This window comes from Actinomadura craniellae (genome assembly GCF_003289645.1).
GTDB lineage: Bacteria > Actinomycetota > Actinomycetes > Streptosporangiales > Streptosporangiaceae > Actinomadura_D > Actinomadura_D craniellae.
In genome coordinates this window covers 1-93,482 of record NZ_QLYX01000024.1, presented here as the reverse complement: position 1 = coordinate 93,482, position 93,482 = coordinate 1, and the positions used below count along the sequence as shown (strand labels likewise).

General features: G+C 72.3%; 86 protein-coding genes. 34 read left to right on the top strand and 52 right to left on the bottom strand.

The genetic code is table 11. The annotated features are described in order from the left end of the window. The first annotated feature begins 176 nt into the window (after positions 1–176). Positions 177–632, top strand: a complete 456-nt coding sequence (locus DPM19_RS33590; protein WP_111872127.1) for a pyridoxamine 5'-phosphate oxidase family protein — start codon at positions 177–179, stop codon at positions 630–632. A 61-nt stretch (positions 633–693) separates the two neighbouring features. Here DPM19_RS33590 and DPM19_RS33585 read toward each other — a convergent pair whose 3' ends face one another. The 12 genes from DPM19_RS33585 to DPM19_RS33530 form a co-directional block, all read right to left on the bottom strand. Continuing rightward, on the bottom strand, positions 694–1,632 hold the full coding sequence (locus DPM19_RS33585; RefSeq protein WP_199485422.1) for an STM4011 family radical SAM protein: 939 nt from the start codon (positions 1,630–1,632) through the stop codon (positions 694–696). Then, a complete protein-coding gene (locus DPM19_RS33580; protein WP_233511087.1) occupies positions 1,632–2,927 on the bottom strand; it encodes an STM4012 family radical SAM protein in 1,296 nt (431 codons plus the stop codon). Before DPM19_RS33580 ends, DPM19_RS33585 begins: the two co-directional genes overlap by 1 nt. Further along, a complete protein-coding gene (locus DPM19_RS33575; protein ID WP_111872126.1) occupies positions 2,924–3,715 on the bottom strand; it encodes an STM4013/SEN3800 family hydrolase in 792 nt (263 codons plus the stop codon). Before DPM19_RS33575 ends, DPM19_RS33580 begins: the two co-directional genes overlap by 4 nt. Beyond that, the gene (locus DPM19_RS33570) at positions 3,712–4,776 is read right to left on the bottom strand and encodes an STM4014 family protein (RefSeq protein ID WP_111872125.1); all 1,065 of its coding nucleotides are present in this window, start codon (positions 4,774–4,776) and stop codon (positions 3,712–3,714) included. Before DPM19_RS33570 ends, DPM19_RS33575 begins: the two co-directional genes overlap by 4 nt. After that, positions 4,773–5,780, bottom strand: a complete 1,008-nt coding sequence (locus DPM19_RS33565; RefSeq protein ID WP_111872124.1) for an STM4015 family protein — start codon at positions 5,778–5,780, stop codon at positions 4,773–4,775. Before DPM19_RS33565 ends, DPM19_RS33570 begins: the two co-directional genes overlap by 4 nt. 37 nt (positions 5,781–5,817) lie before the next feature. Beyond that, a complete protein-coding gene (locus DPM19_RS33560; protein WP_158566971.1) occupies positions 5,818–6,774 on the bottom strand; it encodes an STM4015 family protein in 957 nt (318 codons plus the stop codon). A 226-nt stretch (positions 6,775–7,000) separates the two neighbouring features. Continuing rightward, positions 7,001–7,921: an STM4015 family protein gene (locus DPM19_RS33555; RefSeq protein ID WP_111872123.1), complete on the bottom strand. Its 921-nt coding sequence runs from the start codon at positions 7,919–7,921 to the stop codon at positions 7,001–7,003. Positions 7,922–7,990: 69 nt separating this feature from the next. Next, a complete protein-coding gene (locus DPM19_RS33550; protein WP_158566970.1) occupies positions 7,991–8,932 on the bottom strand; it encodes an STM4015 family protein in 942 nt (313 codons plus the stop codon). Then, on the bottom strand, positions 8,929–9,846 hold the full coding sequence (locus DPM19_RS33545; RefSeq protein ID WP_111872122.1) for an STM4015 family protein: 918 nt from the start codon (positions 9,844–9,846) through the stop codon (positions 8,929–8,931). The genes DPM19_RS33550 and DPM19_RS33545 overlap by 4 nt, the downstream gene beginning before the upstream one ends. 66 nt (positions 9,847–9,912) lie before the next feature. Further along, on the bottom strand, positions 9,913–10,836 hold the full coding sequence (locus DPM19_RS33540; RefSeq protein ID WP_111872121.1) for an STM4015 family protein: 924 nt from the start codon (positions 10,834–10,836) through the stop codon (positions 9,913–9,915). Between the two features lie 133 nt (positions 10,837–10,969). Next, the gene (locus DPM19_RS33535; protein ID WP_111872120.1) at positions 10,970–11,926 is read right to left on the bottom strand and encodes an STM4015 family protein; all 957 of its coding nucleotides are present in this window, start codon (positions 11,924–11,926) and stop codon (positions 10,970–10,972) included. Positions 11,927–12,107: 181 nt separating this feature from the next. After that, positions 12,108–13,289 carry a lactate 2-monooxygenase gene (locus DPM19_RS33530; RefSeq protein WP_111872119.1) on the bottom strand — a complete coding sequence of 394 codons (1,182 nt, stop codon included), beginning with the start codon at positions 13,287–13,289 and terminating at the stop codon, positions 12,108–12,110. A 31-nt stretch (positions 13,290–13,320) separates the two neighbouring features. Between DPM19_RS33530 and DPM19_RS33525 the strand changes: the two genes are divergently transcribed. After that, positions 13,321–15,789, top strand: a complete 2,469-nt coding sequence (locus tag DPM19_RS33525; RefSeq protein ID WP_111872118.1) for a DNA gyrase/topoisomerase IV subunit A — start codon at positions 13,321–13,323, stop codon at positions 15,787–15,789. A gap of 124 nt (positions 15,790–15,913) precedes the next feature. Further along, the gene (locus DPM19_RS33520; protein WP_111872117.1) at positions 15,914–16,273 is read left to right on the top strand and encodes a hypothetical protein; all 360 of its coding nucleotides are present in this window, start codon (positions 15,914–15,916) and stop codon (positions 16,271–16,273) included. Positions 16,274–16,320: 47 nt separating this feature from the next. On the opposite strand, the gene DPM19_RS33515 is transcribed toward DPM19_RS33520, so the two are convergent. The 5 genes from DPM19_RS33515 to DPM19_RS33495 are packed head-to-tail and all read right to left on the bottom strand — an operon-like array spanning position 16,321 to position 18,043. Further along, positions 16,321–16,533 (bottom strand): DUF397 domain-containing protein, encoded by a 213-nt coding sequence (locus DPM19_RS33515; RefSeq protein ID WP_111872116.1) that lies wholly within the window; start codon positions 16,531–16,533, stop codon positions 16,321–16,323. Next, positions 16,530–16,751, bottom strand: a complete 222-nt coding sequence (locus DPM19_RS33510; RefSeq protein ID WP_111872115.1) for a DUF397 domain-containing protein — start codon at positions 16,749–16,751, stop codon at positions 16,530–16,532. The genes DPM19_RS33515 and DPM19_RS33510 overlap by 4 nt, the downstream gene beginning before the upstream one ends. Before the next feature lie 5 nt (positions 16,752–16,756). Continuing rightward, positions 16,757–16,969 (bottom strand): DUF397 domain-containing protein, encoded by a 213-nt coding sequence (locus DPM19_RS33505; RefSeq protein WP_111872114.1) that lies wholly within the window; start codon positions 16,967–16,969, stop codon positions 16,757–16,759. A 4-nt stretch (positions 16,970–16,973) separates the two neighbouring features. Continuing rightward, positions 16,974–17,186 carry a DUF397 domain-containing protein gene (locus DPM19_RS33500; RefSeq protein ID WP_111872113.1) on the bottom strand — a complete coding sequence of 71 codons (213 nt, stop codon included), beginning with the start codon at positions 17,184–17,186 and terminating at the stop codon, positions 16,974–16,976. Between the two features lie 8 nt (positions 17,187–17,194). After that, positions 17,195–18,043, bottom strand: coding sequence for a helix-turn-helix domain-containing protein (locus tag DPM19_RS33495; RefSeq protein ID WP_111872112.1), 849 nt, complete (start codon positions 18,041–18,043; stop codon positions 17,195–17,197). A gap of 229 nt (positions 18,044–18,272) precedes the next feature. On the opposite strand from DPM19_RS33495, the gene DPM19_RS33490 reads away from it, so the two are divergent. Further along, positions 18,273–19,028 carry an ATP-binding protein gene (locus DPM19_RS33490; protein WP_111872111.1) on the top strand — a complete coding sequence of 252 codons (756 nt, stop codon included), beginning with the start codon at positions 18,273–18,275 and terminating at the stop codon, positions 19,026–19,028. A gap of 104 nt (positions 19,029–19,132) precedes the next feature. Here DPM19_RS33490 and DPM19_RS33485 read toward each other — a convergent pair whose 3' ends face one another. Beyond that, positions 19,133–19,693, bottom strand: coding sequence for an SMI1/KNR4 family protein (locus DPM19_RS33485; RefSeq protein ID WP_111872110.1), 561 nt, complete (start codon positions 19,691–19,693; stop codon positions 19,133–19,135). 210 nt (positions 19,694–19,903) lie between these two features. Between DPM19_RS33485 and DPM19_RS33480 the strand changes: the two genes are divergently transcribed. Next, positions 19,904–20,434, top strand: a complete 531-nt coding sequence (locus DPM19_RS33480; RefSeq protein WP_146779092.1) for a hypothetical protein — start codon at positions 19,904–19,906, stop codon at positions 20,432–20,434. Positions 20,435–20,527: 93 nt separating this feature from the next. Beyond that, entirely contained in the window at positions 20,528–21,850 is a 1,323-nt protein-coding gene (locus DPM19_RS33475) for a DUF4185 domain-containing protein (protein ID WP_146779091.1), read from the top strand. Between the two features lie 42 nt (positions 21,851–21,892). Here the strand turns inward: DPM19_RS33475 and DPM19_RS33470 are convergent, their stop codons facing one another. The 3 genes from DPM19_RS33470 to DPM19_RS33460 all read right to left on the bottom strand — a co-directional run bounded on the left by DPM19_RS33470 (position 21,893) and on the right by DPM19_RS33460 (position 23,928). Continuing rightward, positions 21,893–22,459, bottom strand: coding sequence for a thioredoxin family protein (locus DPM19_RS33470; protein WP_111872107.1), 567 nt, complete (start codon positions 22,457–22,459; stop codon positions 21,893–21,895). 44 nt (positions 22,460–22,503) lie between these two features. Continuing rightward, positions 22,504–22,866 carry a hypothetical protein gene (locus DPM19_RS33465; protein WP_146779090.1) on the bottom strand — a complete coding sequence of 121 codons (363 nt, stop codon included), beginning with the start codon at positions 22,864–22,866 and terminating at the stop codon, positions 22,504–22,506. Between the two features lie 156 nt (positions 22,867–23,022). Beyond that, positions 23,023–23,928 carry an SDR family oxidoreductase gene (locus tag DPM19_RS33460; RefSeq protein ID WP_111872105.1) on the bottom strand — a complete coding sequence of 302 codons (906 nt, stop codon included), beginning with the start codon at positions 23,926–23,928 and terminating at the stop codon, positions 23,023–23,025. Between the two features lie 74 nt (positions 23,929–24,002). On the opposite strand from DPM19_RS33460, the gene DPM19_RS33455 reads away from it, so the two are divergent. From DPM19_RS33455 to DPM19_RS33440, 4 genes are all read left to right on the top strand, one after another. Continuing rightward, entirely contained in the window at positions 24,003–24,755 is a 753-nt protein-coding gene (locus tag DPM19_RS33455) for an enoyl-CoA hydratase family protein (protein WP_111872104.1), read from the top strand. Next, positions 24,756–25,595 (top strand): CoA transferase subunit A, encoded by an 840-nt coding sequence (locus tag DPM19_RS33450; RefSeq protein WP_233511085.1) that lies wholly within the window; start codon positions 24,756–24,758, stop codon positions 25,593–25,595. A gap of 157 nt (positions 25,596–25,752) precedes the next feature. After that, positions 25,753–26,481, top strand: coding sequence for a CoA-transferase subunit beta (locus DPM19_RS33445; RefSeq protein WP_111872103.1), 729 nt, complete (start codon positions 25,753–25,755; stop codon positions 26,479–26,481). A gap of 231 nt (positions 26,482–26,712) precedes the next feature. Next, on the top strand, positions 26,713–27,813 hold the full coding sequence (locus DPM19_RS33440; protein ID WP_233511083.1) for an NAD(P)H-dependent flavin oxidoreductase: 1,101 nt from the start codon (positions 26,713–26,715) through the stop codon (positions 27,811–27,813). A 154-nt stretch (positions 27,814–27,967) separates the two neighbouring features. Here DPM19_RS33440 and DPM19_RS33435 read toward each other — a convergent pair whose 3' ends face one another. Then, positions 27,968–28,837, bottom strand: coding sequence for an aldo/keto reductase (locus DPM19_RS33435; protein WP_111872102.1), 870 nt, complete (start codon positions 28,835–28,837; stop codon positions 27,968–27,970). Positions 28,838–29,099: 262 nt separating this feature from the next. Here DPM19_RS33435 and DPM19_RS33430 point away from each other — a divergent pair, with 262 nt between their 5' ends. From DPM19_RS33430 to DPM19_RS33420, 3 genes are all read left to right on the top strand, one after another. Next, positions 29,100–30,038, top strand: a complete 939-nt coding sequence (locus DPM19_RS33430; RefSeq protein ID WP_111872101.1) for an SPFH domain-containing protein — start codon at positions 29,100–29,102, stop codon at positions 30,036–30,038. 21 nt (positions 30,039–30,059) lie between these two features. Continuing rightward, positions 30,060–30,551, top strand: coding sequence for an NUDIX domain-containing protein (locus DPM19_RS33425; protein ID WP_111872135.1), 492 nt, complete (start codon positions 30,060–30,062; stop codon positions 30,549–30,551). A 79-nt stretch (positions 30,552–30,630) separates the two neighbouring features. After that, the gene (locus tag DPM19_RS33420) at positions 30,631–31,005 is read left to right on the top strand and encodes a group I truncated hemoglobin (RefSeq protein ID WP_111872100.1); all 375 of its coding nucleotides are present in this window, start codon (positions 30,631–30,633) and stop codon (positions 31,003–31,005) included. Positions 31,006–31,008: 3 nt separating this feature from the next. Here DPM19_RS33420 and DPM19_RS33415 read toward each other — a convergent pair whose 3' ends face one another. The 5 genes from DPM19_RS33415 to DPM19_RS33395 all read right to left on the bottom strand — a co-directional run bounded on the left by DPM19_RS33415 (position 31,009) and on the right by DPM19_RS33395 (position 36,307). After that, positions 31,009–32,247 carry an ROK family transcriptional regulator gene (locus DPM19_RS33415; RefSeq protein WP_111872099.1) on the bottom strand — a complete coding sequence of 413 codons (1,239 nt, stop codon included), beginning with the start codon at positions 32,245–32,247 and terminating at the stop codon, positions 31,009–31,011. After that, positions 32,244–32,987 carry an ATP-binding cassette domain-containing protein gene (locus tag DPM19_RS33410; RefSeq protein WP_233511082.1) on the bottom strand — a complete coding sequence of 248 codons (744 nt, stop codon included), beginning with the start codon at positions 32,985–32,987 and terminating at the stop codon, positions 32,244–32,246. The genes DPM19_RS33415 and DPM19_RS33410 overlap by 4 nt, the downstream gene beginning before the upstream one ends. 98 nt (positions 32,988–33,085) lie before the next feature. Continuing rightward, positions 33,086–34,375 (bottom strand): sugar ABC transporter permease, encoded by a 1,290-nt coding sequence (locus DPM19_RS33405; protein ID WP_111872097.1) that lies wholly within the window; start codon positions 34,373–34,375, stop codon positions 33,086–33,088. Between the two features lie 13 nt (positions 34,376–34,388). Beyond that, positions 34,389–35,165, bottom strand: a complete 777-nt coding sequence (locus tag DPM19_RS33400) for an ATP-binding cassette domain-containing protein (RefSeq protein WP_111872096.1) — start codon at positions 35,163–35,165, stop codon at positions 34,389–34,391. A 56-nt stretch (positions 35,166–35,221) separates the two neighbouring features. Then, a complete protein-coding gene (locus tag DPM19_RS33395; protein WP_111872095.1) occupies positions 35,222–36,307 on the bottom strand; it encodes a sugar ABC transporter substrate-binding protein in 1,086 nt (361 codons plus the stop codon). Between the two features lie 251 nt (positions 36,308–36,558). Here DPM19_RS33395 and DPM19_RS33390 point away from each other — a divergent pair, with 251 nt between their 5' ends. After that, complete coding sequence (locus tag DPM19_RS33390) at positions 36,559–37,581, top strand: NAD(P)H-dependent flavin oxidoreductase (RefSeq protein ID WP_111872094.1); 1,023 nt, start codon at positions 36,559–36,561, stop codon at positions 37,579–37,581. Positions 37,582–37,591: 10 nt separating this feature from the next. Here the strand turns inward: DPM19_RS33390 and DPM19_RS36880 are convergent, their stop codons facing one another. The 6 genes from DPM19_RS36880 to DPM19_RS33365 form a co-directional block, all read right to left on the bottom strand. Beyond that, entirely contained in the window at positions 37,592–38,707 is a 1,116-nt protein-coding gene (locus DPM19_RS36880; RefSeq protein WP_146779089.1) for a hypothetical protein, read from the bottom strand. Next, positions 38,704–38,898 (bottom strand): hypothetical protein, encoded by a 195-nt coding sequence (locus tag DPM19_RS35090; RefSeq protein WP_146779088.1) that lies wholly within the window; start codon positions 38,896–38,898, stop codon positions 38,704–38,706. Before DPM19_RS35090 ends, DPM19_RS36880 begins: the two co-directional genes overlap by 4 nt. 45 nt (positions 38,899–38,943) lie before the next feature. Beyond that, complete coding sequence (locus DPM19_RS33380; RefSeq protein ID WP_111872092.1) at positions 38,944–39,948, bottom strand: aldo/keto reductase; 1,005 nt, start codon at positions 39,946–39,948, stop codon at positions 38,944–38,946. 101 nt (positions 39,949–40,049) lie between these two features. Further along, positions 40,050–41,204, bottom strand: coding sequence for an acetyl-CoA C-acetyltransferase (locus tag DPM19_RS33375; RefSeq protein WP_111872091.1), 1,155 nt, complete (start codon positions 41,202–41,204; stop codon positions 40,050–40,052). A gap of 14 nt (positions 41,205–41,218) precedes the next feature. After that, entirely contained in the window at positions 41,219–41,848 is a 630-nt protein-coding gene (locus tag DPM19_RS33370; protein WP_111872090.1) for a TetR/AcrR family transcriptional regulator, read from the bottom strand. Between the two features lie 14 nt (positions 41,849–41,862). Next, positions 41,863–42,660, bottom strand: a complete 798-nt coding sequence (locus tag DPM19_RS33365; protein WP_111872089.1) for an SDR family oxidoreductase — start codon at positions 42,658–42,660, stop codon at positions 41,863–41,865. Between the two features lie 44 nt (positions 42,661–42,704). Here DPM19_RS33365 and DPM19_RS33360 point away from each other — a divergent pair, with 44 nt between their 5' ends. Together DPM19_RS33360 and DPM19_RS33355 are read left to right on the top strand one after the other, a co-directional pair. After that, complete coding sequence (locus DPM19_RS33360; RefSeq protein WP_111872088.1) at positions 42,705–43,832, top strand: acyl-CoA dehydrogenase family protein; 1,128 nt, start codon at positions 42,705–42,707, stop codon at positions 43,830–43,832. Beyond that, positions 43,829–44,794: an acyl-CoA dehydrogenase family protein gene (locus DPM19_RS33355; protein WP_111872087.1), complete on the top strand. Its 966-nt coding sequence runs from the start codon at positions 43,829–43,831 to the stop codon at positions 44,792–44,794. Before DPM19_RS33360 ends, DPM19_RS33355 begins: the two co-directional genes overlap by 4 nt. Before the next feature lie 56 nt (positions 44,795–44,850). Here the strand turns inward: DPM19_RS33355 and DPM19_RS33350 are convergent, their stop codons facing one another. Further along, positions 44,851–46,218, bottom strand: coding sequence for an APC family permease (locus DPM19_RS33350; RefSeq protein ID WP_111872086.1), 1,368 nt, complete (start codon positions 46,216–46,218; stop codon positions 44,851–44,853). Between the two features lie 317 nt (positions 46,219–46,535). Here DPM19_RS33350 and DPM19_RS33345 point away from each other — a divergent pair, with 317 nt between their 5' ends. After that, positions 46,536–46,814: a hypothetical protein gene (locus DPM19_RS33345; RefSeq protein WP_146779087.1), complete on the top strand. Its 279-nt coding sequence runs from the start codon at positions 46,536–46,538 to the stop codon at positions 46,812–46,814. Positions 46,815–46,974: 160 nt separating this feature from the next. On the opposite strand, the gene DPM19_RS33340 is transcribed toward DPM19_RS33345, so the two are convergent. Beyond that, a complete protein-coding gene (locus tag DPM19_RS33340; protein ID WP_111872084.1) occupies positions 46,975–49,065 on the bottom strand; it encodes a DNA gyrase/topoisomerase IV subunit B in 2,091 nt (696 codons plus the stop codon). Positions 49,066–49,455: 390 nt separating this feature from the next. On the opposite strand from DPM19_RS33340, the gene DPM19_RS33335 reads away from it, so the two are divergent. Together DPM19_RS33335 and DPM19_RS33330 are read left to right on the top strand one after the other, a co-directional pair. Continuing rightward, positions 49,456–49,686: a DUF7455 domain-containing protein gene (locus tag DPM19_RS33335; protein ID WP_111872083.1), complete on the top strand. Its 231-nt coding sequence runs from the start codon at positions 49,456–49,458 to the stop codon at positions 49,684–49,686. A gap of 82 nt (positions 49,687–49,768) precedes the next feature. Continuing rightward, complete coding sequence (locus DPM19_RS33330; protein ID WP_111872082.1) at positions 49,769–50,512, top strand: YaaA family protein; 744 nt, start codon at positions 49,769–49,771, stop codon at positions 50,510–50,512. Positions 50,513–50,524: 12 nt separating this feature from the next. Here DPM19_RS33330 and DPM19_RS33325 read toward each other — a convergent pair whose 3' ends face one another. The 3 genes from DPM19_RS33325 to DPM19_RS33315 form a co-directional block, all read right to left on the bottom strand. Continuing rightward, the gene (locus DPM19_RS33325) at positions 50,525–51,514 is read right to left on the bottom strand and encodes a hypothetical protein (protein ID WP_233511080.1); all 990 of its coding nucleotides are present in this window, start codon (positions 51,512–51,514) and stop codon (positions 50,525–50,527) included. A 200-nt stretch (positions 51,515–51,714) separates the two neighbouring features. Continuing rightward, positions 51,715–53,331 carry an RNA polymerase sigma factor gene (locus DPM19_RS33320; RefSeq protein WP_111872080.1) on the bottom strand — a complete coding sequence of 539 codons (1,617 nt, stop codon included), beginning with the start codon at positions 53,329–53,331 and terminating at the stop codon, positions 51,715–51,717. 209 nt (positions 53,332–53,540) lie between these two features. After that, positions 53,541–55,634, bottom strand: a complete 2,094-nt coding sequence (locus DPM19_RS33315) for a SpoIIE family protein phosphatase (protein WP_111872079.1) — start codon at positions 55,632–55,634, stop codon at positions 53,541–53,543. Positions 55,635–56,031: 397 nt separating this feature from the next. Between DPM19_RS33315 and DPM19_RS33310 the strand changes: the two genes are divergently transcribed. The 10 genes from DPM19_RS33310 (at position 56,032) to DPM19_RS33265 (ending at position 65,305) form a co-directional block, all read left to right on the top strand. After that, entirely contained in the window at positions 56,032–56,736 is a 705-nt protein-coding gene (locus tag DPM19_RS33310) for a molybdopterin-dependent oxidoreductase (protein ID WP_199485420.1), read from the top strand. Then, positions 56,723–57,316, top strand: coding sequence for a cytochrome b/b6 domain-containing protein (locus tag DPM19_RS33305; RefSeq protein WP_111872078.1), 594 nt, complete (start codon positions 56,723–56,725; stop codon positions 57,314–57,316). The genes DPM19_RS33310 and DPM19_RS33305 overlap by 14 nt, the downstream gene beginning before the upstream one ends. A 129-nt stretch (positions 57,317–57,445) precedes the next feature. Continuing rightward, positions 57,446–57,697 carry a hypothetical protein gene (locus DPM19_RS33300; protein ID WP_111872077.1) on the top strand — a complete coding sequence of 84 codons (252 nt, stop codon included), beginning with the start codon at positions 57,446–57,448 and terminating at the stop codon, positions 57,695–57,697. Between the two features lie 180 nt (positions 57,698–57,877). Beyond that, positions 57,878–59,446, top strand: a complete 1,569-nt coding sequence (locus tag DPM19_RS33295) for a hypothetical protein (protein ID WP_407642581.1) — start codon at positions 57,878–57,880, stop codon at positions 59,444–59,446. 176 nt (positions 59,447–59,622) lie between these two features. Continuing rightward, positions 59,623–60,882 (top strand): TY-Chap domain-containing protein, encoded by a 1,260-nt coding sequence (locus tag DPM19_RS33290; RefSeq protein ID WP_233511078.1) that lies wholly within the window; start codon positions 59,623–59,625, stop codon positions 60,880–60,882. Positions 60,883–60,931: 49 nt separating this feature from the next. Further along, a complete protein-coding gene (locus DPM19_RS33285; protein ID WP_111872075.1) occupies positions 60,932–62,614 on the top strand; it encodes an SseB family protein in 1,683 nt (560 codons plus the stop codon). After that, positions 62,611–62,979 (top strand): hypothetical protein, encoded by a 369-nt coding sequence (locus DPM19_RS33280; protein WP_111872074.1) that lies wholly within the window; start codon positions 62,611–62,613, stop codon positions 62,977–62,979. Before DPM19_RS33285 ends, DPM19_RS33280 begins: the two co-directional genes overlap by 4 nt. 25 nt (positions 62,980–63,004) lie before the next feature. After that, positions 63,005–63,793 (top strand): LamB/YcsF family protein, encoded by a 789-nt coding sequence (locus DPM19_RS33275; protein ID WP_111872073.1) that lies wholly within the window; start codon positions 63,005–63,007, stop codon positions 63,791–63,793. Positions 63,794–63,812: 19 nt separating this feature from the next. Further along, positions 63,813–64,454 carry a 5-oxoprolinase subunit PxpB gene (pxpB, locus tag DPM19_RS33270; RefSeq protein WP_111872072.1) on the top strand — a complete coding sequence of 214 codons (642 nt, stop codon included), beginning with the start codon at positions 63,813–63,815 and terminating at the stop codon, positions 64,452–64,454. Then, on the top strand, positions 64,451–65,305 hold the full coding sequence (locus tag DPM19_RS33265; protein ID WP_111872071.1) for a 5-oxoprolinase subunit C family protein: 855 nt from the start codon (positions 64,451–64,453) through the stop codon (positions 65,303–65,305). The genes pxpB and DPM19_RS33265 overlap by 4 nt, the downstream gene beginning before the upstream one ends. Before the next feature lie 179 nt (positions 65,306–65,484). Here the strand turns inward: DPM19_RS33265 and DPM19_RS33260 are convergent, their stop codons facing one another. Further along, positions 65,485–67,923 carry an AAA family ATPase gene (locus tag DPM19_RS33260; RefSeq protein WP_407642580.1) on the bottom strand — a complete coding sequence of 813 codons (2,439 nt, stop codon included), beginning with the start codon at positions 67,921–67,923 and terminating at the stop codon, positions 65,485–65,487. Positions 67,924–68,105: 182 nt separating this feature from the next. Between DPM19_RS33260 and DPM19_RS33255 the strand changes: the two genes are divergently transcribed. Continuing rightward, positions 68,106–68,978: a ribonuclease HII gene (locus tag DPM19_RS33255; protein ID WP_111872131.1), complete on the top strand. Its 873-nt coding sequence runs from the start codon at positions 68,106–68,108 to the stop codon at positions 68,976–68,978. 88 nt (positions 68,979–69,066) lie between these two features. Here DPM19_RS33255 and DPM19_RS33250 read toward each other — a convergent pair whose 3' ends face one another. The 4 genes from DPM19_RS33250 to DPM19_RS33235 form a co-directional block, all read right to left on the bottom strand. Continuing rightward, positions 69,067–70,572, bottom strand: coding sequence for a TerD family protein (locus DPM19_RS33250; protein ID WP_111872070.1), 1,506 nt, complete (start codon positions 70,570–70,572; stop codon positions 69,067–69,069). A gap of 75 nt (positions 70,573–70,647) precedes the next feature. After that, positions 70,648–71,466: an SWIM zinc finger family protein gene (locus DPM19_RS33245; protein ID WP_111872069.1), complete on the bottom strand. Its 819-nt coding sequence runs from the start codon at positions 71,464–71,466 to the stop codon at positions 70,648–70,650. Continuing rightward, positions 71,463–74,222: a DEAD/DEAH box helicase gene (locus tag DPM19_RS33240; protein WP_111872068.1), complete on the bottom strand. Its 2,760-nt coding sequence runs from the start codon at positions 74,220–74,222 to the stop codon at positions 71,463–71,465. Before DPM19_RS33240 ends, DPM19_RS33245 begins: the two co-directional genes overlap by 4 nt. Before the next feature lie 86 nt (positions 74,223–74,308). Next, complete coding sequence (locus DPM19_RS33235) at positions 74,309–75,208, bottom strand: helix-turn-helix domain-containing protein (protein ID WP_233511077.1); 900 nt, start codon at positions 75,206–75,208, stop codon at positions 74,309–74,311. A 97-nt stretch (positions 75,209–75,305) separates the two neighbouring features. Between DPM19_RS33235 and DPM19_RS33230 the strand changes: the two genes are divergently transcribed. Beyond that, on the top strand, positions 75,306–75,881 hold the full coding sequence (locus DPM19_RS33230; protein WP_111872130.1) for a 3'-5' exonuclease: 576 nt from the start codon (positions 75,306–75,308) through the stop codon (positions 75,879–75,881). 122 nt (positions 75,882–76,003) lie between these two features. On the opposite strand, the gene DPM19_RS33225 is transcribed toward DPM19_RS33230, so the two are convergent. The 3 genes from DPM19_RS33225 to DPM19_RS35085 form a co-directional block, all read right to left on the bottom strand. Beyond that, positions 76,004–78,823, bottom strand: coding sequence for a vitamin B12-dependent ribonucleotide reductase (locus tag DPM19_RS33225; RefSeq protein ID WP_111872067.1), 2,820 nt, complete (start codon positions 78,821–78,823; stop codon positions 76,004–76,006). A 123-nt stretch (positions 78,824–78,946) separates the two neighbouring features. Beyond that, entirely contained in the window at positions 78,947–79,405 is a 459-nt protein-coding gene (gene nrdR / locus DPM19_RS33220; RefSeq protein ID WP_111872066.1) for a transcriptional regulator NrdR, read from the bottom strand. Positions 79,406–79,602: 197 nt separating this feature from the next. Continuing rightward, positions 79,603–80,076: a LysM peptidoglycan-binding domain-containing protein gene (locus tag DPM19_RS35085; protein WP_146779086.1), complete on the bottom strand. Its 474-nt coding sequence runs from the start codon at positions 80,074–80,076 to the stop codon at positions 79,603–79,605. Between the two features lie 300 nt (positions 80,077–80,376). Between DPM19_RS35085 and lexA the strand changes: the two genes are divergently transcribed. Further along, positions 80,377–81,072 carry a transcriptional repressor LexA gene (gene lexA / locus DPM19_RS33210; RefSeq protein WP_111872064.1) on the top strand — a complete coding sequence of 232 codons (696 nt, stop codon included), beginning with the start codon at positions 80,377–80,379 and terminating at the stop codon, positions 81,070–81,072. Between the two features lie 60 nt (positions 81,073–81,132). Here lexA and leuS read toward each other — a convergent pair whose 3' ends face one another. Then, positions 81,133–83,595 carry a leucine--tRNA ligase gene (gene leuS / locus DPM19_RS33205; RefSeq protein ID WP_233511075.1) on the bottom strand — a complete coding sequence of 821 codons (2,463 nt, stop codon included), beginning with the start codon at positions 83,593–83,595 and terminating at the stop codon, positions 81,133–81,135. Positions 83,596–83,903: 308 nt separating this feature from the next. Between leuS and DPM19_RS33200 the strand changes: the two genes are divergently transcribed. Beyond that, positions 83,904–85,445, top strand: a complete 1,542-nt coding sequence (locus tag DPM19_RS33200; RefSeq protein WP_111872062.1) for a long-chain-fatty-acid--CoA ligase — start codon at positions 83,904–83,906, stop codon at positions 85,443–85,445. Between the two features lie 45 nt (positions 85,446–85,490). Here the strand turns inward: DPM19_RS33200 and DPM19_RS33195 are convergent, their stop codons facing one another. After that, positions 85,491–87,404: a glycosyltransferase gene (locus tag DPM19_RS33195; RefSeq protein WP_233511073.1), complete on the bottom strand. Its 1,914-nt coding sequence runs from the start codon at positions 87,402–87,404 to the stop codon at positions 85,491–85,493. 118 nt (positions 87,405–87,522) lie between these two features. Beyond that, on the bottom strand, positions 87,523–88,770 hold the full coding sequence (locus DPM19_RS33190) for a cytochrome P450 (protein ID WP_111872061.1): 1,248 nt from the start codon (positions 88,768–88,770) through the stop codon (positions 87,523–87,525). A gap of 268 nt (positions 88,771–89,038) precedes the next feature. Here DPM19_RS33190 and DPM19_RS33185 point away from each other — a divergent pair, with 268 nt between their 5' ends. Further along, positions 89,039–89,707, top strand: a complete 669-nt coding sequence (locus tag DPM19_RS33185) for a hypothetical protein (protein ID WP_146779085.1) — start codon at positions 89,039–89,041, stop codon at positions 89,705–89,707. Between the two features lie 66 nt (positions 89,708–89,773). Here the strand turns inward: DPM19_RS33185 and DPM19_RS33180 are convergent, their stop codons facing one another. The 3 genes from DPM19_RS33180 to DPM19_RS33170 all read right to left on the bottom strand — a co-directional run bounded on the left by DPM19_RS33180 (position 89,774) and on the right by DPM19_RS33170 (position 93,240). After that, positions 89,774–91,039, bottom strand: coding sequence for a class I SAM-dependent methyltransferase (locus DPM19_RS33180; protein ID WP_111872059.1), 1,266 nt, complete (start codon positions 91,037–91,039; stop codon positions 89,774–89,776). Positions 91,040–91,094: 55 nt separating this feature from the next. After that, the gene (locus tag DPM19_RS33175) at positions 91,095–92,462 is read right to left on the bottom strand and encodes an FAD-binding oxidoreductase (protein WP_111872058.1); all 1,368 of its coding nucleotides are present in this window, start codon (positions 92,460–92,462) and stop codon (positions 91,095–91,097) included. A 190-nt stretch (positions 92,463–92,652) separates the two neighbouring features. Further along, entirely contained in the window at positions 92,653–93,240 is a 588-nt protein-coding gene (locus tag DPM19_RS33170) for a DUF1707 and DUF4870 domain-containing protein (protein ID WP_111872057.1), read from the bottom strand. Between the last annotated feature and the right edge of the window lie 242 nt (positions 93,241–93,482).

The window sequence follows — 93,482 nt, the reverse complement described above, 5'->3', positions numbered from 1 at the left end:
ACCCACGCGTGATCAAACGAGGTCGCCACAACGCTTATATCGTCAAGAAACCCCATCATCGCGGAACTCGACACAATGAGCCGCCTACCATCCGCGTCCTCGCAACATGCCTAACTTAGTGGCATTGCGCCATAGCGCCCTGGATGCCGAAGGATCAGCGGTGCGATGATGGGCGCATGACGGCATGGCGCGACGTCGAGCAGGCAGAGCCGGAGTTCGCGCGGCGCGTGCGGGCGCTGTTCGATGCTCACCGGCACAAGACGATCGCCACCCTGCGAGCCGACGGGTCGCCGCGGATCTCCGGGATCGAGGCCGCCTTCGAGGACGGCGAACTGGTCTTCGGTTCGATGCCGAACGCGCGCAAGGGCGAGGATCTCCGCCGGGATCCGCGGTTCGCCCTGCACAGCGCCACGGTCGACCCGGTCGAGGGCTCCGAGGCGCAGTGGCCGGGCGAGGCGAAGATCTCCGGTCGGGCGACGGCCGCCGGATCGATCGCCGAAGGACCGGAGGGCGACCGCTTCCACGCCGACATCGCCGAGGTGGTGCACACCCACCTCGACGAGAAGGCCACGATGCTCGTCGTCGAGTGGTGGACGCCCGCGCACGGGCTGCGCAGGATCGAGCGCGAGTGACCCCCGGTCGCCGGTCAGATCCTCGCCCGCACGGCCGCCCGGCGACCGGGGCGTCGAGGGGTCACCGGCCCTGGGGTGCCGGGACGCGTTCCAGGATGCCGCCGGCGAAGACGTCGTAGAGCGGCAGCGACTCCAGGTGGACGTAGCCGATGTGGCAGTCGCAGATCTCGTGCGGGCAGGGGGACCGGCGGGGGCGGAAGGTACCGTCGTAGAGGTTGCCGAGCACCTCGGAGACGAAATGGCAGCGGCGGACGGTGCCGTCACCGTCCACCGAGATCACGGTGTCGCCGGTGCGGCACGGGACACCCCGGCTGGGGTGGGGGTGCCGGCTGTAGGAGAACAGCGGGTCGATCTCCGACCACTGCGCGGCCTCAGCGTCGGTGTAGGAGCGGCCCTCGGCGGCGTTGACCCACAGGTAGACCTCGGGCGGCAGGTCCGCGCGCAGCCGGCGGGCGGCGGCCAGGTGCTCGGGCAGGCCCACGATGCCGGCGCTGTGCCGGACGCCCCGCTCGGCCAGCTCGCGGCACCGGCCCAGGAAGCGCGCGTAGGGCACCTGGTCGGGATGGTAGGTCGCCCAGAACGCCAGTTTGGTCAGGTCGGCGCCGGCGGTCCAGCCGATCCGCTGGCCGAGGTTGGTCTGGATCGCCACCCGCCCGACGTGCGGCAGCCGGCTCAGCTCGACCAGCGCCCGGCGGTACCAGGACCGCACCAGCCCCTCCCCCCACGGGGTGAACAGCACCGACACCCCGTGCGGGCGGCCGGCGACCCAGGCGGTGAAGCGTTCCAGCGCCGCCCGGTCGGCGCGCAGTTGTTCGGGGCTGTCCCGGCGCTTGGCGAACGGGCAGTACCCGCAGTCGTAGTCGCAGCTCGCCAGCGGACCCCGGTACAGGATCGTCAGGTGCCCGCCCGTCCCGGCATCGCCCGGCTCGGACCGGGCGGCGCCAGCAGGGGTTCCCGGCGGCGGGACGGGCGCGGGCAGGCCCAGCCAGGCCCGGGCCATCAGCGGGCCTCGTAGGACGCCATGAGCGCGCGGACCCGGGGCGAGAACAGCGCGGGGCCGATGGCGTCGGAGTGGGCCAGCCCCTCGGGGGTGAGCCGCAGGGCGCCGGGTTCGAGCCAGCCCCGTTCCGCCCAGCCGCCCAGTTCCACCGGGAAGTCGTCCCGCGGGTCGGTGCCGAAGCGGGCCCGGTAGAGGCCCTCGTCCACGCCGGACGCCTGGAGCAGGGACTGCAGCAGGTGCCGGCGCCGCCGCTCGTCGCCGTCCAGGGCGAAGCCGACCCGGGCGGTGCCGAAGTCGGTCTCGCGGACGTAGTCGTCGATGATGCCGCGGACCTGGCTCGCGCCGACGGCGTACTCGAAGGAGTAGTGCAGGTCGGCGGTGTAGGAGCGGGCGCCGCAGCCCAGGCCGACCATGCCGTCGGTCTGGCAGCAGTACTCGGTGTCGCCGGCGGTGCCCGGGCGGCGGAACATCCGCATCGAGACCTGCTCGTAGCCGCGGGACAGCAGGTGGTCGCGGCCGGTCCGGTAGAGCTCCAGCCGCTGGTCGTCCCAGTCGCGGGCCCGCCGGTCCAGCCCGGTCAGCGGGCGGACGTACAGCGGGTACAGGTACAGCTCCTCCGGCTCCCAGGCCAGCGCGGTGTCCAGCGAGTACCGCCAGGACTGCGGGGTCTGGCCGTCGATACCGTAGATCAGGTCGATGTTCAGGGTCGGGAAGCCGGCCGCGCGGATCGCGGCGAGCGCGGCCTCCACCTCGGCGCGCTTCTGCGGGCGGACGGCGGCGCGGGCCTCGGCGTCGATGAAACTCTGCACCCCGATGGAGACGCGGGTGGCGCCCCGGTCGCGCAGCACGGCGAGCCGGTCGGGAGTGGCGGTGGCCGGGGAGGTCTCCACGCCCAGCGGGATCGCGCCGAGCGGGGCGAGGCGGGCGGCGATGTCGCAGAGCCGGTCCAGTTCGGCCGCGGTGAGGTAGGTCGGGGTGCCGCCGCCGAACGCGGCGGTGGCGAACGACGCGTCGCCCAGCGCGTCCGCGGTGGCGGTGGTCTGGCGGTCCAGCGCGTCCAGGTAGGCGCCGGTCAGTTCCTCGGGGGCGCCGGTCCGGGTGAACAGGTTGCAGAACCCGCAGCGCATCTCGCAGAACGGGACGTGCAGGTAGAGGAACAGCGCGTCTTTGGGCTCGGCCGCCCACACGTCGGCCAGCCGGGGCCGGGGGTCGAGCGGCCGGTACGCCGTCTTGTGCGGGTACGCGTAGACGTAGCCCTGGTAGGGGCTGGTGGTCTGGATCAGCGGCAGGGTCACGACAGCACGAACTCCCCGTACGGCACGGTCCACACGGCCTCGTGGCCGATGCGGTGCCCGACGTGCCCGTCCTCCCCGTACGCCGTCCCGTGGTCGGAGCAGACGATCACGAAGCAGGGCCGGCGCATCAGGCCGAACAGCCGCTCCAGCCGGGAGTCCACGTACTCCAGGGCGGCGGCGTGCGAGGCGATCGAGTCCTCGGTGGCGCCGTCGAGGTGGTACCGGTTCGGCTGGTGCAGCGCGGCGACGTTGAGCAGCAGGAACAGCCGCCGCCCGGCGGGCAGCCCCGCCACCGTCGCGGCGACCCGGTCGATCTGGTGGTCGAGCGAGGCCGGGTCGGTGACCCCGAACTCCGGTGCCCAGTGGCTCTCGGCGAACATCCCGGGCAGCACGGAGCCCAGCGGGGTCAGCTTGTTGAAGAACCCCACCCCGCCGACGCAGACTGTGTGGTAGCCGGCCGCGGCCAGCCCGGCGGGCAGGTCCGGGGCGTCGAACACCCAGGTTCCGGGGGCGGTGGTCTCGCTGCCGGGAAAGGTGGCGGCGAACGGCCGGGGGTGCGGCCCGGGCGCGGCCGGGGTGGGCAGGAAACCGGCGAGCATCGCGGCGTGCGAGGCGAAGGTGAAGTTGCCCGGGGCGTGCCGCCGCTCCCAGCGCCCGCCCGGCAGCAGCCCGGCCAGCACCGGGGTGCGCCCGGCGGCGGCCAGTTCGGCGGCCACGTCGTAGCGCAGCGTGTCGAGCGTGACCAGCAGCAGATCGTGGCTGCCCACGATCTCATTCATATCAATCATGTACTGACATTCTGCGACAAAGCGGCCCGGACCTGGGCAGTGTAGGTGTCCATCCCCTCCGCGGCACCGCCCGGGAGGCCGGTCAGCCCCGGCAGCAGGTCACCGAACGCGTTCACCTCGCCCACCGCGAACCGCCGCCAGCCGACCCCGACCAGCAGGTCCACCCCCACCATCAGGCTGCGCGGGAAGCAGGCGGCGGCCCGGGCGCAGACGTCCATGGCCTCCCGCCAGCCGGGCTCGCCCAGCGCCGCCCGCACCGCCCCGAGGTCGCCGCGCGCGCCGCCCAGGTGCAGGTTGGTCATCGGGTGCCGGCTGGTGCGCACCACCGCGTGGGTCGGCTCGCCCGCGACCACGACCACCCGCAGGTCCAGCGATCGGCCGCCGAGCGACGCCTTGGGGAACCACCGCTCGACGTGCAGCCCGTCCGGAGCCAGCGTGTCGACCAGCGCCGCGACCTCCGCCTCGGTCGTGTAGCAGCGCACCCGCAGCGAGTTGTGGTACTCCCCCTCGAACAGGGCGGCCGAGGTGACGGCCCTGATCCGGCCGGGCGCCGTCTGGAGCGCGACGACACCGGAGGCCGAGGAGCCGTGCGCGGGCTTGACGAAGACCCGCGGCTCACCCGCCTCCGCCATCCGGGCGCGCAGCTCGGCGTACCCGCCGACCGGGCCCAGCGCGGGCGGGACGGGAACGCCGGCCGCCAGCAGCCGGGCATGGGTGAGCCGCTTGTCGAACATCACCGCGATCTCGCCGGGGTCGCCGAGCAGGCGCGCGCCGTCCCGCCGGGCCGCCACGCCGATCCGGTCGAGGGCGGCGGTGAACGCCGGGTACCAGCGGGCGCCGCCGCCCACCCGGGTCGGCTCGCCGGGCCCGCGCAGCAGCGCGTCGACCGCGGCGTCCTCACCCGGCGAGTCGATCCGCAGCAGCGTGCCCGGCCCGAACGGCGGCGGCCCCCCGGCCAGCACGTCCGCCCACGACACCACCACCGGCGGGCGCTCCCCGCACGCGGCGGCGAACAGCTCCACCCGCCGCCCGCCCGGCACGCCGACCACCGTGAACGTCACTCGCCCACCTCCACGTACAGCCACTCGCCGTCGTCGTCCTGCCGGTCGGACAGGTCGACCTCGACGTCAGGCAGGGCTGCGCGGACGCGGTCCATCATCTCGTCGCTCAGGTAGTGGTGGTGCAGGCCGAGCCAGTCCAGGTGGGTGAGGGGCTGCCCGGCCAGCAGCGCCTCGGCGCCCTCGTCCGTCAGCGCCCCCATGGCCAGGGACAGCGACTCCAGCCGGGCCACCACCGGGGCGGACGCCACCGCGGCGGCGATCTCGTCCTGGCGGGTGCTGTTCTGCAGGCCCAGGTGCCGCAGGGACGGCAGCCGCTCCCCCGACAGGATCTCCGCCAGGTCGGGCATCTCCCAGGTCGCGCCGTAGTCCTCGTCGCCCAGCCACAGCTCCAGGTGCTCCAGCGCGGGCAGGTCGCACGCCGAGACCGCGGCCACCGGGCCCGACGGCAGCCCGCCGGACTCCAGCCGCAGCACCCGCAGCGCCTCGTGCCGCACCGGCTCCAGTTCCAGGCCGTCCCCTGCCTGGAAGGTCATGCCGGCCCCGCCGCGGACCTCCAGCACCTCCAGCTCCGGGAACGCCCGCAGCAGCGGGGCGATATCGCCCTGCGGGATCCAGGAGATCTCGCACTCGTCGGAGTTGACGTCGGCCAGCGCGATCAGCCGCAGTTCGGGGAAGCGGTCCGCCGCCTCGACAAGCAGCCGGATCGGCAGGTCGGCGGAGGTCTGGATCATGTCCGCCCAGCCGCCGATGATGAGTTCCCGGACCCGGGTGGTGTCGACCTGTTCCAGGAACCGGCCGAAGTGCTCAACGTAGTCGGCCTCTGTCTGCTCGTAGTCGTTGAGCCAGATGCGCCAGGCGGCCTCCGCGGCGGGCGGCGGCGGAGGGGGCGGCGGCGCGGCGGCGCGCAGCGCCTTGAGCTGCGGGGAGAGCGCCTCGGGGATCGGCGCCGCGAACTCGTACACGGGCAGGGTGCGGTACCGGGCCAGTGATGTGTGGACGCTCATTTCCGCGTGCTCTCGTGAAACCGCCCGGCGAGTTCGCTCACTCCATCGCCTCCGAGTACCGGAACCCGCCCTTGCGCCGGTGGCCGAGGGCCACCTCGACGCCTGGAAGCGCGGCACGGAGGCGCTCGGTCATCGCCTCGCTCATGGAGTGGTGGCTCAGGTCGAGCTTCTTCAGGTGGGTCAGCGGCTGCCCGGCCAGCAGCGCCTCGCCGCCTCTGTCGGTCAGTTCTCCCAGCGACAGGTCCAGCGTCTCCAGCCGCGCCACCACCGGAGCCGACGCCACCGCCGCGGCGATCTCGTCCTGGAACTCGCCGTCCAGCAGCCCCAGGTACCGCAGGGACGGCAGCCGCTCCCCGGTCAGGATCGGCGCCAGGTCCGCCGGGGTGGCGTCGCCGCCGTGGTTGCCGTCGCCCAGCCACAGCTCCAGGTGCTCCAGCGCGGGCAGGTCCGACGCCGCCACCGCCCGCGTCGCCCCGGCCGACAGGCCGCCGGCCTCCAGCCGCAGCACCCGCAGCGACGCGTGCCGCACCGGCTCCAGTTCCAGGTTGCTGCCGCCGCGCACCTCCAGCACCTCCAGCGCCGGGAACGCCCGCAGCAACGGCGTCACGTCCGCCTGGACGATCATGGCCAGCTCGTCGGCGATGTCGCCGAGGGCGATCGCCCGCAGTGCCGGGAACCGGTCGGCCGCCCCGGCCAGCACCTCGACGGCATCGCCACAGCTGCTGAAGTACACCTCCCCGCAGGAGCCGAAGACCAGTTCGCGGACCCGGGTGGTGTCGACAGTCCGCAGGAAACGGGCGAAGTACGAGGCGTAGTCGGGGTCGAGAAGGTCCGGATCCTCCTCGCCCTCCCTGTCGTAGTCCAGCCGCCAGGCCACGGCCGCGGCGTCGGGCAGGGCAGCGCCAGCATCCTTCTCCCTGGTGGGGAAGTTGCGCTCGGGCAGGGTCAGGTGCTCGGGCAGCCACACCTCGTCGGCGGGCACGTCGTAGATCACTTGGCCACCGCCCCGGTCGCGCCGGGGGACACGGCGCGGGCGCGTTCCGCCCTCGCCTCGCTCGGCTGGTGGTGATGCACGTCAGGCTCCTTCGGTCGGGTGAACGGCCACCCAGCGTGGTGCCCCCGCCGTGCTCGGGAAAGAGACGTTCGGGCAGGGCCGGGGGCGCGCCGCGGCGCTCGTTCGGCCGGCGTCGTGCCCCGCGGGGACAGGTGGCCGGGACCGCTCACTCGGACACCTCCACGTACGGCATGTCGTCGTCGGGGTCTCCCCCGTCGGACAGGTCCAGGTCCACGCCCGGCAGGGCCGCCCGCAGCCGGTCCATCATCGCGTCGGTGAGGTAGTGGTGGCTCAGGTCGAGCTTCTTGAGGTGGGTGAGCGGCTGGCCCGACAGCAGCGCCTCGGCGCCCGCGTCGGTCAGCGCCCCCATCGACAGGTCCAGCGTCTCCAACCGCGCCACCACCGGCGCGGACGCCACCGCCGCGGCGATCTCGTCCTGGATTTCGGCGTCGGCGAGGGCGAGGTGGCGCAGCGCGGGCAGCCGCTCGCCGCCCAGGATCGGCGCCAGGTCGGCGGCGGTGGTGTCGCCGCCGTAGTCCGGCACGCCCAGCCACAGATCCAGCCGCTCCAGGTTCGGCAGGTCGGACCTGCCCACCGCCCAGGCGACGCCGGACGGCAGCCCGCCGGTCTCGATCCGCAGCACCCGCAGCGCGGTGCTCTCGAACGAGTCCAGATCCAGGTGGGTGCCGCCGCGCACCTCGAACCGCTCCAGCAGGGGGAACGCCTCCAGCAACTGGGTGACACCGGAGGAGTGCTCGATCCAGGAGATCTCGGCCTCCCTGAACACGATCTCGCCGAGGAACAGCGAGCGCAGCGCCGGGAACTGGTCGGCCGCCGCCACCAGCGACTTCACCGGGTCGGCGGGCCCGCTGTCGTAGGACGCGCCCCAGTACCCGATGAGCAGCGCGGTCACCCGGGTGGTGTCGACCTCGCGCAGGAACCGCGCGAACACCTCGTCGAAGTGCTCGCCATCGAACTTGGTGGCGACCCGCCAGGCCGCCGCCCCGGCCTCCGGCCGCTCCTCCTCCCGGGCGAAGTCGAAGACGGGCAGCCCGCCGTACTCGGAGAGGTGTTTGCCGATGGTCACGTTCGGGATCTTCCTTTCGTGGAATGCGGGGCCGGCCGCAGGGACCGGCCTGGTGGAGATGTTCTCAGGTCACTCCGAGGCGGCGACGTACGGCCAGTCGTCGTCGGGGTCCTCACCGTCGGACAGGTCCACGTCCACGCCCGGCAGGGCCGCCCGCAGCCGGTCCATCATCGCGTCGGTGAGGTAGTGGTGGTGCAGGTCGAGTTCCTTGAGGTGGGTGAGCGGCTGGCCCGACAGCAGCGCCTCGGCGCCCGCGTCCGTCAGCGCCCCCATCGACAGGTCCAGCGACTCCAGCCGCGCCACCACCGGCGCCGACGCCACCGCCGCGGCGATCTCGTCCTGGATCTCGCTGTTCCGCAGGCCCAGGTGCCGCAGGGACGGCAGCCGCTCGCCGCCCAGGATCGGTGCCAGGTCGGCGGCGGTGGCGCTCCCGCCCTGGGTCTCCACGCCCAGCCACAGTTCGAGGTGCTCCAGCGCGGGCAGCTCGCAGGCGCCGACGGTCCTGACCACGTGGCTGCGCAGCCCGGCGGACTCGATCCGCAGCGTCCGCAGCGACGCGTGCCGCACCTTCTTCAACCCCAGCTTGGTGCCGCCGCGGATCCGCAGCGCCGTCAGCTCCGGGAACGCCTGCAGCAGCGGCGCGACGTCCGACTGCTCGATCCAGGACAGCTCCGAATCCTCGTAGGAGATGTCGCCGAGGAACAGCGAGCGCAGCGCCGGGAACCGGTCGGCCGCGTCGGCCAGCAGCTTGACGGCGGTCGCGGAGGAGTCGTTGACCGGGTCGCCCCAGGAGCCGATGGTCAGGTCCCGGATCCGGGTGGTGTCGACGGTCTCCAGGAACCGGGCGAAGTACGAGGCGTAGTCGGAGTCGGCGTTCTCGCCGTCGTACTCGTGGCACCGGAGCCGCCAGGACACCGCGGCGGGGTCGGGCCGCCACCCGGCGGGCGGCGTCGCCTCGCCGGCCTCGCCGTGGACGAGGGTCGGGAAGGCGTGCCCGGTGAAGTCGATCACTCGGACACCGCCACGAACCGCCACCGTCCCCGCTGGTCCTGCCGGTCGCTCAGGTCGATCTCGACGCCGGGCAGCGCGGCGCGGACACGCCGCATCATCTCCTCGCTCAGGTAGTGGTGGCTCAGGTCGAGCCGCTTGAGGTGGGTGAGCGGCTGGCCCGACAGCAGCGCCTCGGCGCCCTCGTCGGTCAGCGCCCCCATCGACAGGTCCAGCGTCTCCAGCCGGGCCACCACGGGGGCGCCGGCCACCGCCGCGGCGACCTCGTCCTGGATCCCGGCGTCGGCGAGGGCCAGGTGCCGCAGCGCGGGCAGCCGCTCGCCGCCCAGGATCGGCGCCAGGTCGGCGGCGGTGGCGTTGCCGCCGTAGTCCGGCACGCCCAGCCACAGATCCAGCCGCTCCAGGTTCGGCAGGTCGCACTCGCCCACCCCCCGGACCACCTCGCGGGGCAGCCCGCCGGTCTCCATCCGCAGCACCCGCAGCGCGGTGCTCTTGACCGGGTTCAGCCGCAGGCCGGTGCCGCCGCGCACCTCGAACCGCTCCAGCAGGGGGAACGCCTCCAGCAGCGGGGTGATGTCGGAGTGCTCGATCCAGGAGATCTCCGACTCCTCCATCACGATGTCGCCGAGGAACAGCGAGCGCAGCGCCGGGAACCGGTCGGCCGCCGGCACCAGCAGTTCCACCGGGTCGGCGGTGTTGTCGTCGTAGGACGCGCCCCAGTAACCGATGACCAGCGCGGTCACCCGGGTGGTCTCGACCTCGCGCAGGAACCGCGCGAACACCTCGCCGAAGTGCTCGCCCTCGAACTCGGTGGCGATCCGCCAGGCCGCCGCCCCGGCCTCCGGCCGCTCCTCCTCCCGGGCGAAGTCGAAGACGGGGAGCCCGCCGTACTCGGAGAGATACTCATGGATGGTCACGTTCGGGTTCCCTTCGGGGGAGGCGGGGCCGGCGGCGCGGGCCCGCCCGGTACGGGTGTTCTCCGGTCACTCCGAGACGGCGACGTACCGCCACTCGTCCTCGACCTGGGCCCCGCGCAGGTCGATCTCGACGCCGGGCAGCGCGGCGCGAATGCGTTGGGTCATCTCGTCGCTCAGGAAGTGGTGGCTCAGGTCGAGCTTCTTGAGGTGGGTGAGCGGCTGGCCCGACAGCAGCGCCTCGGCGCCCTCGTCGCCCAGGGTGCCCATGGGCAGGCTGAGCGTCTCCAGCCGGGCCACCACGGGGGCGCCGGCCACGGCGGTGGCGATCTCGTCCTGGATCTCGCTGTCCTCCAGCCCGAGGTAGCGCAGGGACGGCAGCCGCTCGCCGGCCAGGATCGGCGCCAGGTCGGCGACGGTGGCGTCGCCGCCGTACTCCGCCACGCCCAGCCACAGCTCCAGGTGCTCCAGGTTCGGCAGGTCACTCTCGCCCACCGCCCGGACCACCTCGCGGGGCAGCCCACCGGTCTCCATCCGCAGCACCCGCAGCGCGGTGCTCTTGACCGGGCTCAGCTCCAGTTCGGAGCCGCCGCGCACCTCGAACCGCTCCAGCAAGGGGAACGCGGCCAGGAGCGGGGTGACGTCCGTCTGCATGATCCAGGAGATCTCGGCCTCCTCCGCCAGGATCTCCCCGACGAACAGCGCGCGCAGGTCCGGGAACCGGTCGGCCGCCGCCGCGAGCCGCGCCACCGGCTTGTCCAGCTCGTAGCCGCCCCCGCAGTAACCGATGATCAGGGCGCTCACCCGGGAGACGTCCACCCGCTCCAGGAAGCGCTCGAACTTCTCCAGGTACCGGGACGTCGACTCGTTCCAGCCCACCCGGATCCGCCAGGCCACCGACGCCGCGGGGGGCAGGTCCGGCCCGGGCGTCTCGTCGGTGAAGTCGACGACCCGCAGCCCGGCGAACTCGGCGCAGTGCTCGGACAAGGACATGTGGTCTCCCCGCTTCGGAAACTGGCGGGACCTGTCCTACCAGAGCAGAGCGACAATCCTCGGGAAACCCCAGAAAACTCCGGTGAACTCCGCCGGGGGTGCACTCATGGGAGGTTCCGGCGGCCGGGCCCGCTCACTCGGCGGCGGCCACGTAGGGCGACCACCACTCGTCGCCGGGGTCCGGCTCCTCCCGGCCGGAGAGGTCCACCTCGACGCCGGGCAGCGCGGCGCGCAGCCGTTGCATCATCTCCTCGCCGATGAAGTGGTGGTGCAGGTCGAGCTTCTTGAGGTGGGTGAGCGGCTGGCCCGACAGCAGCGCCTCCGCGCCCTCGTCGGTCAGCACGCCCAGCCCCAGGCTCAGCGTCTCCAGCCGGGCCACCACCGGGGCGGCGGCCACGGCGGCGGCGACCTCGTCCTGGATCTCGCCGTTCCGCAGCCCCAGGTACCGCAGCGCCGGCAACCGCTCGCCCGACAGGATCGGCGCCAGGTCGGCCACGGTGGCGTCGCCGCCGTACTCCGCCACGCCCAGCCACAGCTCCAGGTGCTCCAGCGCCGGCAGGTCGCAGTCCCCCACCGTCCGCACGACCTCGCCGGGCAACCCGCCCGTCTCGATCCGCAGCGCCTGCAGCGACTCGTGCCGCACCGGCCCCAGCGCCAGGTCGTCGCCGCCGCGCACCTCCAGCACCTCCAGGGCCGGGAACGCCCGCAGCAGGGGCGTCACGTCGCACAGCGAGGTCCAGGACAGCTCCGCGTCCTCATAGGAGATGTCGCCGAACGCGACCGCCCGCAGCGCCGGAAACCGGGCTGCCTCCTTGATCAGCAGTTCGACGGCCTCGTCGGGGCCGGTGTAAGACGGCTCCCCGCAGCAGCCGAAGACCAGTTCCCGCACCCGGGTGGTGTCGACCGACTCCATGAACCGGGCGAGGTACGCGTCGTAGCCGTCCTCTTTGACGGAGTAGAGGAGGCTGTTGTAGTGCAGCCGCCACGCCACGGTGCCCGCGTCGGACGGTGCCGGGTCGTCCGGCCCCTCCTCGCCCAGCGGCGGGAAGAGACGCCAGGGCAGTGTCATGCACGCGCCGAGGTCGTTCATCCGGTCACCGCCGCGGACGGGTCGGTGACCGGAGGAACGAACCGGGAGCCGGGGGGCAGGCGGAAGGTCACTGCGCTCTGCTTTCTCGCGGGACCGGCGAGGAGCCGGTGATCGGGAACTGGCGGGACCGTCCTACCAGAGGCACCAGGCGAAGCGGGGGCGGACCAGCGAACGGCCCCCGTCAGTGTGCGGGTGCCCAGGGCGCCGGGGTCAGGACCTCCTGGCCGGCCTCGCCGGGGCCGGCCAGGCCGGCCAGGGTGAGGGTGAGCTGGAGTTCGGCCATGAGGCAGCGCAGCACGTGCCGGACGCCCGCCTCGCCGCCGAGCGCCAGCCCGTACGCGTACGGGCGGGCCAGCAGCACCGCGCGGGCGCCCAGCGCCAGCGCCTTCACCACGTCGGCGCCCGTCCGCACCCCGCTGTCGAAGAGCACGGTGAGCCGGTCGCCCACCGCCTCCACCACGCCGGGCAGCGCGTCCAGCGCCCCCACCGAGCCGTCCACCTGGCGGCCGCCGTGGTTGGAGACGACCACGCCGTCCATCCCCGCGTCGGCCGCGCGGCGGGCGTCGTCGGGGTGCAGGATGCCCTTGAGCGCGATCGGGCCGTCCCAGTGCTCCCGCAGGAAGGTCAGATCGTCCCAGGTCAACGCGGGGTTACCGAAGTTCGCCACCCAGTGCAGGACCGCCATGCCCTGGTTGTCGGGGGTGACGGGGCCGCCGATCGCCCGCTGGAAGACCGGGTCGGAGAAGTAGTTGGCGGTGCCGATCCCGCGCAGGAACGGCAGGTACGCGCCGTCCAGGTCGCGCGGCCGCCAGGCCATGGTGAACGTGTCGAGGGTGACCACCAGCGCGGTGTACCCGGCCTTCTTCGCCCGCTCCAGGAAGCTCGCCGCCAGATCGCGGTCCTTGGACCAGTAGAGCTGGAACCAGCGCGGGCCGGCGCCGCTCGCCGCGGCCACCGCCTCCATGTCGTGGGAGGCGGCCGAGCTCAGCACCATCGGCACGCCCAGCGCCGCCGCGGCCCGGGCCACCGCGAGCTCGCCCTCCGGGTGCAGGATCGACAGCACCCCGATCGGGCCGAGCAGGACCGGCGCGGGCAGGGCCGTGCCCAGGACGTCCACCGCCAGGTCGCACGAGGACACGTCCCGGAGCATCCGCGGGACGATCCGCCACCGGTCGAACGCCGCCCGGTTGGCCCGCGCGGTGGCCTCGGTGCCCGCCGAGCCGGCGACGTACCCGAACGCCCGGGCCGACAGCCGGGCGGCGGCCAGTTCCTCCAGCGCGGTCAGGTCGGTGGGCAGCGGGGGGCGCTGATCCGCCAGGCCGTTCAGGTAGATCTCGTTCTGGAAGTCGGCGGGCTTGCTCATGGGGGCTCCTCGATCGGCGACAATGGCAACCATGGCACGCCGTCGATCGCAGACCCCGCCCCCGCCCGACTTCGAGGAGAACATCGTCGACATCGACGTCTCCGAGGAGATGCGGGGCAGCTTCCTGGAGTACGCCTACTCGGTCATCTACCAGCGGGCGCTGCCCGACGCCCGGGACGGGCTCAAGCCCGTGCAGCGGCGCATCCTGTACTCGATGAACGAGATGGGGCTGCGGCCCGACCGCGGGCACGTCAAGTGCGCCCGGGTGGTCGGCGAGGTGATGGGCAAGCTGCACCCGCACGGTGACGCGTCCATCTACGACGCGATGGTGCGGCAGGCGCAGCCGTGGGCGATGCGGCTGCCGCTGATCGACGGGCACGGCAACTTCGGCTCGCTGGGCGGCGACGACATGCCGGCCGCCATGCGGTACACCGAGGCCCGGATGTCCCGCGAGGCGCTACTGATGGTCACCTCGATCGACGAGGAGACCGTCGACTTCCGGCCCAACTACGACGGGCAGGAGACCGAACCCGAGGTCCTGCCCGCCGCGTTCCCGAATCTGCTGGTCAACGGGGCGTCCGGCATCGCGGTCGGCATGGCCACCAACATGGCGCCGCACAACCTCGGCGAGGTCGTCGCCGCCGCCCGGCACCTGATCGACCGGCCGGACGCCACGCTCGACGACCTGATGCGCTTCGTGCCCGGGCCCGACCTGCCCACCGGCGGCAAGATCGTCGGGCTGGACGGCGTCCGCGACGCCTACGCCAGGGGCCGGGGCACCTTCCGCACCCGGGCCACCGTGCAGGTCGAGGACGTCACCCCCCGGCGCAAGGGCCTGGTGGTCACCGAGCTGCCGTACGGGGTCGGCCCGGAGCGGGTGGTCGCCAAGATCAAGGACCTGGTCACCGCCAAGAAGCTGCTGGGCATCTCCGACCTCAAGGACCTCACCGACCGGAACACCGGGCTGCGGCTGGTCATCGAGATCAAGAACGGGTTCCACCCCGAGGCGGTGCTGGAGGAGCTCTACCGGCTCACGCCGATGGAGGAGACCTTCGGCATCAACAACGTGGCGCTGGTGGACGGGCAGCCCCGCACGCTGGGCCTGCGCGAGCTGCTCCAGGTGTACGTCGACCACCGGATCGAGGTCGTCCGGCGGCGCAGCGCCTACCGGCGGCGCCGGCGCGAGGAGCGGCTGCACCTGGTGGACGGCCTGCTGGTGGCGCTGCTCAACATCGACGAGGTCATCCGGATCATCCGCGACAGCGACGACTCGGCGCAGGCCAAGCAGCGGCTGATGCAGATCTTCGAGCTGTCGGAGATCCAGGCGCAGTACATCCTCGACACCCCGCTGCGCCGGCTCACCCGGTTCGACAAGCTGGAGCTGGAGAAGGAGCAGGAGACCCTGACCAGGGAGATCGCCGAGCTGACCGCGATCCTGGAGTCGGAGACCAAGCTCCGCAAGGTGGTGTCGAAGGAGCTGGCCGCGGTCGCCAAGGAGTACGGCACGCCGCGCCGCACCGTGCTGCTGGAGGCGTCCGGCGAGACCAAGACCGCGGCGGTGCCGCTCCAGGTCCCCGACGACCCCTGCCTGGTGCTGCTGTCCTCGACCGGCCTGCTGGCCCGCACCGGCTCCCGCGACCCGCTGCCCGCCGAGGGCGACCGGTCGCCGCACGACATCCTGGTGTCGGTGGTGCCCGCCACCGCCCGGGGCCAGGTCGGCGTCGTCACCTCGGCCGGCCGGATGCTCCGGATGGACGTCATCGACCTGCCGCGGCTGCCGCCCGGGGCCGCCCCGCCGTCGCTGGCGGGCGGCGCGCCGGTCAGCGAGTTCATCGAGCTGGACGCCGGCGAGCGGGTGGTGGGGCTGGGCTCCATCGACGACTCCGGGCCCGGCCTGGCGCTCGGCACCGCCCAGGGGGTGGTGAAGCGGGTGGTGCCCGACTACCCGCCCAACCGGGACGAGTTCGAGGTGATCGGCCTCAAGGACGGCGACTCCGTCGTCGGCGCGGTGCAGCTCGACTCCGAGGACCAGGACCTGGTCTTCATCACCGACGACGCGCAGCTGCTGCGCTTCGCGGCGTCGATCGTCCGCCCGCAGGGCCGCCCCGCGGGCGGCATGGCCGGCATCCGGCTGGCCGACGGCGCGCGGGTGGTGTGGTTCGGCGCGATCGACCCGTCCCGCCCCTCGGTGGTGATCACCATCTCCGGCGCGGCCGAGGCCCTGGAGGGCATGGAGGCCGGCGGCATCAAGGTCGCCGACTACGCCGACTTCCCCGCCAAGGGCCGCGCCACCGGCGGCGTCCGCGCCCACCGCTTCCTCAAGGGCGAGGACTCCCTGCTCCTGGCCTGGGCGGGCCCCGCCCCGGCCCGCGCCGTCTCCCCCGCGGGCAAGCCGGTCCCGCTCCCGGCGGAACTCGGCCGCCGCGACGGCTCCGGCGAACGCCTCCCCACCCCCATCGCCGCCCTCGGCGGCCCCCTCGGCTCGGCCCCGCCGAGCTGACCCGCGACCAGACGTGATCGTTGAGGATAGGTGGTGCCATGACCCCACCTATCCTCAACGATCACCTGTCGGGGTTCGAGCCGTACGGGTGGCCTGCGGCGGTGGCCGGGGGCACACTGGGCGAATGCGCCAGGTATTCGCCCATGACGCGGTCGTGCTCATGCGGGCCGACGATGATCTGCGGGCGCCGGGCGCGGCCGTCACGGTCGCACTGTGCGGGCACTGGAAGCACGAACCGCCGTGCCCGCTGGCGGCCCACCACACCGCCGCCGAACGTTCCGGCGACGAGGTGCGGCTGCGGATACTGTTCGCGGCCGAACCCGCGGACGAGACGGAAGTCCGCGACCGGATCGAGGCCGCCCTGTCCCGGGGCCGCCTCGACGGCCCGGACGGCGCCACCACACGCTGGCGGTTCCGCGGCGCGGCGCCCGGCCCCGTCGGGGAGGACGAGGGCCGGCACGCCGAACGACTCGCCCAGGCATGAGCATCACCGCACCACGGACCGGTAACGGCCACGTGCCCGGTCGGCTGTTAGGACGGCAGGTGTTCCCCGGCACGTATTCGAGTGGCGAAGGCGCGCACGGCGGCAGGCGTGAAGGTCAGGTGCGGTCCATCCGGGTCTTTGGAGTCCCGAATGGCGACCGCTGCACCGAGGTCGGCCAGTTCTACGCAATCATCGCTCTGCCCCTGACTGTGACAGCTTCTGCGCCACACAGCGGCTTCGAACGAAAGCGAGCGATTCATACGCTGACCTGAAGGTCATGGTGTCCGGCGCATAGCTGCGCGGCGAAGACGCGCAGCGTGGATGGGGTGAAGGTCAAGTGCGGACCGTCCGGGTCCTTCGAGTCCCGGACACCGACCACCTCTCCAATACGGGCAAGCTCCACGCAGTTCTGGGTCTGCCCCTGGCTTCGCCGACTCCTACGCCATGCGGCACCTGCGACAAGTGCTGAGCGGTTCATGCGACTTACCTCAGGTCACGGTACTCGGCACGTACCTGTGCGGTGAAGGCCCGCAGCACGGCTGGAGTGAAGATCAAACAAGGTCCGTTCGGATCCTTGGAGTCACGGATTCCGATCACTCCACCGAGTCGAGCCAGTTCCACGCAGTCTTGGCCCAACCCTTGGCTGTAGGAACTCTTACGCCAGACAACACCCTCGAACAAAGGTGACCGATTCATGCGCTCACCTGAGGTCATAGTGTCCAACACGCACCTGCGTGACGAAGGCGCGTAGCACAGTTGGAGCGAAGGTCAAGTGTGGCCCGTCCGGGTTCTTGGAGTCACGGATCCCGACCACCTCGCCAAGCCGGGCAAGTTCCACGCAGTTCTGGGTCTGCGCTTGGCTACGCGAGCTTTTACGCCATGCGGCGTTCTCGAACAGTGATGAGCGATTCATGCCACTTACTATAGATTGCGAAGCATCGTCGAAATGCGATCAACAGTGTCCGAGGGAGATAGAGCCATCGCGTTGAGATGACGGAACACGAGCGCCTGCCGGTTCACCTCCTCAGGTGTCTCCAGGTAGAGCTCCTGCAGACCCATCTCCATGTAGACAATGCTGGAGTCTTCTGGAAACTCCAAGATCACAAACGATCCGGACAGCGCTGGATGCAACCCTGCCCCTACAGGCAGCAGCTGAATGTTGACGTGTTTGAGGCCCTCGGTGTCGATGAGTCGCTGCAACTGGTCCTTCCGCTCCTGCGAGCTGCCGAACGGACGGAGAAGGGCCGATTCGTCGATCACAGCCCACAGATGCAGTGGGTCAGCGTGCTCCAGCACTCGCTGTCGTTCCATTCGAAGCGCCAGCCGGCGCCGCACTTCATTTGGATCATGCACGAGCCCAGCCCTGATGAGCGCCTCTGCATAGGCGGGAGTCTGAAGCAGTCCGGGGATTACGGACTGCTCGTAGGTCAAGAGCCGAGACGCCTCCTGCTCGAAGCCTGTGTAGCTGGGATTGTGAAAGACATCCTGGTAGCCAGCCCACCACCCTCGTTGCCGGGAGTCGCGGGTGAGCTGCAACAGCGCAGCACGCTGTTCGGGGTCATCAATGCCGTAGAGGTCGAGCAGGACCTTGATGTCCTGAACGCTCGGCCGTCGCCAGTCATTGTTCTCGATCCGTGACAGCTTGCCCTTGCTCCACTCCAGTTCCCGAGTCACGTGCTCCGCGGTGAAGCCCGCCGCTTCTCGTAGCGCGCGCAGTTCGCGGGAGAGCCTGCGGCGGCGGACCGTCGGGCGGGGGCGCTGTTCCGTCATGACGTACTCCCAGGTCGATACCGAACGCTACGGGCTTTGCGGAAAATCAGACATAGACCCCCAATAAGGAAAGGTTTCAATGTTGGGGTTGTGAATTAGAAGGTTCCGCATGACTATGAGGGTACCGAGCGTCACCCGCTGTCGCCGGTGAATTCACATTTCCGTCCGTACCGGCGAAGGTCGGGTGCCGTCCCCGCTCGCCGGACGCGTTCCACCGAGGAGCCCCCCGATGAGCAGTGGACGTCCCGGCGACATTCCCCTCGGCGCCGCGTGCGCGTGGCCGCTGATGCCCGACGCGAGCATCGCCGCGCAGGCCCGGCACCTGCTGGGCGGTGTGATGGGCGCGCTCGCCTTTCCCCGCGAGGCGATCGAGGACGGCAGGCTCGCGGTCAGCGAGCTGGCCGCCAACGCCTACCGGCACGCCCGGCCGGTCCGGCCGGGGCCCTTCGGGCCGGTCGCCCCGCCCGAGCTGTGGGTGTGGGCCCGCGCGCATCCCCGTCCCGAGCTGGTGGTGACGGTCTTCGACGGCTGCCGCGACCGCGTGCCGGCGGTGCGGGCCGGGGACCCGCTCGCCGAGCACGGCCGGGGGCTGGCCATGGTCGCGGCGGTGTGCGGCGGGTGGGGCACCGGCCCGTCGCGGTCCCGGCTCGCCGCGCGGCCGGTCGCGGGCAAGACCGTCTGGTTCGCGCTGCCGCTGCCCGACCCGTGGCCGGGTGCCGCGCGCATCGCCCGGCCGTCGCACACCGCCGGGCGGCTGCACGGCCTGCTGGCCCGGCGGGGCGTCACCGGGACCATCACCACCCACGCCAAGGGCGTCTCGCTGGTGGCCGTGCCGAGCTGCCCCAGCATCCGGGTCGAGCCGGTGGCCTTCGGCTACACCGACGCCGACGGCGCACCCGTCCGCCGCCCCCTCACCGACATCCACGACCTCGCCGAACACCTCGTCCAGCGCGTCGAGACGTTCACCGTCCGCCGCACGAGGTGACCGCCGGACGGGGCTCCCCGGCAGGGGTCGGCGAACGGGCGCGTCGAGCGCTGCGCCGGGTTCGGACCTGTCGCGACCGCCGTCCGGAGGACAGCCGAGGTGGGCTACCAGCTGTGACAGCTGATCTGGTTGGGGCTGTCGTCGTCCCGCTCGTTCTCGTCGGACAGGTCGGGCAGCCCGTGGAAGGCGGGCGGATGGGACAGCCAGCCGAAGAGGAACTCGGTCATCGGGACGGGGCCGACGAGACCGTCTTTCATCTGCCTGCCCCATACCGCGGTCGGCCAGCGGTCGGGTTCGCCTTCGGTCAGCCAGCCGAACCAGTTGCCGTCGATGTCGCTGCCCCAGCCCAGGAACCCGCCGGGTTCCGGCCACGCCGCCAGCGGAAGGAGGTCCGGGAACCGCTCCCTCGACTCGCGGTACTGGTCGCCGTGATCACACCAGACCTGATGGTACGTCAGCGTGGTGCCGTAGCTCCGGGGGTCGGCGATCGCGAGGTAACCACCGAACTCACACGACCCGTAGGTGTCGATGAACTCGACGTAGTCCGCGGGCAGGGCGGTGCCCAACTCGGCGAAGACCTGCTGCCAGCTCGATGTTCCGAAGGTCGGTTCCGGTGGAGGGGAGACCCGCGCCATGAGCTTGCTCAGAAACGGGGACGATGCCATGGTCCTCTCCTCCACAGGTCATGCCGTGCGGTCAGTGGAAAACCGATGACAGGCACCAACCGCCCTGCCGTAACCGGCGCAGACAGCGAAGACCATCATGGTTCTGCCGGCCGTCGGTCTTGTCCAGAGACGGCGTCCCGTACAGCATGACTCCATGTTCGTGTCCTACGGACAACGCGACCTCGCGACGGCGGGTGGCACACTCCTGGTATGTCGCGTTCGCGCTGTCGCCAGGTTCAAGTCCTCCTGCTCTGCTCGGCGCTGCTCTGCGGTTGCGGGACGACCGAGGCCGGATCGGCGGGCACGGCCTCGCCCCGGGTGGGGTCCCCGGTGCCCGGTGGGAGCGTGTCCGCCCGGCCGATGCCGCCCGGGGACATGCCGCCCAATTACGGCGACAACAACGCCTGGAAGCGGCGGCTCGAGTTGACGCCCGCCGACCGGCGGGCGGGTGAGGACGCCGCGCGGCGGGTGCGGCCCGCGCTGGAGCGGCTGCGGAAGGCCGGGGACATCTCGCCGGAGGCGGTGCGGAAGGCCCTCGAAGGGCTCGGATTCCCGGGGGATCGGATGGGGGCCCAGCCCTTCCGGTCCGTTCTGGTCTCGCCGCCGCCGGCGGGGGCCGTCTACTACGTGCGGGTCGGGGAGATCGCCTGCGTCACCGGCAGCGTCCGGCCCGAGGGCGTCCTCGTCGAGGTGGGCGGGCCGACCGGTGAGGGTACCTGCCTGGAGCCGTTCTCCCACTGACCCGTGGTGGCCTGTAGCGGACGCCCGGTCATCTTGTAAAAGATTTAGAGGTTTCGGAGGATGGGCGCACGTTTCCCCTAGCGAGGGGGCAGGATGCTCCGTCGATTCCGAGCACTGATCGTGGCGGGCTGTACCGGCCTGGCGTTACTGCCCGGCGGGGCCGCCGCGGCGGCCGACTGCGCGCCGATCTCCGTGACGTCGGCGACCCCGGAGAACTTCTTCTGGAACCCGCTCTTCAACGGCTACGGCAACGACAACACCAGCCTCACGGACTGGACGGCCGGCGACAACAGCATCTCGGTGCAACTGCCCAGCGGCATCGGCGCCAACTCCGGCAAGACCCTCTGGCTGTTCAACGACACCCTGCTCGGCCAGACCCTGGCACCGGCGCCCCCGGGCCAGCCGTACCGGCACCACGCCGGGGGCAAGGGGTTCGCCCGCAACACCGCCGTCGTCCAGAACCCGCCGGACCTCTGGCTGACCCAGACCCTGTACGGGGGCGGGCCGGTGAGCGATCCGCTGCCCTGGATCCGGCACCCCGAGCACCCCGCCAAGCGCTACGAGCTGCTGGGCGCCAGGGTCGAGCCGGCCTCCCCCGGCTCGGTCACCAAACGGCTCAAGATCATGCTGCTGGAGAAGGACGACAGCGTCCCCCTGTACGGCGGCACCCTCGGCTACGGGGTCGCCACCCTCGACCCTGCGAACCTCGCCGCCCCCCTCGGCACCCCCGTCCGGTTCGACGCGGTGGACATCGGGCGCGGCAAGATCTACTGGGGGGTCTCCCTGGTCCCGAAGAGCGACGGCCACACCTATATCTGGGGCGAGTCCAGCCAGACGATCGGCGGGATCTTCGGGAGCAACGCCTACCTCGCCCGGGTCGCCGGGGGCAACCTGCACAACCCCTGGCAGTGGCAGTTCTGGAACGGCTCGTCGTGGACGGCGGCCGGCCGGCAGGACCTGGCCCAGCCCGTGATCACGTTCACCGGCGGCGCGGGCGGCGGCGCCACCGACACCGGGGTGGCGCACGGGTTCAGCGTGCAGCAGGTCGGCACCCGCTACGCGCTGGTCACGATGGACCCGACGGCGGAGAGCGGGTACGGCGTCTACCGGCAGCTCACGATGTACACCATCTGCAACATCGCCGACCCGGAGGCCGCGCTGAACCCGGTGCGCTTCGGCAAGAACCGCTTCGCCGTCGTGCCCGAGGCCGCCCTGCCCAAGCCACCCGGATACGCGGAGTACACCGGCACCTCCGGGGCCTACATGCCGGCCCTGCACCCGCAGTTCACCCACTCGACCGGGCTGCTGCTGAGCTACAGCCTCAACGACTTCGCCCCGGACGGGGCCGGGCTGACCAACATCGCCAACAACGTCAACCGCTACCGGCCCAAGTTCATGCGGGTGGCGGTGAGCTGAGCTCGCGTGCCGGGGACCGCGCCCCCCGGCACGCGGACACGATCAGAAGGGCTCGTTCTCCGGCTTCCACTTGATGCCGCAGCCCAGGCTGGGGGTGTGCGGCTCGGGGACGGGCTCGCCCGCCAGGACGCGCTCCAGCGCGGCGCGCAGCGTGCCGCCGTCGGAGGGCACGTCGTTCTTCGGGCGGGCACCGTCGAACTCGCCGCGGTAGGCGAGCCGGCGGCCGGCGTCGTAGAGGAAGAAGTCCGGGGTGCAGGCGGCCCGGTAGGCCAGCGCGACCCGCTGCGACTCGTCGATCAGGTAGGGGAAGCCGAACCCGGCCCGCTTCGCCTGCTCGCGCAGGTGGGCCGCGTCGTCGTCGGGGTAGCGGGTCACGTCGTTGCTGCAGATCGCCGCGGTGGTCAGGCCCCGGCGCGCGTACTCGGCGGTGACCCGGCCGATCGCGTCCTCGATCCGGCGGACGTACGGGCAGTGGTTGGACAGGAAGACGACCAGCAGCGCGGGCGTCCCGGCGAGGTCGGCGAGCGCGACGTTCTCGCCCTCGATGGACGGCAGGTCGAACTCCGGCGCGGGGGTGCCCAGCGGCACCATGAACGAGTTGACAGCCATGAGTCGATTCTCGCAAAGCCCGCCCCGGCGGGGCGCTGGGCCCCTCAGCCGGTGGCGGCGCGGGGCTGCGGCAGGACGGCGGGGATGGGCTCGGTCTCGCGTTCCGCGGCGGCGGCGACGGCGGCGAGCAGGTCGGCGGGGTCACCGCCGGGCCCGGTGTAGTGCCAGCCGGTGATCAGCCGCTCGCCCGTCGGGGTGGGGCGGAACCGCTCCTCCTCGAAACAGCCTGCCGCCGCCATCCGGGTGACGACCCGGTCGGTGTCGGAGATCTCCTGGACGTACCCCGCCGCGTTGATCAGGGCGACCGCGCAGCGGGCGTTGCGGCCCTCCTCGTCGTCCTCCACCAGGTCGATCCGCCTGCGGGCGGCCGACCGCAGGAAATCGGCGATCATCAAGGTCTTGGGCACGGTCCTCCCCCGCGGCGCTCGGTGTCGCATGCGCACGGTCACGTTCCGTGCTCATGCGATCACCCTGTCGCCGATCGGGGGGCGCGCACCCGCGCTCCACCGGATCTTGACCAGGTCATGATCCTTATTTGTGATCTTCAGGAGGGAAACAGCAGGTCAGGCACCATAGACCGGCTCCGGGGCGGTGGTGCGGGACAGCAGGTCGGCCACCGCCGGGCCGACGTCGGCCGGGTCCCAGCGGGTGCCCTTGTCGATTTCGGGACCGTGGCGGAAGCCCTCCATCACGCAGATGCGGCCGCCGTCGGCCTCGAAGACGCGGCCGGTGACCCCCGCGGACCCGGCCGAGCCCAGCCAGACGACCAGCGGCGAGACGTTCTCGGGGGCCATGGCGTCGAACGCGCCGGGAGCGGGCGGGGCCATGGTCGCGGCGAAGACCTGCTCGGTCATCCGGGTGCGGGCGGAGGGGGCGATGGCGTTGACGGTGACCCCGTAGCGGGCCAGTTCGGCGGCGGCGACCAGGGTCAGGCCGACGATGCCGGCCTTGGCGGCCGAGTAGTTGCCCTGGCCGACGCTGCCCAGCAGGCCGGCCCCGGAGGAGGTGTTGACGATCCGGGCTTCGGGGGTGTGGCCCGCCTTGGCCGCGGCCCGCCAGTGCGCCCCGGCGTGCTTCAGCGGGAGGAAGTGCCCCTTGAGGTGCACCCGCATGACGGCGTCCCACTCGTCCTCGTTGAGGTTGACGAGCATCCGGTCGCGCAGGAAGCCGGCGTTGTTGACCAGCGTGTCCAGCCGGCCGAACGCCTCCAGCGCGGTGGCCACCAGGCCGGCGGCGCCCCGCTCGTCGGCCACGTCGTGGGTGCTGGCCACGGCCTCGCCGCCCAGCGCGACGATCTCGTCCACCACCTCCTGGGCGGGGCCCTGCTCGCCGCCGCCGGAGCCGTCGGCGGACACGCCGAGGTCGTTGACGATCACTTTGGCGCCCTGCCGGGCGAACTCCAGGGCGTGCGCGCGGCCCAGCCCCCGCCCGGCCCCGGTCACGATGACGACACGTCCTGCGCAGATCATCCGTTCTCTCCTTCACGGGCGGGAGGGCACTTGCTACCTTCAGTTCTAACAAATGTTTGGTGGAAAGGTAGCGCATGGGAATCTCCACCACCCGCCCCGGTGCGGGCATCGCCGAGATCGTCGTCGACGCGCCGCCCGTCAACGCGCTGACCGTGCAGGGCTGGTACGACCTCGCCGGCGCCGTGCTCGCCGCCGGGCGCGATCCGGACGTCCGCGTGGTCCTGCTGCGCGCCGCGGGGCGGGGCTTCAACGCCGGCGTCGACATCAAGGAGATGCAGTCCACCCCCGGGCACGGCGCGCTGATCGGCGCCAACCGGGGTTGTTTCGCCGCGTTCGCCGCCGTCTACGACTGCGAGGTGCCGGTGATCGCCGCCGTGCACGGCTTCTGCCTGGGCGGCGGGATCGGCCTGGTCGGCAACGCCGACATCGTGGTCGCCTCCGACGACGCCTACTTCGGGCTGCCCGAGGTCGACCGGGGCGCGCTGGGCGCCGCCACCCACCTGGCCCGGCTGGTACCGCAGCACCTGATGCGCGCCATGGTCTACACCTGCCGCAACGTCACCGCGGCGGAACTGCACCACCACGGCTCGGTGCTGGAGGTCGTACCGCGGGACGCGCTGCGCGACACCGCGCTGGAACTCGCCGGGAACCTCGCCGCCAAGGACCCCTACGTGCTCCGCCGGGCCAAGGAGTCGCTGAACGGCATCGACCCGGTGGACGTGCACCGCAGCTACCGCTACGAGCAGGGCTTCACCTTCGAACTCAACCTCGCCGGCGCCGGCGACCGCCACCGCGACGCCTTCCTGCACGACAACAAGGAGTCCTGAATGGGAACCCCGATGACCGTGGCCGGGATCGTCGGGTCGCTGCGCAGCGGCATGACGATCGGGATCGGCGGGTGGGGGTCGCGGCGCAAGCCGATGGCCCTGGTCCGGGCGATCTGCCGGTCCCCGCTGACCGACCTCACCGTGGTCTCCTACGGCGGGCCGGACGTGGGCCTGCTGTGCGCGTACGGGAAGGTCCGCAAGGTGGTGGCGCCGTTCGTCACGCTCGACTCGATCCCGCTGGAGCCGCATTTCCGGGCCGCCCGGCAGCGCGGCGAGATCGAGTTCACCGAGTACGACGAGGGCCTGTTCATGTTCGGGCTGTACGCGGCGGCGCACGGGCTGCCGTTCCTGCCCACCCGGGCCGGTCTGGGCTCGGACGTCATGCGGGTCAACCCGGACCTGCGCACCGTCCGCTCCCCCTACGGCGACGGCGAGGAGTTCGTCGCCGCCCCCGCCCTCCGGCTGGACGCCGCCCTCGTCCACCTGAACCTCGCCGACGCCCGAGGCAACGCCCGCTACCTCGGCGACGACCCGTACATGGACGACCTGTTCTGCAAGGCCGCGACGGACGCCTACGTCTCGTGCGAGCGGATCGTCACCCCCGCCGAACTCGCCGCGGCGGGCCCGGTGCAGTCGCTGCTGGTCAGCCGGATGCACGTCACGGGCGTGGTCGAGACCCCGCGCGGCGCCCACTTCACCGACTGCCTCCCGGACCACCCCCGCGACGAGCGCTTCCAGAAGGAGTACGCCACCGCCGCCGCGGACCCCGACCTCTGGCCCGAGTTCAAAGCCCGCTACCTGGACGTGGACGAGCCGACCTACCAGGAGGCCACCCGATGAACGTCGACCACCCCGTGATCCTTCAGCTTTCGAGGTGCTCTGACGCCTCGAAAGCCGAAGGATCAGCGAACACCTGCCTCCATGACGTGATCCTTCAGCTTTCAGGGCGCCGTGGCGCACCGAAAGCTGAAGGATCACGGGTGGGAGGGGCCACCCGATGAGCGAAGTGACGCGGGCCGAGGTGTGCGTGGTGGCGTGCGCCGAGGCGTGGCGCGGCGACGGGGAGATCCTGGCCGCCGCGATGGGGACCTGCTCGGTCCTGGGGGCGCGGCTGGCCCGGGCGACCTTCGAGCCCGGCCTGCTGACCACCGACGGCGGGCCGCTGCTGACCGCCGAGCCGATCCCGTTCGGCGCGCCCGCCGGGGACGTCGAGGGGTGGCTGCCGTTCCGCGACCACCTGTGGCTGGTGGCCAACGGGCGGCGGCACGTGATGATGGGCGCGTCCCAGCTCGACCGGTACGGCAACCAGAACATCTCCGCGATCGGCGACTGGGCGCGGCCGAAATCCCAGCTGCTGGGCATGCGCGGCGCCCCAGGCAACACCCGCAACAACCCGACCAGCTACTGGGTCCCCCGGCACTCCACCCGCGTCTTCGTGGAGCGGGTCGACGTGGTCAGCGGCATCGGCTGGGACCGCGGCGCGCACGAGATCCGGCGGGTGGTCACCGACCTGGCCGTGTTCGACTTCGAGACCCCCGACCACCGGATGCGGCTGCGCTCGGTGCACCCCGGTACAACCGTGGCCGAAGTGGTCGAGAACACCGGCTTCGAGCTGGCGATCCCCGCCGACGTCCCCGAGACCCGGCTGCCCACCGCCGAGGAACTGCGCGTGCTGCGCGAGGTCCTCGACCCGCGCGGCCTGCGCGACAGGGAGGTGCGGTCATGACCGTGCCGCCGGGCTCGCCCGCCCACCGGAGGTCCGCGACGTTCCCGGCCGGAAGCCCCGCACGACGGGCGGGAGCGGTCCCGGCTCGCCCACCACGCGTGTTTCACGAGGCCCCCGACCCGCGCGGCCTGCGCGACAAGGAGGAGCGGTCATGACCACGCGGCCGAGCCCGCCCGCCGGCAGACCACGACGTTCCCGACCGAAAACCCGGCACGGCGAGGAGGTGCGGCTGTGAGTGCTCTGCTGGAGACCCCGCTGACCCGGCTGGTCGGGGTGCGGCACCCGGTCGTGCAGACCGGGATGGGCTGGGTGGCCGGGCCCCGGCTGGTGTCGGCGGTGGCGAACGCGGGCGGGCTGGGCGTCCTGGGCTCGGCGACGATGACGGTGGAGCAGCTCGCGGCGGCGATCCGCGAGGTGAAGGAGCGCACCGGCGCGCCGTTCGGGGTCAACCTGCGGGCGGACGCCTCCGACGCCGGCGAGCGGATCGACCTGATGATCAAGGAGGGCGTCCGCGTCGCCTCGTTCGCGCTGGCCCCCCGCCAGGAGCTGATCGCGAAGCTGAAGGACGCCGGTCTGGTGGTGATCCCGTCGGTGGGCGCCCGCCGGCACGCCGAGAAGGTCGCCGCCTGGGGCGCGGACGCCGTGCTGGTGCAGGGCGGCGAGGGCGGCGGGCACACCGGCCCGGTCGCCACCACTCTGCTGCTCCCCCAGGTGGTCGACGCGGTGGACGTCCCGGTGATCGCCGCCGGCGGCTTCTTCGACGGGCGCGGCCTGGCGGCGGCCCTGGCGTACGGGGCGGCGGGCGTGGCCATGGGCACCCGCTTCCTGCTCACCGCCGACAGCGCCGTCCCCGACGAGGTGAAGCGGGTCTACCTCGGCATGTCCGACACCGTGGTCAGCCGCCAGGTGGATGGAATGCCCCACCGGGTGCTGCGCACCGACCTGGTGGACGCGCTGGAGCGCTCGGGCCGCGCCGCCCGCACGGTCCGGGCGCTGCGCAACGCCGCCCGGTTCAAGAAGCTGTCGGGCCTGTCCTGGGGCGCCCTGCTCCGGGACGGCCGGGCCATGAAGCGCGGCAAGGAGCTGTCCTGGTCCCAGGTGCTGATGGCGGCCAACACCCCGATGCTGCTCAGGGCCGCCATGGTGGACGGCCGCCCCGACCTGGGGGTGATGGCCTCCGGGCAGGTCGTCGCCGTCATCGACGACCTGCCGAGCTGCGCCGAGCTGATCGACGCGATCGTCGGGCAGGCCGCCGCGGCGATCACCGGCCAGCAGACCTACCTGACCGCAGGCGCCCCGGCGAGTGATCCTTCAGCTTTCGAGGCGCTATGACGCACCAAAAGCTGAAGGATCAGCCAACCCCACCCTGGAACGATGATCCTTCAGCATCCGAGGCGCCCTGGATGCTGAAGGATCAGCCAGGCTTGGCCCTTGGCCGCTGATCCTTCAGCTTCCAGGGCGCTATGACGCACCGGATGCTGAAGGATCACTCGCCGGAGGCGGCCGTGGTGAGGGCGGCGAACTCGTCGTCCTTGAGGTCGATGCCGGCGGCGGCAACGTTCTCCTCCAGGTGGGCGACCTTGGAGGTGCCCGGGATCGGGAGCATCACCGGCGACCGGCGTAGCAGCCAGGCCAGGGCGAGCTGGGCCGGGGTGGCGCCGTGCCGGCGGGCCGCCTCGTCCAGCGGGCCGCCGGGGCGGGCCAGCTCGCCGGTGGCGACCGGGAACCAGGGGATGAAGGCCAGGTTCTCCCGCTCGGCGTACTCCAGGACGTCCTCGGATCCGCGGTCGACCAGGTTGTAGCGGTTCTGCACCGAGACGATGTCGGTGATCTCCCGGGAGCGTTCGAGGTCCGCCACGCTCACCTCCGACAGCCCGATGTGCCGGATCTTGCCCTCGTCGCGGAGCGCGGCCAGCTCGCCCAGCTGTTCCGCCAGCGGCACCGTGGGGTCGATGCGGTGCAGCTGGTAGAGGTCGATGCGCTCGACGCCGAGGTGGCGCAGGCTCAGCTCGGTCTGCTGGCGCAGGTACTCGGGCCGGCCGAGCGGCCGCCAGTCGCCGGGCCCGGCCCGGGTGAAGCCGCCCTTGGTGGCGATGACCAGGTGCTCCGGGTAGGGGTGCAGCGCCTTGCGGATCAGCTGCTCGCTGACGAAGGGGCCGTAGGAGTCCGCGGTGTCGATGAAGTTCACGCCCAGCTCGACGGTCCGCCGCAGCACCCGCACGGCCTCGTCGGGGTCCTCCGGGTCGCCCCACACGCCGGGCCCGGTCAGCCGCATGGCGCCGAAGCCGAGCCGGTGGACGGGCAGGTCGCCGCCGATCGCGAAGTCGCCGGCGGCCGCGGCGTTCTGCTCGGTCATGGTGGAATCCCCCTCGCTCGTCGGGCACCGGTACGGGCCGGTACCGACCCGGCCGGCGGACACATTCCTACAGATCCAGAAATATCACCATGCAGCGGAACAACCGCACGACGGGGCGACACTCAGGGACCATCCGCTGCATAACAAATGCCAGATTTGGCCGGATCCGGCCACACAACGGGCGTTCCATGCCGAACTTCTCCACCCGGAGCGGCGTCCAAGGCGCAACGATCACAGCCGGTGATCGGGAGGAGGAGAGCCCATGAGCCGTCTGAGCAACGCCACCCGGGCCCTGGTCCGGCCGCGCCGGAACAAGGTCGTGCTGATCGTCCTGCTGGTCGTCGCGCTGATCGCGTCGTTCACCGTGCTCGGCGGCTACACCAGCACCAGCGGCGGCGAGGCCGCGGTGGTGCGCAACGGCGGCCCCTTCGACGACAACCGCGTCCGGGTCGTCCTGGACCCCTCCTCCAGGCGGACCTGGATCGGGATCGGCTCGCAGGTGCACCGCTACCCGGCCCAGCAGCGGTTCTTCACGATCACCACGGACGCCAAGCGGGCCAGCACCCTCGGCGTGGACACGCTCACGATCTCCAGCAACGACGGGGTCAGCCTCGGCATCGAGGGGACGCTGTACTTCTCCCTCAACCGCGACCACCGGGTGCTGCGGGACTTCGACGACCGGTACGGAACCCGCCGGTTCCGCGGCCAGGACAACGAAATGCGCTACCCCTGGGCCGGCGAGGACGGCTGGACGGCCTTCTTCGGGCAGGCCGTCCGCCCGGTCATCGACAACTCGCTGCGCACCCAGATCAGCGGGTTCCGCTGCGCCGACCTGGTGCCCTCCTGCGCCTTCATGCAGCAGGACCCGACCAAGCCGCGCGGGCTGATCACCAACGAGGAGAGCAAGGCCAACTTCACCCGGATCCAGGAGGCCATCAACACCTCCCTGACCGGCGACATCGAGCGGACGCTGGGCGCCCCCTACCTGACCGGCTTCCGGTTCACCCTGACCCGCATCACCCTGCCCCCGGAGATCCAGAAGGCGATCAACGAGGGCCAGGCCGCCATGGCGCAGCTGTACAAGGCCCAGGCGGACGTGCGGCGGGCGCAGGCACTGGCCGCCGCCGACAAGGCCCGCCAGGAGGGCTACCGCGCCTGCCCGGTCTGTGCCGAGATCGACAAGCGCAACGGTCAGCGGTGACCGGCCGGTAGCGTGCGGCGGGTGAACAAAAACTACGTGCAGCCGGCCGTGTGGTACGCGACCCTGCCGACCGCCTACCTGACGGCGCAGGCACTGTTCACCGACGAGCGCGACCGGGTGCTGCTGGTCAAGCCGAACTACCGGGAGCACTGGGGGTTCCCCGGCGGGATCGTCGAGGACGGCGAGGCCCCGCACCGGGGGGTGGCCCGCGAGGTCGAGGAGGAGCTCGGCCTCACGGCCGAGATCGGCGACCTGCTCGTGCTCGGCTGGCACCCCCCGGAGGGCGAGCGGCCCCGGTCGACCATCAGCTTCCTCTTCGACGCCGGGGTCATCGCCGACCCCGGCCGGATCCGGCTGCAGTACGAGGAGCTCGACGCCTTCGAGTTCGTCCCCTGGGAGCGGGCCCCCGAGCGGCTGGCGCCCGGCGTCGCCCCCCGGATCCCCGCCGCCCGCCGCGCCCGGGAGAGCGGCGGCACCGTCTACCTCCCCGACGGCCCGCCTCACCGGGCGTGACCCGCCCGGTGCGCCCGATGTCACCGCCCGATTACCGGCGGCTGATGGGAACGTAACGGCGCGCTGCTGTGCTGGGCCGATGACGGAGCAGAGCATTTACGAGGCCATCGGCGGCGAGGACGCCCTGGTGGCCGTGGTCGACGACTTCTACGTCCGGGTGCTGGCCGACCCCGAGCTCCAGGGCTTCTTCGGCGGGACGAACATGGCCCGGCTCAAGGGCCGCCAGGTCGAGTTCTTCGCCGTGGCCCTCGGCGGCCCGCACGAGTACACCGGCAAGCCGATGCAGGAGGCCCACCAGGGGCTGGGCATCACCCAGCACCACTTCGCCCTGGTCGCCGGGCACCTCACCGACACGCTGACCGCCGCCGGGGTCCCCGGCCCCACGGTCGAAACGATCATCGGCGCCGTCGCCCCGCTCGCCGACGAGATCGTCTCCGCCCCGAGCCCGGCGTAACGGTCAGGTGGGGGCGGGCAGCGGCGCCTCGCCGGGGACGCGCAGCCGGGTCAGCACCTCCAGGGGGTCGGCCAGGACCTCGGCGAAGGCGAGCTCGGCGGCACCGAAGAGGGTGGCGTCGTCGCCCAGGTCGGCGGTGCGCAGCTTCACCCGCTCCCGGGAGGCGGCCAGGGTCTGGACGGCCAGGCGGGAGCGGACCTGGGCGGCCGAGCCCAGGTAGATGTCCCGCAGCGTGCCACCGAAGACGATCATCTCGGGGTTGAAGATGTTGACCAGGTTGGCGACCCCGTGACCGAGCCAGTCGCCCACCCGGTGCAGGGCACCGCGGGCCGCGGCGTCGCCCAGGTCGGCGGCGTCCACCACGGCGCGCACCGCGTCGCGGCCGGCCTGGGCGTCGGCGGGCAGGCCGGCGTACTCCAGCAGGGTGGGCTCGCCGACCTCGGCGTCCAGGCAGCCCCGGGAGCCGCAGTCGCAGCGCCGCCCGCCGGGGTTGACCACCATGTGGCCGATCTCGCCGGCGTAGCCCTCGGCGCCGCCCAGCAGCCGCCCGCCGACGATCAGGCCGCCGCCGATCCCCACGTCCCCGTGCAGGTAGATCAGGTTGGCGCAGCCGACCCCGACGCCCCGCTCGTGCTCGGCCAGCGCCCCCAGGTTGGCGTCGTTGCCGACCGCGACCGGCAGCCCCAGGCCCAGCCGCCGGGCCAGGACGGGGGCCAGTTCCAGGTCGCGCACCCCGATGTTGGGCCCGAACCGGACCATGCCGTCCGACTGCCGGACCGTGCCGGGGAACGCGGCCCCGACGCCCACGCACACCGAGTCGCGCCCGGCCTTGCGCACCAGCCGGCGTGCGAAGCCGACCAGCGCGCCCACCACCTCGTCGGGGTCGAACGCGCCGCGCGGGCGGGCGGCCTCCCGCCGGTCGAGCACCACCCCGCCCAGCCCCACCCGGGCGGCGGCCAGCCGGTCCACGCCCACGTCGAACGCCAGCGCGTACACCTGGGTGGACTCCGGGCGCACGACCAGCGACGGCCGCCCCGCCCGCCGGCCGGTGTCGCGCGGCAGTTCCTCGCGGACCAGGCCGGCGGCGGTCAGGTCGGCGACCAGCGCCAGGATCGTGCTGCGGTTGAGCCCCATGCCTTCGGCCAGCACCGCCCGCGAGGCGGGACCCCGCAGATGGATGTGCCGGAGGAGGGTGCCGAGGTTGTGCCGCCGGATCTCCTCCTGTGACGGTCCGCCCTTCATAGCGTCGGCGTCACCCGGCCCGAGGTGATCAGCTCCACGACCTGGGTGTGGGTGACTTCCGACGCCCGCACCTGGGCGACCGTGCGGCCCAGGAACAGCGCGGTGATCCGGTCGGCGACGGAGAAGACGTCGTTCATGTTGTGCGAGATCAGCACCACGGCCAGCCCCCGGTCGGCCAGCTTCCGGGCGGCCTCCAGCACCTGCTGGGCGTGGGCCAGGCCGAGCGAGGCGGTCGGCTCGTCGAGCACCACGACCCGGCTGCCCCACAGCATGGCCCGGGCGATCGCCACGCTCTGCCGCTGCCCGCCGGCCAGGCTGCCCACCGGCCGCCGCACCGACCCGACGGTGCGGATCGACAGCGCGGCCAGCGCCTGGGCGGCCCGCCGCTCCATGTCGGCCTCGTCGAGCACCAGGCCGCGGCGGCGCTCGCGGCCCAGGAACATGTTCTCGGCGACCGACAGGTTGTCGCACAGCGCGAAGTCCTGGTGGACGATCTCGATGCCCAGCTCGGCGGCGTCGCGGGGGCCGCTCACCCGGACCGGGCGGCCCTCGAAGAGGACGTCGCCGGCATCCATCGGGAGGATGCCGCCCAGGCACTTGATCAGCGTGGACTTGCCGGCCCCGTTGTCGCCCACCAGGGCGGTCACCTCGCCGGGGTGGACCGAGAGGGCGGCCTCGTGCAGCACCTGCACGGGGCCGAAGCTCTTGTCGACCCCCCGCACGTCGAGAAGGGGCGTCACGGGCGGCTCCCACCGGGGGGATGCTCCGGTCGGGAGCCCGGAGCGGGCAACGAGCCTACCAGCCGGGTCCGCCACGGGACGGGCCCGGCCGGTGAGGTTCATCGGCCCGTGGCCGCCCGGCGGCGGCGGGCCAGCGCGTCGATGCTGGCGGCGAACAGCAGCACCAGGCCGGTGATCAGCATGTTGGCGTACGCCTTGGCGCCCAGCAGGCCGAGGCCGTTGTCGATGGTCGCGATGACCAGGCCGCCCAGCAGCGCGTCGTGCGCCCGGCCCTTGCCGCCGAACAGGCTGGTGCCGCCGATCACCGCGGCGCCGACCGCGTACAGCAGCGTGGTGTTGGCGCCCAGGTCCGGGGTGACGGAGTTCAGCCGGGAGGCCAGGACGATCCCCGACAGCGCCGCCAGGAACGAACCGATCATGAAGACCGACATGCGGATCCAGGTCACGTTGATGCCGGCCCGCCGGGCGGCCTCGGCGTTGCCGCCGACCGCGTACACGTGCCGGCCGTAGACCGTCCGGCCCAGGACGAACGTGCAGACGACGACCAGCAGCGCGACCAGCGGAACGCCCCAGGGCACGCCGCGCAGGTCGAACGACGGGGTCGCGGCGCGGTTCAGGCTCAGCAGGTAGGTGCCGCCCAGGACGGCCACCGCCAGCACGGTGATCCGCGCGGCGGTCACCCCGAACGGCCGGCCCGCCAGGCCCCGCTTCCGCTGCCGCTGGTGGCGCAGCAGTTCGACGGCGGCGAAACCGGCGACGCAGACCAGCGCCAGCACCCAGCCCAGCCAGATCGGCATGTTGCGGTTGGCCAGGGCCACCACCACGTCGTCGCGGACCGGGACGGTGCCGCCGTCGCCGATCAGCCGCAGCGTGATGCCCTGCAGGCCGAGGAACAGCGCCAGGGTGACCACGAACGACGGTATGCGTACCAGGGACACCAGCGCCCCGATGGCGGTGCCGATGACGAGCCCGGTGACCAGTGCCGCGGCGACCGCGACGAACCACGGCTGGCCGGCCTCGACGATCAGTTTGGCCATGACTGCGGCGCAGACCCCGCTGGCCACCCCGGCCGACAGGTCGATCTCGCCGAGCAGCAGGACGAAGACCAGCCCGAGGGCCAGGATCGTCACCGGCAGGGCCTGCACGAAGAGGTTGGCGATGTTGCCCTTGCTGAGGAAGGTCTCCGGGCGCAGCACCGTGAACAGCGTGACCAGCGCCACCAGGCCGAGGATCGCCGGCAGCGAGCCCAGGTCGCCGGAGCGCACCCGGGTCCAGTAGTCGGTGAGGGCCGTGCCGAGGGTCTGCTCGCGCCGGTCGGCCGCGAAGCCCGAGTCGGCCAGGTTCGCCGCAACTTTCACCGCGGCCTCCTTGTTGGTTCGGATGGACATCAGGAAGCCTCGATCACAGGGTCTCGGCGGTGGCGAGCCCGAGGTCGCCGGACCGGCCGGCGGTGATGAGCTCCACGACCTCGGTGGACGTGACGTCGGCGCGGGCGACGTCGGCCGCCACCCGGCCCAGGTAGAGGGCGGTGATCCGGTCGGCCACCTCGAACACGTCATTCATGTTGTGCGAGATCAGCACCACGGCGTGCCCGGTGTCGGCCAGCCGGCGGATCAGGTCGAGCACCTGCCGGGTCTGGGCCACGCCCAGCGCCGCGGTGGGCTCGTCGAGGATGACCAGCTTGGACTCCCAGAGCACGGCCTTGGCGATCGCCACCGTCTGCCGCTGCCCACCGGACAGGCTGGCCACCTGCTGGCGGACCGACTTGACCGTGCGCACCGACAGCCGGGTGAGGGTCTCGCGGGCCGACTGCTCCATCGACGCCTCGTCCAGCAGGACGCCCCGGGTCCGCTCGCGGCCGAGGAACATGTTCTGGACGATGTCGAGGTTGTCGGCGAGGGCGAGGTCCTGGTAGACGACCTCGATGCCGAGCGCGGCGGCGTCGCGCGGGCCGCCGACGACCACCTCGCGGCCCTCGAACTCGATCCGGCCGGAGTCGAACGGGTGGATGCCCGCGATGCCCTTGATGAGGGTCGACTTGCCCGCCCCGTTGTCGCCGACGAGCGCGGTCACCTTGCCGGCGTGGACCGCGAAGTCCACGTCGTGGAGCACGTGCACGGCCCCGAAACTCTTGTTGACCCCGGTGAGCCGAAGCACCGGGTGTGCGTTCTCCGCCACGCTGTTCCTTTCAAGGCGATGGCCGGGGCGCCCCCGATGGCGCCCCGGCCGCTAAGTCACTGGATGCCTGCGTCCGCGCACTTGGCGGCGTAGGCGCCCTTGCACAGGTCGTCCTTCTTGACGAAGCCGTCGTCGACGACCTGCTTGACGTTGTCCTTGAAGATCCCGACCGGGGTCAGCAGGACGGAGGGCACGTCACGGTTGCCCTCGGTGTCCTTGGTGACGCCGTTGGTCTGCCCCTTCTCGCCCTTGAGCAGGGAGACGGCGAGCTTGGCGGCCGCCTCGGCCTGCTGCTTGATCGGCTTGTAGACGGTCATGCACTGGGTGCCGTCGAGGACGTTCTGCAGGCCCTGCGTGGTGGCGTCCTGCCCGGTGACCGGAACCTTCCCGGCGGCGTTGTTCTTCTTCAGGATCGACACGGCCGCGTTGCCGAGGCCGTCGTTGGCGGCGAGCACGCCGTCGATCTTGCCGCCCTGCTGGGTCCACATCTGCTCGAAGATCGTGGCGGCCCGCTGGTTGTCCCACTCGGGGACGGCCTGCTCGGCGACCTTCTTGTAGGAGGTGATCTTGTCGAGGATGTTGTGCGCGCCCTGGGCGAACAGGGTGGCGTTGTTGTCGGTCGGCGCGCCGTTCAGGTAGACGATGTTGGCGTTCTTGTCGCCGAGGCATTTCTGCAGGCCGCGGCCGAGTTCCTCGCCGACCTTCACGTTGTCGAACGACACGTAGTAGTCGGAGACGCCGTTCAGGGTGAGCCGGTCGTAGTCGATGGTCTTGACGCCGCGCTGCTGCGCCTTGCGGGTGACGGCGGCGGCGGAGTTGGAGTCGATGCCGTCGAGCAGCAGGACGGTCACGCCGCTGGTGAGCATCTGGTCGGCGATGGTCTGGAACCGCTGGGTGGAGCCTTCGGCGTTCTGGATGTCGTACTGGACGCCGGCGGCCTTGAAGGCCTGCTCCAGCAGCGGGCGGTCGAAGCTCTCGTAGCGGACCGAGGACTTGGTGTCGGGCAGGATCACGCCCACCTTGCCCTTGATCGCCCCGCCGCCGCCGGCGGCGGGGTCGGAGCCTCCGTCGTCACCACAGGCCGAGAGGCCGAGGGTCGCCGCCACCGTCACGGCGGCGAGGCTGAGGATCCCCTTGCGCATGTGCACAGGTCCTTTCTGGGGGTACGACCGCAGGGCGGCCGACCGGGTCGGGGTGGGGGGTCGACGTCGACCCCGTGCGGGTCGGTGATCCGGATCACAGGCTCGCCGGTGTAAATGTTGTGTCCCGCAACATATGTCGCGTTGACCTGGTGCGCCAGAGGGAAAGGACCCCTGATTTGTTGATAGCGATAACAATCAGGAAACGGGCTCGTAACCCGCGTCGGGTAGCCGCGGGGCCGTAGGGTCGGAGCATGGCTGACCTGCGTGATCTGCTGAGGCGACCAGTCGTCGCGGCGCCGATGGCCGGTGGCGCCTCCGGCCCCGACCTGGTCGCGGCCGTGGCCGAAGCCGGCGGGCTGGGGTTCCTCGCCGCCGGCTACAAGACCGCCGAGGACGTCCGGGCCGAGATCGGGCGGGCCCGGCGCGCCACCCCGGCGTTCGGGGTGAACGTCTTCGTCCCACCGCCCCAGGACACCCCCGTGGACGCCGCGGCGGTGGCCGCCTACCGGGACCGGCTGACGCCGGAGGCCGACCGGCTGGGAGTCGCGCTGGGCGAGCCGGTCGGGGGCGACGACGGCTGGGACGCCAAACTCGCCGTGCTGCTCGCCGATCCCGTGCCGGTGGTGAGCTTCACCTTCGGCCTGCCGTCCCGCGAGGTGATCGACGCGTTGCGCGAGCGCGGCTCACTGGTCGTCGCCACGGTGACCTCCCCCGCGGAGGCCCGCCTGGCGTCCGCCGTCGCCGACGCGCTCTGCGTCCAGGGCGCGGAGGCCGGCGCCCACCGCGGGTCGTTCGTCGACGACGATTCTCCCGCATCCCCCGCCCTCCCGCTGCGCGAACTGCTGCCCGCGGTGCGCCGGGTCACCGACCTGCCGCTGATCGCCGCGGGCGGGCTGGCCACCGCCGCCGACGTGGCCGGGGTGCTGGCGGCCGGGGCGGTCGCCGCCCAGCTCGGCACCGCGTTCCTGCGCGCCCCCGAGAGCGGCACGCCCGCGCCGCACCGGGCGGCGCTGGCCGACCCGCGGTTCACCGCCACCGCCGTCACCCGCGCGTTCAGCGGGCGCTCCGCCCGCGGGCTGGTCAACCGGTTCATGTCCGAGCACGGGCCGCACGCCCCCGCCGCCTACCCGCACGTCCACCAGATCACGACCCCGCTGCGCCGCGCCGCCGCCGCACGAAACGACCCCGACACCATGGCCCTGTGGGCCGGCACGGGCTTCCGGCAGGCCACCGCCGACCCGGCCGGCGAGATCGTCGCCCGTCTCGCCCCCTGAGCGGGCCCGCTCAGCCGTGCAGGGCGAGGACCTGACCGGCGATCCGGACGGCCTCGTTCTCCAGGGTCCGCACCGGCGGGGCGCCGTTCCGGCGGTCCAGGCTCACCGACACCAGCAGGTTGGCGCGGCGGACCACGACCTCGACGTTCCGCGCGGTACCGCTGTCGTACCGGCTGACCAGCGCGTCGTCGCCCAGCCGGGTACCGAGCCGGCTCCAGCCGGGAGCGTGCCACCCGCTGAGCGTCCCCCCGGCGACCTGGGTCGCGCTCTCCCCGGTGGCCGGGCTCGGCGGGATCACCTCGACGCTCACCACCAGGTGGTCGCGGAGGCGCTCCCGCTCCCAGAGGCAGCCGGTCGCCGACCGGGAACCCCGGGGCGACAAAGTCCGGCCCCGGACGCCGCGCAGCAGCCGGCCGGCCGCCGCCCGGAGCGGGCCGCAGACCTCGCGGGGCTTCGCCGTCTCGCCCGGCCGGGGGGCGGGCGGTGACGGTGCGGGGGCGGCCGGGACGCCCAGCCGCACCAGGATCCGGCGGGCCACCGCCAGCACCCCGGCCTCCAGATCACCGATCGGCGCAATCCACTCGCGGTCGCTTTCCACCTGGCTGCGCGCGTCGGCCTGGACCATGAAGACGAGGTTGCGCGCCCGCACGGCCACCGCGACCCGGTGCCCCCAGTCCCCGGCCGTGAAGTCGCGGCCGAGCTTCGCCTCGTCGCCGAGCCCGCGGACGGGGACGCCCGCCCCGTACCGCCACTCCCGCGGCTGCGCGAACCCGCGCCGCGCCTCGTCGGTGGCGCTCCCGCCGGGCTTGGACGGCGGCTCGTGCCGGCCCCAGACCAGCCGGAGCGTGCGGTCGGTGCTCGTGCCGCTCTCCTCGGCCCGCCAGGCGCAGTCGACGTTGCTCGACGTCGCCGTCTTCTGCGCCTGCTCGATCAGCAGCGGGCGCAGGTCCTCCTGGGTGATCCACGAGCACAGGCCGAGGGCGCCGGTGAACTCGCCGGTCCCCCAGCGCGGCTGCGACGGTCCGGACGGGGATTCCGCCTTGCCCGTCCCGCCCGAGCAGCCGCCCGCCGCGAGCGCCGACGCCAGCATCAGGGCCGCGGCCCGTCCCCGTCCGTGCGTTCTCATACGGGCAGCCTCCCGGTGATCTCCACGTCCAGCGCGCGTACACCGCCCGTCCCGGCTTGGACTTCCCGGTCGACCGGCAGCGGGTGTTCCGGGAATCCGCCGGGCGGCACGGCACGATCATTCCAGCTTCGCAGCGGGGTGTGATCGGGTTCCGTCCGGAAGACGATCATCTGCCGAACATCAGCCGCCATCGCCCCACCGCGGGCCGGTGCCACGTTGCGCGGCCGGGCGGGAGGTCAGTAGCGGGTGCCGACGGGGGCGGGGAGCGCGTCGAGTTCGGCGAGGTCGGCCGCGGTGAGGACGAGGTCGGCGGCGCCCGCGTTCTCGTTCAGGTAGCGGGACTTCTTGGTGCCGGGGATCGGGATGACATGGTCGCCCTGGGCGAGCGTCCAGGCGATCGCCACCTGGGCGGGGGTGGCGCCGTGCCGCCGGGCGACCTGCTCGACCACCTCGACGATCCGCAGGTTCTGCCGCAACGCCTCTTCCTGGAAGCGCGGGTTGCGGGCACGGATGTCGGTGTCCTCGAAGTCGGCCGCGGTGACCGTCCCGGTGAGGAAGCCCCGGCCGAGCGGCGAGAACGGCACGAACGCGGCGCCGTTCGCCGCGCACCAGCCGACGACGTCGCCGGGGCCCTGCGCGCCGGGGTCCTGGCCCACCAGCCCGCCCGCGATGCCGCCCGGCGCGCCGAGCGGGTCGCGGGTCCACAGCGACAGCTCCGACTGGATCGCCGCGACCGGGTGGGCCGCGTGCACCTCCGCGGCCTGGGCGACCGTCACCTCCGACAACCCCAGGTGGCGGACCTTGCCCTGCGCCACCAGTTCGGCCATCGCACCCCAGCTCTCGGCGAGCGGCACCGCCGGGTCGACCCGGTGCAGGTAGTACAGGTCGATCACGTCGGTGCCCAGCCGGCGCAGGCTGCCCTCGGCGGCCTCCCGGATCCGCTCCGGCCGGGCGTTCCGGCTCAGCTTGCGGGTGGTCCGGTCGACGTCCAGGCCGGTCTTGGTGCAGAGCGTCACCCGGTCCCGGAGGCCGGTGAGGGCGCGGCCGAGCAGGCTCTCGTTGTGGCCGAAACCGTAGGCTTCGGCGGTGTCGAGGAACGTGACGCCCAGCTCGACGGCCTCGCGGACCAACGCCACCGACGCGTCGTCGTCCCGGTCGGCCGCGGAGTAACCCCAGCTCATGCCCATGCAGCCGAGGCCGACCGCGCCCACCTCGGTACCGGCGAAGTTACGAGTCCTCATGGTCCCTCCTTGGGGGCGGTGTTCCGGTCGGAGGGTCCGCGGGCGGGGCGCCGGCGGACCCCCACCGATCATCGTAGGCACACGGCGGACCCGCGGTCGCGTCAGAGCCGTTCGATGATCGTGACGTTGGCCTGGCCGCCGCCCTCGCACATGGTCTGCAGCCCGTACCGGCCGCCGGTGCGCTCCAGCTCGTGCAGCAGGCTCGTCATCAGCCGGGCCCCGGTGGCGCCCAGCGGGTGGCCCAGCGCGATGGCCCCGCCGTTGGGGTTGACCCTGGCCGGGTCGGCGCCGGTGTCCTTCAGCCAGGCCAGCACCACGCTGGCGAACGCCTCGTTGATCTCGACGGCGTCGATGTCGCCGATCGTCATGCCGGCCTTCTTCAGCGCGTACGCGGTGGCCGGGATCGGTGCCGAGAGCATCCGGATCGGGTCCTCGCCGCGCGCCGACAGGTGGTGGATCCGGGCCCGGGGGGTCAGCCCGTGGTCGCGGACGGCCCGCTCGGAGGCGATCAGCAGCGCGGCCGAGCCGTCGGAGATCTGCGACGCCAGCGCGGCGGTGAGCCGGCCGCCCTCGGCCAGCGGCTTCAGCCCGGCCATCTTCTCCGGGGAGGTGTCGCGGCGCGGGCCCTCGTCGGTGGCGACCCCCGCGCAGGGGGCGATCTCGCGGTCGAAGCGGCCCTCGTCGATCGCGGTGATCGCCCGCTGGTGCGAGCGGTAGGCGAACTCCTCCATCGCCGCCCGGGAGAGGTCCCACTGCTCGGCGATCATCTCGGCGCCGTTGAACTGGGAGACCTCGACGTCTCCGTACCGGGCCGTCCACCCGGTGGAGCCGGCGAACGGGCCGCGGTCGAAGCCGAGCGGCTCGGCGGCGGTCATCGCGAACGCGATCGGGATCTGCGACATGTTCTGCACGCCGCCCGCCACCACCAGGTCGGCCGTGCCCGACAGCACCGCCTGCGCGGCGAAGTGCACGGCCTGCTGGGAGGAGCCGCACTGCCGGTCGACCGTCACGCCGGGGACCTCCTCGGGCAGCCCGGCCGCCAGCCAGCAGGTGCGGGCGATGTCGCCGGCCTGCGGGCCCACGGCGTCGACGCAGCCGAACACCACGTCCTCGACGGCCGCGGGATCGGCGCCGGAGCGTTTCATCAGCTCGGTCAGCACGTGCGCGCCCAGGTCCGCGGGGTGGACGCCGGACAGTCCGCCGCCGCGCCGGCCGACCGGGGTGCGGACCGCCTCGACGATGTAGGCCTCGGCCATGACGTGATCTCCGTTCAGGGGGTCGGGGGGTGCGCCTGGATCCCTTCGAGGACCATGGCGAGGTACTGTTTGGCGATCTCGCCGGCGGTGAGCCGGCCACCGGGCCGGTACCAGCCGGCGGCCACCCAGACGGTGTCGCGGATGAACCGGTAGACCAGGGGGCGGTCGAGGTCGGCGCGGAGCACGCCCTCGCGGACGCCGCGCTCCAGCAGGCCGAGCCACATCTCCTCGAACCGGCGGTGGGAGTCGAGCAGGTACGCGAAGCGCGGGCTGGTGGCCAGGTGCTTGGACTCGTTCTGGTAGAGCACGACGGCGGGCCGGTGCGCGTCGATGCAGCGGAAGGATTCCGCGACGACCGCCGCCAGCGTCTCGCGGGCGCCCAGGCCGGCGGCGAGGACCCGGTCGTAGGACGTCCACATGTCGTCCAGGAAGGTCGACAGGATCTCGTCGGCCATCGACTCCTTGGAGTCGAAGTGGTAGTAGAGGCTGCCTCCGAGGATGCCCGCGGCGTCCGCCACCTCCCGGACGGTGGTGGCGGAGTAGCCGCGGGAGGCGAACACCTCGGCGGCGACGGCGAGCAGTTCGGCCCGCCGGCCCGCCCTCGCGGTGGCGGTGCCCTCGGCGTCTCGGCGGCGTGGACTCATGGTTCGTCGTCTTCCTAGGGATGCTGGCTGGAGACCGACACGACCTCACCCGTCATGTACGAGGAGTAGTCGGCGGCGAGGAAGACGATAACGTTCGCCACCTCCCAGGGCTCGGCGTAGCGGCCGAAGGCCTCGCGCTCGGTCAGCTCGGCCAGCAGTTCCGCCGACGTCACCTTGACCAGGTGGGGGTGCATCGCCAGGGAGGGGGCGACCGCGTTGATCCGCACCCCGTGCTCGGCGGCCTCCAGCGCGGCGCACCGGGTGAGCGCCATCACCCCCGCCTTAGCGGCGGCGTAGTGCGACTGGCCCCGCTGCGCCCGCCAGCCGATCACCGAGGCGTTGTTGACGATCACTCCGCCGCCGTCCTGGTCGCGCATGATCCGCAGCGCGGCGCGGGTGCAGCGCATGGTGCCGTTCAGGGTGACGTCCAGCACCCGGTCCCACTGCTCGTCGGTCATGTCGGCCAGGTCGGCGGTGCCGCCCAGGCCCGCGTTGTTGACCGCCACGTCGATCCGGCCGAACCGGTCGAGCGCGGCCGCGTACAGGGCCTGGACCTGGGCTTCGTCCGTCACGTCGCAGGGGTGCGCGGCGACCCGGGCGGTGCCGAACTGCCGCTCCAGGCCGGCCCGCGACTCGGCCAGCCGGCGCTGGTGGGCGTCGCTGAGCACGACCTTGGCGCCTTCCTCCAGGCAGCGGCGCGCGGTCGCGCCGCCGATGCCCGCGCCGGCGGCGGCGGTCACCACCACCACCCGGTCCTGCAGCAGGCCGTGCCCGGGGACGTACGGCGGTGGCGCCTTCGCGTGCTGGTTCACGTGCGTTACTCTACCAAACAGTTGTTAGAAAGAATGGGGCGGTCATGGACCTCGATTTCAGCCCGGCCGAGGAGGAGTTCCGGCAGGAGGTGCGCACCTGGCTGCGCGCCCACATCCCGGCCGAACCGCTGCCCTCGCTGGAGACCGCCGAGGGCTTCACCGCCCACCGCGCGTGGGAACGGGAACTCGGCGCCGCCCGGCTCTCGGCCGTCTCCTGGCCCACCGCCTACGGCGGCCGGGACGCCACCCCCCTGGAATGGCTGATCTTCGAGGAGGAGTACTACGCCGCGGGCGCCCCCGGCCGCGTCAGCCAGAACGGCGTCAACCTGCTCGCCCCCACCCTGCTCAAGCACGGCACCCCACAGCAGCTCGCCCGGGTCCTCCCGCCGATGGCCGCGGGCGAGGTCATCTGGGCCCAGGCCTGGTCAGAGCCCGGCGCGGGCAGCGACCTCGCCGCGCTACGCGCCACCGCCACCCGGGTCACCGGCGGCTGGCGGCTGGACGGGCAGAAGACCTGGAGCTCCCGCGCGGCCTTCGCCGACCGCGCCTTCGGCCTGTTCCGCGAACCCGGCTCCGAACGCCACCGCGGGCTCACCTACGCGATGTTCCCCCTGGACGCCGCCGGGGTGACTGTCCGGCCGATCGGGCGGCTCGACGGCAAACCCGCCTTCGCCGAACTGTTCCTCGACGAGGTGTTCGTGCCCGACGCCGACATCATCGGCGCCCCCGGCGACGGCTGGCGGGTGGCGATGAGCACCGCCGGCAACGAGCGCGGCCTCACCCTGCGCAGCCCCGGCCGGTTCACCGCCGCCGCCGAACGGCTGGCCGCCCTCTGGCGGGAGCGCGCCGACCCCGCCGACACCGCGCTGCGCGACCGGGTCGCGGACGCCTGGATCCGGGCCCGCGCCTACCGGCTCAAGGGGTTCGAGACCATCTCCCGCACCGACGACATCGGTGCCGAGGCCAGCGTCAACAAGCTCTATTGGTCCGACCTCGACGTCGCCCTGCACGAGACCGCGCTCGACCTGCTCGGCCCCGACGGCGAACTCGCCGGCGAGTGGCTGGAAGGCTACGTCTTCTCCCTCGCCGGCCCCATCTACGCCGGCACCAACGAGATCCAGCGCGACGTCGTCGCCGAGCGGGTGCTCGGCCTGCCGAGAGGATCCCGATGAAGTTCGTCCTGGACGCCGAGCAGCGGCTGTTCGGCGACACCCTGGACAAGCTGCTGGCCGGGGCGGACGTCCCGGCCACCGTCCGGTCCGGCGCCGCGGGCCCGCGCCGCGCGCTGTGGTCGGCGATCGCCCGGGCCGGGGTGTTCGCGCTGGCCGTCCCCGAACGGCACGGCGGCGCCGGGACCCACCCGGTGGAACTGGTCACCGCCATGCACGAGCTGGGCCGGCACGCCGTACCCGGCCCGATCGTGGAGACGGTCGCCGCCGCCGCGCTGATCGACCGGCTCGGCGACACCGGCCTGGCCGACGCCTGGCTGCCCCGGATCGCCGACGGCACCGCCGTCGTCTCCCTCGCCCTCCCCCCGGCCGTCCCGCACGCCCTCGACGCCGACCTCGCCGACCTGGTCCTGACGGTGGGCGACGGCCGGGTGCGGACGGGCGTCCCCGAGGGCACGGCACTCACCTCGCTGGACCCCGGGCGGCGGCCGTTCCGGGTGTCCCCGGGCGACCTCCTCGCCGACGGCCCCGAGGCCGTCGCCGCCGCCTATGACCTGGGCGCGCTGGCCTGCGCCGCGCAGCACCTCGGCGTGGGCCGCCGGCTCCTGGAGGTCTCGGTGGAGTACGCGCGGACGCGCCGCCAGTTCGGCCGGCCCATCGGCGAGTTCCAGGCGGTCAAGCACCGGCTCGCCGACGCCCTTGTCGGGCTGGAGTTCGCCCGCCCGCTGATCCACGGCGCGGCCCTGGCCCACGGCTCGGACACCTTCGCCCGGGACGTGTCCGCGGCCAAGGTCGCCGCCGCCGACGCCGCGTACGCCGCCGCCCTGGCCGCCCTCCAGGTCCACGGCGCGATCGGCTACACCGACGAGTACGACCCCAGCCTGTGGATCAGGAAGGCCCGCGCGCTGCGCTCCGCCTGGGGCTCCCCCGCCGACCACCGGGCCCGGGTCGCCGCCGCCCTGTGACGGCGCCCGGCACCGGGCGCCGCATGTCCACGGCCGCATCGGGCTGGTTCGTGCCGTCAGCCGGGCCGGTCCTCGCCGATCCGGGCGACGTCGGCGCCGGTGGGCCGGCCGACCAGGAGGCGGTTGACGAACCAGAGCACCACGCCGACGCCGAGCAGGATCGCCGCCCGCAGGTACACCTCGGCCTCCCGGCCCGTCAGCGGAGTGATCAGCACCAGGCAGGCCGCCGCGCCGAGCACCGGTGCCCAGGTCGGCGCGCGGAAGTGCGGATGCTCGGCCCGCTCCCGGCGCAGCACCAGCACGCACACGTTGACCAGGGCGAACACACAGAGGAGCAGCAGCACGGTGGTGTCGGCCAGCCCGCCGATCTCGCCCGTGCACACCAGGACGACCGCGATCGCCACGGTGAAGGCGATCGCCGCCCACGGGGTGGCCCGCGTCGGATGCATCCGGGCGAAGACCGGCGGCACGATGCCCTCCCGGGCCATCCCGTAGACCAGCCGGGAGGCCATGATCATGTTGATCAGCGCGGTGTTCCCCACCGCCAGCAGCGCGATCAGCGCGAACAGCTTGGGCGGGAACGCCAGCCCGGCCGCCTTGACCACCTCCAGCAGCGGGCCGTCGGACGCCTCCAGCGTCTTCGTCTCCACGAGCATCGTGGCGGTGAAGGCCACCGCCACGTAGATGACCACCGTCACCGCCAGCCCGCCGAACAGCGCGCGCGGGAAGTCCCGCTGCGGATCCCGGGTCTCCTCGGCCAGGTTCACCGAGTCCTCGAAGCCGAGCAACGCGTAGAACGCCAGCGCGGTGCCGCCCAGCACGCCCAGGAACGCCCCGTTCGCGGGCTGGAACTCCAGCGCCCGGGCGGGCTCGCCATCCCCCGCCAGCAGCGCGAACGCCCCGATCACCATGATCACCAGCAGGCCGAACGCCTCGATCAGGGTGAGCACCACGTTCACCTTGATCGACTCGGAGATCCCGGCAAGGTTCACCAGCGTCACCAGGCCCAGGAAGACCAGCGCGCCGACCACCGTCGGCACAGTGACGAACTCCGCGAGGTAGTCGCCGCCGAAGGCCCGCGCCGCCGCGCTCGCCGAAGTGATGCCGCTCATCATCACCGCGAACGCCACCATGAAGGTCAGGAACGGGATCGAGAACGCCCGCTGCGTGTACAGCGCCGCCCCCGCGGCCCGCGGGTACTTGCCGACCAGTTCCGCGTACGCGGTCGCCGTCAGCGCGGCCAGCACGAACGCCGCCAGGAACGGTACCCACACCGCCCCGCCGACCTCCCCGGCCACCTGCCCGACCAGCGCGTAGATGCCCGCCCCGAGGATGTCCCCGATCACGAACAGCAGCAGCACCTTCCGCCCGATGACCCGCCGCAGCCCACCGCCCGACCGCTCGGCCTCCTCGACCGCCGTCACGCCCCGCCTCCTCGCCTCGGTCCCCTCGTTCGCAGGCGAAGGATTCCCCCTCCACCCGCGGCAAACGGGCGGACGGAACCCGCGAACCCCGCCGGGGTTCCGGCGGGGTTCGCGCGGTGCCGGCCCGGCCCTTCCGGCCCGGGGCGGCCGGCCCGGCGGGACGGGCACGCGTGCGCCGTTCCGTCGCTTTCCGGCACGGACGCGGTGAGCAGCACGGCAACCGGGCGGCAACCGGCGCGGCGAACCGGAGCTCGGCCACGCTCATCGACTCGGGTGAACAGGTGCGGCACACCGGCACGCACCCGAACGGAGGAATCATGAGCAGCAACGACCGGCCGCCGGCCCGGAAGCGGGGACTGGCCCTCGCGCTGCGCGGCTCGGCGGTCGCGCTGGCAGCCGCGATCACCCTCGGCGGCGTCACCGGCGTCGCCGAGGCCAGACCCCCGAGCTGCGCGGGCATCCTGAAGAGCATGAACGCCGCGTACTTCGCGTACCGGCACTACCAGGCGGGCGGTCACCATGCGGAGGCCGCCTGGTGGTACGGGGTGTACCAGGACAGCCTGAGCAACTACGTGGACACGTGCATCTTCGCCTGACGGACGGGGGTGGCCCGCGCCCGAGGGCGCGGGCCACTCGACGCCGCCCACATCGCTGCCGGGGCGGACGCCGGTCCGCGCCCGTGGACACGGGCCACCCTGTCCCGAGGCGGGGAACCCGGACGCTCGGCCGGCCCTCGGGCCCGAGCGTGCGGCGGGATCAGGTGTCGATGCGCTCGGTGTCCAGCTCGGCCGCGCCGCCGACGATGAACTCGCGGCGCGGCGCGACCTCGCTGCCCATCAGCAGGTCGAAGATCCGGCTCGCCTCCTCGGCGTCCTCGATCCGGATCCGGCGGAGCATCCGGTGCTGCGGGTCCATGGTGGTCTCGGCCAGCTGGTCGGCGTCCATCTCACCCAGGCCCTTGTAGCGCTGGATCGGCTCCTTCCAGCTCTGCTTCCTGCGCTCCAGCTCGACCAGCTTCTTGCGCAGCTCCGCGTCCGAGTAGGTGTAGATGTACTTGTCCTGCCCGCGCTTGGGCCGGGACAGCTCGATCCGGTGCAGCGGGGGCACCGCCGCGAACACCCGCCCGGCCTCCAGCATCGGCCGCATGTACCGGTGGATCAGAGTGATCAGCAGGCACCTAATATGAGCGCCGTCCACGTCCGCGTCGGTCATTAGAACAATTCGCCCATAACGGGCGGCGTCGACGTCGAAGGTGCGGCCGGAGCCGGCGCCGACGACCTGGATGATGGCGGCGCACTCGGTGTTCTTGAGCATGTCGGCGACGGACGCCTTCTGCACGTTGAGGATCTTGCCTCGGATGGGCAGCAGCGCCTGGAACTCGGAGTTGCGGGCCAGCTTGGCGGTGCCCAGCGCCGAGTCGCCCTCGACGATGAACAGCTCGCTGCGGTCGTCGGCGGTACGGCAGTCGACCAGCTTGGCCGGCAGCGCGGAGTTCTCCAGGGCGGTCTTGCGGCGCTGGTTGTCGCGCTGGGTGCGGGCGGCGATGCGGGTCTTGGCCGCCGCCACGACCTTCTCCAGCACGGCCCGCAACTGCTGCTTCTCGGCGCGCTTGGTGGACTCGAACGCGGCCTTGAGCTCGCGGGTGACCACCTGCGAGACGATGCGGGTGGCCGCGGAGGTGCCGAGGATCTCCTTGGTCTGGCCCTCGAACTGGGGCTCGGGCAGCCGCACGGTCACCACGGCGGTCATGCCCTCGAGGACGTCCTCCTTGGTGACCGGGTCGTCGTTGCTCTTGAGCAGCCGGGTGGAGCTGAGCTGCTCGTTGACGACGCGCACCAGGGCCCGCTCGAAGCCGGTGACGTGGGTGCCGCCCTTGGGGGTGGCGATGACGTTGACGAACGACCGGACGGCCGAGTCGTAGCCGGCGCCCCAGCGCAGCGCGATGTCGACCTCGAGGTCGCGCTCGACGTCGGTCGGGGTCAGGTGGCCCTGCTCGTCGAGGACCGGGATGGTCTCGGTGAAGTGCCCCCGGCCCTCCAGCCGCAGCACGTCGGTGACGGCGGCGTCGGCGGCGAGGTAGGTGCAGAACTCGCCGATGCCGCCCTCGAAGCGGAAGGTCTCGGAGGTCGGCTCGGCGCCGGTCTCGTCGCGGACGGTGATCTGCAGGCCGGGCACCAGGAAGGCGGTCTGCCGCATCCGGTCGAGCACCAGGTCGACGTCGATGGTGGCGTCCTTGAGGAAGATCTGCCGGTCGGGCCAGAACCGCACCCGGGTGCCGGTGACCTTGCGGGCGACCTTGCGGACCTGCCGCATGCCGGACTTCTTCTTGAACCGCGCGTCGGGCCGGCCGTCGTCGGCGAACTCGCCGGGGATGCCCCGCCGGAAGCTCATGGCGTGGGTGTGGCCGGCGCGGTCGACCTCGACGTCGAGGCGGGCCGACAGCGCGTTGACGACCGAGGCGCCGACTCCGTGCAGGCCGCCGGAGGCGGTGTAGGAGATGCCGCCGAACTTGCCGCCCGCGTGCAGCCGGGTCATCACCAGCTCGACGCCGGGCAGGCCGGTCTTGGGCTCAATGTCGACGGGGATGCCGCGGCCGTCGTCGCCGACCTCGATGGACCCGTCGGCGTGCAGCACGACCTCGATGTGACCGCAGTGCCCGGCCAGGGCCTCGTCGACGGAGTTGTCGACGATCTCCCACAGGCAGTGGATCAGGCCCCGGCTGTCGGTGGACCCGATGTACATGCCCGGGCGCTTGCGCACGGCCTCCAGGCCCTCCAGCACCGAGAGGTGTCGGGCTGAGTAGCCGTGCGGGTCGTCGGCGGGCGCTTCGGCGGTCGCGGCGGTCAACTTGCTTGAACTCCTCGGGGGTCAGGACATCGGAAGGAAGGCTACCCGGGGCCTCCGACAATTCACCCGCGGGCTCGCCGTCCGCGGGGGCTGCTCCGCCACGGGCCTGCCGGGCTCCGCACACAATACGGAGCGATCGGCGGGCCGTCCGCGAAATACACGGCCTTGTCGGCGGCGGGCGGGCGCTTGCGGGTGGTATCTGGTTTTCCGGTGTCCTCGCAGGCCACCACCGCCTCGCAGGACGATGTCCATAAGTAGACAAGTAGGGCCTTTGTGAGGTGTGTCACTTACTGGGACATTCTGCTCTGGGCGTACTGAGATGCAGGTTGGGAACGTCAACGTCGGGTTAGATGTTCTCCTAAGTACCGACCCCGAGACGAGGAAGGTGCCGTGACTGGAGCCCTTGCCCCATCGAAGCCGCTGACGGCCGTGGATCGCTGCGACCGCTGCGGCGCCCAGGCCTACGTCCGTGCAGTCCTTGCCGGCGGAAACGACCTGCTGTTCTGCGCCCACCACGGGCGCAAGTTCAGTGGAGCGCTCCGCTCGACCGGGGCCGACATCCACGACGAGACCAACAGGCTCATCGAAACCCCGGCCACCGCGCCCAACGACGAGCGGTAGCCCCCTACATAGATCCGGAAACGGCGGTCACCCGAGCGGTGGCCGCCGTTTCGGACGCCTCACGGCCATTCAGGAGTCGTCCATGCTCATCCTGCTGCCACCGTCGGAGGGCAAGGCGACCGACGCGGACGGCCCGCCGCTCGACCCGGCCGGGCTGAGCCTGCCCGAGCTGAATCCCGCCCGCGCGCGGGTGCTGGAAGCGCTGGTCCAGGCGTGCGCCCGGGACGACGCCGCGGAACTGCTCGGGCTGCCCGCCGGGCAGGCGGCGGCCGCGCTGGCCCGCAACCGGGCGCTGCGCGGCGCCCCGACGCTGCCGGCGGCCCGGCTCTACACCGGCGTCCTCTACGACAACCTGGCGCTGCCCACGCTCGACCCGGCGCACGCCGCCGCCCGGATCGTCGTCTTCTCGGGCCTGTGGGGGGCGCTGCGGCTCTCCGACCACGTCCCGCCCTACCGACTGGCCATGAACGTCTCGTTGCCCCCGCTGGGCCGCCTGGCGGCCTTCTGGCGGCCGGCGCTCGTCGAGGCGCTCGGCACGCCGGGCGGGCTAGTCGTCGACATGCGCTCGGCGCCGTACGCGGCAGCCTGGGCTCCGCCGGGACCGGCGGTGGCGGTGCGGGTGTTCCGCGAGCGCATCGTGGACGGCACGCCGCGGCGCACGGTGGTGAGCCACATGGCCAAGGCCACCCGGGGGCTGATCGCGCACGATCTGCTGGCGGCCGGAGTCGATCCGGGGACGCCGCGGGAACTACTCAAGGCCGTGGCCGGTCTCGGACACGTCGCCGAGCTGAACGGTCGATACCTGGACGTGATCCTCTCGGACTGAGCCGCCGGAAGATCAGGTGACGGTCAGGTTGAGTTGCTTGCAGGCCTTGAGGTACTGGTCGACCGGGTCGCTGCCGAGGTAGCTCCACGGCAGGCTGCTGGGCCGGCCGAGCGTCCGGTTGAGGTGCTGGCGGGCCGGCCGGCGTGCGTCGGCGAGGTGGAAGGCCGCGCCGAACAGGTTGTGCGCCTCGATCGTCCGGGGGTGCGGGCGGTGCCCTTCGAACCAGCCGCGGGCCGCGGCCTCGACGTCCCGGCACTCCTCCGCCGAGAACCACGACGAGGAACCTCGGATGATGCCCGACCGCTCCTGGACGAAGTACTCGAAGTAGGCCAGCGGGATCAGCGCGGCGCGCGGGTCGTGCCGGGGAGCCATGCTCATCGCCACCCGGGCGAAGTCGAACATCTCCTCGGCCATCCCGCCCCACTGCGGGGACAGCATGATGACCCGGGCGACATGCGCCCCGTACAGGGTCGGCCAGCGGCGCTGCGCCTCCTTCCAGAGGCGGTCCTTTTCGTCACGGTCCAAATCGGAACCGAGCGCCGCCCAGAGCATCGACTCCCAGGGAACCGGGTCGTCGGGCCACTTCTCCGCCGCGGTCATCAGCGGCTCGCGGGCCGACCGCATCTTCTTGGTGTAGGCGGTGAACCCGGCGGCCTGGACGGCGCGCGCCCGCGCGTCGGGACGGATCCGCCACGCCTCCTCGACCCGGGTCCGGCCCAGCCAGAGCCACAGATCGGGGTTGCCCGGATCTTCTGCCAGCAGGGATTCGACGCCCTGGCTCCATCCCACGGCGGCCTTGGCCAGGGCTTCGACCCGCAAGGAACGAAGTTCGGGGTCGGTGCGGCTCTCGGCCAGGGCGGAGACGCCGACTCTCATGTAGCGGTCGCTGACTGCCTCGACAGCGCGGTCGAGGACGGGGTCCAGCCAGGCACGCCCGCGGATCACGCGGGCCGCTCGGGGGCGAACCCCGGAGGGCTGGCTGTGCACGCGGTCAACCTCCATCACTCCCATAGCCGAGGAGCGTAGGAAGATGTGGGTCGGCTCGCGCTACTTTGCTGTAAACAGTACGTTACATAGACAAAGCACCTTGACCTGGACCTTTGCCGAATGTCAATAACAACGGCCCCTAGCCGTACACACGGCCGTAACATGGCGCTGCGGCCCCCTCCCGGTACGTGCGCCGGAAGGGAGCCCGCGGCGCGTCAGTCGAGGTAGTCGCGCAGCACCTGCGAGCGCGACGGGTGCCGCAGCTTCGACATGGTCTTGGACTCGATCTGCCGGATGCGCTCCCGGGTGACCCCGTACACCTTGCCGATCTCGTCCAGCGTCTTGGGCTGGCCGTCGGTGAGGCCGAACCGCATCGACACCACACCCGCCTCGCGCTCACTCAGCGTGTCCAGCACCGAGTGCAACTGCTCCTGGAGCAACGTGAAGCTGACCGCGTCGGCCGGGACGATCGCCTCGGAGTCCTCGATCAGGTCGCCGAACTCGCTGTCGCCGTCCTCGCCCAGCGGGGTGTGCAGCGAAATCGGCTCGCGGCCGTACTTCTGCACCTCGACGACCTTCTCGGGGGTCATGTCGAGTTCCTTGGCCAGTTCCTCCGGGGTCGGCTCGCGGCCGAGGTCCTGGAGCATCTGCCGCTGCACCCGGGCCAGCTTGTTGATCACTTCGACCATGTGCACCGGTATCCGGATGGTGCGGGCCTGGTCGGCCATGGCACGGGTGATCGCCTGCCGGATCCACCAGGTGGCGTAGGTGGAGAACTTGTAGCCCTTGGTGTAGTCGAACTTCTCCACCGCGCGGATCAGGCCGAGGTTGCCCTCCTGAATGAGATCCAGGAACAGCATGCCGCGGCCGGTGTAGCGCTTGGCCAGCGAGACCACCAGCCGCAGGTTGGCCTCGAGCAGGTGGTTCTTGGCCCGGCGCCCGTCCTCGGCGATCCACTCGAGGTCCTCGTGGTCCTCCTCCGACAGCCGGCCCGCCTCGGAGGCCAGCCGTTCCTCGGCGAAGAGCCCCGCCTCGATGCGCTTGGCGAGCTCGACCTCCTGCTCGGCGTTGAGCAGGGGCACCTTGCCGATCTGCTTGAGGTAGTCCTTGACGGGGTCGGCGGTGGCGCCGGCCGCGGCGATCTGCTGGGCCGGGGCGTCCTCGTCGTCGTCACCGAGGACGAACGCCTCCTCCTCGGAGCTGGTGGCGCCGGCGGGCTTCTTGCCCGCCCGCTGCCCGGCCGCCGCCGGCTCTTCGGCCTCGGGCGCCTCGGTGGTGTCGTCCTCGGCGGCCAGCTCGGCCTCGAGGTCCTCGAGGTCGGCGTCGAGGTCGGCCACGTCGACGTCGTCCTCGCCCGGCTCCGGCTCGGCCTTCTTGTCGGTGGCGGCCTTCTTGGGCTCGGCCTTCTTCGGGGCCGCCTTCTTGGCGGCCGCCGCGGCGGGCTTCTTGGCCGCGGCCCGCTTCGGCCGCGGGGCGGGCTTGGCCGGGCGCTCCGGCTCGGCCGGCTCCATGTCCTCCACGACGGCGGTCACCGTGTCGGGCTGTTCCTTGGCTGCCGCGGCGGTGGTCTTTCCCTTGCGCCCCGCCGGCGTCGCGCGCTTGCGCGGACGCTTCGGTGCTGCGGAGTCGGCAGCGCTCACCATGACGGTCACACCCTCCTTGCTGAGGCTCCGCAAGATGCTCGTGGCCTTGGAGACGGGGATATCTGCCTCCTCGAATGTACGTCGTACATCGTCGGCTTCGAGGTAACCCTGGGACCGTCCACGCTCGATCAGTTGCGCGATGACGTGCTCGTGCAGGTCTGACGCTTTCGAGGTGCTAGCAGGCGACACAAAAACCTCTCGAACGAACGTGTGGCTTAGATTGACCCATGTGCCCTGGCGGGCGGGACCTCGCGGAGGCGGGGCCTCCCCGGTGCGGGACCGCAGCGTACCCGGTTCCACTAGGGTCAAGCATTCTGGCACGGCCGCGCATTCCGATCGGGAACTCTTGCCCGGTAACACAACCACCTTAGGGGGCGTGGAGTGGTCCTTCGTACGCGCTACGCCGTCCTCGGGGGCACATGTAGGGCTAGAAGTGTCACATCGTCCGCTTGCTCATACCCAGCAAGCATCCGATCGACCAGGTAGTCCACCAGTCTCTCAGGGTCTCCTATCACCTCAGGTGGGGCGTCGGCCGCGACCGCGACAAGCTCTTCGAGGCCGGCGTCCACCCCACGCCTACGGTTCTCCACAAGTCCATCGGAATAGAACACCACAGTGTTGCCGGTCAGGACGGAAAAAGTCGTCTGCTGCCGCTGGCTCGGCCAGCCGAGCGGGGTGCCGGGCTCGGCCCCGCTGACCCGGGCGGGGCCGTCGAGCGAGACGATCAGCGGCGGCGGATGGCCCGCGTTGCTGATCACGCCGTGCCCGGTCTCGGGGTCGATGACCGCGTAGGCGACCGTGGTGAACTGCTCTTCGTCCTCGGTGGCGCTGAAGAGCCGGTCGAGCCCGGCCAGGACGGCGGCCGGGCGCGGGTCGTTGAGCGCCAGTGCCCGCAGCGCGTTGCGGACGCGGCCCATGCCCGCGGCGGCGAGCACACCCTTGCCCATGACGTCGCCGACCGCGATGGCCAGCCGGTCGTCGGGCAGGTGGAAGGCGTCGTACCAGTCGCCGCCGACCTGCACGTGCCGGGTGGCGGGGTTGTAGCGGGCCGCCAGCACCATGTTGGTGAGCTGCGGCAGGTCGCTGGGCAGCAGGCTGCGCTGCAACTCCTCGGCGGTCTTGTGCTCACGTTCGAACAGCAGCGCGCGCTCCACCGCCAGGGCGCACTGGCCGGCCAGCGCCTCCAGGAAGACCCGCTCCTCCTCGGTGATCTCGCGCGGGCGGGTGAAGGAAAAGCGCAGCGCGCCGATCGGAGCGCCCGCGGCCAGCAGCGGCAGGCCGACCCAGGCGCGCTCCTCGGTGTGCCCGGAGAACAGCTCGCCCTCGTCCCGGTTGCCCAGCTGCAGGCGCAGGCTGTCGGGGCTCTCGGCCAGGAACGGACGGCCCTCGCGGACCGCCACCGACATCACGGTCTGCTCGCTGATGGCGATGTCGTCGCGCACCGCAGGGCCGGCCTCGCCGCCGGCCTGGGCCGGGGTGATGATCCGCAGCCGCAGCTTGTCGTCGTCCAGCAGTGCCACGGCGGAGTTGTCGGCGCCGATGGCCGACCGGCCCACCTCGGTGATGACCTGCACCACCTGGCTGACCGTCAGCGCCTCGGCGAGCATCGAGGTGGCCTGCTGCAGCCGGGCGGTGCGCAGCGCGGCGGCCGACAGCTGCTCGGTCAGCCGGCCGCGCATCTCCTCGGCCTCGCGCTGCCCGGTGACGTCGGTGTTGGCACCGACCCACTCGACCACCTCGGTGCCGCGCCGGATCGGCACGGCGCGCACGTCGTAGTGCCGGTAGGTGCCGGACTTGGTGCGGATGCGGTAGTTGGTCTCGAAGATCCGGTCGGCCTCCACGCACTCGCGCCAGGCCGCCTGGATCCGCTGCCGGTCCTCGGGGTGCACCACCGACAGCCAACCGCCGTGCAGGTACTCCTCCAGCGTCTGGCCGGTGATCGTCCGCCATTCGGCGGCGTCCTCGAACACGGTGCCCTCGGCCGTGCTCACCCAGACCACCTGGGAACTGGCCTCCACCAGCGAGCGGTAGCGCTCCTCCTTGCGCCGCAGGACGGCCTCGGCGCGGCGCCGCTCGGTCACGTCGACGGCGATCAGGGCCACGCCGAGCACCTTGCCGTCGGGTCCGTGCGAGGGGAACCAGGAGCAGGCCCAGTGCCGCTCGTCCGGCGGGCAGCCCTCGGCGGTGGTGAGGTCGCTCTCGGGGTCGGCGGCGGTGACGGAGCGGTCTTCCCTGATGACCTTCTTCAGCACGGCCGTAAAGAAGGTGGCGACCCGCTCGCCGACCGCCTCGCCGAGCGGGCGGTCGACGATCTGGTCGGCCCGCGCGTCGAGCACGCCGGCCAGCGTCTCGTTGATCCGCCGGCACTTCAGCTCGGCGTCGAAGAAGGCGAACCCGATGGGCGCCTCCCTGATCAGGGTCGCGAAGAGCGCCGAGTCGGACGCGTCCAGCCCCGAGACGCGCGGATACGGAACGGAAGTATCGGCGCTCATCCTCGACACCTCCGTCGCGGGTGGGCCTGTACGGCGAGACAGATGTGCATCACTGTAGGTGAATGGGAGCAGGCTAGCGCTCCCGCCTCCATCACAACACCGGTCGAAATCAGGTCTTCATCATCCCGATGGTTCGTCGCCGGCGGAAGTCCCGAACGGCATCCTTATCGGTCAGACCCGCGGCGACCTGGATCGCTCCGCCGCGGGGCGGAACGCCGGGCGACGGAACTGCAAAATTCACCCAGCAAGTAGTCGATGATAGGCGCTCCACGGCCGGAACGGGGGCTGGGTCCGGCAAAGAACGGCCGTTCCGTGCCGGGCGTCACAGATATGACGGAACGCTTACGCCCGCGGCAAGGGTCTGGCCGGCGCGCGTGCCGGATGTTCCACTGTCAAGGTGACCAGCGACGACATCGAGGCCGACGGCTCCGGCGCCCCGGTGGGGCGGCGGATCGTCCTCGGCATGCTCGGCCTGGGGGCGGCCGGGGTGGCGGTGGGCGCCGGCCTGCAAAGTCAGGTGAACCGGGCGCTCGCCCCGATCGGCGGGATCATCCCGGCGGCGGGCGGATTCCGTTACTACTCCGTGGTAGGCGACGTGCCGCCGCGCGGCGAGCGCGACTACCGGCTGACGGTGGGCGGGCTGGCGGAGCGGCCCCGCACGTTCACCCTGGCCGACCTCCGGGCGCTGCCGCAGACCCGGCTGACCCGGGACTTCCAGTGCGTGACCGGCTGGCGGGTGGAGGACGTCGCCTGGGCCGGCGTCGCGCTGCCCGACCTGCTGGACGCGGTCGGGGTGGCCGACGGGGCGACCGCGGTCCGGTTCCGCTCGTTCGACGGCGAGTACACCGAGTCGCTGACGCTGTCCCAGGCGCGCCGCCGCGACGTGCTGGTGGCCACCGAGATGCTGGGTAAGCCGGTGACGCACGACCACGGCGGGCCGGTGCGGCTCTACGTCGCCCCCATGTACGGGTACAAGTCGCTCAAGTGGCTGGGCGGCATCGAGCTGACCCGGCGGGTCGTGCCGGGCTACTGGGAACGGCGCGGCTACGACGTCGACGCGTGGGTGGGGCGGTCGAACGGGCGCAGCGATGAAGCGACCTGAGCGGCGGCTGCGCCGGTTCACCCGGGCCGAACTGGCGGTGCACCACGCGACCGCGGCGCTGATGATCATCTGTCTGGTCACCGCGGCCTGCCTGTACGTCCCCGAAATCGCGGCGGCGGTCGGCCGGCGCGGGCCGATCAAGACGCTGCACGTGGTGGCGGGGCTGGCGCTGCCGCTGCCCGTGCTGCTCGGCTGGGCGTCCCGGGCCTTCCGGGAGGACGTGCGGCTGCTGAACCGCTTCGGCCGGCGCGACCGCGACTGGCTGCGCGGCCGGCCGGCCGCGCCGGGCAAGTTCAACGCGGGGCAGAAGCTGAACGCGGCCTTCGTCGCCGGGGCGATCCTGGTGATGTTCGGCACCGGCGTGATGCTCACCTGGCCGGGGCCGTGGCCGGACCGGCTGCGGACCGGGGCCACGTTCGTCCACGACTGGCTGACGATCGCGATCCTGGTGATGTTCCTGGGGCACCTGTGGTTCGCGATGCGCGATCGGGGCGCGCTGGCGGGGATCACGACCGGGACCGTCGACGCCCGGTGGGCGGCACGGCACCACCCCGCCTGGGATGCGGTACGAAAACACTAGGTTAAGCCGGCCGATACCGGCCGCTGGGCCCTTGACTCTCCCGGCGAACGCGCTGGAATGGGTTTTCGGGGGAATTGGACCGATTTCGGTTCTTCCTCCTGATCAAACCTGCGTGTGGAGGGTCTGCACATGGTGCCTGCACTGGCCGGACGCTCATCATCGTCGCACGACGCGACGGCCCAGCGGTTGGCCGCCGAGTTCGTCCCGATTCCGCCGGCCACCGTGGAACGTTGCGTTGCCGACGTGGAAGCCTGCGTCACCCATCTGGGCCTCGATCCGACGCCCGAAATCATCGAGCGGGTGGCGCGCGAACACCTGACCGGAATGATCAAGTCGCGGCCGCCGTCCGGGCGGCCGGTGCGCTCCCGCGGTCGCTTCTGACATACCGTGTACGTGGCCGTTCTCGATCATCGAGTTCGGTCCCGGTCAGGGTTCCCCGGCGCGGTAGGGTGACTCTTCGAACATGAACGGTGCTTCCGTACGGACGTTCCCGGCACGGGTCCGCTCCGTCGCGGTGACGTTCCGGCTCAGCGCCGGGGGTGCGTCTGAGAAGGTGAGTTGGTGAGTCCCCGCAGCCGCCGCCATCCCCCGGGAAGCGGCCGCCCGCCCTCGGACGAGCTCTTCGCGATCTTCGACGGCATGCTCCGGCACGCCCGGGAACTACTCGCGGTACGCAGCCCGCTGGACGCCGAGTTGATGGTCAGCGAGATCTTCGGCTCCTGGTGGGGGCAGCGGCTCGACAACGGCGACGTCGACGAACTCATCGGCGAGCCGCTGGCCGGCCATGCGGCCAAGGCCGGCACCCCGGCGGCACTGGCACTGCTGACCGGCATGGCCTACCTCGGCACCGCCCGGCAGGCCACGCTGGCCGAGCAGGCCGCCCTGGAACTGATGGACCGCGGCGTGGCGCGCCCCGGCTGGGCCGACCGGATCGGCATGGCCGCCCTGTCCGGGTGCTACCTCTCCCGCGACGTCTACGGCGACCAGGACACGATCATCTGCACCTATACCTACGGGGACACCGATCTGCACGCCCTCGTCGTGACGGTCGACCACAACCGCGGCGGCGCGCCCCGTCCCATGGGCCGTCCCCCGACCAGCGGCATGGTCCGGGACGCGTGGGTGTCCTCCAAGGTCGACAAACTGCTCGCGCACTGCCGGCGGGAGAACACCGAGAATCCGCTGGCCACGTTCGGGCCGCTCGACCCGAGAACGGCCCGGGCCATCCTGGAGGCCGCTCTGGCGATCACCGCCCAGATGCACGACCCGCCGGTCGACAAGTCCTTCGGCTCCTACCACGCGTTCCTGCGGGCCCGGGTGCGGACGCTACCGCCAGGCGGGCGCCGTCCCCAGCCGCCGATGTACAGCAGTGACCAGCGGGCCACCATGGCCGCCCAGTTCCTGGCCTCCGCCGAGGCCGAGGAACTGTCGGACCTCACCTCGGCCGGCCGGTGCGTCGACCGCATCATCGACTACGGCTGCACCTACGACTTCGGCCGGCCGCTGCGCGTCAGCCCGACCAAGTGCGAGCTCTTCATGCTCGACTGGCTGCCGCGCAAGGTCCTCCTGTCACCCGCGGAGCAGGAAGCCATGCCGCACGTGCTCGCCGCCTGGGTGCGCTGGGCCGGCCGGCGCATCGGGCTGCCCGAGCGGGCCATCCGGGCGACCCTGGACGCGCTGTGGGACGCCACCGGCAAGTTCGCCGAGGCCTACCGCCATCCGACCACCTTCGGCCTGGAGCGCGAGCTGGTCGACCGGCTGCTGCCCGACGGCGAGCTCGAGGCACTGCCGCGGCGGGCGTTCGCGCTGCCCTTCCTGAGCGGACGGCACGGCTCGGTCGACCTCTCCACCCTCGATCCGGCCGATCCCGCCGACCGGCGGATCATGCTGGAGTTCGAGCACCCCGGCGCGAGCGAGGCACACCTGGCCGCGCACGAACGGCTCGCCGCGCGGCTGTGGGCCGGCGATCCCCCGCAGCTGTGGGACACCGCCCAGGCGCTGCTGGACGTGGGATACGAGCGCCATGAGATCCTGCACCGGCTGATCGAGGCGGTCGACCAGTACGGGAAGGATCCGGTCGCCCTCCGGGCAGCGCTGCGGGCGCTGCGCCACGGGCCGCCGCCGGAGTGAGAGCCAGGGGGCGCCGTTTGCCACAGCCCCCGGAGACCGCGATTATCGGACCTTCGGGGTGAGGCCGCTCCCCGGAGACGTGACCGCGAAGACGATGGAGATGACGCGGTCATCGCCCGGCGGATCCCCGTTCCGGGTCGAGGCGGGTCGGTGACCGACGCCGGTAAGGAGTGATCTTGTTGGAGTGGTCCGAGTTCGCCGTACGCCTCGGCCGTGAACTGGCGGGTCTCGAGCACGACACCATCCTGATCGTGCGCGAACGCGACGAAGACCGCCACTACGTCCAAGCCGTGCGCGAGCCCGAACGGCTCTACGCCGAGGCCGTGAGCAACCACTTCCTCTCCGATCCGCTGCTGCTCAAGCCCGCCGACGAGGAGGTCATGGCCGAGGCCGGCTGGCGCCCGCCCGGCGACCCGTCGCCGCGCAACTGGTGGACCGATCTGCCGCCGTTCGCCACCGCCGCCGACCACGCCCGGCTGGCCGACATGATGGTGACCGCGCTCCGCGACGTGCAGGGCGTGCGGCGACCGGCCGACCTGCTGCACGAGGCGCTCCGCCGGCACGGCAACGGGCTGATCGAACTGACCGACCTCGGGATCCCGGTCGCCGACCCGAGCAGGGTGACCGAGCGCCGGGCCGCGCCGACACCGCCCGGCCCGGAACCGCACCAGCCCAACGGGACGCGGCTGTCGCGGGACCGGGCGGACGCCCCCGAGCCGCACCAGCCCAACGGCACCCCGCTGTCGCGGGAACCGAGCGCCGTGCCCGAGCCGTACCTGGCCGCACCCACCGGTCCCCCGCCCGGCTCCCCCGTTCCCGCTCCGGTCCCGCCGGCACCCGCCGAGGACGGCCTGGAGGCCCGGCTGGCCGACGCCAAGCGGCGCGGCGACCACACCACCTACTTCGACCTGCTGGCCGGCGCCGAGCTGGCCCTTCCCCCCGGCGGCGACCGGGCGCTCCCCACCACGGTGATCGGCGGCGGCACCTACGTCGTGGTGTTCACCTCGCCCCTGTCGCTGGTCCGCGCGCTGGGCGCGCAGGCCGCCCCACCCCGCCGGACGAGCATCGGCGAGCTCGCCGCCGCCTGGCCCGACCCCTCCTGGTCACTCGCGGTCAACCCCGGGCTGCCCAGCGAAGTCCACCTCGACTCGGTCACGGTCGCCCGGCTGGACGCCCAGCTCCGCACCGCCGCGCAGGCCGCCACCGTGGACGCCGTGGTGACCACGCCCGAGCCCGTGCCACCGCCGGAGCCGTCCCGGCCGGCCGTCCCGCCGCTCCAGGTGCCCCCGGGCACCCGGCTGTGGCGGTACGGCCAGGAACTGCCGGTCGCCGTCTACGACCCGGTGACCGGGACCTGGACTCCCGTGCAACCCGACGGCCGGCGGGCCTCGCCCGGTGGGCCCCCTGACCCGTCCTCTGACCGGCAGGCCGACTGACCGCGCTACCGTTTCCGCCCAACGACAACGTTTGCGGGAGTTGAACCGAGTGGACTGGCAAGAACTCGCCAAGCGGCTGACCCGTGAGCTGATGCGCCTGCCGGACAACTCGTTCCTGATCGTCCAGGGGGTCGGCGGGTTCCCCTACGTCCAGGCGATGCGGTACGCGAACGCGCTGGACGCCGAGGCGGTCAGCAACACGTTCCTCCCGGAGCCGATGACACAGCGGCAGGAACAGCGGCTGGAAGGACTCGGCTGGCACGCCCCCGACGGCCGCAACCGGGAAAACTGGTGGCGGCAGGTACCGCTGCCCGTCGATCCCGAGGACTTCACCGCCGAGCACTCCCGGGAGTGCGCCCATCTGGCCGGCCAGATGGTGAGCGCGCTGCATGAGGTGTACCGGGTGCGCTCGCTCACGGAGCTGGTCTACGAAGCCAACCAGAACGGGCCCGACGGCGGCTCGCTGTCCCTGCCCGACCTGGGTCTGCGCCCGGTGGACGAGTCGCTGCTGGCCGAGCACCCGCCCGAGCCCGAGCCGCTCCGGCAGGAGAGCGCCGCCGGAGCGGTCCCCGCCGAGCCCGCGCCCCCGGTCGCGCCCCGGCCGCGGTCACAGCCCGCGGCCACGGTTCCGCCCCAGCCCCAACGCCGGCCCGCGGCCGCGGTCCCGCCGCAGCCCCAGCCGCAACCCGCCGTCGCAGTTCCGCCGCAGCCCCGGCCGCAACCCGCCGCCGCGGTTCCGCCGCAGCCCCGGCCCGCGGCCACCGTCCCGCCCCGGCCGCAGCCGCAGCCGGTTCCGAACCCCGTTCCGGCCGCTCCGCCCGCCGAGACGGTGGAGAAACTGCTCATGGAGGCCAAGGAGCGCGGCGACCAGCACGGCTACTTCCGGGTACTGCTCGACAACGACCTGTACGTGCCGCTGCCCACCGGCGCGTCCGACGGGACCACCCGGTACGCCACCGCCACGTTCAACGACGGGACCTACGTCCTGGCCTTCACCTCGCCCGAGGCGATGGAGCGGTCGCTGCGCGGCCAGGCGACGCATTTCCGGCAGACCACGTTCCCCGAGCTGGCGCGGAGCTGGCCCCGGCCCGAGTGGGAGCTGGCGGTCAACGCCGGCCTGCCCAGCGCCGCCTACATCGACGCGGGGACCATCGAGCGGCTGGCCCGGTCCGGCTCCGGCGGGCGCCGGCAGGCCACCACCCGGCCCGGTTCCGGGCCCGCCCCCGCCCCGCAGCCGCCGCCCGCCCCGGCCACCACGATCATGCAGAAGCCCGTCCCGCCCGCGCAGGTGCCGCACTACCTGGAGGGCGGCTACGACCGGGTCGCCGGCTACGTGCACCGGGTGCAGGACGTCGCCGAGCTGACCAACCCCGAACGGCTGGTCCGCGAGCTCGGCCTGACCTACGAGGGCTCGCCGTTCTCCATCCTCGACGAGGCGATCCACGTGATCCGCTGGCCCGCGGTGAAACGGGCCCTGTTCAAGACGCCGTACGGTGGGGTGGACGAGGCGTCGATGCGGGCCATTCCGGAGGGCTGGGTGATCGAGAAGCCGCCCTTCCCGGGGACGGGTTACGCGCCGGGGGACGGCGCCCCGATCCCCGAATTCAAGATCGACAGTCAGCGCCTGCCGCACGGCGCCGAGATGTACCAGATCACCAGGTTCGGCGAGCGGTTCGTGGCGGCGTACGACGCCGACGTCCAGGCCTGGGTCCGGCCCGGGGAGAAGCGATGAGCATCCGGCACGGTTTCTACGCAGGCTGGCGCGGTACCGAGTACGAGGCGAGCCCGGACGGCCCGCGGATCCGGCTGTACACCGCCTCCCCCGCCGAGGGTTTCAACGAGGTGACCCGGAGCCGCCACGTCCGGCTCGTCCCGCCGGAGGAGCTCGACCACCTCACGTACGTGAGCACGGTGTGCACCTGGCGCGGCGAGCCCTTCCAGGTGCTCGGTGAGCACGAGGAGTGGGTGCGGGTCGAGTACACCGGCGGCCAGGCACCGGTGGCCGAGCGGCTGGGGCTGGAGGCGTTCGACCGCGGCGTCTACCAGGCGTGGGCCCCGCGAACGGAGATCCACGACCTGCGCGAGGAGCGCGTCTGACCGGCCGGGTGGTACACCTGGGGCCATGACCGTGATCGACCTTAACGCCGACCTGGGCGAGGGGTTCGGTGTCTGGCGGCTCGGCGACGACCTCGCCCTGCTCGACGTGGTGACGAGCGCCAACGTGGCCTGCGGTTTCCACGCGGGCGACCCGCTGATCATGCGTCGGGTGTGCGCCGCGGCGGTCGAGCGCGGGGTCGCGATCGGCGCCCAGGTCTCCTACCGCGACCTGGCCGGTTTCGGCCGCCGGGAGATGGACGTCGCGCCGGCTGAGCTGACCGCCGAAGTGCTCTACCAGATCGCCGCGCTCGACGGCATCGCCCGGGCCGAGGGCGGCCGGGTGGGCTACGTCAAACCGCACGGCGCGCTCTACAACCGGATCGCACGCGACCCCGGGCAGGCGCGGGCCGTGGTCGCCGCCGTCGCCGCCTACGACCCGGCGCTCCCGGTCCTGGCCCTGCCCGGCTCGGCGGTCCACGCCGCCACCGGTCCCGGGACGGAGGCCGAGCGGGTGCCGGTCGTCCCGGAGGGGTACGCCGACCGCGCCTATACGGCCGACGGGACGCTGGTGTCCCGGCGCTCCCCCGGAGCCGTGATCCACGATCCCGGCGCCGTGGCCCGCCGCGCGGTCCGGATGGCGGTGGACGGCTCGGTCACCGCCGCGGACGGCGTGGAGGTGCCGCTGGAGGTGCGGTCGATCTGCGTGCACGGCGACACCCCCGGCGCCGTCGAACTGGCCCGCGCCGTCCGCGCCGCGTTGCTCGCCGCGGACGTGCGCCTGCGGCCCTTCACCTCCCCGGGCGGGCCGGCGTGAGCCGCACCCGGATCCGGCGGTGAGGGTGCGGCGCGCCGGGGACGCGGCGCTGCTGGTGGAAACCGGGGATCCGGCCACCGCGCACCGGCTGCGGGCGGCACTGCTGGCCGACACCGCCGACCCCTCCGGCGGGGTGATCGACGGTGTCATCGACGGGGTGATCGACGTGGTGCCCGGTGAGCGCACGGTGCTGGTCACCGTCGACCCGGCGCGCTGCGATCCGGCCTGGCTGGCCGCCCGGATCGCGGACCTGCCGCTACCGGAGCCGGCCGGGGCGGGCGACGCCCCGGTGGAGCTGCCGGTGACCTACGACGGCGCCGACCTGGCGGAGGTGGCGGAGCTGACCGGGCTGTCCCCCGCCGAGGTCGTCGAGCGGCACGCGGCGGCCTCGTACGTGGTGGCCTACCTGGGTTTCTCCCCGGGCTTCGGTTACCTGACCGGCCTCGATCCCCGGCTGCACGTGCCCCGGCGCGCCACCCCGCGCACCACGGTGCCGGCGGGGTCGGTCGCGATCGCGGGCCCCTACTCGGCGGTCTACCCGGCCGGGTCGCCCGGTGGCTGGCGGCTCCTGGGCCGCACCCGGGTCGCGCTGTGGGACATCGACCGCGATCCGCCGTCCCTGCTCCAGCCCGGCACACGTGTCCGCTTCCGGCCATCATGATCGAGGTGGTGCGGCCCGGGCCGCTGGCGACGGTGCAGGACCTGGGGCGGCCGGGGCTGGCGCACCTGGGGGTACCCGGCTCGGGCGCGGCCGACCGGCGGAGCCTGGCGCTGGCCAACCGGCTGGTGGGCAATCCCGAGGGCGCGGCGGGGCTGGAGCTCACCCTGGGCGGGGCCGCGCTGCGTTTCCACCGCCGGGCGTGGATCGCCGTCACCGGGGCGCCCGTCCCGGTCCTGGTGGGCGGCCGGGCCGCGGCGGCCTGTGCGCCCTGTTTCGTCCCTGAGGGGACGCTGGTGGAGTTCGGCACACCGGACCGGGGGCTGCGCACCTACCTGGCCGTGCGCGGCGGGCTGGACGTCCCTCCGGTGCTCGGCAGCCGCTCCACCGACCTGCTGTCAAGGCTCGGCCCCGCGCCGCTGGCGGCGGGCGACCACCTGCCGGTCGGCGCCACGCCGGCAGCCGTGCCCGACGTCGACGTCGCGCCCGTGGCGCCGCCGGCGGACGCGCCGGTGCTGCGCGTCATGCCCGGCCCGCGCGACGACTGGTTCTCCCCCGCCGCGCTCGCCACCCTGACCGCGCGGCCGTACGAGGTGACGGCGCAGAGCAACCGGGTCGGGGTGCGGCTGGCGGGGCCCGCGCTGGAGCGGGTCCGGTCCGGTGAGCTGGCCAGCGAGGGCATGGTCACCGGTGCGCTGCAGGTGCCGCCCGACGGGCTGCCCATCCTCTTCCTCGCCGACCACCCCACCACCGGCGGTTACCCGGTCATCGCCGTCGTCGCCGCCGCCGACCTGCCGGCCGCCGCCCAGCTCCGCCCCGGCCAGCAGGTCCGTTTCCGGCTCCGCGGTCGCTGACCTCGGGACCGGCCCGACTCGCCTCCGACCGCCCGATCCTCAGCCCTGCGGTCCCCAACCGCTCGGGGCTGCGGGAACTGCCGCCGCATCCGCCAGGCCGGCACCTGACCCCACGTCACCGTCTCCATCCCGCCGACCTCAGGGGCCGCCGGTGACATTCCGGGAGCGGCCGCTCGGGATCAGCCGCGCAGCCGGGCGGTGAGCTCCTCGTAGGCCATACGGACGTCGTCCGCGGTCACGACCGTGAGGTCGGCGGTGGTGGCGGCGGCGCCGAGGGTGGCCGCCCGGACGTCGCGCAGCGCACAGGACTTCTCGTACAGGGACCGGACGAACCGGCCGTTGCCCAGCCGGTCGATCCAGCCCCGCCCGCAGACCCGCTGGAAGATCCCGGCGAGGTCGTCGAGGGCGGGGTCGGCCCACTGGTCGCCGCCCTGCGCGGCGATCACCTGGGCGATCTCCAGCAACTCGTCGGGGCCGTAGGAGGGGAACGCCACCCGGACGTCGAACCGCGAGTTCAGCCCGGGGTTGGAGCCCAGCAACCGGTCCATGTCGGCCTCGTAGCCGGCCAGCACGACCACGAGCCGTTCCCGGTCGTCCTCGGCCCGTTTGAGCAGCGTCTGCACCGCCTCGGCGCCGAACGCGTCGCCCCCGGAGTATCCCGGGTTGACCAGCGCGTACGCCTCGTCGATGAACAGCACCCCGCCGAGCGCGGAGTCGACCACCTTGTTGGTCTTGATCGCGGTGGCGCCCAGGTGCTCCCCGACCAGGTCGGCACGCTGCGCCTCCACCACGGCCGGCCGCGGGAGCAGCCCCAGCGCGGCGAAGATCCGGCCGAGCACCCGCGCCACGGTGGTCTTGCCGGTGCCGGGCGGGCCGGTGAACACGAAGTGCCGCATCGGCGGGTTGGCGACCAGCCCCTGTTCCCGGCGCATTTTCGCCACCTGGAGCTGGGCGGCGATCTCGCGGACCTGCCGCTTGACCGGTGCCAGCCCGATCATCGCGTCGAGCGAGCCCAGCGCCTCCTCCAGCGTGGGGGTCTCCGCGTACCCCCGGTACCGCTCGGTGACCTCGGCGAACGCGGTCTCGACATCGGCGGCGTGGAGGGTCACCAGCTCCTCGGGCGTCGGGGCGGTTCCGGAGCCGACCACACGCAGGTCACGGGCCCGGGCGGCGCCCTCGGTGAGGGAACGGACGAACCGGCCGTTGCCGAGCTGGTCGATGATGCCGCGCCGCCAGACCTCCTCGAACCGGTCGCGCAGCCGGTCGCGGGCGGCGGGGTCCAGCCGGTCCTCGCGCAGGCCCGTCTGGTACTCGGCGATGCTCAGCAGTTCCTCCGGCCGGTAGGACGGGAACCGGACCCGGGTGCCGAACCGGGAGGCCAGGCCGGGGTTGGAGTCGAGGAACTCCTCCATCTGCTGCTCGTACCCGGCCAGGATGATCACCAGGTTCTCCCGGTCGTCCTCGGCCCGCTTGAGCAGCGTCTGCACGGCCTCGTTGCCGAACCGGTCGGGCTGCCCCTCGGCGGCGTTGACCAGCGCGTACGCCTCGTCGACGAACAGCACCCCGCCGAGCGCGGAGTCGACGAGCTGGTTGGTCTTGATCGCGGTGGCGCCCAGGTGATCTCCGACCAGGTCGGCGCGCTGTGCCTCCACCACGGTGGCGGCCGGCAGCAGGCCGAAGGCATAGAAGATCTTGGCCAGCACCCGGGCCACGGTGGTCTTCCCGGTCCCCGAAGGGCCCACGAACACGAAGTGCCGCATCGGCTTCTCGGTCGGCACCCCGGCCTCGGCACGCAGGTGGGCCGCCTCGATCGAGGCCGCGATGGAGCGGACCTGCCGCTTGACCGGCGCCAGGCCGACCATCTTCTCCAGTTCGGCCAGGGCGTCGCGGACCGAGATCTCCGGCGGGTCCGCCGGCCCGGTCTCGGCGGGTTCGGCCGGGCGGGCCGTCTCGCGGACGGGCTCGGGCGCGGTCTGAGCGGCGGCGCGTTCGTAGGCGGCCTGGGTGGCGGCCGGGACCCCGGCCGAGTAGGAGTCGTTCTCCTGCACCCAACCGGTCTCGTACGCCTCCGCGGGCACGGCCCGGCGGGCCTGGTCCCAGCGGTAGGCGAGCACCAGCAGGGCCGCCAGCCAGGCGGGTGCGACGTTCAGGTGGGGCAGCGGGCCGACGGCGGCCGCGGTGGCCATCCCCGCGGTGGTCAGCGCGATCAGCGCGGTCCGCCAGGGGGCGTAGGCGCGCAGCCGGAACGCCACGAAGGCGACCGGCAGTGCGAGCAGGGCCAGCAGCGGCGCCTGGTGCTCGGCGGTGGGATACAGCCGGCCCAGCGGGACGGCCGCGGCCAGCCAGCAGGCGACGACGATGACGACGGCCATGCCGACCGGTGAGCGCAGGGTGAGGTGCATGACCACCACGAAGATCACGACGAGGACGCCCACCAGCGGAACCGGCCCGCCGGTCAGGACCGCCACCGCGACGGCCAGCCCGATGATCAGCAGCCCGGTGAGGAAACGGACCCCTGGTTGAAACTGAAAATATCTCCATCGCAGGCGTTCGAAGAGATCCCGCGCCGCGGCCCCTGCCGCCGGGCGGGAGCGAGATCTACCGAACTGTCGCATCATGCCGTGTATAGCGCAGGATCCCGCACGAAGGGCAGCATCAAACACCCAATCGGCGCAAGGATCATCCGATCGTGCCCTACTGGAGATATCGGTGCCCCAGGCGCCTCCCTCTTTACGGACATGCGGGAACGATCGCACGATGCGGGCGAGAACGCCGGGCGAACGCTGCCATCATGTGCGACATGCCAGCACAGCAGGGTGCGCTGCCCGAACCGCCACCCCCCGCGCCCCACCCGGCGACCGAAGCGGAGCAGCTCGATGCGGTGCCCACCGCACCCCGCACCACAGCCGAAGACGACCCGACCGAGCAGCCCGACCCGGCACCCCGTGTGACGGCCGGGCGGTCCGGTCCGTCTCCCCGGCCGGCCGCGGGCTACGAGATCGAGAAGCGGCTGCGGGCGGCCGGCGCCCTGCTGGTGGCCGGGATCGACGAGGTCGGCCGGGGTGCCTGGGCCGGCCCGGTGGTGGTGTGCGCCGCCGTCCTGCGGCCCGGCGAGCTCGGCCCGCCCCCGGAGCCGTCCGGCCGCCCGCTGACCGACTCCAAACTGCTCCCGCCGGCGCACCGGGACGCCTTCGCCGAGGTACTGCCGGGCTGGCTGGCGGCACACGCGCTGGGCGCGTCCGAGCCCGCCGAGATCGACGAGGTCGGCATGACCGAGGCGTTGCGCCGCGCCGCCGTGCGCGCGCTCGACGCCCTGCCCGAACCGCCCGACGCGGTGATCCTCGACGGCGGGCACGACTACGTCGGCGGCGGCCGGAACGTGCGGTGCGAGGTCAAGGCCGACCAGCGCTCGGTGGCCGTGGCCGCCGCCTCCGTGCTGGCCAAGGTGCACCGCGACCGGCTGATGGCCCGGCTGGGCGACGAGCACCCGGAGTACGGCTTCGCGACGAGCGCCGGCTACCCCTCCCCCGTCCACCGGCGGGCGCTCGCCGAGCACGGCCCGACCCCGCACCACCGGCTGTCGTGGTCCTACCTCGACGACCTGCCGCGCTGGCGGCACCTGCGCAAGCACCGCGACCCGCTCGCCGACACCGGCCAGCTCTCCCTGCTCTGACCGCCGCCCCGTGATCCTTCGGCTTCCGAGGCGCCTCGGAAGCCGAAGGATCACGTCTCGAAGGCGGACGCGGTGGTGCGCCGGGTGGTCAGCTCTTGCCCTTGGAGGCGACCCACTCCAGGCCCCAGCCGTACTCCTGGTCGACCGCCAGCTTGCCCCAGCGGGGACGGCCGGGCGGCGGCAGCACGAAACGGCCCTCGCGGCGGACGACGAGTTCGCCGCCGACGTTCTCGATCAGCGCCAGCACGGCGTCGCGCGCCGGGATCGTGCAGTCGTCCATCCGCATCTCGATGGGCGGGGAGTTCTGCGGGTAGAGGGTGGCGATCGCGTCGAGACCGCGGAAGTCGTCGGCGCCGTCGTAGATCTCCGCGAACACCAGGATGCGGCGGAACTTCGCGGTGTGGTCCAGGTTGATCGTCAGGTTCTCGCCCGTCGTGACGGCGCCGGTGCGGTCGTCCTTGTCGAGCTGGATGTACGGCGGGTGGTTGAGCGCGCCGAAGTCGCCGAGCGCGTGGATGATGCCCTTGGACCCGTCCTGCAGCTCCCACAGGCAGCACAGGTCCAGGTCCAGGTCGACGCCCCGGCGGAGCTTGCCCAGCCGGCCCTTCGCCGCGCCGGCGCGGGCCGACCAGTTCAGGTTGACCCGCATGCCACCGGAGGTCGCGCCCTGCTTGGTGAGCGAGACCGAGGTGTTGTTCTTGTCCAGCGTGATCTTGTTGAGGGAGACCGGCTGCGCCGGGGGCGGCGGGGGCTGGAACTGACCCGGCGGAGGCGGCGGAGCGTACTGCTGGCCGGGCGGCGGAGGCGGCGGCGCGTACTGCTGACCCGGCGGAGGCGGCGGGGGCGCGTACGGCTGGCCGGGCGGCGGCGGAGGTGGCGCGTACTGGCCCGGGAGCGGCGGGGCGGGCGGCGGCGGGGCGTACTGCTGGCCAGGCGGCGGAACGTACTGCTGACCCGGCGGGGGCGGCGTGAACTGCTGGCCGGGCGGGGGCGCGTACTGCTGGCCGGGCGGGGGCGGCGGGGGCGCGTACTGCTGCTGTGCGGGCGGCGGGGTCGGCTGGGGCGCGGGCGCCGGGTCGTCGACGGAGATCCCGAAGTCGGTGGCCAGCCCGGCCAGCCCGGAGTCGTAGCCCTGGCCGACCGCCCGGAACTTCCAGGCGCCCTGCCGCCGGTACAGCTCGCCCAGCACGAACGCGGTCTCCACCGTCGCGCCGGCGCTGTCGAAGCGGGCCACCTCGGCGCCGTTCGCCGCGTCGAGCACCCGCACGTACAGCCCCTGGAACTGGCCGAAGGTGCCGCCGTCGGCGGACGCCGCGATCACGATCGTCTCGACCTGCGGTTCCACCCGGGCCAGGTCGATCGCCAGGGTGTCGCGCACCACCGGCCCCTGCTGCTTGCCCTCGTACCGGACGGCCCCGGAGGAGTGCGCCGGCTGGTTGTAAAAGACGAAGTCGTTGTCCGACCGGACTTTACCCGCGACGAGCAGCAGCGCCGAGGCGTCGGCGTCCGGCACGCCGGGGGCGGTGGTCCACCCCAGTTCGACTCGGACCGATGGAACCGGCACCGGCACATTGGCGCCCTTTTGCATGGACATGAACGCTCCCTGATTCGACCAGACAAACCTACGCCAACTCGCCGGCGCCGCGGGCTCCCCGGCGCCGACCGCGTTTCACCCGCCGAGCAGGCCGTCCAGCCCCGCGGGACGCCCGCCGGCGAGCAGCGCCCGGGCACGGACCGCGGCGGAGGCGGCGAGGGCGTCCAGGGCCGCCGGATCGACCCCCGGGCCGGCGGGCACCCGCAACGGGCCGCGGGGGCCGGGCGGCGGGAGCGGATCCGGCGGCGCGGGCACCGGCCGCGCGTACGCGGCGGCCGCGGCCACCCCCGGAACCGCCGGTCCCGCGGGGTCCGGTGCGTTGCGCCGCCGCAGCTCACCGACCAGTTCCCGCTCGCCCCGGCCGCGCATCAGCAACAGCACGAACGGGTCGCGATCCAGCAGCCACGCCGCCTGGTAGCACAGCGCCGCGGCATGCTCGCAGGGATGCTCCCAGCCGGGGCAGTCGCACTCGGGTTCGAGGTCGCCCAGCCCCGGCAGCAGCCGGACGTCCGCCTCCCCGGCCGCGGCCACCAGTTCCCGGGGCATGTCCCGGTCGAGCAGCGCCGCGATGTGCCCGGCCCGGCCCGCCACCTCGGTCAGCAGCCGCTCCCACTCGGCGTCCGACAGCCGCTCGACGAAGACCACGGTCCGGTGCAGGTCCTCGTCGGCGCCCCGCACGGGTGCCGCGATCCGGCCGGGGCTGATCGTGATCGGGCCGACCCGGCCGGTGCTGGCGTACCGGCGGCCCCGGGCCAGCGGTTCCGCCGCGAGCGAGGTGTCCTCCAGCGCCCGCAGCCAGGCCCGCCCCCACCAGGAACGGGCGAACGGCCCCCGGCCGCCCCGTACCGGCGGGAAGGCGGGAAACCCGCGCGCCTCCTCCTCACCCTCGGTCACAGGATCGGTCCCCTCAGCTCGACGAGATCGGCCAGTTCGGCGTCGGACAGCTCGCTCAGCGCCGCCTCGCCGGAGCGCAGCACGGAATCGGCGAGCGCCCGCTTGGTGCGGAGCATCCCCGCGATCAGGTCCTCGACCGTCCCCTCGGCGATCAGGCGATGCACCTGGACGGGACGGGTCTGGCCGATCCGGTACGCCCGGTCGGTGGCCTGGTCCTCCACCGCGGGATTCCACCAGCGGTCGTAGTGCACCACGTGGTCGGCGCGGGTCAGGTTCAGCCCGGTGCCCGCCGCCTTCAACGACAGCAGGAAGACGGGCGCCCCGCCGCCCTGGAACGCCCGGACCAGCTCCTCCCGGCGCGGCACCGGCGTGCCGCCGTGCAGCAGCGCGGCCGGCACGCCGCGGCCGGCCAGGTGCCGCTCGATCAGCCGGGCCATGGCGACGTACTGGGTGAAGACCAGCACGGCGCCGCCCTCGGCCACGATCGTGTCGACGAGTTCGTCGAGCAGTTCGAGCTTGCCCGACCGGCCCACCAGCACCGGGTCGGGCTCCTTGAGGTACTGCGCGGGGTGGTTGCAGATCTGCTTCAGCCCGGTGAACAGCTTGAAGACGAGCCCACGCCGGGCCATGCCGGCGCTGCCCGCGATCCGGTCCATGGTCTCCCGGGCGAACGCCTCGTACAGCCCGGCCTGCTCGCGGGTCAGCGCCACCGGGCGGTCGGTCTCGGTCTTGCGCGGCAGTTCGGGCGCGATGCCGGGATCGGACTTGCGGCGGCGCAGCAGGAACGGCCGGACCAGCCGGGCGAACCGTTCGGCCGCCACCGGGTCCTCGCCCGACTCGATCGGCGCGGCCCAGCGGGCACGGAACCCGGCGAGGGTGCCGAGCAGGCCCGGAGTGGTCCAGTCGAGGATCGCCCACAACTCCGACAGGTTGTTCTCGACGGGGGTGCCGGTGAGCGCGACCCGCGCGGCGGCCGGGATCTCCCGCAGCGCCCTGGCCGTGCCCGAGGCGGGGTTCTTCACGTGCTGCGCCTCGTCGGCGACGGCCAGCGCCCACCGCCCGCCGGCGAGCCGCGCCGCGTCCAGGCGCATGGTGGCGTACGTGGTGAGCACGAAACCGGCGGCCGGATCGGGGAGGGACCGCCCGGGCCCGTGGAAGCGGTGCACGGGGACGCCGGGGGCGAACCGCCGGATCTCCCGCTCCCAGTTGCCCAGCAGCGACGCGGGACACACCACCAGGGTGGGGCCGGCGGTCGCCGGATCGGCCTGCCGGTGCAGATGCAACGCGATCAGCGTGATCGTCTTCCCCAGGCCCATGTCGTCGGCCAGGCAGCCGCCCAGGCCCAGCGAGGTCGTCCGCGCCAGCCGGCGCAGGCCCGTCAGCTGGTAGCCGCGGAGCTCGGCCGCCAGTTCCGGGGGTTGCGCCACCGACTCCGGGTCGGCGGCGACCCGCTCGCGCAGCGACTCCAGCCAGCCGCTCGGTGCCACCGCCACCCGCTCGCCGTCGATCTCGGTGACCCCGGTGAGCGCGGCGCCCAGCGCCTCCATCGGGGCGAGCGGTTTGAGCCCGCGCTCCCTGGCCCGGCGGGCCAGCTCGGGGTCGACCAGCGTCCACCGGTCGCGCAGCCGCACCACCGGGCGGTGCGCCTCGGCCAGCAGGTCCATCTCCGCCTCGGTCAGCGGCTCGCCGTCGAGGGCGAGCCGCCAGTCGAGGCTCAGGGCGTCCAGGCCGCCGAAGAAGGCGGGCAGGTCGGTGGGCGGCGGGTCGGCGGCCGCCACGACCGGCCGGGCGTCCAGCTCACGGGCGAGTTCCCGGGGCCAGTGCACCTCCACCCCGGCCGCGGCCAGGCCCGCGGCGGCCCGGCCCAGCAGCTCGCCGACCTCCTCGTCGGTCAGCGGCAGCTCGTCGGGGACGGCCCGGTGCAGCAGCCGGTCCAGCGGGGGCCACACCCGGGCGGCCCGCCGGACGGCGACCATCGCGTCCATCCGGGCGCGCGGCCCGAACGCCGCGCCGTCACGGAGCTCCGCGACATCGGCGACCAGCGCCGGATCGGCCGGGGCGTGCGCCTGGACGACGGCCCGCAGCCCGTCGGGCACCTCGGCCGCGCCCTCGACCCGCAACGAGATCCGCAGCCCCGCGGAGGCGCCGCCGATCTCCTCCGCCCACTCCCGCAGCTCGGGTACCCGCCGCGGAGCCGGGGCGGAGAACGCGAGTGGCGCGGCGGCCCCGTCGTCCCGCGGGAGCGTGTCCGCCACCGCGTCGAAGAACGCCCGGACCAGCGTCTCGGCGTCCGGCAGCACCCACTCGCCGGGATGCCCCGGCAAGGGGACGGCGCGGGCGTGCGGCGGCATGGCGGCGGCCAGCGCCCGCAGCCGCCCAGTGGCCGACGCGTCCAGCGGCCCGGCCTGCCACGCCCCGAACCCGCCGGGCGACACCCCGGGCAGCAGCAGGCCGCGCGCCACCAGATGCAACGCCTCGACCGCCACGGCTCCCCAGAACGCCGCGGCCGGATGCGCCTCCCCCGACCGGTGCGCCCTGACCAGCAGGGGCAGCGCGGCCGGGACGGGCAGCCGGCGGACCGGGACGGTACGGGCCCGCGGGCCCTCGACCACGACGGTCAGCTCGCCGGGGTCCCCGCCGGCCGTGTCCGGATCCGTCCCGTCCGGCCGCCAGAGGACCAGCCGGCCGGTCCGGGGCGGATCACCGGCCTCGAACACCACGGCGCAGCGCGCCTCCCCGTCCGAAAGCCACGCCATACGCCGTCCCTCCGCCGCGAACCGTCGGCCCTTCAACGACCGGGACCGGCCCGATATTTCAGGGCCGGCCGGCTTTTTCGGGGACTTCAGCCATGCGCGCGCAGGGCGGCGATCACCCACTCGTAGACCGGCACCGCCGGGGGGAAGGGCGGCCGGCCGTTGAGGGCGCCCAGCAGCTGCCAGTAACGCTCGACCTGCGCGTCGGTGAACCGCTCCATGCCGTCGGCCAGCCGGACCCGCTCCCCGGCGGGCAGGTCCGGCGGGACGACCCGGTCCAGGACGGCCCGGCCCTCGGGCGACCCGGGGGCGACCCCCTCGGCCAGCGCGCGCCCGGCGTGCTCCTGCACGGCGGCCGGGTCGATGGCGGGCCCCTCCTGGCCGTCCCGCCCGTCCCGGCCGCCCTGCCCGTCGAGAGCCATCTGCCGCACCCTGCGCCGGAAGTCCTCGTCGGCGACCAGCCCGCCCAGCTCGATCCAGGCGTCCACCTGGCCGGGGTCCGGGTCGTCGGGCAGCTGCCGCATGCCCTGGGCGATGCCCATCGCCGGGGAGTCCGGGTCGACCCCCGCGAAGACCTCCGCGACGAACTCGTCGATGATCTGCTGCCGTTCCCGGACGGACAGCCTGGCCAGTTCATGCATCAGTCGTGCCTCCTCGATGTCGCTGCCACGCAGGGCGACCGTGCTGAGCACCGCACGGCGCAGCCGCAGCACGCGGATCTCCGCGTCCAGCGCCCGCACATGGGCGTCGGCCACCTCGGCCACCGTGGTGTGGCGGTCCAGTACCTCGCGGACGTCGTCCAGCCCGAACCCCAGCTCGCGGAGCGTCCGGACCAGCTCCAGCCGGGCCACCGCCGCCGCGTCGTACAGCCGGTAGCCACCGGCCGACCGCCCGGTGGGGGGCACCAGGCCGAGGTCGGACCAGAAGCGGATCGTCCGCACGGGCAGCCCGGTGCGCCGGGCCAGCCGCCCGATGGTGAACTCGTCCACGTCCCTCACTCTCCGGCCTCCAGCGACTGGAGACTCAAGCCCGATCCGCGGGAAAAGGAGCGGCGGACCGGAACCGGTGATCGCTACTGTGCGCGGTATGGAACCGTACGGCCGCTTTCTCAACGTCATCGACGTCGAGGCGACCTGCTGGGACGGCCCGGTCCCGCCGGGCCAGGCCAACGAGATCATCGAGATCGGGCTGTGCGTCATCGACTGGGAACGCGGCGAGCGGGTGGCCCGCCACCAGATCATGGTCCGCCCGGACCGGTCACGGGTCAGCCCGTTCTGCACGGAACTGACCGGCCACACCCAGGAGGACGTCGACCGCGGGGTGGGCTTCCGCGAGGCGTGCGCGGCCCTCGAACGCGACCACCACGCCCGGTCACGCCCCTGGGCGAGTTGGGGCGACTACGACCGCAAGCAGTTCCAGGGCCAGTGCGGGGCCGCGCGCGTCCGCTACCCGTTCGGCTCCCACCACACCAACGCCAAGCTGACCTACTCCCAGAGCCACGGGCTGAGCCGCAGGTTCGGCATGGCCGGCGCGCTCCGGCACACCGGCCTGCCCCTGGAGGGCCGCCACCACAACGGCGCCGACGACGCCTGGAACATCGCCGCCCTCATCCTCGACATCGCCGCCCGCGACGCCTGGCCCGCCCCCTTCCAGCCGACCTGACCCGAGCCGAATCCGAGCGTCGCCGGCACGGTAACGGACGAAAACGACGCGAGCGGGGAGCCCGCGCAGCGCGCCAGCTCCCCGCCTGATCCGCCTGATCCGCTCGTCGCGTCGGATCGTTCTCAGCTGCAGCCGCTGGTGGAGCCGCAGCCCTCGCAGACGTAGCAGCTGCCGGCCGGGCGCATCTTGGTGCCGCAGGTCAGGCACAGCGGGGCGTCCGCCGTGCGGGCCTGGTGGCTCTCGATGACCGCCACCTGCGGGCGGGCCGCCGGGGTCGGGGCCGGGTCGGCCGGGCGCTCAATCTCGGCCGACTGGGCCAGGGTCTCCCGGGCGACCTCCTCCTCGGCGTGCAGGGTGGCCGGGTCCTCGCCGGCCGCCTGCAGGGCCCGCTCGGCGGCGGTGAAGATGCCCAGGTCGGCCCGCTTCTCGTAGGGCAGGTGGTCCAGGGCCAGCCGCCGGAAGATGTAGTCCATCATCGAGGTGGCCATCCGGATGTCCGGGTCGTCGGTCATCCCCGCCGGTTCGAACCGCATGTTGGTGAACTTGTCCACCCACGTCTCCAGCGGCACCCCGTACTGGAGGCTGATCGAGATCGCCATGGAGAAGGCGTCCATCACCCCGGCCAGGGTGGACCCCTGCTTGCCGAGCTTGAGGAAGACCTCGCCGAGCCCGTCGTCAGGGTAGGACGAGGCGGTCATGTACCCCTCGGCCCCGGCCACCGAGAACCGGGTCACGGTCGCCGGCCGCTGCTTGGGCAGCCGCCGCCGTACCGGCCGCTCCACCACGACCGTCTTCTCCTCGACCCTTTCGGCCTTGTCGGTCTCCTTGCTCTTGGCGACCGACAGCGGCTGGCCGACCTTGCAGTTGTCGCGGTAGATCGCCAGCGCCTTCAGGCCCATCTTCCAGCCCTGGAAGTAGACCTCCTCGATGTCCTCGATCGTGGCGCTCTCCGGGACGTTCACCGTCTTGCTGATCGCGCCGGACAGGAACGGCTGGACCGCCGCCATCATCCGCACGTGACCCATCGCGCTGATGGCCCGCTCACCCATCGCGCAGTCGAACACCTCGTAGTGCTCCAGCCGCAGGCCGGGCGCGTCGATGACGTGACCGTGCTCGGCGATGTACTCGACGATCGCCTCGATCTGCTCCGGCTGGTAGCCGAGCTTGGCGAGCGCCTTCGGGACGGTGTTGTTCACGATCTGCATCGACCCGCCGCCGACTAGCTTCTTGAACTTCACCAGCGCCAGGTCCGGCTCGATCCCGGTCGTGTCGCAGTCCATCATCAGGCCAATTGTCCCGGTGGGGGCGAGTAGCGAAGATTGGGCGTTTCTGTACCCATTTTTCGCGCCGAGCTTGAGGCAGTCCTGCCACTGCTTCGTGGCGGCGGCGTGCAGCGCCTTGTCCATCTCGTCGAGGGTGCGGATCTGGTCGTTGGCCGCGGCGTGCTTGCGCATCACGCGCTGGTGCGCCTCGGCGTTGCGCGCGTAACCCTCGTACGGGCCCACCGCGGCGGCCAGTTCGGCGGAGCGGCGGTACGCCACACCGGTCATCAGCGAGGTGATCCCGGCGGCGATGGAGCGGCCGCCCGCGGAGTCGTAGGCGTGCCCGGTCGCCATCAGCAGGGCGCCCAGGTTGGCGTAGCCGATACCGAGCTGGCGGTACGCCCGCGTCGTCTCGGTGATCTTCTCGGTCGGGAAGTCGGCGAAGGTGATCGAAATGTCCATCGCAGTGATGATCAGCTCGGTCAGCTTGACGAACTTCTCGACGTCGAAGCCGTTCTGCCCGACCAGGAACTTCATCAGGTTGATGCTGGCCAGGTTGCAGGACGAATTGTCCAAATGCAGATACTCGGAACAAGGGTTACTTGCGGTGATGCGTCCGGTTTCCGGGGAGGTGTGCCAGTCGTTGATCGTGTCGTCGTACTGGATGCCGGGGTCGGCGCACTCCCAGGCGGCCTTGGCCATCAGCCGGAACAGGCCCTTGGCCTGGACGGTCTCGATGACCTCGCCGCTGAGCCGGGCGCGCAGCCCGAACTCGCCGTCGGCCTCCACCGCCCGCATGAACTCGTCGGAGACCCGCACCGAGTTGTTGGCGTTCTGGTACTGGACGCTGACGATGTCCTTGCCGCCCAGGTCCATGTCGAAGCCGGCGTCGCGGAGCGCCCGGATCTTGTCCTCCTCCCGGGCCTTGGTCTGGATGAACTCCGCGACATCGGGGTGGTCGACGTCGAGTACGACCATCTTGGCCGCCCGCCGGGTCGCCCCGCCCGACTTGATGGTGCCCGCCGAGGCGTCCGCCCCGCGCATGAACGACACCGGCCCACTGGCCGTGCCACCGGAGGAGAGCAGTTCCTTGCTGGACCGGATTCGGGAGAGGTTGACCCCGGACCCGGAGCCTCCCTTGAAGATGACTCCCTCTTCCTTATACCATTCGAGAATTGCTTCCATGGTGTCGTCGACCGACAGAATAAAGCACGCTGACACTTGCTGACTCGACTCGGTGCCGACGTTGAACCAGACCGGGGAATTGAAGCTGAAGACCTGGTGGACCAGGGCGTATTTCAGCTCGTGGTCGAAGATTTCGGCGTCTTCATCGGTGGCGAAGTAGCCATTCTCCCGGCCGGTCCTGGTGTAGACGCTGACGACGCGGTCGACCAGTTGCTTGAGGCTCCACTCGCGCTGGGGGGTGCCGACGGCGCCGCGGAAGTACTTGGTCGTCACGATGTTGGCGGCGTTCACCGACCAGAAGTCGGGGAACTCCACGCCGCGCTGCTCGAAGTTGATCGACCCGTCTCGCCAGTTCGTCATGACGACGTCCCGGCGCTCCCAGTTCAGCTCGTCGTACGGGTGCACTCCGGGCGTGGTGAAGATGCGCGCCATCCGCAGGCCCTTGCGCGTGGCCTTGCCGCGTCGGGCCGTTGAGCCGCTCACCGTTTCGGTCATGAGAATCCCCCTCTAGGGCGCCGCGCCGGGCCCTGCTCAGGTTTCAACCATGCCCACGGGCCGGACCATGTCCCGGCCGGGGCGCTTGACGTGTTTTTTCGGGTCGATCGTCTCCGCGGCGTGTCACTCGCCGGGAGGGTCGACCGCCCGCAGCAACTCGATTTCCTTGGCGAAGTCGTCCAGCGACTCGAAGCCCCGGTAGACCGAGGCGAATCGCAGGTAGGCGACCTCGTCGAGCTCGCGCAGCGGCCCCAGGATCGCCAGGCCGATCTGGTGGGACGGGATCTCCGCGACCCCTGTCGCCCTGATGGCCTCTTCGACCTGGTGGCCGAGCTTCGCCAGCGCATCCTCGTCGACCGGGCGACCCTGGCAGGCCCTGCGCACCCCGGCGATGATCTTGTCTCGTGAGAAGGGCTCGGTGACGCCGCTGCGCTTGGCGACCATCTGGAGCACCGTCTCCTGGGTGGTGAAGCGGCGGCCGCACTCCGGGCAGGAGCGGCGACGCCGGATGGCGGCACCGTCCTCGGTGGAGCGGCTGTCGATCACGCGGCTGTCAGGGTTGCGGCAGAACGGGCAGTGCACGCGTCCACTCCTCCCCTGACAGATCCCCACAAGACCACAACTTGTGGTTAATCACATCGGTGTAACTACTAGATGTTGTGGTCCAACCGTAGGGGTCTACCCAGGCCTTCGCAAGCCGTACCCGGCGCACCGGAGATAGACCCATGTCACACCGGCGACCCGGCGTGTCGCGCCGGGAAAAGGGGGCCACGGCGCGGTCAGCGGGGCACGATCAGCCGCTGACCAGGCCGAATGATCGACCCGGAGAGGCCGTTGAGCTCCCTGATCAGATGGACGGTGACGCGGGGGTCGCGGTTCGGCCGGGCGCGCGCGGCGATCGCCCACAGGGTGTCGTCGCCGTCCACCACGACGGTGCGCACCCCGGTGGGCGGCCCCTGGCGAACGTCGTCGCCGGCGCGCGCGCCGCGCCCGGCGGTCAGCCAGAACGCCACCACCAGAAGCGCCGCCACGGCCGCCACCAGCACCACGCGGCCGCGGCGGGTGAGCCGCACCCCTCCGGACGGCCGCCGCCCGCCTGGAGGGGGCACGGGGTGCGGACGGCGGGTGCGCGCCGGTGGACGGGTGGCCACCGGGACGGCCCGGATCTGTTCGCGCCGCCGAGCGCCGCACCCCACCGGGTGCCGTTCACGGCGGATCGGGCCGATCACGCACCCCCTGGCCGTCGAGCCCATCCGGGCCTCCTCGCGATGTCGGTCGAGATTCGAATGCGAGTTCGATCGAACGGATGTACGATTTCTATCGCAGGCCGACGCGAAACGCGAGCACCTTCTTCGAACAGTTGTTTGATCATCATGTCCGAACGCGCTAACGTTCACCACAGTGAGCGACCACCGCCCCACCGGGCGGTGCGAGCCACCGACCAGGGCGGTGAGCGCGGCCCATCACGGTGGGACGCGGACCGACCAGACGACGAGCGAGCGACCGCGACGAGGCAGGCCGGCACCCTCGCGCGACCGGAGGCGAGCGAGCAGATGAGCAAGGTCCGGGAATTGCCCGACGGCCCCAAGGACGAGAGCGGTCTCACCCAGCGGCAGCGCATGGTTCTGGAGGTGATCCGCGACTCCGTCCAGCGCCGCGGTTACCCGCCGTCGATGCGCGAGATCGGCGAGGCGGTCGGGCTGACCAGCACGTCCAGCGTGTCGCACCAGTTGCGGACGCTCCAGCGCAAGGGCTTCCTGCGGCGCGACCCCAACCGGCCGCGCGCGGTCGAGGTTCGGGTGCCGGGCGCCACGCCGGTCCGCACCGCCTCTTTCGAGGGCGATGAGGCGGCTGAGGAGGCCACCGCCCGGCCCGCACCGGCGTACGTGCCGCTGGTCGGTCGGATCGCGGCGGGCGGCCCGATCCTGGCCGAGGAGGCCGTCGAGGACGTCTTCACCCTGCCCAAGCAACTGGTCGGTGAGGGCACCCACTTCCTGCTGAAGGTCAGCGGCGACTCGATGATCGACGCGGCGATCGCCGACGGCGACTGGGTGGTGGTGCGGCAGCAGCCGGTGGCCGAGAACGGCGACGTGGTGGCGGCCATGATCGACGGCGAGGCGACGGTCAAGACCTTCAAGTTCAAGGACGGCCATATCTGGCTGATGCCGCAGAACACCGCCTACGAGCCCATCCCGGGCGACGACGCCTCGGTCCTCGGCCGGGTGGTGGCGGTCCTCCGCAAGATGTGATCCCGGCCGCGGAGCCGCCGCCCACCCGCACACACGGGCGGCGGCCCCGCGGCGCCAGGATCAGCCGGGGACGATGTTGACGATCTTGGGGGCGCGCACGATGACCTTGCGGATCTCCGCGCCGCCCAGGGCCGTCTGAACCCGCTCCGAGGCCAGGGCCAGCCGCTCCAGCTCGTCGGCGGCGATGCCGGGCGGCACCTCCAGCCGGTCGCGGACCTTGCCGGCGACCTGCACCACGCACGTCACCGACTCCTCGACCAGCAGCGCGGGCTCGGCCACCGGCCAGCCCGCGCGCGCCACCGGAGCCTGCCGGCCCAGCACCGACCAGGCGTCCTCGGCGGTGTAGGGGGCGAACAGCGACAGCAGCACCGCCACCGTCTCGGCGGCCTCGCGCACCGCGGGGTCGGCCGCACCGGGCCCCGAGTCGATCGCCTTGCGGGCGGCCGAGACCAGTTCCATGATCCGGGCGATCGCCACGTTGAACCGGTGGGACTCCACCAGGGTGGTGACCTCGTCGATGGTGCGGTGGGTGACCCGGCGCAGGGCGGTGTCGCCGCCCGCCGGGTCGGTGCCGGAGGCCGCCTCGACCTCGGTGGCCACCCGGTGCGCCCGGGCCAGGAACTTGGTCATGCCGTGCGGCGAGACGTCGGCCCAGTCGATGTCGTCCTCGGGCGGCCCGGCGAACAGCAGGGCCAGCCGGACGACGTCCACCCCGTGGGCGGCGATCTGCTCGCCCAGGTCGACGCCGTTGCCCAGCGACTTCGACATCGCCTTGCCCTGGTTGATCACCTGGCCCTGGTTCAGCAGCCGGGTGAACGGCTCGGTGAAGTCGACCATGCCCATGTCGTGCAGCACCTTGGTGAAGAACCGGCTGTACAGCAGGTGCAGGATCGCGTGCTCGACACCGCCGGTGTACTGGTCGACCGGCATCCACCGGCGGACCTCCGCGACGTCGAACGGCCCCTCGGTGTAGTCCGGCGAGCAGTAGCGGAAGTAGTACCAGGACGAGTCGACGAAGGTGTCCATGGTGTCGGTGTCACGGCGGGCCGCGCCCCCGCACTTGGGGCAGTCGACGTTCACCCAGGACTCGGCGGTGGCCAGCGGCGACGTCCCCTTGGGGGCCAGGTCGGCACCGCGCAGGTCGGCGGGCAGTTCCACGGGCAGCTGGTCGTCGGGCACCGCGACCTCACCGCACGACGGGCAGTGGATCATTGGGATGGGTGCGCCCCAGAACCGCTGCCGGGAGACCAGCCAGTCGCGCAGCCGGAAGTTGACGGCGGCACGGCCCAGCCCCTTGTCGGCCAGGATCTCGGTGATCCGGCCGATGGCCTCACGCTTGCCCAGCCCGTCGATGGGACCGGAGTTGACCAGCCGCCCCTCGCCGGCGGTGGCGATGCCGGTCTGTGCCGGGTCGGGCTCGCCGGTCTCGACGACCACCTGGACGGGCAGCCCGAACTTGCGGGCGAAGTCCAGGTCGCGCTGGTCGTGCGCGGGCACCGCCATGATCGCGCCATGGCCGTACTCGGCCAGGACGTAGTCGGACGCCCAGACCGGGATGCGCTCGCCGTTGACCGGGTTGATCGCGTACCGGCCCAGGAAGACGCCGGTCTTCTCGCGCTCGGTGGACAGCCGCTCGATCTCGCTCTCCCGGGAGACCTGCTCGCGGTAGGCCTCGAAGTCGGCGCGCTGTTCGGGGGCGCAGATCTCGTCGGCCAGCGGGGCGTCGGCGGCGACGACGAAGAAGGTCGCCCCGTACAGGGTGTCGGGGCGGGTGGTGAAGACCGTGACGGGCTCGTCGCGGCCCTCGACGGCGAACTCGACGTCGGCGCCCTCGGACCGGCCGATCCAGTTGCGCTGCATCAGCAGCACCCGCTCGGGCCAGTTACCTTCCAGCTGGTCCATGTCCTGCAGCAGCCGCTCGGCATACTCGGTGATCTTGAAGTACCACTGGGTCAGCGTCCGGCGCTCGACCAGCGCTCCGCAGCGCTCGCAGTGCCCGCCGACGACCTGCTCGTTGGCCAGCACGGTCTGGTCGTTGGGGCACCAGTTGACCTGGCCGCCCTTGCGGTAGGCCAGCCCGCGCTCGTAGAAGCGCAGGAACAGCCACTGCGTCCACCGGTAGTACTCGGGGTCGGAGGTGTGCAGCCGGCGGGACCAGTCGAAGGAGGGCGCGTAGCGCTGGAAGGACGCGGCCTGGGTGTCGATGTTGGCGTAGGTCCACTCGGCGGGGTGCGAGTCACGCTTGATGGCGGCGTTCTCGGCGGGCAGGCCGAAGGAGTCCCAGCCGATCGGGTGCAGCACGTCGTGGCCGCGCTGGAACCAGTAGCGGGCGATGACGTCGCCGATGGCGAACGCCTCGGCATGGCCCATGTGCAGGTCGCCGGAGGGGTAGGGGAACATGTCCAGCGCGTAGCGGCGTTCCCGCCTGTCGTCCCCGGCGGCCTTGAACGGGTCGAGCTCCGCCCACCGGGCCTGCCACCTGTCCTGCACTGCCCGTGGGTCGTACTGCTCGTCGCTGCTCAACGGTCGCTCCGGATCCTTGGTACGGGGTGTCATGGACGCCTGGTCGCCGCATGAAAGAACCCCTCGCGTAGGAGGGGTCGCCGCGCCGAGTTCAGGATCTCAGCGCGGCCGGCGAAGCAGCAGGCGTGCTCTCATACCCCAAGACTAGCGCAACCGCAAGCGTCGGTGTCGGGCTTCGCGGCCCAGGAGAGGCCCGCAGGTGAGGGCACCGCACCACTGGCGGCGCGCCCGCCGAATAAGCCAGGATGAGCGGACAATTCCGGCACTAACGCCTTAGACCCCCTAGCTGCTGGCAAGGAGTGGCCCCCATGCTCAACCTGTCGGTCCTGCTCGAAGACGCCGCCCGGGAGACACCCGACCGTGACGCCCTGGTGTTCGGCGACATGCGTCTCTCGTACGCATTCCTCGACTCGGTGGCCAGCCAGGTGGCCGACCTGCTGGTCGCCAAGGGGATCCAGCCCGGCGACAAGGTCGCGCTCTCCTCGCCGAACGTGCCCTACTTCCCCATGGTGTACTTCGGGATCCTCAAGGCGGGCGCGGTCGTGGTCCCGCTCAACGTGCTCCTGAAGCCGCGCGAGATCGCCTACCACCTCGGCGACTCCGACGCGAAGGCGTTCTTCTGCTTCGAGGGCACCCCCGAACTGCCGCTCGGCGAGATGGGCTGGGCCGGGTTCCAGGAGACGCCCGGCTGCGAGCACTTCGTCCTGCTGCCCGCCGACCCCTCGGCGACCGAGCCGCCCTACGCGGGCGCCGAGCTGTTCTGGCCCGCGCTGGGCGGCCGGCCGGGCACCTTCGAGACGGTGCAGACCAGCCCCGACGACACCGCGGTCATCCTCTACACCAGCGGCACCACCGGCCAGCCCAAGGGCGCCGAGCTGACGCACGGGAACATGGTGCTCAACGCGATGGTCTCCGACCGGAACTTCGCGGGCACCGACCACGACGTGTCGCTGGTGGTGCTGCCGCTGTTCCACTCGTTCGGGCAGTCGGCCATCATGAACACCGGCATGCGCCGCCGGGCCACGCTCGTCCTGGTGCCGCGGTTCGAGCCGGGTCCGGCCCTGGAGCTGATGGCCCGGGAGAAGGTCACCATCTTCGGTGGCGTGCCGACCATGTACTGGGCGCTGCTGTCGGAGGCGGCCAACGCCCCGGTCGAGGAGATCGCGGCCAACCTGCACACCTGCGTCTCGGGCGGCGCGTCGCTGCCGATGGAGGTGCTCAAGGAGTTCGAGGCCAGGTTCGGGGTGAAGGTGCTGGAGGGTTACGGCCTGTCGGAGACCTCCCCCGTCGCCTCGTTCAACGTGCCCTACAAGCCCACCAAGCCCGGCTCGATCGGCACCCCCATCTGGGGCGTGCAGATGAAGCTGGTCGACGAGGACTGGAAGACGATCGAGGGCGAGGGCCCGGGCGAGATCGCGATCCGCGGCCACAACATCATGAAGGGTTACTACAACCGACCCGAGGCCACCGCCGAGGTGATGAAGGACGGCTGGTTCCGCACCGGCGACATCGCCCGGCGGGACGAGGACGGCTACTACTACATCATCGACCGGTCGAAGGACATGATCATCCGGGGTGGCTTCAACGTCTACCCGCGGGAGATCGAGGAGGTCCTGATGACCCACCCGGCCGTCTCGCTGGCCGCCGTGGTCGGGGTGCCGCACGACAGCCACGGCGAGGAGATCAAGGCGTACGTCATCCCCGAGGCCGGCACCGAGATCACCGAGGACGATCTGGTCGCGTGGGGCAAGGAGAACTTCGCCGCCTACAAGTACCCGCGGATCGTCGAGTTCCGGGAGACGCTGCCGATGACCGCCACCGGCAAGATCCTCAAGCGCGAGCTGCGCTAGGACCCTCGTCGAGCCGGCCCCGGTACCGGGGCCGGCTCGACGGCTCTAGTAGAGGATGTGCTCCTCGGGCATGCCGTAGGAGAACAGCCGGGCGTTGGCCATCAGCTGCCGGTCGGCGGGCCGCCAGGTGTGCCGGGACGGGTCGGAGTACCGGATCGTCATGAACGAGAACCGGTCGGTGGCGTAGGCGAGCACCCCGTCCTCGTACAGCCGGCGGAACAGGTCGGTGTCCTCGCCCTGCCCGAGGTCGGCGAACCGGTACTCGCGCAGCAGGCCGCCCCGGGCCAGCAGCGCCCCGCCGCGCAGGAAGCGCACGTAGCGGTGCTCGTGGTCGGGCCAGCGCAGCAGGGTCGCGCCGATCGACTCCAGGTACGCGTAGTGGGCCAGCTTCCCGACCACGTCGGCCTCGGTGTAGGAGAACGCCGCGATCAGGTCGGAGACGTAGTGCGGGCCGTACAGCTCGTCGTCGTCCATCTTGCCGATGAGGTCGCCGTCGGCGGCCTCGATGCCCAGGTTCAGGCAGGCGCCCAGGCTGTGCGAGCGGTCGAGGGCGAGCACCACGACGTCGTCGACCCCGGCCGCCCGTGCCTTCTCCTCGACCACCGCGGGGTCCAGGTCCAGCCCGTGCAGGATCAGGACGAGTTGCAGGGGGCGCCAGACCTGGCGGGCCGCCTGCTCGATCGCCTGGGCGAGCTGTCCGGGCCGGCAGGTGGGCAGCAGCATCGAGACCGCGGGCCGGGCCGGGGCGGGGTCGGGGCGGCCGAACGCGTCGAGCACGGCGGTGACCCGGTGGCCGTAGGTGTGCCCGGCGTGGATCTCCCGCAGCGCCAGGTGCGCCTGGCGGTCGCGCAGTTCGGGCCCGAACAGCAGCGCCCGCAGCACCGCCTTGGTGTCCTCGGGGTCGGTGACGACGGGCCCGAGTCCGGGCGGCGTCTCGTGCGCGTGCACCAGGGGGACGCCGGCCGCGGCGAGCTCGTACGCCCGTCGCGGGTCGCCCGCGTGCAGCGTAACCCGGTACTGCTTGCGGGCGGTCAGCAGGTTCTCCAGGGGTGGTTCGGCGGCGGGGTCGCGCAGATGCACGCCGAACTTCCCGGCGGTGGGGAGCATGTGCTCGGCGGCGGCGGTGTCACCTTCGAACGCGACCGGGTACCGGCCGTGGTCGGGGACCCTGATCGGGTGGTGCAGCCGGGGTTGGGCGGCGAAGGGCAGCTCGCCGACCCGGTCGGCGCCGAGCGCGCCGCGGTGCCGGTCGGCGGCCGCGGCGCCGGTGGCGAACACCCGGTCGAAGAGGCCGGCCGCGCCGGCCGGGCCGCCGGTGTCCCAGAACGCGGTGGGGATACCGCGCTCCCGGCACCAGTCCACCAGCTCGGCCAGCGGCAGGTCGGTGTCCACCGATTCGACGAACAGCAGGTCGGGCGGGTCGGTCTCGAACTTCTCCCGCCAGTCGTCCGGGCCGAACCCGTCGAGCTGCCGCCATTCGTAGCGCAGCACGGCGGCCGTGGCGGGGGCGAGGACCACCGCCGCGGTCAGCTCGGGCCGGGCGATCGGGCCGTCCGGCAGCGGCGAGGCGGGCGCGGGCTCCACCAGCGGGGCCGCGGGCTCGGCGGGGGGCGGTTCGATCTGGGCGGGCGGAGCCGGCGGGGCGGTGGAGCGCAGCGCGGCCCGGAGCCCGCCGGCCAGGGCGACCGGGCCGCGGCGGGCGGCCGACAGCGCCTCGCCCAGCCGCCACCACCGGCGTCCCTTGACCGATTCCAGCCGCCACTCGGCCTCGGCCGTCTTCCGCCGCTGCCGGGCCAGCTCGCGGTCGAGCCCGGTCAGCCGGCGGTCGCGCTCGGCGAGCCGCTCGGTCAGCCGCTCGATGGTCTGCTCACGGGACTCCTTCTCGTACTCGACCTCCGCCAGCCGCAGCTCCAGCGCGGCCCGCTCACCCCATGGCTCGACTGCCTCCGGTCCGGTCACCGGCACCCCTTGAGATTTCAGCCCTTGTTGGAAGGGACCAGGGTAGGAAGCGAATCCGGAGGCAATGCCCGACTTAGGCGTTATGCCATGAGTTGTTCACCCGCCCGCCGGGCAGCGCTCAGAACGCGTACGGCAAGTGCTTGATCCCGTTGACGAAGTTCGACAGCAGCCGGTCGGGCTCGCCCGTCGCGCGGATCTGCGGAAGCCGGGTGAACAGTTCCCGGAACATCACGGTGATCTCCCGCCGGGCCAGGTGGGCGCCGAGGCAGAAGTGCGGGCCGGGGCCGCCGAAGCCCACGTGGTCGTTGGGCGTGCGCAGGATGTCGAAGCGGTCGGGGTCGATGAAGACCGCCTCGTCGCGGTTGGCCGAGCCGTAGTACAGCACCAGCTTGTCGCCGGCCTTGATCTCGTGCTCGTTGAGCATGGTGTCGCGGGTGGCGGTGCGGCGCATCCAGATCACCGGGGAGCTGTAGCGGACGATCTCCTCGACGGCACCGCCGATCCGGCCCTCGAAGTCCGCCAACAGCAGCGCCCGCTGGTCGGGGTGCTCGGTGAACAGCCGCAGGCCGTGCGCGACGGCGTTGCGGGTGGTCTCGTTGCCGGCCACCACCAGCAGGATGAAGAAGGAGCCGAGCTCCTGGTCGGTCAGCGACTCGCCGTCGAGGTTGGCGTTGACGAGCGCGGAGGTGAGGTCGTCGGTGGGCTCGACCTGGCGCGCCCGGCCCAGCTCCTCGACCAGGTCCTTGAGGGTCTGGCCCGCGTTGAGCAGGCCGATGGCGACCTCTTCGTAGCCGCCCTCGCCGACGAAGTCGGGGTCGTTGCCGGCAAGGATGACGTTGGAGCACTCGTAGACCGTCGCGTAGTGCTCCTCGGCGATGCCCATCATGTCGCAGATGATCTTCAGGGGCAGCCGGGCCGCGACGTCGGCGACGAAGTCGCCGGTACCACCGGCCCGGATCTCCTCGACGATCTGGGCGGCGGCCTCCTCGACCTGGTCCTCGAACCGCTGGATCATGCGGGGGGAGAACGCCCGGGACACGATGCGCCGGATCTTGGCGTGCCTCGGGTCGTCCATGCTGATCATGGAGCCGAAGTACTCGTTCATGTCCGGCGGCATGTCCGGGATGTTGATCGCGCCCTTGCCCGAGCAGAAGTCCTGCGGCCGGCGGCTGGCCTCGACGACGTCGGCGTGCCGGGTCACCGCGTAGTAGCCGGGCCCCTGCGGCACGATGAACACCTCGGGCTCATCGAAGAAGGGCAGTTCCGGCCGGCCCCGCAGCACGCGGAACGCCGCGTCGCGTTCCGCCCAGGGACGCGCCCAGAACTCCCAGTCGGTCAGATTGATGTCCTCGGCCTTGAGCACCATCACACCGCCCACGCTAGAACCCGATTCGGTTTACATACATAGTGCCAGTGTCAAGAGGGTGGGCGCCAGGCTCAGCCACGGATCAGATCGGCGGCCTTCTCCCCGATCATCACGGCCGGGGCGTGGGTGTGGCCCCGGGCAGAAGGGCCACCGTCCCAGCCTGAGGTACCACTCTCCGGCCGTGTGCGTCCATCAATCGGCGAAGTTCGGCCCGTCTCGCCCGGGGGCCTTACACTCTCCACGTTCCGAGCCCCCCGCGGAGGGACCCATGAGACAGCGCGCACTGATGGCCGGCGTCCTGAGCGCCGGGCTCGTCCTCGGTTTGCCCGCCTGCGCGGCGGAGACGCACGGCGGGCAGACCGCCACGGAGACCGCCGGCTCCGCCTCCGGCAGCGCATCCCCCCAGGTCCGGCAGGTCGGCGGCGGCACCGCCGGCTTCACCCTCGACCTGCCGGCGGGCTGGACGCCCGTCGACCCCGCCACCGACCAGTCCGCGCTGGTGCGCACCACCTTCGGGATCACCACCGCGCCGCAGCCCGAACTGCTCACAGAGATCATGAAGGAGGCCCAGGAGCAGGGCGGGGCGTACGCCCTCGACCCGGCCAGCGCGAACGGCGACTACGCCGCGCACCTGTCGGCCCTGTGCTCCTCCGCCGGGCTCCTCGGCAACTCGATCGAGGCGCTGAAGAACTCGACCCGGAACCTGGCCCCCTCGTACGGTGCCGAGAACCTCCAGATCGCCGACGTGACCGTGGCCGGCAAGCCCGGGATCAGGATCACCTACGCCAGGAACCGGAAGGACGGCATCGCCGAAAACGTCACCGAGATCAAGACGCCCGCCCCCGGCGACAAGTCGTGCAACCTCTCCCTCACCGCCCGGCAGGGATCCCCGATCGCCGACCTCGACCGGATCATCCAGTCGTTCCGCCCCGAATGACCGGAGAGGCGCGCCCCGAACTCCCGGAGGACGGGAAGGCCGGAACGCCGTCCGGCCCGCTCCGGCTCAGCCCTGCGGCTCCCAGTCGGGGCGCAGCGGGAAACCGGACCGGCCGTCGTCGCCGAGCCTGACGCCCAGCGTCTGGTGCAGCTGGATCCAGTTCTGCTCGAAGCCCAGCCGGCAGCCGGCCATGTAGAGCCGCCACACCCGGGCGGTGCCCTCGCCGACCTCGGCGACCGCCTCGTCCCAGTGGTCGTCGAGGTTGCGGCACCAGCCGGCGAGCGTCATCGCGTAGTGCTCGCGCAGGTTCTCCTCGTGCCGGACCTCGAAGCCCGCGTCGTGCATCTCCGACAGGATCAGCCCGGGCCCCTCAAGCTCGCCGTCCGGGAAGACGTAGCGGTTGATGAACCCTTCCTTGCGGATCGACGCCTGGGTGTTGTCGGGCCGGGTGATGGTGTGGTTGAGCAGCCTGCCGCCCGGCTTCAGCCGCCCGTACAGGAACGAGAAGTAGGAGGGCAGGTTGGCCTGGCCGATGTGCTCGGTCAGGCCGATCGAGCTGATGGCGTCGAAGTCGTGCTCGGTGACGTCCCGGTAGTCGAGGTGGCGCACCTCGGCCAGTTCGGACAGGCCCGACTCCGCGATCGCCTTCTGCGCCCACTCGGCCTGCTGCTTGGACAGCGTGACGCCGAGCGCCTTGACCCCGTAGTGCCGGGCCGCGTGCATCACCATGCCGCCCCAGCCGCAGCCCACGTCGAGCAGCCGCATGCCGGGCTGCAGCGCGAGCTTGCGGGCCACCAGGTCGAACTTGTGGTACTGCGCCTCTTCCAGGGTCGCGTCGGGGCGCGGATAACAGGCGCAGGTGTAGGCCATGGAGGGGCCGAGCACCCACTCGTAGAAGGTGTTGGAGACGTCGTAGTGGTGGGAGATGGCGCGGGCGTCGCGCCGCTTGGTGTGCCGCAGGAACGACCGGCCGGTGCTGACCTCCTGCGGCGGTGGGGGCAGCCGCCGGGACACCGCGGCACGCAGCAGCGGATCGCCGGCCACCTCGCGGACGATCCGCAGCCGGTCGGCGAGGGACACGTCGTCGAACACCTGCTGCATGCGGCTGAGCGCGGTGTACATGTCGCCGCGGACGTCGAGATACCCCGCGACGTACGCCCTGGCCAGGCCGAGGGCTCCCGAGGAGTACACGAGATAGGACACCGCGTAGGGAGAGCGGACGTCGATCTGGATCTCCGACCCTGGCCGGCCGGCTCTGGATCCGTCGTAGGCGGCGAACTCCACTGGCGCCCCGGCACCCGTCAGCCGTTCGAACACCTTCGCCAGCGTCATGGTCTTTCCTCCTGTTCCGGGCGGCCCCTGACACGGACCGTCCACCCGCGAAGCGTCAGCGCCCCCGCACGCACTTGTCGTAGAGGTCCAACAGCCGTGAGCTCGGGTCGTAGCTCTCCTTGAGCCGTCGGTAGGTCTCCCCGTCGTAGTGCCGCCAGAAATCCTGACGCGTGTAAAAAGCCGTCGAGTAGAGGGATTTATGCCCTTTCAGTGCGGCGACCTTCCGCTCGATCAGCCGGTTGTGGTGGTCGGGAATCTGCCCGGTGGGCAGCGGAACCGTGCCCCAGAAACCCGCGTTGACATAGAGCTCGCCCGGTTGCAGGGGGTACAGCGGCCACCGTTCGCGGACGGTGGCCGGGCAGAGCCAGACCGGGCGCATGCCCACCTCGGCGTCGAAGAACTCCAGGAATTCCGGCAGCCGTTCGACGGGGACCTCGATGTCCTGGATGACGTCCTCGCGGGGCGGCCGGCCCCGCCAGCGGTCGAGCCGGGCGGAGAACTGGACGCGCTTGTCGAAGGCGACCAGCCGCCGGTAGACGTCGGACCGCTTGGCCTGATCCGGCCAGAGCCGGCGGACCAGCGGGTGCTGCACGCCGAACGGCCGGGAGCACCAGAACCAGTCGGTGTCCCACCGCCAGAGGTAGTCACGGACCGTCAGGTGGTCCTCCCGCAGCCGCTGGATCGAGCGGTAGTAGATCTCCTGGCCGCCGTAGTAGGAGACCTTCGGGGCGGTCTCGGCGAACGTGCCGACCGTGACGTAGAGCTCGGCCGGGGAGAACACCGTCCCGTCGACGAAGTCGATCGGTGCGCCGTCGTAGGTACCGCTCCCGGCGATCTCCTTGAGCGCCGTGGCACAGCTCGCCGGGTCGCCGAAGCGCAGGTGCCGCAGGTGGACGTACGGCTTGACCGGCTGGAGCTCGATCTTCAGCCGCAGCGTGTAGCCGAGCGTCCCGTAGGAGTTGGGGAAGCCGTAGAACAGGTCGCGGTGCTCGTTGTCGCGGGTGGCCGTGACGATCTCACCATCGCCCGTCATGACCTCCATCTCCAGCACCGACTCGTGCGGCAGCCCGTTACGGAAGGAGGACGACTCGATGCCGAGGCCGGTGACCGCGCCGCCCAGCGTGATGGTCTTGAGCTGGGGAACGACGAGGGGCATCAGGCCGTGCGGCAGGGTGGCGTCGACCAGGTCCTCGTAGGTGGTCATGCCCTGGACGTCGGCGGTACGCGACTCGGGATCGACGCTCAACACCCGATCGAAGCCGGACACGTCCAGGCCCGGTGCGGCGGACGGCTCGCGAAAGCGGAACAGGTTGGAAGTCCGCTTGGCCAGCCGGATGGGTGTACCGGGAGGAATCGCCCGGTACGACGTCAGCAACGCCTCGACCGCCCGATGATGGTCGTCCTTGACCGCAAGCTCAGCCACCGCGCCTCTTCCCCTATGAATTGGCCACCTTCAGTAAACCGATCATCCCACGTTTGATCCAGACATCCCGGGCGTAAGAGGCGTCACAGACCTCTTCCGGCCGCCGACATGCCGACTACACCAAGTGATGGTACGCGCACTCTCCGAGAGAGTACCGGGTGGCCCGGCGAACTCCGCGCCGCCCGGAAGGTCAGCGGACGAGCCGGAGGATCCAGGGGTGCCGGAAGCTCTGCCCGCCGAGGGCGCCGACGGCCGCGATCCCCGCGATGATCCAGGTGACGGCGTACACGATCGCCCCGAGCCCGAGGGTGGCGACGACCAGCAGCAGCACGCTCAGCTGGAAGTTCAGCGCCTCGACGGCGTTCTTGCGGACGAACGCCGACCGCTTGCCGCTCAGCAGCATGAACACCAGCGGCCCGACGAAGCTGGTCGCATAGCCGGAGGCGTGCGCGAGGGCGGCCAGCATCCGGTCCTCCCCGGTCGGGGCGGGCCCCGGCCAGGGTTCGAAGCCCGCCCCCCGGCGGGCCTGCACGCCGTGCTTCGGCGCGGCGTACACCGGTGGCGCCTGCACGCCGGGCATCCCCGCCGGGCCGCCCAGGTCGCCCAGCACCTGAGCCAGGTCCGCGCGCGTCTTCGCGGTCATCGCCAGATGCATCCGCATATCGAACTCGTCGTGGTCGAGCCGGCCCTCGGCGTAGGCGTCCTTGAGCCGTTCGAGCACCGGCTCCCGCTCGCTGTCGGAGACCCGTAGGTCTCCGGCCTGATAGCTGCTGTTCATGCCTTCCATGCTCGGCGCCGCGCATTCCCCTCACCATCGGGGAAGACCCTGGCTTTCCCCTGAGTGCCGCCGCGGTACCGGGGGTGGAGACCGCAGCTCCGGAACCGCGGCTAACTGTACTGCTCATGGACGTTGGTGACGGCGACACGGGCCGGATGTTGTTGAAATAGGGAGGACCTCCCAGGTGTGGTGTGGAGCTACCACACAGCCACTCCGCACCCGTAGGAGGTCCTCGTGCCCCA

Bases quoted from the DNA above. Each gene is read 5' to 3' on its own strand.
- DPM19_RS33590 (WP_111872127.1), top strand. From the start codon at position 177: ATGACGGCATGGCGCGACGTCGAGCAGGCAGAGCCGGAGTTCGCGCGG.
- DPM19_RS33585 (WP_199485422.1), bottom strand. From the start codon at position 1,632: ATGGCCCGGGCCTGGCTGGGCCTGCCCGCGCCCGTCCCGCCGCCGGGA.
- DPM19_RS33575 (WP_111872126.1), bottom strand. From the start codon at position 3,715: ATGATTGATATGAATGAGATCGTGGGCAGCCACGATCTGCTGCTGGTC.
- DPM19_RS33565 (WP_111872124.1), bottom strand. From the start codon at position 5,780: ATGAGCGTCCACACATCACTGGCCCGGTACCGCACCCTGCCCGTGTAC.
- DPM19_RS33540 (WP_111872121.1), bottom strand. From the start codon at position 10,836: ATGTCCTTGTCCGAGCACTGCGCCGAGTTCGCCGGGCTGCGGGTCGTC.
- DPM19_RS33535 (WP_111872120.1), bottom strand. From the start codon at position 11,926: ATGAACGACCTCGGCGCGTGCATGACACTGCCCTGGCGTCTCTTCCCG.
- DPM19_RS33530 (WP_111872119.1), bottom strand. From the start codon at position 13,289: ATGAGCAAGCCCGCCGACTTCCAGAACGAGATCTACCTGAACGGCCTG.
- DPM19_RS33525 (WP_111872118.1), top strand. From the start codon at position 13,321: ATGGCACGCCGTCGATCGCAGACCCCGCCCCCGCCCGACTTCGAGGAG.
- DPM19_RS33520 (WP_111872117.1), top strand. From the start codon at position 15,914: ATGCGCCAGGTATTCGCCCATGACGCGGTCGTGCTCATGCGGGCCGAC.
- DPM19_RS33515 (WP_111872116.1), bottom strand. From the start codon at position 16,533: ATGAATCGCTCGCTTTCGTTCGAAGCCGCTGTGTGGCGCAGAAGCTGT.
- DPM19_RS33510 (WP_111872115.1), bottom strand. From the start codon at position 16,751: ATGAACCGCTCAGCACTTGTCGCAGGTGCCGCATGGCGTAGGAGTCGG.
- DPM19_RS33505 (WP_111872114.1), bottom strand. From the start codon at position 16,969: ATGAATCGGTCACCTTTGTTCGAGGGTGTTGTCTGGCGTAAGAGTTCC.
- DPM19_RS33500 (WP_111872113.1), bottom strand. From the start codon at position 17,186: ATGAATCGCTCATCACTGTTCGAGAACGCCGCATGGCGTAAAAGCTCG.
- DPM19_RS33495 (WP_111872112.1), bottom strand. From the start codon at position 18,043: ATGACGGAACAGCGCCCCCGCCCGACGGTCCGCCGCCGCAGGCTCTCC.
- DPM19_RS33490 (WP_111872111.1), top strand. From the start codon at position 18,273: ATGAGCAGTGGACGTCCCGGCGACATTCCCCTCGGCGCCGCGTGCGCG.
- DPM19_RS33485 (WP_111872110.1), bottom strand. From the start codon at position 19,693: ATGGCATCGTCCCCGTTTCTGAGCAAGCTCATGGCGCGGGTCTCCCCT.
- DPM19_RS33480 (WP_146779092.1), top strand. From the start codon at position 19,904: ATGTCGCGTTCGCGCTGTCGCCAGGTTCAAGTCCTCCTGCTCTGCTCG.
- DPM19_RS33475 (WP_146779091.1), top strand. From the start codon at position 20,528: ATGCTCCGTCGATTCCGAGCACTGATCGTGGCGGGCTGTACCGGCCTG.
- DPM19_RS33470 (WP_111872107.1), bottom strand. From the start codon at position 22,459: ATGGCTGTCAACTCGTTCATGGTGCCGCTGGGCACCCCCGCGCCGGAG.
- DPM19_RS33460 (WP_111872105.1), bottom strand. From the start codon at position 23,928: ATGATCTGCGCAGGACGTGTCGTCATCGTGACCGGGGCCGGGCGGGGG.
- DPM19_RS33455 (WP_111872104.1), top strand. From the start codon at position 24,003: ATGGGAATCTCCACCACCCGCCCCGGTGCGGGCATCGCCGAGATCGTC.
- DPM19_RS33450 (WP_233511085.1), top strand. From the start codon at position 24,756: ATGGGAACCCCGATGACCGTGGCCGGGATCGTCGGGTCGCTGCGCAGC.
- DPM19_RS33445 (WP_111872103.1), top strand. From the start codon at position 25,753: ATGAGCGAAGTGACGCGGGCCGAGGTGTGCGTGGTGGCGTGCGCCGAG.
- DPM19_RS33435 (WP_111872102.1), bottom strand. From the start codon at position 28,837: ATGACCGAGCAGAACGCCGCGGCCGCCGGCGACTTCGCGATCGGCGGC.
- DPM19_RS33430 (WP_111872101.1), top strand. From the start codon at position 29,100: ATGAGCCGTCTGAGCAACGCCACCCGGGCCCTGGTCCGGCCGCGCCGG.
- DPM19_RS33420 (WP_111872100.1), top strand. From the start codon at position 30,631: ATGACGGAGCAGAGCATTTACGAGGCCATCGGCGGCGAGGACGCCCTG.
- DPM19_RS33415 (WP_111872099.1), bottom strand. From the start codon at position 32,247: ATGAAGGGCGGACCGTCACAGGAGGAGATCCGGCGGCACAACCTCGGC.
- DPM19_RS33405 (WP_111872097.1), bottom strand. From the start codon at position 34,375: ATGTCCATCCGAACCAACAAGGAGGCCGCGGTGAAAGTTGCGGCGAAC.
- DPM19_RS33395 (WP_111872095.1), bottom strand. From the start codon at position 36,307: ATGCGCAAGGGGATCCTCAGCCTCGCCGCCGTGACGGTGGCGGCGACC.
- DPM19_RS33390 (WP_111872094.1), top strand. From the start codon at position 36,559: ATGGCTGACCTGCGTGATCTGCTGAGGCGACCAGTCGTCGCGGCGCCG.
- DPM19_RS36880 (WP_146779089.1), bottom strand. From the start codon at position 38,707: ATGAGAACGCACGGACGGGGACGGGCCGCGGCCCTGATGCTGGCGTCG.
- DPM19_RS35090 (WP_146779088.1), bottom strand. From the start codon at position 38,898: ATGGCGGCTGATGTTCGGCAGATGATCGTCTTCCGGACGGAACCCGAT.
- DPM19_RS33380 (WP_111872092.1), bottom strand. From the start codon at position 39,948: ATGAGGACTCGTAACTTCGCCGGTACCGAGGTGGGCGCGGTCGGCCTC.
- DPM19_RS33375 (WP_111872091.1), bottom strand. From the start codon at position 41,204: ATGGCCGAGGCCTACATCGTCGAGGCGGTCCGCACCCCGGTCGGCCGG.
- DPM19_RS33370 (WP_111872090.1), bottom strand. From the start codon at position 41,848: ATGAGTCCACGCCGCCGAGACGCCGAGGGCACCGCCACCGCGAGGGCG.
- DPM19_RS33360 (WP_111872088.1), top strand. From the start codon at position 42,705: ATGGACCTCGATTTCAGCCCGGCCGAGGAGGAGTTCCGGCAGGAGGTG.
- DPM19_RS33355 (WP_111872087.1), top strand. From the start codon at position 43,829: ATGAAGTTCGTCCTGGACGCCGAGCAGCGGCTGTTCGGCGACACCCTG.
- DPM19_RS33345 (WP_146779087.1), top strand. From the start codon at position 46,536: ATGAGCAGCAACGACCGGCCGCCGGCCCGGAAGCGGGGACTGGCCCTC.
- DPM19_RS33330 (WP_111872082.1), top strand. From the start codon at position 49,769: ATGCTCATCCTGCTGCCACCGTCGGAGGGCAAGGCGACCGACGCGGAC.
- DPM19_RS33325 (WP_233511080.1), bottom strand. From the start codon at position 51,514: ATGGAGGTTGACCGCGTGCACAGCCAGCCCTCCGGGGTTCGCCCCCGA.
- DPM19_RS33315 (WP_111872079.1), bottom strand. From the start codon at position 55,634: ATGAGCGCCGATACTTCCGTTCCGTATCCGCGCGTCTCGGGGCTGGAC.
- DPM19_RS33305 (WP_111872078.1), top strand. From the start codon at position 56,723: ATGAAGCGACCTGAGCGGCGGCTGCGCCGGTTCACCCGGGCCGAACTG.
- DPM19_RS33300 (WP_111872077.1), top strand. From the start codon at position 57,446: ATGGTGCCTGCACTGGCCGGACGCTCATCATCGTCGCACGACGCGACG.
- DPM19_RS33280 (WP_111872074.1), top strand. From the start codon at position 62,611: ATGAGCATCCGGCACGGTTTCTACGCAGGCTGGCGCGGTACCGAGTAC.
- DPM19_RS33275 (WP_111872073.1), top strand. From the start codon at position 63,005: ATGACCGTGATCGACCTTAACGCCGACCTGGGCGAGGGGTTCGGTGTC.
- DPM19_RS33265 (WP_111872071.1), top strand. From the start codon at position 64,451: ATGATCGAGGTGGTGCGGCCCGGGCCGCTGGCGACGGTGCAGGACCTG.
- DPM19_RS33260 (WP_407642580.1), bottom strand. From the start codon at position 67,923: ATGATGCGACAGTTCGGTAGATCTCGCTCCCGCCCGGCGGCAGGGGCC.
- DPM19_RS33255 (WP_111872131.1), top strand. From the start codon at position 68,106: ATGCCAGCACAGCAGGGTGCGCTGCCCGAACCGCCACCCCCCGCGCCC.
- DPM19_RS33250 (WP_111872070.1), bottom strand. From the start codon at position 70,572: ATGTCCATGCAAAAGGGCGCCAATGTGCCGGTGCCGGTTCCATCGGTC.
- DPM19_RS33240 (WP_111872068.1), bottom strand. From the start codon at position 74,222: ATGGCGTGGCTTTCGGACGGGGAGGCGCGCTGCGCCGTGGTGTTCGAG.
- DPM19_RS33230 (WP_111872130.1), top strand. From the start codon at position 75,306: ATGGAACCGTACGGCCGCTTTCTCAACGTCATCGACGTCGAGGCGACC.
- DPM19_RS33225 (WP_111872067.1), bottom strand. From the start codon at position 78,823: ATGACCGAAACGGTGAGCGGCTCAACGGCCCGACGCGGCAAGGCCACG.
- DPM19_RS35085 (WP_146779086.1), bottom strand. From the start codon at position 80,076: ATGGGCTCGACGGCCAGGGGGTGCGTGATCGGCCCGATCCGCCGTGAA.
- lexA (WP_111872064.1), top strand. From the start codon at position 80,377: ATGAGCAAGGTCCGGGAATTGCCCGACGGCCCCAAGGACGAGAGCGGT.
- DPM19_RS33200 (WP_111872062.1), top strand. From the start codon at position 83,904: ATGCTCAACCTGTCGGTCCTGCTCGAAGACGCCGCCCGGGAGACACCC.
- DPM19_RS33190 (WP_111872061.1), bottom strand. From the start codon at position 88,770: ATGGTGCTCAAGGCCGAGGACATCAATCTGACCGACTGGGAGTTCTGG.
- DPM19_RS33185 (WP_146779085.1), top strand. From the start codon at position 89,039: ATGAGACAGCGCGCACTGATGGCCGGCGTCCTGAGCGCCGGGCTCGTC.
- DPM19_RS33180 (WP_111872059.1), bottom strand. From the start codon at position 91,039: ATGACGCTGGCGAAGGTGTTCGAACGGCTGACGGGTGCCGGGGCGCCA.
- DPM19_RS33170 (WP_111872057.1), bottom strand. From the start codon at position 93,240: ATGAACAGCAGCTATCAGGCCGGAGACCTACGGGTCTCCGACAGCGAG.